Source organism: Rhodopirellula sp. MGV, from assembly GCF_002251265.1.
Taxonomy (GTDB): domain Bacteria; phylum Planctomycetota; class Planctomycetia; order Pirellulales; family Pirellulaceae; genus Stieleria; species Stieleria baltica_A.
Genome location: NZ_NPDI01000005.1, coordinates 1 through 115,343, shown reverse-complemented (window position 1 = coordinate 115,343; position 115,343 = coordinate 1). Strand labels below are relative to the sequence as shown.

At 55.8% G+C, this 115,343-nt stretch carries 94 protein-coding genes and 1 other RNA gene (1 of these 95 running past the window's edge); 48 read left to right on the top strand and 47 right to left on the bottom strand.

Annotated features, from left to right (window positions below; genetic code table 11):
* A protein-coding gene (locus tag CGZ80_RS02900; protein WP_094411259.1) for a cation diffusion facilitator family transporter crosses the window boundary here: on the top strand, window positions 1–229 show its end. The gene continues 686 nt to the left of window position 1, outside the view; 229 of the gene's 915 nt are visible here — the last part of the coding sequence; its start codon lies beyond the left edge, outside the window; it ends in the stop codon at window positions 227–229.
* 85 nt (window positions 230–314) lie between these two features.
* On the opposite strand, the gene CGZ80_RS02895 is transcribed toward CGZ80_RS02900, so the two are convergent.
* From CGZ80_RS02895 to CGZ80_RS02880, 4 genes are all read right to left on the bottom strand, one after another.
* Complete coding sequence (locus tag CGZ80_RS02895; protein WP_094411258.1) at window positions 315–1,676, bottom strand: Gfo/Idh/MocA family protein; 1,362 nt, start codon at window positions 1,674–1,676, stop codon at window positions 315–317.
* Between the two features lie 792 nt (window positions 1,677–2,468).
* Window positions 2,469–3,287: a phosphoribosylformylglycinamidine synthase subunit PurQ gene (locus CGZ80_RS02890; RefSeq protein WP_094411257.1), complete on the bottom strand. Its 819-nt coding sequence runs from the start codon at window positions 3,285–3,287 to the stop codon at window positions 2,469–2,471.
* Between the two features lie 167 nt (window positions 3,288–3,454).
* The gene (locus tag CGZ80_RS02885) at window positions 3,455–4,888 is read right to left on the bottom strand and encodes a hypothetical protein (protein WP_094411256.1); all 1,434 of its coding nucleotides are present in this window, start codon (window positions 4,886–4,888) and stop codon (window positions 3,455–3,457) included.
* Window positions 4,863–5,609, bottom strand: a complete 747-nt coding sequence (locus tag CGZ80_RS02880) for a hypothetical protein (protein WP_094411255.1) — start codon at window positions 5,607–5,609, stop codon at window positions 4,863–4,865. The genes CGZ80_RS02885 and CGZ80_RS02880 overlap by 26 nt, the downstream gene beginning before the upstream one ends.
* A gap of 107 nt (window positions 5,610–5,716) precedes the next feature.
* On the opposite strand from CGZ80_RS02880, the gene CGZ80_RS02875 reads away from it, so the two are divergent.
* On the top strand, window positions 5,717–6,463 hold the full coding sequence (locus CGZ80_RS02875; protein ID WP_094411254.1) for a VTT domain-containing protein: 747 nt from the start codon (window positions 5,717–5,719) through the stop codon (window positions 6,461–6,463).
* Window positions 6,464–6,498: 35 nt separating this feature from the next.
* The gene (locus CGZ80_RS02870) at window positions 6,499–7,008 is read left to right on the top strand and encodes a PH domain-containing protein (protein WP_094411253.1); all 510 of its coding nucleotides are present in this window, start codon (window positions 6,499–6,501) and stop codon (window positions 7,006–7,008) included.
* Here CGZ80_RS02870 and metF read toward each other — a convergent pair.
* The gene (metF, locus tag CGZ80_RS02865; RefSeq protein WP_094411252.1) at window positions 7,005–7,895 is read right to left on the bottom strand and encodes a methylenetetrahydrofolate reductase [NAD(P)H]; all 891 of its coding nucleotides are present in this window, start codon (window positions 7,893–7,895) and stop codon (window positions 7,005–7,007) included. The two genes, CGZ80_RS02870 and metF, sit on opposite strands and share 4 nt — an antisense overlap.
* Before the next feature lie 253 nt (window positions 7,896–8,148).
* Between metF and CGZ80_RS02860 the strand changes: the two genes are divergently transcribed.
* On the top strand, window positions 8,149–9,690 hold the full coding sequence (locus CGZ80_RS02860) for a GntP family permease (RefSeq protein WP_198953617.1): 1,542 nt from the start codon (window positions 8,149–8,151) through the stop codon (window positions 9,688–9,690).
* Here CGZ80_RS02860 and CGZ80_RS02855 read toward each other — a convergent pair.
* On the bottom strand, window positions 9,607–10,971 hold the full coding sequence (locus tag CGZ80_RS02855; RefSeq protein ID WP_143543712.1) for a prepilin peptidase: 1,365 nt from the start codon (window positions 10,969–10,971) through the stop codon (window positions 9,607–9,609). The two genes, CGZ80_RS02860 and CGZ80_RS02855, sit on opposite strands and share 84 nt — an antisense overlap.
* A gap of 242 nt (window positions 10,972–11,213) precedes the next feature.
* Between CGZ80_RS02855 and CGZ80_RS02850 the strand changes: the two genes are divergently transcribed.
* From CGZ80_RS02850 to CGZ80_RS02825, 5 genes are all read left to right on the top strand, one after another.
* Window positions 11,214–12,608, top strand: a complete 1,395-nt coding sequence (locus tag CGZ80_RS02850) for a deoxyribodipyrimidine photolyase (RefSeq protein ID WP_094411366.1) — start codon at window positions 11,214–11,216, stop codon at window positions 12,606–12,608.
* A gap of 524 nt (window positions 12,609–13,132) precedes the next feature.
* Complete coding sequence (gene rplM, locus CGZ80_RS02840) at window positions 13,133–13,585, top strand: 50S ribosomal protein L13 (RefSeq protein WP_094411249.1); 453 nt, start codon at window positions 13,133–13,135, stop codon at window positions 13,583–13,585.
* A 48-nt stretch (window positions 13,586–13,633) separates the two neighbouring features.
* A complete protein-coding gene (gene rpsI, locus CGZ80_RS02835) occupies window positions 13,634–14,047 on the top strand; it encodes a 30S ribosomal protein S9 (protein ID WP_094411248.1) in 414 nt (137 codons plus the stop codon).
* A 15-nt stretch (window positions 14,048–14,062) separates the two neighbouring features.
* Window positions 14,063–14,284, top strand: coding sequence for a translation initiation factor IF-1 (gene infA / locus CGZ80_RS02830; RefSeq protein ID WP_094411247.1), 222 nt, complete (start codon window positions 14,063–14,065; stop codon window positions 14,282–14,284).
* A gap of 136 nt (window positions 14,285–14,420) precedes the next feature.
* Window positions 14,421–16,013, top strand: coding sequence for a sulfatase (locus CGZ80_RS02825; RefSeq protein ID WP_233148187.1), 1,593 nt, complete (start codon window positions 14,421–14,423; stop codon window positions 16,011–16,013).
* 28 nt (window positions 16,014–16,041) lie between these two features.
* Here the strand turns inward: CGZ80_RS02825 and CGZ80_RS02820 are convergent, their stop codons facing one another.
* Both CGZ80_RS02820 and CGZ80_RS02815 read right to left on the bottom strand, forming a co-directional pair.
* Window positions 16,042–16,995, bottom strand: coding sequence for an SMP-30/gluconolactonase/LRE family protein (locus CGZ80_RS02820; protein ID WP_233148186.1), 954 nt, complete (start codon window positions 16,993–16,995; stop codon window positions 16,042–16,044).
* 87 nt (window positions 16,996–17,082) lie between these two features.
* Complete coding sequence (locus tag CGZ80_RS02815) at window positions 17,083–17,808, bottom strand: NAD(P)H-hydrate epimerase (protein ID WP_233148185.1); 726 nt, start codon at window positions 17,806–17,808, stop codon at window positions 17,083–17,085.
* Between the two features lie 23 nt (window positions 17,809–17,831).
* Here CGZ80_RS02815 and CGZ80_RS02810 point away from each other — a divergent pair, with 23 nt between their 5' ends.
* Window positions 17,832–18,056: an FmdB family zinc ribbon protein gene (locus CGZ80_RS02810; protein WP_094411245.1), complete on the top strand. Its 225-nt coding sequence runs from the start codon at window positions 17,832–17,834 to the stop codon at window positions 18,054–18,056.
* A 189-nt stretch (window positions 18,057–18,245) separates the two neighbouring features.
* Here the strand turns inward: CGZ80_RS02810 and polA are convergent, their stop codons facing one another.
* On the bottom strand, window positions 18,246–21,050 hold the full coding sequence (polA, locus tag CGZ80_RS02805; RefSeq protein ID WP_094411363.1) for a DNA polymerase I: 2,805 nt from the start codon (window positions 21,048–21,050) through the stop codon (window positions 18,246–18,248).
* Window positions 21,051–21,495: 445 nt separating this feature from the next.
* Here polA and CGZ80_RS02800 point away from each other — a divergent pair, with 445 nt between their 5' ends.
* The 8 genes from CGZ80_RS02800 (at window position 21,496) to CGZ80_RS02765 (ending at window position 28,649) form a co-directional block, all read left to right on the top strand.
* Window positions 21,496–22,617, top strand: coding sequence for an SPFH domain-containing protein (locus CGZ80_RS02800; RefSeq protein WP_094411244.1), 1,122 nt, complete (start codon window positions 21,496–21,498; stop codon window positions 22,615–22,617).
* Window positions 22,618–22,635: 18 nt separating this feature from the next.
* Entirely contained in the window at window positions 22,636–23,034 is a 399-nt protein-coding gene (locus CGZ80_RS02795; protein WP_094411243.1) for an S-adenosylmethionine decarboxylase family protein, read from the top strand.
* Window positions 23,031–24,578, top strand: coding sequence for a DUF4178 domain-containing protein (locus CGZ80_RS02790; RefSeq protein ID WP_094411242.1), 1,548 nt, complete (start codon window positions 23,031–23,033; stop codon window positions 24,576–24,578). Before CGZ80_RS02795 ends, CGZ80_RS02790 begins: the two co-directional genes overlap by 4 nt.
* A 3-nt stretch (window positions 24,579–24,581) precedes the next feature.
* Window positions 24,582–24,773 (top strand): hypothetical protein, encoded by a 192-nt coding sequence (locus tag CGZ80_RS02785; RefSeq protein ID WP_094411241.1) that lies wholly within the window; start codon window positions 24,582–24,584, stop codon window positions 24,771–24,773.
* Between the two features lie 49 nt (window positions 24,774–24,822).
* Window positions 24,823–25,116, top strand: coding sequence for a DUF350 domain-containing protein (locus CGZ80_RS02780; protein WP_094411240.1), 294 nt, complete (start codon window positions 24,823–24,825; stop codon window positions 25,114–25,116).
* A complete protein-coding gene (locus CGZ80_RS02775) occupies window positions 25,113–26,645 on the top strand; it encodes a polyamine aminopropyltransferase (RefSeq protein ID WP_094411239.1) in 1,533 nt (510 codons plus the stop codon). Before CGZ80_RS02780 ends, CGZ80_RS02775 begins: the two co-directional genes overlap by 4 nt.
* Window positions 26,646–26,660: 15 nt before the next feature.
* Complete coding sequence (locus tag CGZ80_RS02770; RefSeq protein ID WP_094411238.1) at window positions 26,661–27,542, top strand: alpha/beta hydrolase; 882 nt, start codon at window positions 26,661–26,663, stop codon at window positions 27,540–27,542.
* 183 nt (window positions 27,543–27,725) lie between these two features.
* The gene (locus tag CGZ80_RS02765; protein WP_094411237.1) at window positions 27,726–28,649 is read left to right on the top strand and encodes a glycerophosphodiester phosphodiesterase; all 924 of its coding nucleotides are present in this window, start codon (window positions 27,726–27,728) and stop codon (window positions 28,647–28,649) included.
* Window positions 28,650–28,735: 86 nt separating this feature from the next.
* On the opposite strand, the gene CGZ80_RS02760 is transcribed toward CGZ80_RS02765, so the two are convergent.
* Window positions 28,736–29,740 carry an NAD(P)-dependent alcohol dehydrogenase gene (locus CGZ80_RS02760; RefSeq protein ID WP_094411236.1) on the bottom strand — a complete coding sequence of 335 codons (1,005 nt, stop codon included), beginning with the start codon at window positions 29,738–29,740 and terminating at the stop codon, window positions 28,736–28,738.
* Window positions 29,741–29,888: 148 nt separating this feature from the next.
* Here CGZ80_RS02760 and CGZ80_RS02755 point away from each other — a divergent pair, with 148 nt between their 5' ends.
* Window positions 29,889–30,674 (top strand): glycosyltransferase, encoded by a 786-nt coding sequence (locus CGZ80_RS02755; protein WP_158222522.1) that lies wholly within the window; start codon window positions 29,889–29,891, stop codon window positions 30,672–30,674.
* Between the two features lie 522 nt (window positions 30,675–31,196).
* Here CGZ80_RS02755 and CGZ80_RS02745 read toward each other — a convergent pair.
* From CGZ80_RS02745 to CGZ80_RS02735, 3 genes are all read right to left on the bottom strand, one after another.
* A complete protein-coding gene (locus tag CGZ80_RS02745; RefSeq protein ID WP_094411233.1) occupies window positions 31,197–32,096 on the bottom strand; it encodes a hypothetical protein in 900 nt (299 codons plus the stop codon).
* A gap of 69 nt (window positions 32,097–32,165) precedes the next feature.
* Entirely contained in the window at window positions 32,166–32,846 is a 681-nt protein-coding gene (locus tag CGZ80_RS02740) for a PEP-CTERM sorting domain-containing protein (RefSeq protein ID WP_094411232.1), read from the bottom strand.
* Between the two features lie 118 nt (window positions 32,847–32,964).
* Window positions 32,965–34,686, bottom strand: coding sequence for a choice-of-anchor Q domain-containing protein (locus CGZ80_RS02735; protein WP_143543711.1), 1,722 nt, complete (start codon window positions 34,684–34,686; stop codon window positions 32,965–32,967).
* A gap of 221 nt (window positions 34,687–34,907) precedes the next feature.
* Here CGZ80_RS02735 and CGZ80_RS02730 point away from each other — a divergent pair, with 221 nt between their 5' ends.
* The 3 genes from CGZ80_RS02730 to CGZ80_RS02720 all read left to right on the top strand — a co-directional run bounded on the left by CGZ80_RS02730 (window position 34,908) and on the right by CGZ80_RS02720 (window position 39,358).
* Complete coding sequence (locus CGZ80_RS02730) at window positions 34,908–35,531, top strand: RNA polymerase sigma factor (RefSeq protein WP_158222521.1); 624 nt, start codon at window positions 34,908–34,910, stop codon at window positions 35,529–35,531.
* Complete coding sequence (locus tag CGZ80_RS02725; protein ID WP_094411229.1) at window positions 35,528–38,347, top strand: protein kinase domain-containing protein; 2,820 nt, start codon at window positions 35,528–35,530, stop codon at window positions 38,345–38,347. Before CGZ80_RS02730 ends, CGZ80_RS02725 begins: the two co-directional genes overlap by 4 nt.
* 129 nt (window positions 38,348–38,476) lie before the next feature.
* Window positions 38,477–39,358, top strand: coding sequence for a hypothetical protein (locus CGZ80_RS02720; protein ID WP_143543710.1), 882 nt, complete (start codon window positions 38,477–38,479; stop codon window positions 39,356–39,358).
* Window positions 39,359–39,719: 361 nt separating this feature from the next.
* Here CGZ80_RS02720 and CGZ80_RS29200 read toward each other — a convergent pair whose 3' ends face one another.
* From CGZ80_RS29200 to CGZ80_RS02695, 5 genes are read right to left on the bottom strand one after another with little or no spacing between them, the layout of a single operon-like run.
* Window positions 39,720–40,514 carry an MBL fold metallo-hydrolase gene (locus tag CGZ80_RS29200; RefSeq protein WP_158222520.1) on the bottom strand — a complete coding sequence of 265 codons (795 nt, stop codon included), beginning with the start codon at window positions 40,512–40,514 and terminating at the stop codon, window positions 39,720–39,722.
* 8 nt (window positions 40,515–40,522) lie between these two features.
* Window positions 40,523–41,587, bottom strand: a complete 1,065-nt coding sequence (locus CGZ80_RS02710) for a hypothetical protein (RefSeq protein WP_094411226.1) — start codon at window positions 41,585–41,587, stop codon at window positions 40,523–40,525.
* Window positions 41,587–42,963 carry a hypothetical protein gene (locus tag CGZ80_RS02705; RefSeq protein WP_094411225.1) on the bottom strand — a complete coding sequence of 459 codons (1,377 nt, stop codon included), beginning with the start codon at window positions 42,961–42,963 and terminating at the stop codon, window positions 41,587–41,589. Before CGZ80_RS02705 ends, CGZ80_RS02710 begins: the two co-directional genes overlap by 1 nt.
* Window positions 42,960–47,798 carry a GMC oxidoreductase gene (locus tag CGZ80_RS27815; protein ID WP_158222519.1) on the bottom strand — a complete coding sequence of 1,613 codons (4,839 nt, stop codon included), beginning with the start codon at window positions 47,796–47,798 and terminating at the stop codon, window positions 42,960–42,962. Before CGZ80_RS27815 ends, CGZ80_RS02705 begins: the two co-directional genes overlap by 4 nt.
* Before the next feature lie 24 nt (window positions 47,799–47,822).
* The gene (locus tag CGZ80_RS02695; protein WP_094411224.1) at window positions 47,823–51,254 is read right to left on the bottom strand and encodes a hypothetical protein; all 3,432 of its coding nucleotides are present in this window, start codon (window positions 51,252–51,254) and stop codon (window positions 47,823–47,825) included.
* Between the two features lie 773 nt (window positions 51,255–52,027).
* On the opposite strand from CGZ80_RS02695, the gene CGZ80_RS02685 reads away from it, so the two are divergent.
* The 3 genes from CGZ80_RS02685 (at window position 52,028) to CGZ80_RS02675 (ending at window position 55,964) form a co-directional block, all read left to right on the top strand.
* Window positions 52,028–54,430: a serine/threonine protein kinase gene (locus tag CGZ80_RS02685; protein WP_094411222.1), complete on the top strand. Its 2,403-nt coding sequence runs from the start codon at window positions 52,028–52,030 to the stop codon at window positions 54,428–54,430.
* A gap of 10 nt (window positions 54,431–54,440) precedes the next feature.
* On the top strand, window positions 54,441–55,025 hold the full coding sequence (locus tag CGZ80_RS02680; protein ID WP_158222518.1) for an RNA polymerase sigma factor: 585 nt from the start codon (window positions 54,441–54,443) through the stop codon (window positions 55,023–55,025).
* Between the two features lie 63 nt (window positions 55,026–55,088).
* The gene (locus tag CGZ80_RS02675; RefSeq protein ID WP_094411220.1) at window positions 55,089–55,964 is read left to right on the top strand and encodes a PEP-CTERM sorting domain-containing protein; all 876 of its coding nucleotides are present in this window, start codon (window positions 55,089–55,091) and stop codon (window positions 55,962–55,964) included.
* A 100-nt stretch (window positions 55,965–56,064) separates the two neighbouring features.
* Here the strand turns inward: CGZ80_RS02675 and CGZ80_RS02670 are convergent, their stop codons facing one another.
* From CGZ80_RS02670 to CGZ80_RS02655, 6 genes are all read right to left on the bottom strand, one after another.
* Window positions 56,065–56,478, bottom strand: a complete 414-nt coding sequence (locus CGZ80_RS02670) for a GNAT family N-acetyltransferase (protein WP_158222517.1) — start codon at window positions 56,476–56,478, stop codon at window positions 56,065–56,067.
* Between the two features lie 124 nt (window positions 56,479–56,602).
* Window positions 56,603–56,959, bottom strand: a complete 357-nt coding sequence (locus tag CGZ80_RS28440; RefSeq protein ID WP_233148184.1) for a hypothetical protein — start codon at window positions 56,957–56,959, stop codon at window positions 56,603–56,605.
* A complete protein-coding gene (locus CGZ80_RS02665) occupies window positions 56,956–57,888 on the bottom strand; it encodes a PQQ-binding-like beta-propeller repeat protein (protein ID WP_233148183.1) in 933 nt (310 codons plus the stop codon). The genes CGZ80_RS28440 and CGZ80_RS02665 overlap by 4 nt, the downstream gene beginning before the upstream one ends.
* A 143-nt stretch (window positions 57,889–58,031) precedes the next feature.
* Window positions 58,032–58,205, bottom strand: coding sequence for an SDR family NAD(P)-dependent oxidoreductase (locus CGZ80_RS27485; RefSeq protein WP_143543709.1), 174 nt, complete (start codon window positions 58,203–58,205; stop codon window positions 58,032–58,034).
* Window positions 58,206–58,245: 40 nt separating this feature from the next.
* Window positions 58,246–58,995 carry an SDR family oxidoreductase gene (locus CGZ80_RS02660; RefSeq protein WP_198953616.1) on the bottom strand — a complete coding sequence of 250 codons (750 nt, stop codon included), beginning with the start codon at window positions 58,993–58,995 and terminating at the stop codon, window positions 58,246–58,248.
* 6 nt (window positions 58,996–59,001) lie between these two features.
* The gene (locus CGZ80_RS02655) at window positions 59,002–59,517 is read right to left on the bottom strand and encodes a cupin domain-containing protein (protein WP_233148182.1); all 516 of its coding nucleotides are present in this window, start codon (window positions 59,515–59,517) and stop codon (window positions 59,002–59,004) included.
* Between the two features lie 309 nt (window positions 59,518–59,826).
* Between CGZ80_RS02655 and CGZ80_RS02645 the strand changes: the two genes are divergently transcribed.
* Both CGZ80_RS02645 and CGZ80_RS28205 read left to right on the top strand, forming a co-directional pair.
* Window positions 59,827–60,999: an AraC family transcriptional regulator gene (locus CGZ80_RS02645; RefSeq protein WP_198953615.1), complete on the top strand. Its 1,173-nt coding sequence runs from the start codon at window positions 59,827–59,829 to the stop codon at window positions 60,997–60,999.
* Window positions 61,000–61,179: 180 nt separating this feature from the next.
* On the top strand, window positions 61,180–61,320 hold the full coding sequence (locus CGZ80_RS28205) for a hypothetical protein (RefSeq protein WP_198953614.1): 141 nt from the start codon (window positions 61,180–61,182) through the stop codon (window positions 61,318–61,320).
* Window positions 61,321–61,767: 447 nt separating this feature from the next.
* Here the strand turns inward: CGZ80_RS28205 and CGZ80_RS02635 are convergent, their stop codons facing one another.
* Window positions 61,768–62,553, bottom strand: coding sequence for a hypothetical protein (locus CGZ80_RS02635; protein WP_143543707.1), 786 nt, complete (start codon window positions 62,551–62,553; stop codon window positions 61,768–61,770).
* Between the two features lie 284 nt (window positions 62,554–62,837).
* On the opposite strand from CGZ80_RS02635, the gene CGZ80_RS02630 reads away from it, so the two are divergent.
* Window positions 62,838–64,961, top strand: coding sequence for a carbamoyltransferase (locus CGZ80_RS02630; protein ID WP_094411214.1), 2,124 nt, complete (start codon window positions 62,838–62,840; stop codon window positions 64,959–64,961).
* Between the two features lie 25 nt (window positions 64,962–64,986).
* Here CGZ80_RS02630 and CGZ80_RS02625 read toward each other — a convergent pair whose 3' ends face one another.
* From CGZ80_RS02625 to CGZ80_RS02595, 7 genes are all read right to left on the bottom strand, one after another.
* On the bottom strand, window positions 64,987–66,870 hold the full coding sequence (locus CGZ80_RS02625; RefSeq protein WP_094411213.1) for a BatD family protein: 1,884 nt from the start codon (window positions 66,868–66,870) through the stop codon (window positions 64,987–64,989).
* Window positions 66,870–70,460, bottom strand: a complete 3,591-nt coding sequence (locus tag CGZ80_RS02620) for a VWA domain-containing protein (protein WP_094411212.1) — start codon at window positions 70,458–70,460, stop codon at window positions 66,870–66,872. Before CGZ80_RS02620 ends, CGZ80_RS02625 begins: the two co-directional genes overlap by 1 nt.
* Window positions 70,461–70,493: 33 nt before the next feature.
* Entirely contained in the window at window positions 70,494–71,525 is a 1,032-nt protein-coding gene (locus tag CGZ80_RS02615) for a VWA domain-containing protein (protein ID WP_094411211.1), read from the bottom strand.
* Window positions 71,512–72,516: a hypothetical protein gene (locus CGZ80_RS02610; protein WP_094411210.1), complete on the bottom strand. Its 1,005-nt coding sequence runs from the start codon at window positions 72,514–72,516 to the stop codon at window positions 71,512–71,514. Before CGZ80_RS02610 ends, CGZ80_RS02615 begins: the two co-directional genes overlap by 14 nt.
* A complete protein-coding gene (locus tag CGZ80_RS02605) occupies window positions 72,513–73,484 on the bottom strand; it encodes a DUF58 domain-containing protein (protein WP_094411361.1) in 972 nt (323 codons plus the stop codon). The genes CGZ80_RS02610 and CGZ80_RS02605 overlap by 4 nt, the downstream gene beginning before the upstream one ends.
* Window positions 73,485–73,567: 83 nt before the next feature.
* Window positions 73,568–74,554, bottom strand: a complete 987-nt coding sequence (locus CGZ80_RS02600) for an AAA family ATPase (protein ID WP_094411360.1) — start codon at window positions 74,552–74,554, stop codon at window positions 73,568–73,570.
* 257 nt (window positions 74,555–74,811) lie between these two features.
* Window positions 74,812–75,276, bottom strand: coding sequence for an Hsp20/alpha crystallin family protein (locus CGZ80_RS02595; RefSeq protein WP_094411209.1), 465 nt, complete (start codon window positions 75,274–75,276; stop codon window positions 74,812–74,814).
* A 207-nt stretch (window positions 75,277–75,483) separates the two neighbouring features.
* On the opposite strand from CGZ80_RS02595, the gene CGZ80_RS02590 reads away from it, so the two are divergent.
* Window positions 75,484–78,279, top strand: a complete 2,796-nt coding sequence (locus CGZ80_RS02590; RefSeq protein WP_094411208.1) for a serine/threonine-protein kinase — start codon at window positions 75,484–75,486, stop codon at window positions 78,277–78,279.
* 8 nt (window positions 78,280–78,287) lie between these two features.
* Here the strand turns inward: CGZ80_RS02590 and CGZ80_RS02585 are convergent, their stop codons facing one another.
* Window positions 78,288–79,436, bottom strand: a complete 1,149-nt coding sequence (locus CGZ80_RS02585; RefSeq protein WP_143543706.1) for a hypothetical protein — start codon at window positions 79,434–79,436, stop codon at window positions 78,288–78,290.
* Window positions 79,437–79,627: 191 nt separating this feature from the next.
* On the opposite strand from CGZ80_RS02585, the gene xseB reads away from it, so the two are divergent.
* From xseB to CGZ80_RS02565, 4 genes are all read left to right on the top strand, one after another.
* Complete coding sequence (xseB, locus tag CGZ80_RS02580) at window positions 79,628–79,984, top strand: exodeoxyribonuclease VII small subunit (RefSeq protein ID WP_094411206.1); 357 nt, start codon at window positions 79,628–79,630, stop codon at window positions 79,982–79,984.
* Window positions 79,985–80,095: 111 nt separating this feature from the next.
* The gene (locus CGZ80_RS02575) at window positions 80,096–81,097 is read left to right on the top strand and encodes a polyprenyl synthetase family protein (RefSeq protein WP_233148181.1); all 1,002 of its coding nucleotides are present in this window, start codon (window positions 80,096–80,098) and stop codon (window positions 81,095–81,097) included.
* Between the two features lie 49 nt (window positions 81,098–81,146).
* Window positions 81,147–83,096: a 1-deoxy-D-xylulose-5-phosphate synthase gene (gene dxs, locus CGZ80_RS02570; protein ID WP_233148180.1), complete on the top strand. Its 1,950-nt coding sequence runs from the start codon at window positions 81,147–81,149 to the stop codon at window positions 83,094–83,096.
* 29 nt (window positions 83,097–83,125) lie between these two features.
* A complete protein-coding gene (locus tag CGZ80_RS02565; protein ID WP_094411205.1) occupies window positions 83,126–84,016 on the top strand; it encodes an NAD(+)/NADH kinase in 891 nt (296 codons plus the stop codon).
* Between the two features lie 21 nt (window positions 84,017–84,037).
* On the opposite strand, the gene CGZ80_RS02560 is transcribed toward CGZ80_RS02565, so the two are convergent.
* The 4 genes from CGZ80_RS02560 to CGZ80_RS02545 form a co-directional block, all read right to left on the bottom strand.
* Window positions 84,038–84,949: a TIM barrel protein gene (locus tag CGZ80_RS02560; RefSeq protein ID WP_233148179.1), complete on the bottom strand. Its 912-nt coding sequence runs from the start codon at window positions 84,947–84,949 to the stop codon at window positions 84,038–84,040.
* A 63-nt stretch (window positions 84,950–85,012) separates the two neighbouring features.
* Window positions 85,013–86,326 (bottom strand): DUF1552 domain-containing protein, encoded by a 1,314-nt coding sequence (locus tag CGZ80_RS02555; RefSeq protein ID WP_094411204.1) that lies wholly within the window; start codon window positions 86,324–86,326, stop codon window positions 85,013–85,015.
* Window positions 86,327–86,331: 5 nt separating this feature from the next.
* Window positions 86,332–87,846 (bottom strand): DUF1592 domain-containing protein, encoded by a 1,515-nt coding sequence (locus CGZ80_RS02550; protein WP_094411203.1) that lies wholly within the window; start codon window positions 87,844–87,846, stop codon window positions 86,332–86,334.
* Window positions 87,843–88,760, bottom strand: coding sequence for a DUF1587 domain-containing protein (locus tag CGZ80_RS02545; protein WP_094411202.1), 918 nt, complete (start codon window positions 88,758–88,760; stop codon window positions 87,843–87,845). The genes CGZ80_RS02550 and CGZ80_RS02545 overlap by 4 nt, the downstream gene beginning before the upstream one ends.
* A 531-nt stretch (window positions 88,761–89,291) precedes the next feature.
* Between CGZ80_RS02545 and CGZ80_RS02540 the strand changes: the two genes are divergently transcribed.
* The gene (locus CGZ80_RS02540) at window positions 89,292–90,299 is read left to right on the top strand and encodes a HAMP domain-containing protein (protein WP_094411201.1); all 1,008 of its coding nucleotides are present in this window, start codon (window positions 89,292–89,294) and stop codon (window positions 90,297–90,299) included.
* Here the strand turns inward: CGZ80_RS02540 and CGZ80_RS27810 are convergent.
* The 5 genes from CGZ80_RS27810 to hisF form a co-directional block, all read right to left on the bottom strand.
* Complete coding sequence (locus CGZ80_RS27810) at window positions 90,296–90,460, bottom strand: hypothetical protein (RefSeq protein WP_158222516.1); 165 nt, start codon at window positions 90,458–90,460, stop codon at window positions 90,296–90,298. The genes CGZ80_RS02540 and CGZ80_RS27810 overlap by 4 nt on opposite strands.
* Window positions 90,461–90,488: 28 nt before the next feature.
* Window positions 90,489–90,883, bottom strand: an RNA gene (gene rnpB / locus CGZ80_RS02535) — RNase P RNA component class A.
* A gap of 48 nt (window positions 90,884–90,931) precedes the next feature.
* Window positions 90,932–92,071 carry a leucine-rich repeat domain-containing protein gene (locus CGZ80_RS02530; RefSeq protein ID WP_094411200.1) on the bottom strand — a complete coding sequence of 380 codons (1,140 nt, stop codon included), beginning with the start codon at window positions 92,069–92,071 and terminating at the stop codon, window positions 90,932–90,934.
* A gap of 76 nt (window positions 92,072–92,147) precedes the next feature.
* Window positions 92,148–92,474, bottom strand: coding sequence for a cupin domain-containing protein (locus tag CGZ80_RS02525; RefSeq protein ID WP_094411356.1), 327 nt, complete (start codon window positions 92,472–92,474; stop codon window positions 92,148–92,150).
* A gap of 75 nt (window positions 92,475–92,549) precedes the next feature.
* The gene (gene hisF, locus CGZ80_RS02520; RefSeq protein ID WP_094411199.1) at window positions 92,550–93,317 is read right to left on the bottom strand and encodes an imidazole glycerol phosphate synthase subunit HisF; all 768 of its coding nucleotides are present in this window, start codon (window positions 93,315–93,317) and stop codon (window positions 92,550–92,552) included.
* A gap of 219 nt (window positions 93,318–93,536) precedes the next feature.
* On the opposite strand from hisF, the gene purH reads away from it, so the two are divergent.
* From purH to CGZ80_RS02490, 6 genes are all read left to right on the top strand, one after another.
* Entirely contained in the window at window positions 93,537–95,105 is a 1,569-nt protein-coding gene (purH, locus tag CGZ80_RS02515; protein ID WP_233148178.1) for a bifunctional phosphoribosylaminoimidazolecarboxamide formyltransferase/IMP cyclohydrolase, read from the top strand.
* A 16-nt stretch (window positions 95,106–95,121) separates the two neighbouring features.
* Complete coding sequence (gene trpC, locus CGZ80_RS02510; RefSeq protein ID WP_094411198.1) at window positions 95,122–95,907, top strand: indole-3-glycerol phosphate synthase TrpC; 786 nt, start codon at window positions 95,122–95,124, stop codon at window positions 95,905–95,907.
* A 6-nt stretch (window positions 95,908–95,913) separates the two neighbouring features.
* Window positions 95,914–97,209 (top strand): glycosyltransferase 87 family protein, encoded by a 1,296-nt coding sequence (locus tag CGZ80_RS02505; protein WP_094411197.1) that lies wholly within the window; start codon window positions 95,914–95,916, stop codon window positions 97,207–97,209.
* A 155-nt stretch (window positions 97,210–97,364) separates the two neighbouring features.
* Window positions 97,365–98,210 carry a glycosyltransferase gene (locus tag CGZ80_RS02500; RefSeq protein WP_094411196.1) on the top strand — a complete coding sequence of 282 codons (846 nt, stop codon included), beginning with the start codon at window positions 97,365–97,367 and terminating at the stop codon, window positions 98,208–98,210.
* Between the two features lie 68 nt (window positions 98,211–98,278).
* A complete protein-coding gene (locus tag CGZ80_RS02495; RefSeq protein WP_094411354.1) occupies window positions 98,279–99,595 on the top strand; it encodes an NAD(P)/FAD-dependent oxidoreductase in 1,317 nt (438 codons plus the stop codon).
* A gap of 397 nt (window positions 99,596–99,992) precedes the next feature.
* Entirely contained in the window at window positions 99,993–100,673 is a 681-nt protein-coding gene (locus CGZ80_RS02490) for an FKBP-type peptidyl-prolyl cis-trans isomerase (protein ID WP_315851398.1), read from the top strand.
* 33 nt (window positions 100,674–100,706) lie between these two features.
* Here the strand turns inward: CGZ80_RS02490 and CGZ80_RS02485 are convergent, their stop codons facing one another.
* Window positions 100,707–101,246, bottom strand: a complete 540-nt coding sequence (locus CGZ80_RS02485) for a hypothetical protein (RefSeq protein WP_094411195.1) — start codon at window positions 101,244–101,246, stop codon at window positions 100,707–100,709.
* A 282-nt stretch (window positions 101,247–101,528) separates the two neighbouring features.
* On the opposite strand from CGZ80_RS02485, the gene bioB reads away from it, so the two are divergent.
* Window positions 101,529–102,560 carry a biotin synthase BioB gene (gene bioB, locus CGZ80_RS02480; protein WP_094411194.1) on the top strand — a complete coding sequence of 344 codons (1,032 nt, stop codon included), beginning with the start codon at window positions 101,529–101,531 and terminating at the stop codon, window positions 102,558–102,560.
* 562 nt (window positions 102,561–103,122) lie between these two features.
* On the top strand, window positions 103,123–103,902 hold the full coding sequence (locus CGZ80_RS02475) for a hypothetical protein (protein ID WP_143543705.1): 780 nt from the start codon (window positions 103,123–103,125) through the stop codon (window positions 103,900–103,902).
* Between the two features lie 80 nt (window positions 103,903–103,982).
* Here CGZ80_RS02475 and gyrA read toward each other — a convergent pair whose 3' ends face one another.
* The 4 genes from gyrA to CGZ80_RS02455 form a co-directional block, all read right to left on the bottom strand.
* A complete protein-coding gene (gene gyrA / locus CGZ80_RS02470) occupies window positions 103,983–106,682 on the bottom strand; it encodes a DNA gyrase subunit A (RefSeq protein WP_233148202.1) in 2,700 nt (899 codons plus the stop codon).
* Between the two features lie 366 nt (window positions 106,683–107,048).
* Window positions 107,049–108,302 (bottom strand): LL-diaminopimelate aminotransferase, encoded by a 1,254-nt coding sequence (locus CGZ80_RS02465; protein ID WP_094411191.1) that lies wholly within the window; start codon window positions 108,300–108,302, stop codon window positions 107,049–107,051.
* Window positions 108,303–108,522: 220 nt separating this feature from the next.
* A complete protein-coding gene (locus tag CGZ80_RS02460; protein ID WP_233148177.1) occupies window positions 108,523–109,299 on the bottom strand; it encodes a sirohydrochlorin chelatase in 777 nt (258 codons plus the stop codon).
* Window positions 109,300–109,353: 54 nt separating this feature from the next.
* Entirely contained in the window at window positions 109,354–109,743 is a 390-nt protein-coding gene (locus tag CGZ80_RS02455; protein WP_094411190.1) for a heavy-metal-associated domain-containing protein, read from the bottom strand.
* 350 nt (window positions 109,744–110,093) lie between these two features.
* Here CGZ80_RS02455 and CGZ80_RS02450 point away from each other — a divergent pair, with 350 nt between their 5' ends.
* The 6 genes from CGZ80_RS02450 to CGZ80_RS28195 all read left to right on the top strand — a co-directional run.
* Window positions 110,094–111,506: a BBP7 family outer membrane beta-barrel protein gene (locus tag CGZ80_RS02450; protein ID WP_143543704.1), complete on the top strand. Its 1,413-nt coding sequence runs from the start codon at window positions 110,094–110,096 to the stop codon at window positions 111,504–111,506.
* Between the two features lie 110 nt (window positions 111,507–111,616).
* Window positions 111,617–112,078 carry an ATP-dependent zinc protease gene (locus CGZ80_RS02445; RefSeq protein ID WP_094411188.1) on the top strand — a complete coding sequence of 154 codons (462 nt, stop codon included), beginning with the start codon at window positions 111,617–111,619 and terminating at the stop codon, window positions 112,076–112,078.
* Window positions 112,079–112,087: 9 nt separating this feature from the next.
* Window positions 112,088–112,990 (top strand): RimK family alpha-L-glutamate ligase, encoded by a 903-nt coding sequence (locus CGZ80_RS02440; RefSeq protein WP_198953613.1) that lies wholly within the window; start codon window positions 112,088–112,090, stop codon window positions 112,988–112,990.
* Between the two features lie 20 nt (window positions 112,991–113,010).
* A complete protein-coding gene (locus tag CGZ80_RS29195; protein WP_198953612.1) occupies window positions 113,011–113,322 on the top strand; it encodes a TrkA C-terminal domain-containing protein in 312 nt (103 codons plus the stop codon).
* A gap of 21 nt (window positions 113,323–113,343) precedes the next feature.
* On the top strand, window positions 113,344–114,426 hold the full coding sequence (locus tag CGZ80_RS02435; RefSeq protein WP_233148176.1) for a succinylglutamate desuccinylase/aspartoacylase family protein: 1,083 nt from the start codon (window positions 113,344–113,346) through the stop codon (window positions 114,424–114,426).
* 211 nt (window positions 114,427–114,637) lie between these two features.
* On the top strand, window positions 114,638–115,343 hold a 706-nt coding region (locus tag CGZ80_RS28195), incomplete at its 3' end, for an Hpt domain-containing protein (protein ID WP_198953611.1).

Sequence of the window (115,343 nt, the reverse complement as noted above, 5' to 3'; positions counted from 1 at the left end):
CGACACCGAAAAATGCTTTGTGCGAAAGACAGGGATGTACTACCTCGCTGACCTCCATGTGATCGTTGACGGCGCCATCACAGTCGACGAAGGCCATGAGATCGCGCACCAAGTGAAAGATCATCTGCTCAGTGAAATCTCACAACTGCGTGACCTGCAAATTCATATCGAACCGGCAAATGCGGACCACAAAATTCCGGGACGCGGTGCCTTGGCGACCAAGCAATAAAAAAGGCCCCGTAGTCAGTCGCTGACGTGACTCCGAAGCCTTCGATTGGAACGATGAATGCCGTTTGCTCGCAGGAGCGTCGCGACTACATCTCGATTTCGTAGCCTTTGCGGCTTTCACGCGACAGGAACGCGTTTGCTTGTTCATCACCGATGATCTCGCGTTTCGCCGGATCCCAGTTCAGTTCGCGGCCAAGGCGGATCGAGATGTTTGCCAAGTGGCAGGTTTCCAACATTCGGTTGTGCGACCAAACGTCAGAAATCGGTTGCTTGCGTGAACGCATGCCTTCGATGAAGTTCGCGGTGTGGTTTTCACTGACCGGGCCACCGTAAACTTCTTCGACAGCGCCTTCTGGCAGCGGGTTGCTTTCCATGTCTTCAACCGGTTTGCCCGACAAGCGTCCGCGGTTGACGAAGAAGCGGCCTTTGGTGCCTTCGAACAAAATGCCGTTGTCACCCTCGCTGGTGATTACCAGCGGAATGTCGCCTGGCATGTTGGCATGGATCTCGAATTTCGTTGGCGAGTTGTATTGATCGTCGACGGCTGGGTAGCCATCTTTGTATTCGACAGGCAGCGAGTAGCTGACCGGTGTGATCTTGTTCGGCCCGCTGTCGCCAGCGCCCAGTGCCCAGAACGCAATGTCGACGTGGTGTGCACCCCAGTCGTTCATTTGGCCACCGGAATACTCGTACCAGTTACGCCATGCATAGTGGCAGTTCGTGTAAAGCGGCACGCCGCCGCCGTAGCCTTGACGCATTTCGGGAAGTGCACGGTACGACGCTTTCGGTGCTGGGCCAAGCCACATGTCCCAGTCGAGGCCTTTGGGCACGTCGATGGCAGGGATCACCGGCGATCCCGATGCGCCGTTGATTCCGCAGGTCACCTTGCGAATCTCACCGATTCGTCCGGCACGAATTAGTGCGATGGCTTTCAAGAACCGCTGGTCGTTCTCGGTCCGTTGCATCGTTCCGACTTGGAACACACGGCCGGTTTGCTTGACAACCTTTTCGATTTGCTTGCCTTCGTCGATTGTCAGCGTCAGGGGCTTTTCACAGTAAACGTCTTTGCCGGCCAGCATCGCTTCGATCGAGATCTTGGTGTGCCAGTGATCGGGAGCCGCGATCATGACCGCATCGATATCGCTGCGTTCAAGGACTTTGCGATAGTCGCTGTAACCTTCAGCCGCTTTGCCGGTCTTTTGTTTCAGGCGGCCGCTGACCATTTCCAACACGTTCGCATCGACATCGGCGAACGCGGCGAAGTCAGCGTACTTGGTCGACTTGTCAGTGATCGTCCAGCCTTGATTGCGAAGACCGATGGTCGCAAAGACGGGACGCTCATTTGGAGAATCCTGAGCACGCGACAGGCTGCTGGTTCCCGCAAACACACCCGCCGCGGCAACGGCTGAACTGGTTTGCAAAAAGTGACGGCGATTTAAACGGGCCATGAAGAACCTCTGAGGTGGGGCTGGAAAGAGATCGGAGTGATTTGGTTGGGAAGGAAGGCAGTAGCAATTCAACTGTGCGTGAAATTACTCCGCCACGAAACAGTCTACCTAAGCATGATGAAGCACGTACCCCCAGAAATATCAATTCGCGTGGCACCAGGACTGGAATCCTGTCGCCGTTTCACGCGTCGCCATCCTCGCAGATCGGTTTGATCGGATCTGGACGAAAGTTGCTTTTGCTCAATGTAACGGAACAATGACAACCGCTAACAAAGAGCCTCTGAGAACCGTTTCCATCAGCCTGAGCCTCTGTTTGTCGAACAGCCAAGCTAGGCTTCATCGTTCGCAGGAGGCAAGGCATTGTCGATAGAATCTGTACGGATGCAGACATCTTTCGCGAAGATTAAACACGTCATGTGAAAAACCTCCGGCGTCGTGCGCAAATACTCTTGGCGAGGACGATTTGACGCGAAGCACAAGCCAGATCAGTGAAGAACCGCGACCCGCGTGGGAGATCCCAAGAAGCTGGCGCACAGTTCCCCAGAATGCACAACGCCCCAGAAAGCACTGTGGCCCAGGAAAAGGCACGCAGGACGCGGCGCCGACTTATTTGACACGGGAACGCCCGGGAAACTGAGCCACTTGAGTGACCGGCAAGAGGCCGATTCGAAGAACACTCGACAGCCAATCCAACGAGGGCGATGCCGACCATCGCCCCGGATGTGCTGTGGAAAACCAACTGGCGAATAAAGAAGGGAGGAGCCAGCTGGCTAGGTTTGGCAAGCCTGCGGCTTATTCGAACCAGCTGACTGCGTTTTGGAACATTGCCAATCCATCGCCGACGGCGGGTTGTTCGGTACGGCGGGTCCAGAACGGGTGCTGAGTCGGATCGATGTGACGCTCGGGGTGCGGCATCAAACCAAAAACTCGCCCGCTGGCATCGCAAACGCCGGCGACGTTGGCATCGGCGCCGTTGGGGTTGGCCGGGAAATCGATCAGGTCGTCTTGCACACCGGAATCGGCGTCTTGGGAATACCGCAGGCAAAGCCGTCCGGCCTGTTTCAGTTCGTCCAGGACGGCGTCACTCTTGGCGACGAATTTGCCTTCGGCGTGTGCCATCGGCAGGTACATTTGCTTGATGCCACGCAGGAACACACACTTGCTGTTCTCTTCGCCGTTGCTGTCGGTGGCGAGGTGGACCCAGCGGTCTTCGAAGCGGCCGTGGTTGTTCCAGGTCAACGTGGCGGGCTTTTCGCCGCCGGCGGCAGAGACGTCTTCGGTCAGCACGCCCAGCCGCATCAGAACTTGCATCCCGTTGCAGATTCCCAAAACCAAGCGATCGCCTTTTCCGTGGACGAAGGTGTCGACCAGATCGGCGAGGTGGTTTTGCAGCCGCGTCGCTAGAATGCGGCCTGCGCCGATGTCATCGCCATAGCTGAATCCGCCAGGCACACACAGGATCTGATAACGGTCCTTCAGTGCGGCGTTTTCCGCCAAACGGTTGACGTGGACCCGCTCGCATTCGGCACCGGCACGCTCAAACGCGTAGGCAGTTTCTTCATCACAATTGGTGCCTGGGGCACGAAGAACGAGAACTCGTGGACGCGGCATGTGTCAGCAGTGGCTACGGTGATCGGGAAAGAATGCGGGAGCTTGAGGCACGAGTTTATTAGCTGTTGGAATCCTTTCCTAGGGCTGGCGAAATCTCCCCGCTAGTGGCGGAGCATGGTTCGCCAGCCGTTTCGCCCCAGCCGTTTCGACCCGACCGGTCGCCCTGCTTAGTCGATCACCTTCACCTGCAGCCGGTCGTGCTCGCGATCCCAACCGACAACCGTGCCCCGGATGGGCCACTTGTCCCGGCCGGCTTGTTCAAATTCGTCAGCCAGCTCGTGTGGGACATACAACACCAGCGGTAACGGCGGGTTGTCGTGACGAGCCCAGACGGCGTATCCGTTGGGATACACGTGTGGGTCTTCTCGACCGCTATACAACAGTCGCCGTTCGACGAACACGGACATGTCAAACGTCATCCCCAGGACGGCTTCGACCAGCAAGTCAACTTGGCTTTCGTTGTGACGAGATTGCCAAAGGTGCGTTGCGGTTTCGGCAAAAGTGATTTCACCGTCGGTCGGCGGCGCTGCGGCAACAACCTCGCTCTCGTGCAAAGCGGATTCGTCGGTGTCGAGATCACTTGTCAGAGGATCCAACCTCGGATCCAAGTCTGGGGCGACCGATCCGTTAGGAAGCACATGGACATTCAGCTCACGACTCCAATCGGGCCAACGCGGCAAGTCGATGTGCAACTTGATCGTCCACTTCAAATCATTGTCGGACAAGTCAAATGAATACGGCGCGTCGCCGGGGATCGGGATCGCGAGATCAAACTCGCGACGGTTGCCGGCTTGCAAAGTGGTTTCCGAAAGCAACTCGTGCTTGCTTTCGAAAAACTGGTGCCGGTGCGTGGTGCGGTTGCTGCCGCTGCCACTGACACAGACTTCGGCTCCGGTCAGCGTCGCGCTGATTTGATTGATGCTGACGTTGCGACGTGGCTGAAACGACAGCTTGACCTTCGCGTTTTCTCCTGGCGTGACAAAGTCGTCAACGAGTTCGGAGTGAACCTTGCCGAGCATCAGCATTGGCAGGACTGTTTTTGCTGCGATCAACAGCGTTAGCGGAATCGCGACGAGGGCGATGACCGTTCCGACCCAAGGGATTGCGATGAAGGCCGCGAGCGCTCCCACAAATACCCACACCATCCCGATCACGACGAACGCGATGAACGCTTTCACAAAACAACCGGACGGCTCTCGCGACCCGTCGTAGGCCGCAGCGGGTGCTTGCAAGGGACGAACGGTGAACTCGTGCGACGCCTTGGGATCGAACGCCCAAGGAATTTTCACACGTGCATCGATGAAGTGTTCGACATTGACATAGTTGCCGTAATATGTGGGCGGCCAGTCGGCGACCTCAAGCTCAAAGCGATAGGATTCGCGTTGGCCGGCTTCCCACAAACCGGCAAAGACGGTTGCCGTTTCGGCGGTGCCCTTGGCGACGTTACCACGACCATGCGTTCGCCAGCCTGAGGTGACGGTCAGGCCTTTACACTTCACGCTGTCATCCGTTTCAACAGACACCGTCCCACGCACCTTGTCGCCTGTACGGTAGATCCGTTCCGGCTCGTCCAGCTCAATCGATAAATCGCACTTCGGCATCTGTCTCTACTCGTTGCTGTACGACGTCATATAAATAGCTTTCGATCGCCCGTACGTCCGTCCCAAATTGCTGAATCAAACGAGCCGCGTCGGCGGCCGTGATGGTGGGTATCGGAAGGTGATCGTTTCGTTTGGAAGCGACGATTCGGCGGTTCAGAATCGTCATCAATTTTTCGGGGGTCAGCGTCAAGCCGATTCGTTCGCTGGTCACCGAGTAACCCGCGCGACGCAGCGACGGCGTAAGGTCGCGGTGAGTGGCCAAGATCAGCGGCACGCCACTGCGAAATACCTCGCGACGGATGCGACGTGGCAATCGCTGCGCTTCGTCAATCACTAGTGGCCAGCCCCAGGGGATCGCCGGGCAGGGCTGATCCTCTGGCAAGTACACATACTCCGCATCCGGCACGTGCCGCAACACGGCTAACAATCGAGACGTCTTCCCTCGGCCGCACTCCCCCAACAATTGGAACGCTTTGTGTCCTTCGAACCGAAGGCTGCCATCGGGTTGACGGTTACCGACCGATCGAACCAATTCCTCCAAGTCCACGACGGCTAGCTCAGCCCGCTCGTTGCGATCGAGTTCACCAAAGGGGTTGCGGAACAGGTTGGCCTGTTGCCAGCGGGTGCACTGCGGCGTCTGCCAATCGAATCGACGGTCCTTCCGCTGGGCCTCCTGCTGGGGGTAGGCGTTCGATTCGACTTGCTTGGCAATCACGTTCATACTGTTACTATGCCCGAGCCACACAAACGACTGCAAGGCCGTCGTAGCAGACGATCAATGCCTCGCTTTTTCCTAGACCTTCCTCGACCACGTTCGATTCGAAACGAATGCGACGCCTGACAGCCGTCTTACCGCTTGTATTGATCAGCTGTGGGCTGGCTTTGTATTTGGCCGGATGGACGCCCGAATCGGTCGTGAATTCTTTGCAAGATCTCGGATTGAGTCACCGCCCTGAGTTCGCGGTGCCTGTTTTTATCGTGCTCGGCACGCTTTGCATGGCGATGATGATCCCCAAAACGTTGGTCAGTTTGACTGCCGGGGCCCTGTTCCCGCTGCCAACGGCGTGCTTGGTGCTGGTGCTAACTGCGGTAACGGCCGCGATCGTGAATTACCATTTGGCTCGCTGGTGTTGGCCCATCCGAAGGCAAATTGGGAACGCCGAGAACGATGCTGCTGCGGCGTTAGAGAACGGGCCCGCAGCGGACGCGGCCTTGCCAGAAATTCTAGCGCACATGGCACGCGGCGCCGGGTATTACCTGCATCTGCTGATTCGCTTGTCACCCATCCCCACCACGATTATCAGCTACACCATGGGGGCGGTTGGGGCGAAGCGGACGCCGTACATCGTTGCCGCGTTCCTTGCCGCATTCCCACAATTGCTTTACGTCTATGCGTCCAATGCGGCGGTAAACTCACACGCCGACGGTCGCTCGCAGTCCGCCAGTGATCTGCAACAATACAGTTCGTGGGGTACGTTGTGTGTGGCGATTGTCGTCAGCATCATCTTGCCACGGATCGCGCTGACACAGATTCGCTTGATCCGCAATCGGCCCACGTTGGCCAGCCCACGCTGAAACGATTTGGCAAACCGAGAGAGTAACAGCAGCAGATGGATAAATCGCAACCGGGCGTCACGTCGGATCAATCGCGACGGGTCGTGTACTCTTCAGCTGTCGATTGGTGGCTAGCGGTGCTATTGATGCTGGGCCCCGCTATCTGTGTGGTTGTTACCGCAGTCGCGCTGAACCAAGGCAAGCAACAAGAAGCGTTGGTGTGCTTACTGACCGGGGCGGGGGTGCTGTTGATCACCGGACTATTGGTGATCCCGTGTCGCTACACGATCACAGGCGATACCTTGTCGATTCGCTGTGGGCTAATCATGACACGTGTGCCGCTGTCACAGATCAAGCAGATCGAGAAGAGCGGCAGTTGGTTGAGCGCGCCGGCGCTGTCGCTGCGGCGCGTCAAAATCTCGACCGCATCACGGTTCTACCTCGTCTCACCCGTTGATCGCGAGCGATTCATGGACGAGTTGGCAACCGCTGCCGGGATCGACACCTCAGCCGACTCTGAATCGACTGCAGAATCGACTTTGGAGACTGAATCGAACAACGCTTAAGACGTTTGTCCGAGCGAGAGTCCTTCGAGCATTTTCTCGGCAGCTTCGCTTTTGTTGAGCACGTAGTAGTGAATGCCGGCGACGCCGTTATTCATCAGGTCGATAGTTTGCTCGCGAGCATGTTCGACGCCGATCGCGAACTGCTCTTCATCGCAGTCCGCCACATTCATCGCGTTGGTCAGTGATTCGGGGATGCGGGCTTTGCAAAGTCCGGCGATCCGTTCGGCTTGCTGGAAGTTCGTCACCGGCAGGATGCCGGGGATGATTGGCACATCGATTTTCAGGCGATCGCATTCGTCGCGGAATCGGTAGAAGTCATCGTTGTCATAGAACAACTGTGTCACGACGATGTCAGCGCCGGCGTCGACTTTGCGTTTCAAGTTTTCGAGATCGGTTTTGGCGTCGACAGCTTCTTGGTGCGTTTCCGGATAGCCGGCAACTGCGATCCCGAACTCTTGTGCGAATTCTTTGCGGATCAGCTCGACCAGTTCGTTGGCATAACGCAAGCCACCCTCGACCGCTTGGAATTCGTCGCTGCCTTGTGGCGGGTCGCCACGAAGTGCGACGATGTAATCGGCCCCGCGGCGTTTGGCTTCACGGAGGTAGTCACAGAGTTGTTCGACGGTCGAGCCGACACAGGTGAGGTGGGTTGCGACTGGCAAGCCTGTGATCTTTGCAACACGTTCGACGACATCCAGCGTTTTGGACTGGGTCGAACCGCCGGCGCCGTAAGTGCAGGTGAAAAACGCGGGTTTGAATTGGTTCAGACGTTCAACGTTTTGTTCCAGCAACTGCATGCCTTTTTCCGTCTTGGGAGGAAAAAGTTCGAACGAAATCGGGCAGCCGCCACTGCGAAAATGATCGGATAGCTTGGTCGTGGAAGTCATTGTCGACCGGAGGTCCTTGTAATTGGAAAGATAATTCGTGGCACCATTGTATCGGCAAGCCTACGTTCGCCCATCAGGCACAAAACTTGACCGTTACAGAACGCCTGCCTAGACTCGCAGGCCTTCCCTCGCAGTTGAAACGGCAAAATTAGCGACCATTGCGAACGTCAATCAATGGTTTGATGAATTTCGCTAGAATATCCGCCGGCCCTGCTTGCCCCTTGCCCGCCTTTTCTCTCACGCTTCTCCATCGGTGCCAACCTTGATCGATGCTTCCCTATTCGGATTGCCGGACCTGATCGGATTCACCCTCTCGGACGCACTTGCGTTGGCACAAGCCGATCCGGCAGCCGTTGTGGAGAGCGCTGTAGAGAGCACCACGTTGCAGCCCGCACCGCTGATCTCGCTATTGGCGATTGGGATCGCACTATTGTTGGTGTTGATTCTGTGGCTAAAGCTGTCCGCGTTTCTGGCACTGTTGATTGTTTCGGTGTTGGTCGCCGCATCCAGCCGTCTCGTCAATCCCGATGCGGTCCCGCTAACACAAGTTGCTGACACGATCGTCAACAGCATGGGGGGCGCGTTAGGGTTTATTGCGACGATCATCGGCGTCGGCGCGATCTTTGGCGCAATTCTAGAACACAGTGGCGGCACACAATCGCTGGCCAATTATTTGGTGAAAAAATTCGGTGCCAAGCATGCCCCGTGGGCCATGCTACTGACCGGTTTCATCATCTCGGTGCCGGTGTTTTTAGACGTCGCGTTGGTGATCTTGGCTCCTTTGCTATACGCCCTAGCACGTGATACCAAGCGACCATTCTTACACTTTGGATTACCATTGGTCGCCGGGTTAGCCGTCACACACGGCTTCGTCCCTCCCACGCCAGGCCCCGTCGCAGTCGCCTATTTCCTAGGCGTCAACTTGGGATGGGTGATCCTGTTCGGCGTGCTGGTTGGCCTGCCCACTGCTTTGATCTGTGGACCTCCGCTGTGCATTTGGCTCAGCAAAGGCGTGGAGATCACGCTGCCGGAGGAGGAATTTATCGAGGACTCGCGAATCGAACTGCCATCGGTCGGATTCATCTTGGCGTTGATCGGGTTGCCGATCGGGATGATCTTGGCGAACACCATCGTCGAACAATGGTATGCGTCTGGGCTGCCCGAGGGCCTGACCCGCGATGATCGCAACGCACAGCTGTCGCAGCTACTCGCTGACAGCCCGCTTCCGATGCAGTTGATCTCGTTTCTCGGCCACCCCGTGATCGCATTGTTGCTGGCGACGATCATCGCGTTGTACTTTCTCGGCGCACGACGCGGTGTGGATCGCGACACGTTGCTTGAAATCTCGACCAAGGCACTCGGCCCCGCCGGAATCATCATCCTGATCACCGGTGCCGGGGGCGTTTTCAAAGGCGTCTTGAAAGCGACCGGCATCACCGACGCGATGGAGATCATGTTTGCCGACTCGGGAATCTCGGTGCTATTGCTCGCCTGGGTGTTTGCGACCTTGATCCGAATTGCTCAGGGTTCAGCCACCGTCGCGATGTTGACGGCCGCCGGGTTGATGGGCAACTTCACGGTCGGAATGTCACAGCCACAGCTTGCGTTGATCGCCGTCGCGATCGCTGCCGGTGCGACCGGATTTTCACACGTCAACGACTCCGGGTTCTGGATGATCTCACGTTACTTCAAGATGAGCGAAGGGCAGACGCTACGAACCTGGGGGATCATCTCGACATGCATTTCCTTCGTCGGGTTTTCGTTCGCCGCTATGCTGTGGCAGTTCTTCGGCTGATGCATCGGTGACGTCATCGAACTCGAGATCATCTTCGTCGTCAGTTACTTCCTCTGGTGACTCTACCGAAGCGACCTGCCGAGGCTCACGCAAGAAAAGCGGCAGTGTCAGAACTGCCATCGACCAAGCGATAATAACCCAGCGTTCGCTTTGGTCGCTGGGCCAGTAGGGAAAGCTCCATAGCACCCGCCAAAATGCCAAATGCAACGTCAATGCAAATGGCAACGCAAACGAAAACGCTTCGATCATCCCGCGGCTTTGGATCTGGCCTTTGGGCCCATCGTTGATCGGGATGGTCCGCAAAAGCGGTCGAAGCACGAACGCCAGTATTCCGGCGACAACGACCAGAGCCGGAAACGATTGCCAGCCAACCGCCAGTGCCGCGACCACCAACATCGCGATCAAGTCCACCAGTCGCGACGTCCCCTTGCCCAGCGGATCCAGCTTTAGATCCGCTGTTGGACACAAACCTTTGGCGAGAACTCGTCCGACAAAGGCCGCCGCAACGATCGCCGTGATCACCCGCATCAATGCGTCAAAGTACAGCCCCTCTGGGCTCCAGTGAAACGGTCGATTCGCCTGCCAAGGGACAACCATCAGCATGGGATAGGCGAGCACCGGAATGGCAACCGCGATCGCCGCGAACGCCAGCAGTTTGTTCGGCAAGCGAACACCATCGATACGGATCAATGCCATCGCCCACAAGGTGCTGACGACGACCGCATGATAGGAAAGGATCGTGATCAAAATGGGTCCAATGCTTGGTGCCCACATCGGACCGGAATGGGCATGCACAAACTGAGCCGGCAGCGCCAGTGAATACAGTTCGGATATCCCCACCAGCGTCAGCGTCACGCCTACCACCGCTTCCACGATCGGGTACCGCCGCGAGATCGGCAGCGAACATGTCCGGCAGCGTCCACGCAAAGAAATCCACCCCAGGATTGGCACGTTGTCACGCTTGCGAAGCGTCGCGTTGCATCGTGGGCAATGGGAGCGACCACCGATGCCTTCGCCACGCGGCATCCGCCATGCGACCACGTTTAAGAAACTGCCAATCGAGCTGCAGAAATACACCAACCACGACGCCATGATTACGTCAACCAACCGCGGCCGGATGAGGTCTTCGAATTCGTAGAACGCGTAGACCTTCGACTGCACGTATGCGAGGCCCACGACATAGGCCACCGCACTTAGCCCGATAGCGAGCAGTGTGATGAGCAGCGGTAGTCTTTTTCGCAGCTGATTTCGCAGTCGATTTCGCAGTCGATGTCGTGTCAAAGTTTGGGTCCGTTCTGTCAATTGATGCAGGGATCGCGTTCCCCACTACCATCGTTACTGGTCGGCTGATATTAACCGATAGCTTTTCAAGCTTGGTTGTCGCCATGGAAGAATGGTGTGCGACGACTTTAATTCAAGCACGGACCGCAGTGATCACGCCGATGAATCCGATTCCAGAAATTCGACTGACCCAAGCCAACGACAAGGCGATCAATCCGGATGCCCAGTATGTGTTGCACTGGATGACGTCCGCCCGGCGTATCCGCTACAACTTTTCTCTCGAACACGCGATTTACCGGGCCAAAGAGCTGTCGCTTCCGCTCGTGATTTTTGAGCCTGTGCGTGTTCGCTACCAGTGGGCCAGTGATCGAATTCACCGATTCATCATCGAAGGGATGCGTGACAATGCGGCCGAGTTAGAAGACAAGCCCGCGACGTACTTTCCCTACGTCGAACCGAAACCGGGTGAAGGATCACCGCTGCTACTGACGCTGGCAAAGTCCGCCGCGACGGTGGTGACTGACGAGTACCCCTGTTTCTTTCTGCCCAACCTGATCACCGCCGTAAAAGACCGGTTGCCTGTGCCGCTGGAAGTCGTCGATACCAACGGCGTGGTCCCGCTGCGGATGCCCGATCGAACATTTACCGTCGCGCACAGCTATCGCCGCTGGATGCAAAAAAACATCCTGGATTGCTTAACCGAGCTCCCAAAATCCACGCCGCTTTCGCGAATCAAGCTACCGACGCTCGACAAGTTGCCCGCAGAGGTGACGAAGCGTTGGAAACCTGCTGATTTCAAGGAGCTGCTGGATAAAGACGGGCTGTCCAAAATCCCGATCGACCATGACGTTGCCCCAAGCCCGGTGCTAACCGGTGGCAGCGACGCGGCAGGGAAAAGCTTGGATCGATTCCTAAAACGTCGGCTGGGCGACTACGGCGAACAGCGGAATCATCCTGACGAGCACGCGACAACGGAACTGAGCGCGCACTTGCATTTTGGCCATATCGCCGCGCACGAAATCGTCCAGCGTGTGCTCGATCACGAAGACTGGACGCCGGACCAGACCTCCAAGGCGAACGGCAAAAACCATGACTTTTGGAACACCAGCGAATCCACCGAAGGCTTTTTGGACCAAGTGCTGACGTGGCGTGAAATGGGGTTCAACATGTCATTCCGCGAGCCCGATCGGTACGACAAGCTGGACTCATTGCCGGACTGGGCCCGAAAGTCCATTCGGGAGACAGCCGATGACGAGCGTCCGGTGACGTATAGCCTTGAGCAGTTCGAAAACGCTGACACGCACGACGAGCTATGGAACGCCGGCCAGCGACAGCTCGTCCGCCAAGGCATGATGCACAACTACATCCGCATGCTTTGGGGCAAAAAAATATTGCACTGGACCAAGTCGGTCGATCGGGCCTTGGAGATCATGATCCACTTGAACAACAAGTACGCGCTCGATGGTCGCGACCCAAATTCATACAGCGGCATTTTCTGGGTGTTGGGGCGATACGATCGAGCCTGGGGGCCGAAGCGACCGGTGTTTGGCAGCATTCGCTACATGACCAGCGACAGCGCTCGAAAGAAGCTGCATCTCAAGGAATACTTGCGCGAGTTTCGGGCCGAGAATGGATAGCCGCGCAAGGCTTGAAGATGCGTGCGGGGTAGCCCCCTTCACATTGCCAGCATTTCCCTTGATATTGATTAAATCGATAATGTCGAGCGTAATTCTGTCCGAAACGGATAGTGAATTGGGGGGCGTTCGACGCTGGGATCGCGATCTGGTGGTGTTTATTTCGCAAAAAGCCCTTGCCGATCCGAGCATGGGTCGATACCCTTCCGAATTCTCCGCCCGAGGCCCGAAAACCGTCGGTTCCTGTGGCGGATCAGCTCCGGTTCGACAGGCAAGGCACCCCTCCAAGGCGGTCGCTAATCTCCCGTCGGTCGAACTGTCGCAAGCGGCGTCTGCGTGATAGATCGAAATCAATTCGACGCGGACACTCCATGGATCCGGTCGCGATGGCGATGCCCTGATAAGCAATGCCCAAGCACACGGGCCTTTGCGATCCGGGATGAGCTGGCCCCCGACCCGTGCGGTCAACCCGATGATGGCTGAACGCGCGATTACCGTATACCGAACATTAACCGCAGAACAATTCCGTGACCGTGCAACGTTCCTACGTGGCCAAACCGGGCCAAGTCGAAAAGAGCTGGCATGTTGTCGACGCCAGTGACGAGGTGCTCGGACGACTGGCAAGCGACATCGCTGTCATCCTGATGGGCAAACACCGCCCCGAGTACACCCCGCACGTTGATTGCGGCGACTTCGTGATTGTCACCAATGCTGACAAAGTCGCGATGACCGGCCGCAAGATGGACGTTCGTCACTACACCTGGTACACCGGCTACCCAGGGCTTCGCCTGGAAAGCTATGGCGATCGCCAAGAACGCAAGCCAGAAGATTTGATCTACCACGCGGTTCGCCGGATGCTGCCGAAGAACAAGCTGGCTCGCCAAATGCTGAAAAAGCTGAAAATCTACGCCGGCACCGAGCATCCACACTCGGCACAAAATCCCCAACCGATGAAGCGCACCAGCAAGAAAGTTGGTTAGTGCTGCGGCATCCAAACGATCCACTTACCTTTTTGACGAACTGTACTGATGACCCTGGTCAAAAAAGACAAAATTAACGGCGATTCGTTGGGTACCGGCCGACGCAAAAGCAGCGTCGCTCGCGTCCGTGTTCGCCAAGGCGATGGCAAAGTCACCATCAACCGGCGTCCACTCGACGAGTACTTTGTGAACGACCAAGACCAAAAGGCCGTGGTCGAAACGTTGGCCGCTGTTGAGCTGGCTGACAAAGTTGACGTGATCGTCCGCGTCAGCGGTGGCGGCTTGACCGGCCAAAGCGGTGCCGTCCGCATGGGATTGGCCCGTGCACTGGTCAGTTTTGACGAAGCACTCCATGACGCACTTCGCGATGGTGGCTTCCTGACCCGCGATTCCCGCATGAAGGAACGAAAGAAGCCTGGTTTGCGTGGTGCCCGTCGCGGCGTCCAGTTCAGCAAACGATAACCTCTGGATAAACTCTTGGGTAAAAAAGAAGAAGCTTTCGAGGTCGAGGGTACTGTTACGCAGGCCCTCGCAAACACTCGGTTCCGAGTCCAACTGGAAACCGGTAATGAAGTCATGGCGCACGTCGCAGGACGGATGCGCAAACACTTCATCCGTATCGTCCCGGGCGACAAAGTCCGCGTCGAGCTTTCTCCTTATGACCTCACCAAAGGTCGTATCACTTACCGAGAACGTTAGTTCCACCGGTCTCTTTGACTCATCAGCCTAAGCAACACCGGACCACCACCTGATCGGTCCGGTTGATTGCTTTCGCGTCTCAGTCGTGTACGCTTTGGGGCCCTCCATCCCCGCCCCAACTTAAGCGTGAACGCCCATGCGCATTGTCACTGCCGCAGTGATGCTGGCCGCCGGTTTGTTAGCCACCGCACTGCCAACAGTTCCTTGCTGCGCCGCACCAACGCCAGAGCAACTGCAACCTGGCCAACAGCAGCCTGGCCAACCGCCGAACATCGTTTTCGTGCTGTGCGATGACCACCGTTTCGATTGCCTTGGCGCAGCCGGGCACCCGTTCATCGAATCGCCGCACATGGATGCGATCGCTCGCGAAGGCGCGATGCTGACTCGGGCCTATGTTACGACTTCACTGTGTTCACCCAGCCGGGCTTCGATCCTGACCGGCCAGTACGCGCACAACCATCACGTCGTCGACAATTATCACCCAGTCGATCCGGGCCTCGTTTTCTTTCCGCAGCAATTGCAACGGGCTGGCTATCAAACGGCGTTCTTTGGCAAATGGCACATGGGCGGCGACATCGATGATCCGCAGCGCGGGTTTGACCACTGGGTCGCATTCAAGGGCCAGGGGACCTATTGGCCAGACGGACATGGCACCACGCGTGAGGTCCCTCAAACGACCTACGATGGGCTGAACGTCAACGGCGAACGTGTTGAACAAAAAGGCTACATCACTGACGAGTTGACCGACTATGCACTTGAGTGGTTACGAGGGCGCGGCACCGACAAGCCGTTCTTTATCTATGTCAGCCATAAAGGCGTGCATGCCGATTTTGTTCCCGCCGATCGTCATCGCGGTCGCTACGACAACCAACCTCTGCCGATCCAGATCCCGAGTGTCGATGCGATGCGACAGGGCAACTTGCCGATGTGGGTTCGCAATCAACGCAATAGCCGCCACGGCGTCGACTTTGGCTACAACCTTGCTGACTTTTCACCCGAGGTTTACTACCGACGCTACTGTGAATCGCTGCTGGCTGTCGACGACAGCGTTGGCGCGATCGATGCTTACCTGAAGGCCGAAGGCATTCGCGATAACACGCTGTTCGTTTACATGGGCGACAACGGGTTCCAGTTTGGTGACCACGGTTTGATTGATAAACGCGTCGCTTACGAAGCGAGTGCGCGGGTTCCATTGCTGATGCGGATGCCGGGAACCATACCGGCTGGCAAGCCCTTCGGCAGTGTTGTCGCCAACATCGATGTTGGCCCAACGCTACTTGAAGCGGCCGGAGCCCCGTCGCTTTCGAAGGCCGATGGGCGAAGCTTTTGGCAAGCGATCTGTAACGGCAAGCCGGACGTTGCCGACGGCGAGCGGGAGTTGCTTTACGAGTATTACTGGGAACGCAATTACCCGCACACGCCAACGCTGCACGCGGTGATCGGTGGCCGCTGGAAATACATTCGCTGCCACGGGCTGTGGGATCGCGACGAGCTGTATGACCTGACGAGCGATCCGGCGGAGATGCACAACCTGATTGACGATCCCCGGCACGCTGATCGCGTCAAAGAAATGAACGCCAAGCTATGGGCGTTGCTGGAGCAGTCCGGCGGCAAAGAGATTCCACTGCTCGAAGATCGCGGGCCCGTGTTCCCGTGGCGGCACCCGAAGCATTCCTCGCAGGCCCCGTTCCCTGCGGAATATTTCCGCAAGGGCGAGAAGCCTGATTAAGCCTCGTGATGCAAGCCAGTGGCTTGAACTAGGCGTCGTAGGCTGGCGGTGCCCACGCGGCAGGATCGAAGTCCGTTTCTGCAATGAAGAGCTTGCCGGCGTTCGAGCAAACTGCCTGGTCTTCCTTGGTCATGTGCTCGACAGCGGTGGTGATGATCAACATCAGCTTGCCCTGGTACTCGACCAATGCCGGGCAAGTGTTTTGCGTCGACAATGGGGTACGCCACACGCGCTCGCATTCGCCAGTCGCCAAGCAGTACTGCCGAGTTTCGCCGAACGGGCCAGCACTCGGAAGGAACATCGAAACGATGATGCTCTTGCCGTCTGGTGTCAGGATCGATCCATCAGGTACGGCGGGATCTTCGGTCAGGTCCAAAACGACTTCTGGCTCGCCAAGCGTGCCGGCCGCGATGTCCAGCGCGTAACGAACGACGGTGCGCGTGGGCGAGTCGGTATCGATCAAGAACAGCTTTCCGTCTTGCTCGACGACGGATTTACCGTTGCTGCAGATCTGGTCGTCGCGGAGGCAGATCAGTTTCGAATCGCTGCCGCGGTACAGATAGAGGCCAGCTTTCTTGGTGGCGAACTCCAGGTCTTTGCAGCCGAAGATCAGGTTGTCTTTGTATGCCAAGCCGTCATTGATGATGGTGTTTTCAACCGCTTGGTCGACGCCTTCACAAAACGGTTCCCAGCTGCCGTTGGAAACGTCAAAGTAGCCGAGGGTCCGTTCGCATCCGACGACATATTTGTTTTCCGTACGACACGGGAACGCAAATCCGGGGCGTCCAGGCAGGTCCATCGAAACGTTTTCGCCGGTGGTGAAGTCGTAACGGTTCAGGCTGCCAAACGTCACGTCGCTTCCGTGTTGAATCCCGACCCAGGAAAACTTGCCGGCACCGTTCTGGTAGGGGCCTTCGGGAAGGAATCGCAGGGCATCCGTCATCGGGAAATCCAGCGGGGATGCTTCAATTACGGTAGCCACTTCAGAGACCTCGGCGTATTTCGGTTGGGGAAAGTCTGACGATCGTTAAATCATCGGAGGGGGCACGATAGCGGGAATCAAGTTTTTTCAAAACACCCCGAACTGCTCCAACAGGCATTTTGGGACACCGATCCCAACCACGTCTACCTCGCCCAAGACACCTGCAGCATCAGGGTTGGCGAAACCCTCTTTGGCGGCCACGAAGGTGATTGTCAGGTCGGCGCGAAACGTCGTCTGGCTCGGCACACCGGTGTCGCAGTCGAGGCCTGTGGGGATGTCGATCGCGACACGATAGCCTGGCAATTGATTTGCCAGCCGAACCGCATTGCCGAACAGCCCACGTGGTTCACCGGATGCCCCGGTGCCCAGCATGCAATCAACGAGGCAATCGCTGGGCCGCAGCAAGTCTTTTAGCTCGTTTTCGTTGCGGGCCACCTCGATTTGGATCTCCGCCTTGGATGCGATCGACGCGTTAATCGCCGCGTCGCCACGGAGCTTTTCCAGTTCGACGAGCGAGATTACCCGTACCGTCCGGCCGGCAAGTTCCAGATGGCGGGCGATCACGTAGCCATCGCCGCCGTTATTCCCCCCGCCGCAGAGCAGCCCAACTGGCGTTTCGGGTGGCGTTCGGGCGAGGATTCTCTCGGCCGCCCCGCGCCCGGCGTTTTCCATCAACACCACACCAGCGATCCCAAATTCGTCGATTGCAATCTTGTCGATTTGTCGTACCGCGTCACGTTTCATTTCGGGACCTTGTTTGATTTTCTGAGCTTGCCAGCCTCGTCCTGTCGACAAAAATACTGGGCGTCTCATCACCTCGAAGATTGGATTTTGCAATGCCACTGTACGAATACGAATGCCCCGAGTGCAATCAAGCCGTCGAAGTTCTGGTCCGCAATCCCGATGAAAAAGCCGAGTGCCCCGATTGTGGCAGCCACAAGCTGACCCGGCTAATGAGCGCTACGGCAGCTCCCAACATGAACGGCAGCAAGAGTCTGCCGACCGCCAGCCCAAGCTGCGGTGCGCCACGCTGCTGTGGCGGCGGCATGTGCGACATGTAGGACACGTCAAACTTGTGACGAGGCTCCCGCCTCGCCACACCATGTCTCGCAGGCTCCGCCTGCCCACTCCACTGCCTCTCGTAAGCAGAAACCGTCCCAGCCCGCCAGGCTGGGCGAGATAGCTTGCATGGTGCCTCCGTAAGAGCCACCCCGCGTGAACTCTCCCCGCGATCCTTCGCCGGCCAACGGCTAGTGCGCTTCCAGCCAGTTTTTTCCGGTACCCATCTCAACCAAGATCGGGACTTCCATTGGCAGTGCGTTCTTCATCGCCGCTTCGATCACGGGCATGACCTGATCGGCTTCACTCTTGAGCATGTCGAACACCAATTCGTCATGCACGGTCAGCAACATTTTGGTTTCGAAGCCTCCGGCTTTCAATCCATCGGCGACGTTGATCATTGCCAGCTTCAGCATGTCCGCGGCGGTCCCTTGGATTGGGCTGTTCATCGCCAAGCGTTCGGCGGCCGCTTTTGAATTGCGTGACCGGCTCGTAATGTCGCGCACAAAGCGACGGCGTCCCGTTTTGGTTTTGACAAAACCGTGCTCTTGAGCGAACTCGATGGTCGAATCGATGTATCGCTGCACGCCGGGGTACTTTTCAAAGTAGTTGTTGATCAAGTCACTTGCTTCGGCACGCGGGATGTTCAATCGCTGCTGCAGACCGAATGCGCTGATGCCATAGATGATCCCAAAGTTCACCGTCTTGGCTTTCGCACGCATCTCACGCGTGACGTCATCCGGATCGACCTTGTAGACCTTTGACGCGGTCACCGTATGGATGTCTTCGTTGTTGATAAACGCGGACATCATCGCCTCGTCCTGGCTGAGCTCGGCCATGATTCGCAGTTCGATTTGCGAGTAGTCAGCTGACAGGATCAGGTGATCTTCCGAACGCGGGACAAACGCGGCTCGGATTTCACGGCCGCGTTCTTTACGGACGGGGATCGTTTGCAAGTTCGGGTCGTTGGACTGCAGTCGCCCCGTCGCCGTCCACGTTTGGCTGTAATGAGTATGCAGTCGCCCGGTCTCGGGATTGACCGCGCCGGGCAGTTGGTCGACGTAGGTGGACTTCAGCTTGCGGGCGTTGCGGTAATCCAGCACGTCACGAATGATTTCATGTTTGCCGCTCAGCCGTTCTAGCTCGGCTTCACGCGTTGAGTACTGTCCCGTCGCGGTTTTCTTGGGCTTTTCTTCGAGCTTCAATTCTTCGAACAAAACCACGCCAAGCTGCTTCGGCGAATCGATGTTGAATTCGTGTTGGGCAGCGGCATAGATCTTCGTTTGCAGGTCGTCGATTTCTGTTTGCAACAGTTCCGCGTACTTGCCGAGCGATTCGGTGTCCAAAGTGATCCCGTTGAATTCCATTTCGACCAAGACGGGAACCAGCGGGCATTCGACGTCATTGCAGACCTGCTGCACTTCGTTCTCTTCCATCACCGTCCGCAAGACCTCTGCCAATTGCAGTGTCACATCGGCGTCTTCGCAAGCGTACTCGGCAAGCTGTTCCAGCGGCACGTCCGCCATCGACTTCTGCTCTTTGCCTTTGGGGCCGATCAAGTCGCTGGTAGGAATCGGTTTGTAATTCAGGTACAGCTCACACAGTGCGTCCATCCCGTGTGGCATTTCCGGTTCGGCGATTGTATGCACCAGCATCGTGTCGAACAAAGGCGGCGCGACCTTGATGCCTTGCCATCGCAGCAGCGAGACATCGTATTTCAGGTTGTGGCCGATCTTCGTGATCTTGGGATCGCTTAACACATCGGCGAACTCTTCAAGCATCGCCTGCCGCTCGTCGGGGTCACTCGGGCAAACAACATAGTACGCTTCGTGCGGGCGCAAGCTAATCGCGATGCCGAGTGGTTCGGCCGTGCGTGGATCCAGCCCCGTTGCTTCGGTGTCGAAGCAAAACGCGTCGGCTTTGCGGAGCTGTTTGATCAGATCGGTTCGGGCTTTCTTGGTCGTTACCGTGTGGTAGGTCTTGGTGACGTCGGCGAGTGTTTTTTGATTGGCTGGCTCGTCGAACAGCGATTGCTGGATCTCGCTTTTGCGTTTTTCCTGAACAACCGCAGTCCGGGCGGATGCGGCGGAGAACGAGTTTCCGAACAGCCGCTTGCCGACGGTTTCGAATTCGAGGTCGACCAGCAGTTCACGTAGCTTGGCTTCATCGTTCCCTTTGCAGCGAAGCGATTCCAAATCGACTTCGGTGGGAACATCTAGCTGAATGGTGACGAGCTTTTTGCTCAGCAAGGCTTGTTCGCGGTTTTCGGCGACGCGTTCCTTCTGTTTGCCTTTCAGTTTGTCGACGTTGTCGAGCAATCCTTCGACACTGCCGAATTCGCTGACCAGTTTCTTGGCCGTCTTGGGGCCGATGCCGGGAACGCCAGGGATGTTATCGCTGGCATCACCCATCAAGCCGAGCACATCGATCACTTGCGTGACGCGATCGATCTCCCAGAGCTTGCAGACCTCATCGACGCCGAGCACTTCCGCTTGCCCGCCTTTGGATCCCGGTTTGTAAACGTGGATCTGGTCGGTGACCAGTTGGTGGTAATCCTTGTCCGGAGTCACCATCCAGGTTTCAAAGCCTTCCGCTTGGGCTTGGTGTGCCAAGGTGCCGATCACGTCGTCGGCTTCGTAACCGGGCATGCGAATGACGGTGATGTTCAACGCTTCGAGCAATCGATCGACCAGCGGAATCTGGCTCGCCAAGTCTTCGGGCATCGCATCACGGTGTGCCTTGTATTCCGGAAACGCCTTGTGACGTTCAGTCGGTTCGGAGGTATCGAAGGCAAACGCGATGTGAGTCGGTTCGTGCTTGGTCAGAATATCGGTGACGGTGTTCAACATGCCGAACACGGCCGACGTGCATTGGCCGCCCGAAGTGAAGCGTGGGCTGCGTATCAGTGCGAAGTGTGCGCGATAGAGCAGCGCCATCCCGTCAAGCAAATACAGTTTCTTGCTGGGTGCGAACAAGTCTTGTGTTTCGTTGGCCATCAAATCGTTCGCCTGACGTGGCAAAGTTGAATGAGAAATTTTTGAATCGCGATACCGGCAGTTGCCGCCAGCAGTCAATCCTTTGCGATCGGCGTGATCCCGTTGCCCATTGAGACAATTGCCTGTTGAGACAATTACGGCGCCCCGAAGCTGGATCACTTTGTGCCCTTCTGACACCAGCGAATTTAAGCTGCAACGCGATCGAATCCTACCCGCAGGATTTCAAGCCGCCGTTTCACCTCGGAAATTGCGGGATCAAATGCCAATCGGCGGCGGATCCGACACTGCGGCAGCCCCAATAACTTCGGTGATTTGTTAGATTACGGATGATTCCTGGCGGTGGTGTTTGATCGCCCGTCCGATAGAATTTTCACCGACTGGAATGAACGCTCGGTTTTTGCAACCGAGCCACTTTGAGTCCCCTTTGCAAAGTGAATGAAACACCATGGGCTTGTTTGACCGGTTACGTCACGAACTGATCGACATCATCGAGTGGCTCGATGATTCGCACCACTCATTGGTTTGGCGTTTTCCACGCTACAAAAACGAAATCAAAAACGGCGCACAGCTGATCGTCCGGCCGGGACAAATGGCCGTGTTGGTCAAAGGCGGCGAGATCGCTGACGTGTACGGGCCGGGGCATTACGAACTGACCACCGAAAACATGCCCGTCCTGTCGACGCTGATGGGCTGGAAATACGGTTTTGAAAGCCCTTTCAAAGCCGAGGTGTACTTTGTCAGTACTCGCCAAATCACCGATTTGAAATGGGGCACACCCAACCCCATCATGTTGCGGGATCCCGAATTCGGTCCGATCCGTATTCGCGCGTTCGGCACCTATTCCTTGCAGGCGACTGACCCCAAGGCACTGCTGCAAGAAATCGTCGGCACCGATGACGATTTCCGCTCCGAGGAAATCACCGACCTGCTGCGTTCGATGATCATTTCGGCGTTCAGTCAAACGTTGGGCGAACTGCAGATCGCGGCGCTGGATATGGCCAGCCGCTATCACGAAATCGCTGCCAAAGTCCGCGAGCATGTCGTCGAACAAATCGATGACGAATATGGACTGGATTGCCCGCAGTTGGTGCTCGTTAACATTTCCCTGCCCGAAGAAGTCGAAAAAGCTCTCGACACTCGCACCAGCATGGGCGTGATCGGTGACATGGGCCGTTACCAACAATTCCAGATGGGCAACGCGTTGACCGACGCCGCGTCCAACCCATCCGGTGGCGGCGCGTCCGAAGGCATGGGGCTTGGCATGGGAATGGCCATGGCCAACCAAATGATGGGCGGAATGATGAACGCGGGAAACGCCGGTGGCCACGGCGCCGCTGCTCCCCCACCACCTCCGCCAGCCGGATGGCACATCGCGGTCAACGGCCAAACCCAAGGCCCGTTCTCGATCGCACAGGTCACCTCGGGCATCGCCAGTGGCGAAGTCACTCGCGAAACGATGGTCTGGAGCGCCGGCATGCAAGGCTGGTCGGCTGCCGCGACGGTTCCCGCACTGGCGAACCTGTTTGCGTCGCAGACCCCACCGCCTCCACCCCCGCCAGCTTCCTAAACGAGTCGGACTGTTTGCGTGCAGGATCCGCGCCCCGAACTATCGAGTGATTTTTCCGGCGGGACGGAATGGCTGGTCGACGCCCAAGGTTGTCGCGTCGACTGGCTGACCGATCTTCGTCGCGTGCGCGCGGTCTGCGACGAAGTTCTCGCGGATCTAGGATTAAACGTTGTCGCCGAACCGCTGTTCCATCGCTTCGGTGGGCCCGGCGGTGTAACGGCAATGTACCTGTTGTCGGAATCCCATTTGGCCTGTCACACCTATCCCGAAGTCGGCTTTGCAACGTTCAATTTGTACTGCTGTCGACATCGTCAACGTTGGCACTGGGAAGACGCCCTCCGCCAGCACCTTGATGCGGCGGACGTGACGGTTCGCATGATCGAACGTCATGTCGAGACCGGAGTGAAGCCACGATGAAAGGATTTAAAACGAAGTGCCCGGCTTGTGGTGGCCCCACTGTCTTTCGCAACAGTTGGGCGCTGGTAACGGTTTGCGATTTTTGTGGCACGACGATCGGACGCACCGATCGTGATGTCGAAGACCTTGGCAAATTCGCCGAAGTCAGCGACCCCGCATCCGGATTGCGGCGTGGCGTCAAAGGACGCTGGAAAGGGCAGCGATTCACGATCGTCGGTCGCGTTCGTTATCGGCACTCCGGCGGCGGAAGCTGGGACGAATGGTACCTCGAATTTCCCGGCAATAAGGTCGGCTGGCTAAGCGAAGCGCAAGGCCAGTTCGCACTCACCAGCCAATACCCGCTTCGCGAAGGCACCGACCTTCCCACATACGATTCCCTGGACTTGTTGCAAACGGTACCGATCAAACGCACCAATTTGACGGTTCGTGAAAAAGGCGTCGCCACAGCAGAAGGCGCCGAAGGTGAAATCCCTTGGCACTTCGTTCCGGGTGCAGAACACCACTATGTCGACTTGCAAGGCGACACCAACCAAGTCGCCACATTCGAATACGGCGAGGGCGGCAGCAGCGCAGGACAAGCCGCTTTCTTAGGCACCACGGTCACGCTCAGTGATCTGCACATCGACATCAACGAGCTGAAACCCGAAATCGTTGACAGCGTCGATGCGGTACAGCTGCCTTGCCCCAAGTGTGCCGGGCCGCTTTCATTGCATGCCCCTGACGACACGTTGCGGATCGCATGTCCAAACTGTTCGTCGATGCTGGACGTCAACGACGGCAAACTTTCGCTGTTCCAGTCGCTGCACCAAGAAGCGTCGAAGGTCCAGATTCCCCTCGGCAGCGAAGGCGTTTTCGGTGACACCAAATATGTCGTCATCGGATTCATGGAACGCTATGCAAAATGGGAAGGCAAGATTTTTCCCTGGTCCGAATACCTGCTTTACAACCGTGACGCCGGCTATCGATGGTTGATCTGCAATAGCGGCCACTGGTCGTTGGCCGCCCCCGTGACGTCGACACCCAAGGGCAAAGGAACCCACCTCGGTTACGACAAGCAAACCTTTCGCCTTTATGACCGGGGAACCGCCCACGTTCGCTACTTGCTCGGTGAGTTCTACTGGAAAGTCAACATCGGCGATGTCGTGCAAACGTCCGATTACATCTGCCCGCCACGAATGGTTTCGTTCGAACAAGCCGGGTACGGCAAGTCGAAAGAGGTGACGATTTCCGAGTCGTTCTACATCACGCCCGAAGAGGTCGAATCGATCTTCGGCGTGAAGGATTTGCCGCGACCTTGGGGCGTCGGCGTGATCCAGCCCAAACCGTCGATGGGGAAAAGCTTTTGGCTCATGTGGGCGGGCTTCTTGGTCTATCTGTTGCTTGCGGCGATCACGGTGAACCGCAACAAATGGGACGGCGGGCTGCTGACGTTGGCCGCGATCGGAGTCTCGATCATTCCCGGCCTCACACTGTTTTACCTGCACAGTTTCGAAGTGCAGCGGTGGCAAGACAGCGATTACAGCCCCTATGCCTCGGACGATTAAGCGATGAAAAAAGCGATCTGGTTCACTTACTTGACTGTCGGCATCGTCATCTGTTCTTGGTTCACGGTGGCGACCGCGCTGGGATGGAAGTCACCGAGCTTTGGCGGCAGTGGCTATTCCAGCGGTCGGCCTTATGGCACCAGCTACCTCGGCGGCGGGCGATCCTATGGCGGATCGTGGGGCGTCGGAAAATAAACTCAAGCCGCCAGCGGCGATTCATCCAACAGCAACGGAGAAGCGAAACATGCAACCTCTTCAAGTCCTCTTGCCTTTGGCGCAAGCAACGTCATCCGGGCTGCCGGCTGCGCAAGAAGCGGCATCCGGAATGAGCATCCTCGGCGGCCACGTCCTTGCCGCGGTGATCTTTTCGGTGATCGGGATCATCGTCTTGGGCGTTTGTATCCTCGTGATGGAAAAGCTGACGCCTTTTTCGATCTACCATGAGATCGTCGAGGAACACAATCAAGCACTCGGGACAATCGTCGGCGCGATCGTGTTAGGTATCTCTCTCATCATCGCCGCAGCCATCCTCGGATGATCAATCGCGCGCCGAACTACTTGCTGTATCTAAACGTTCTCGTCATCGCGACGTGCGGGCTGATTTACGAATTGCTCGCCGGGACGTTGGCCAGCTATCTGCTTGGCGACAGCGTCACTCAGTTTTCGTTTGTGATTGGCGTTTATTTGTCTGCCCTCGGGATCGGCTCGTGGCTGTCGAAATACGTTGACGAACGTCTCGCCCGCACCTTTATCGAAATCGAACTTGCGCTCGCCTTGCTGGGCGGACTGTCGACGCCGCTACTGTTTATTGCCTTCGGTCACATCGCGTGGTTCCAGACGGCGTTGTTCAGTTCGGTCGTGTTGATCGGAACGCTCGTGGGGTTGGAATTGCCGCTACTGATGCGGATCATGCGCGAACATCTGGACTTTCGCGAATTGGTGGCCCGCGTTTTGACGTTCGACTACATCGGAGCGCTGCTGGCGTCAGTGTTGTTTCCGGTCTTGCTGGTGCCGCGTTTGGGTTTAGTGCGGACGTCGCTTTTGTTTGGATTGTTAAACGCCGCCGTCGGACTTTGGGGCACCTACTTGCTGCGACCATTGCTTTCTAGTCGCGGATTGGCCGGGCTTCGCGGACGTGGTTTTGTTGTCGTCGGGATCTTGGCGGTCGTGTTTATTAAAGCAGACACGTTCACCCACTGGTCCGAAGAAGCGATCTTGGATCATCCGATCGTTTATGCAACGCAGTCTCAATTCCAACGTATCGTCGTGACCGAACAACGCGATGATTTCCAGTTGCATCTCAACGGTCACTTGCAATTCAATTCACGCGACGAGTATCGCTACCACGAAGCCCTCGTGCATCCGGTGATCGGTGCGGCAAAACGCTTCGAAAATGTCCTGGTACTCGGCGGCGGCGACGGTTTGGCCGTACGCGAGATCCTGCGTTACCCAGACGTTCGGTCAGTCACGTTGGTCGATCTGGACCCGGCGATGACACGCTTGGCGACGGAGTTCGGCCCTCTGGTGGAACTCAATCAATGGGCACTCTCCGATCCACGAGTCAGCGTGATCAATCGCGATGCCTTTGTCTGGATCGGTGAAGACGACGAACAATTTGACGCCGCGATCATCGACTTTCCGGATCCAGGCACCTATTCGGTCGGAAAGCTGTATACGACGCGGTTTTTCGCGATGTTACGAGAACGCTTGACTGCGGATGCGATCGTTTCGGTCCAATGCACCTCGCCATTGGTCGCTCCCAAGTCCTACTGGTGTATCCTGGAAACGATTCGCCAAGCCGGTTTTGACGTGCGCGGTTACCGTGCGTCGGTGCCGACGTTCGGGGTCTGGGGGTTTGCGCTCGCCGGCAAGACGCCGCTGCAAAGTACAACGGATGGGCGTTACTTGGCGTTACAAACACTGCCCGGCGGACTGCGTTACCTTGACGAATCCAATCGTGCCGCGATGTTCGATTTGCCTGTCGATGTTCGGCCGATCGAAATCGAAGCCAATCGCTTGAACGATCAGGTTTTGGTCCGCTATTACGAACAAGAATGGTCGCATTGATTCACGGAGTCTCACATGTCGAAGCGGTGGCAACGTTTTCTTTGGTGGCTAATTGCGACGTTTCTATTGAGTCTCACCCTTCCTGCTTCCAGCGTGACTGCTGCCGACGACGATTATCGCGAAGTCATCTATGGTCACAAAGACGGATTGGCGCTGACGTTTGACGTCTTTGAACCCACGTCACCTGCAAACGGATCGGCAGTGGTGTTCATCGTCAGCGGTGGTTGGCATTCAAAGTGGAACCCACCGCAGCAGACCCGATTCATTCTCTCGCCCTTCCTTGCCGCAGGTTACAAAACCTTCGCCGTCCGGCATGGCAGCAGCCCTCGGTATTCGATCGCCGAAGCGGTCAGCGACGTCCGGCAAGCGATTCGGTTCATTCGTCGCGATGCAGAATCGTATGACATCGATCCGAATCGAATCGGCGTGATCGGGATGAGTGCCGGTGGGCATCTGACGTTGATGCTGGCGACCACCGGCGATGACGGTGATGCCGAGTCCGACGATCCGTTGGCAAAGACAAGCAGTCGCATCACCGCAGGCGTCGCCTTGGTGCCGCCAAGCGATCTGACGAACTATGTCTGGAGCACTCCAGGGCTGGCCGACCAGTACCGACGTTTCCCAGCTCTGGACATTACCAAAGACGAAGCCAAAGCGGTGTCGCCGCTGTATCACGTGACCGCTGACGACGCCCCCTGCCTGATCATCTCTGGCGGAAAAGACACGTTAGTCCTGCCCGAACAAGGCCGCATGATCCACGACAAGATGGACGCCACTGACGTCGAAAACCAATTCATCCTCTATGAAAATTCGGGACACGGCTTGGAAAACGACATGCCCCAGGCGATCACCGAATCGCTGGAGTGGTTCAAGAAACAGTTCGACGCTGCGAAGTAAGCATCAGCGACACAAGCATCAGGGCCGTCGAACTGCGAAAGCGATTTCGCGTTCACGTGAAGAATTCGCGAAGGACAGTCCTTCGACAAATCTGGGTGGTTGTTTGGCGATGGCGGCGTTGATTTATAATCTCGGCCCACACCAATAGACCTGCCTTCCAAACAAATCCCCGGTCGAATTCACATGCCGTCGCTCGCCATCATCCCTGCGTCCCTTGTCCGAACGTCGAAGTCTGCGTTGTTGGCCGCTGTGGTGCTGTCAGTAACCTTGGCTGCACAGGTTGCCGATGCCGGTGACGATGCGTCGAAAGTTTACTGGCAAGCCCACCGGGGTGGCGGTGCTCACGAAGCACCTGACAACACCATCGGCGCCGCAATGTATACCTGGGGCCTTGGCGGCATCCCAGAGTTTGACATTCGCACGACGAAAGACGGTGTCGTTATCTGTTTGCATGACGCGACGATGGCGCGCACGACGAATGCCCCCGCATCGATCAGCGGAACCAAAATCAACAAGCTGGCGTTCGACGAAATCCGTCGTTGGGATGCCGGCGTCCGCTTTAGCGAAGACTTCAAAGGAGAGATCGTGCCGACTCTCGAAGAGGTCTTTCAAAAGATGCAGGAAGACAAGCAGCGGCTCGTCTATCTGGATCTCAAGGATGTCGATTTGGCCAAACTCGGCAAACTGATCGACCAATACTCTGTGAACGAGCAGATCCTGATTGCCAGCCCGCGACAGTCCGACTGCAAGACCTTGAAACAGATCACCGAAGGCCTGCGGACGATGATTTGGATCGGCGGAACCGCGCAAGAGATCAAAGACAAATTCGAAATTGTCGTCGCATCCAATTTTGACGGTGTCGATCAAGTGCAATTGCACCTGCACGATCAAGAGCAAGCGGGTGACTTTCGCTACCAAATCGAGCGTGAGTATTTGGCTGATGCACTTGCAAAGACTCAAGCCGCCGAGATCGACTTGGAAGTTTTCCCATTCCAATTTGACAACGAATCGATCGCCGAACTGATGGCGATCGGAATCCGCTGGTATGCGACCGACGAACCGAAACGGTTCACCGCCGCGGTCAACAAGGCATCGGCAAAACGCTAACGCCGAGCATGAGTGCTATGAAGGCCTGTGACGTGGCCCCTGCCTTGTCACACACCTGGATTCAGGCTCGGTCAAACTCCCGTCGCTCACCAATCCGATTTCAACACGATTCGGTAGCGTGCTTTTCCATCGGCGAGGTGCTGCATCGCTTCGTTGACCTCGCTCATCGGAAACGTTTCAATCATCGGTTTGATCGAATGCCGGGCACAGAACTCAAGCATTTCCTTAGCGCGGACAATCGCGCCGGTAGGCGAACCGCTGATCGACTTTTGCCCCATCAGTAGCGAGAAGCCCGTCGCTTCAATTTTGGGGACCGCACCAACCACATGGAAGATACCGCCGGGACGAAGCGTGCTCAGGTAGGCGTCAAAGTCCAGGCTCACGTTGACCGTGTCGAGCACCATATCGAACTTGCCAGCGACCGATTGCAAGGCATCGGGGTCACGCGAATTCAAAAAATGGTGAGCGCCCATTTCACGAGCTTCGCTCTCTTTGTCAGGCGACGTACTGAATGCGGTGACTTCGCATCCCCAAGCGTTCGCGAATTGCAACGCCATGTGCCCCAGCCCGCCGATCCCGATCACGGCGACACGACCGGTCGGCTTGATATCGTTTTCGACGAACGGATTGAACACCGTCAATCCGCCGCAAAACAGCGGCCCACAGTCAACAGCATCCACACCCTCAGGGATCGGGATCGTCCACGCCGCTTGCGAGCGTAGTCGGTTGGCAAAACCGCCGTGACGGCCGACGATGGTGCCAACTGCCTCAGGGCAGCGGTTTTGGTAGCCGCTTTGACACTGGTCGCAACGCAGGCACGACGACGCAGTCCAGCCGACACCGACCAACTGGCCGACGTCAAGGCCTTCGACGCCATCGCCAAATTTCGTAACGCGTCCGACGACTTCGTGACCGCCGACAAACGGATAACTGGTCATCTCCCAATCGTTTTGCTTCATGCTCAAGTCGCTGTGGCAAATCCCACAGTAATCGACATCGATTTCGACTTCGTCCAAACCCAAAGGTCCAGGATCAAACTCGATCACTTCGAATTTGCTGTCTGGACTGCTTGCGGCGTACGCTTTGAACATTCGTTGCCTTGTTTTAATCGTGCTTGTATTTGAAAAGTGCGTGGTAACTTCGTTGTCCCTTCATCGTAGGGCCAAGGCTAGCTCCCGACGCCTTGATTTTGGTGCACGAGCACGCCAGACTGAATGCCCCTCCCAAGGGCTGGCGACCGTGCTTTCTTCCGTTCCCAGCGACGAGGAAACCTCTTTGACGACCACGCTGTCCTTCATCGTTCCCGCTTGCAACGAAGCGGCCTTGATCGCGTCGACGATCTTGGCGATCCGTCGTTCGGTAGCTGGCTTGCTGGACGCTGACGACTACGAGGTCATCGTTGTCGATGACGATTCGAAAGACGCCACCTTAACCATCGCCCAGACGCACGGTGCGATGACGGTTCAATCCGGCGGTGGTGATATTGGCGCTGCTCGCAATCGAGGTTTCTCTGTTTCCAACGGACAACGATTGATCTTTGTCGACGCCGACACCGTGGTCGATCCGCTGCTGCTGAAGGAAACCCTGACCGCTTTGGACCAAGGCGCCACATGGGGTTCAGCTCTCGTCGCGCCCTCTGACGAGTGCCCTCGATGGGCGTCTTTCCTTGGCATCTTTTACAACTTCTATTACGCACGGTGGTGCAAGTGCGCTTACGGGTGCTACTTTTTCGTCAGACGCGACGCATTCGAAGGTGCGGGCGGTTTTCCCGAGGGCCTTTGCGAAGGCGAAGACATGGCGCTCAGCAAGCGACTGACTGTCTTATATGGTCGGTCGCACCTGCTACGAAATCGCATCCATAGTTCGGCTCGCAAAGCACGCGAGTTTGGGTTTTGGTACCACATGCGTCTCCTGTGGATTGGAATGGCTCCTCGCAACTCGCAAACACCACACCCTGACGTCGTGTCCTATCGTGACGGTGATCGACGACTCGCACCCGGACAGGATGGTCCAGCCCGTTCATAAGCTCAATCGAATTCCAAGAAGGCACGCTCAAGCTGTCGGGCTTCGAACGTTCGATACTTACCCAAGTATTCGCAGCAGCGGTGCCATTTCGATTCGATCCCCGCAACGACTGTTTTCGGTGCGACGCGATCTGGGCCGATGAGATTCGAAACGGCCTGGCAGCACTCTACTTTCAACCGCCGCCACGTTGCAGTTCGAAGCGCTCGCCGAAGACCGGCAGGCAATTTATTTTTCGGATCGGCGACGCAGTGAATTTGCCATTCGTCCTCTTCGATAAAAGTCCGATCCCAAAACATAGATCAACACAGCTCTACACCAGCACTCCGCCTCTCCCGTAGTGGATCTTGTTAAAGATCCGGGAACAGAAACCAGGGGATTTTTAACAAAATCCACTACGTCGAAAGCACTCAAACACCCCGACTGCAACGACACCAGCACCCCGACTCCCCGTAGTGGATCTTGTCAAAGATCCGGGAACAGAACCCAGGGGATTTTTAACAAAATCCACTACGAGGGCGGAAGCTAGCCGACCAAATCGGCGGCTCTCCTATGGGTTAACGCAGTCCGATCCTCGAACAGGAATTCGCCTAGCTTTTCTAAAAGCGACGTTCGGTCGGCGTCTTGGAAATTGATATTGGCCAAGGCTTGAACATAATTTCGAAAGTTCAGCGCCGCGTGCTCTCCATTGTTGGAGTAGCTAAAGCCCAGCTGATGCCAAGAGAACTCCGGTTTGTAGCCAAACGTGCAAAGCCCAATCAGTTCGCGAGCGAAGACCCTTGGGTTACCGTAGTTGTCGTCAAAGAACATCTGGGTTTGTTGCTGCAGGAATTCCTTCCATGCTTGTTTGCACTCATTCTTGTCGAATGTTGATCGGGCGACGGAAAACTTGTTGAACTTGCCGTCGTGCTGCAACTCCCATGCACGTTGCTCGTTTTCTGTCAGGGCCAACACGAAGTGCTGGCGGCCGGTGATCGCACCGATGATCAACGTGTCGTTAAGGATCGGGCTCCAGCGTCTCTCGCTCAGAATGCTGCCGACCTTGGTGACACGATTGATTCTTCTGAGTCTCGGCGGCATACGGGTGGCCGCATCATTTCTTGACTTCGCAAGAGAGCTGCGACGAAGGAGTTCTTTTTGCACAATCTCGCGTGTTTTCTCGTCCTGAATTCCGTTGGCGGCGGTCACGCCAAAGGAACGCACCAACTGCGAATCCATCCGGATCTCTGTCCCGCCCAGCACCGTCAATTTCAGTGCGTTGGACGCCGTTGCCACATACAACTTGTAGGCCGCATTGATCAATTCCGTCAGAATGTCTTCCTGCGTCCAGTCTTCACACACTTTGGCGAACCATTGGTTGTCCCTCAGGTAATCACGCTTGAGTTCGGTGGTGAACTGGCGAGCAAATTCGATTTGAGAGATCATTGGACATCTCCTTGTGAAACGTGTTGGCGGCGGTCTGAGTGGCAGGTACTTCCGCGACGTTTGGAAAACCTAACGGCAGATCGATCCTTTTTTTGAAATCGTTATCGGTCGCCGACGGCGACGCACCAGCATCGCGATGCTGCCAGCCATCAAACCGATCGCAGATGTCGGCTCGGGAACCGCAGAGGTTCGCAGCGACAAGCTCGTTGTATCGAGTGCCCCGATCCCGAAGATCGATTGGTCCAACTCCGTGCCAGCCGCTGTCAGCCAGTTCGCATTGATGCTACCGACGCCCGGTTGGATATCGCCGAAACGAAATGTGGTCGTCCCTTCGCCAATCGAATCGAAATCAAATTCGCCAAGCAAAAGTCGAGGGCCTGCGGGCGGAACGTTGCCGAACGCGGCGGCTTCCCACGCGAACGATTGCCCTGTGAAGTCATTGGTCGATATAAAATCGAACGCGTCCGCGATCGCCGTTCTGGAAATCGCTCCGGCTGATTCTGAGGACACCACTTCGGCAACCAGTCCGAATCCCAACAGCCCTTGATCACTCAGAATGCTCTCTGGTGAGATTTCGGCGAGGTAAACTCCGACGGACGTGCGAGAGTCCTTTTGGATGTCGAATGAGTTTCCGAAGGTATTCCCGTTGTCGATTGAAAATTGCAAAATCACTTCGGCGCGGCAAGTGAATCCACCTGCGAACACGACACCGGAAAACACGAGCAAGCGGACACAATTAGAGAAAATCATCTGTTGGGCTTCCCTGAAAATTGAAACGATCGGTTGTGGGTTACCGCATGCTTTCTCGCGTGATTTGCGAACTAGAACGCGGCACTGTTAAACACTGGAACTGAAATGCCAGACGCGATTAGAGCGTCTTTCCGAAACGGCCTCGGAACTGGAAAAAATCAAGAATGTTGATCACGCTATCTCCATTCGCGTCGAAGGCGTCGTCAAAGGCAGACGGGTCATTGAAGGCCCTACGGAAAAACAAAAAGTCGATGATGTTCACGGTCCGGTCACCATTGATATCGCCGTAGAGACGAAAGAATTCTTCAAACCTTGCACCACCGGGGGTTCCGTCGTTATCGCCGTCAAAGCGGTTGCCGGAACGGTCTTTGATCGCGTCAGTGATGACCAGTTCATAGCGGCCGTCAGCAAGGGAACCGCCAACGAATTCTTCGCCCTCGAACGTTAAGGTGGCGACCGTTTTTCCGGAAACGATTGTTGTCGAAAGCGTCGGGATGATCGGGACTCGGCTGCCGAGCTTTTCGATCACAAAATCGGTGGGTTTCAGATCGATCACTTCGTTGAACGTGACTGTGATTTCACGGACCGAACTGCGTTGCGCCTGACCACCATTGATGGAAATGGATTCCACTTGCGGTCCAGAGTTGTCCGATTCAAATGCACCGATATCGACGGTATCGCCAGACACGCGTGCAAATCCCTCGCCCCGTTGATCAAAGTTCAGTGGGACGCCGTTTGAATCCACCGCCAGGTCGTTGTCGCCCGCATTGATCGCTGGACTATTCGCCATCAATGCGTGTGTCGGGGTCGGGCCATTGTTATCTGCTAGCGGCGCGAGCAACGGATCCGTCCCTCGCATGTCTCCGGTGGCTGTGGCATGTGCAGCGTCACCGCTTGGCGTGTCGTCCAGTAAGTTGTGGCCTTGCGAGACGATCGAAACGCCCGCGAGGTTATTCCCACGAGCAACAATGTTGCCGCCGCTATTTCCGGCGAAAATCGTGTTTTGATACTCCACCAACATCTCGCCCGCATTGCCGACGATTTCGATGCCTCCGATTTGGTTATTGGCGATCGTCACATTGGTTAACGAAAGACGATCCGCACCGCTGGTAAACGGGCTGAAAAGACTGATCGCACGAGTTCCATTTCCACTGATCGTCGTATTGGTAATCGTGCCTTGAGAATCTTGCAGTCGCAGTGCCCCGGCACCGCTGCCAAGATTGTTTACAATCGCACTGTCGTTGATCGTCAGCTTTCCGAATGCAATTTCCAGGGCTGAGGCATTGTTGCGGGCCGCGTTTCCGGTCATGACAACACGGTTGAAGGTCACGTCACTGCCATTGGAAAAGAACGCGCCCGCCGCCCCGGTCAAGTTGTTTCCGTCGGCCAGCGTGACGTCATTGATCGTGATGATGCGTTTTCCGCTGCCAACTTCAGCAAAGATCCGCGTTTGGCCACCGCCACTGATTGTCAGTTCTTTCGCCCCGAGTCCTTCGATCGTGACGGAGCCTCTGATTTCGAGCTGCCCGTTGGTCAACGTGATCGTCGAACCCGACAAGCTTTGGTGAAACGCAATCGTGTCGATCGCGTCTGATTCATTCGACAAACGAATGGCTTCTCGCAGCGACAGATTCCCGGTTGAAAAATCACCGTCGTCGATATCCGTGGCGGAGTCGACTCGAACGACGTTGCCAACTTCGGCTTCCAAGTTCGCAAACGCGAGATCATTGACGCTGCCCAGCGTTGCAGTCATGACCTTACGGTTTTCCAGCCGTTCGAACTGACCGACTCGACGTGAGCGTGCGTTCCGCCGCGAACGCGTCTGAAAAGCGTCTCTCATTTTTTGATACATTGTTTTGAAACTTCCCAAGCATTTTGGCTGGTGATCGTTTGGGGGCAGTTGTTCACTGAACGGTGTCGCGTCGCCCGATTCGAATTTGCTCGCCCGTTTCCTATACTGGAGCGGGTGCCAGTGGTCTTCTTGGCGGGTACTTCTGCGATTTTTCGCAAACCTAATGGCGAATCTCCTGTTTTTTGAAACTTCGTTTTCGGGCAACTTTTGTGAGCGAAGAATCCGACCTTTCCACCAGCCCAACGCTGCTCGGGCAGCTTCGATCAAAACCCGATGACGCAAGCGCGTGGCTGCGTTTCGAGGCTCGCTACGCGCCGCTGGTGTCCGCATGGTGTCGCCGCTGGGGCATGCAAATGTCCGATGCGGACGACATCGTCCAAGAGGTTTTGTTAGCGTTCTCGCGACAAGCCGCCTCGTTCGAATACGATGACCAACTTCGCTTCCGCGGCTTTCTCCGCACCATCGCTCGCCGCGCTTGGTCGGACATGTTGTCCAAACGACAACGCCAAGCGATCGCAACGGGCGACACGGTGATCCACGAATTGCTGCAACAACACAGTGATGGCGACCAGTTTGCCGAACAGCTCGAAGCCGAGTGGAAACGGGAACTGCTCGAACAAGCGATGCTGCGCGTCCGCGACCGTGTGCAGCCGAAAACTTGGCAAGCCTTCGAAGAGCTAACACGCAATGGCCGCAGCGGCGAACAGGTTGCCGAGCTTTTGGAGATGAAGGTCGGCGCGGTCTGGGTCGCGAAGAGCAAGGTTAAAAAGATGTTGCAAGAAGAGGTCGCGATGTTGGAGCAAGCCGAACTCCTGCCGCCACAGTCGCGATGAGTGACTGCCCTCCCGACCAGTCCTTGCGGATGCTGTTGAGCGGTGATGAGTCGCAAAGCGATGAGTTGCTCGATCACATTGGCGAGTGTGAGTCTTGCCAGAACCGGCTGGAACGTATGGCCGAAGCCGGCACGGCGGATGCTGACCGAGTCGAAACGCTGCTCGGCGAAGGTGACTTGGCCTGGCCCACACTCGCATCCGACGGCGCGTTCAGTTTCGATGCTGCACCTAAATCGCATTCCGGCGACGATCCGACGCTGGCCCAAACGCAAGACCATGTGCTTGGCAAACAAGCTAACGCGTCCGCGCGTGGAACTGCGGCAAAGGACAAGCCCCCAGTCAACTTTGTTGGCGAGTTCGGTGACTACGAACTGCTGAAGCAAATCGGATCGGGCGGCATGGGGTTGGTCTACAAAGCCCGTCAAAAGAGTGCCAACCGCATCGTCGCTTTAAAATTGATCCGCCCCGATCAACTGTCGATGTTGACGCCGGAGCGTGCGGAGATCTGGAAGAAGCGGTTTCGCGTCGAAGCTCAAGCGGCCGCCCGCTTGGATCACGATCACGTGGTGACGATCTATGATGTCGGTGAAGTCGACGGCACGCTGTACTACTCGATGCAATTCATCGACGGACCCAGCATGGCGAAAGTTGTGCAGGAAAGCCCGATCGAAAACCGTCGTGTCGCCGTGCTGATGTCGCAAGTCGCTTTCGCGATCGACCATGCCCACGAGAATGGAATTCTGCACCGCGACCTGAAACCACAAAACATCTTGCTTCGCGAAAGCCGTGCGGCGTCGTTTGCTTCCGCCATCACGCTCGAGTCCTCCCATCGTACCAGCGACGATCACACCAACACGAAGGACTCGCAATCTGCTGATGCCACGGGTGTAACGAAAGAGCTTCGCGGTACAGGCCGTGTGAACACGGAACGACGAAGCGTTGATCGCACTTCCGACTTTGCCGAACGCCCCTACGTCGCCGACTTCGGCTTGGCCAAAGCGACCGACGATGGAATCGCCAGCAGCACGCACACCGGCGAGGTCATGGGGTCGCCTTCGTTTATGTCGCCGGAGCAAGCCCAAGACGCATCACGCTGTACCAAGTCTAGCGATATCTACAGTTTGGGCGCGACGCTGTATTACTGCCTCACTGGCCGGCCGCCATTCAAGTCGGCCTCCGCCATTGAAACGCTGCGCCAAGTCATCGATGAAGAACCCGTCGAGCCTCGTGAGTTGAACCGGGCAATCGATGCTGACCTGCAAACGATCACACTGAAAGCGTTGTCGAAGGAGCCTTCCAAACGCTATGCGACAGCGGCCGATTTGGCGGATGACCTCGATCGATACCTTCGCGGGGAACCGATCCTCGCACGTCCCGTCAGTCGCGTGGAGCGTTCAATTCGCTGGTGTCGGCGGAACCCCGTTGTCGCGTCGATGGCAGGCGGGATCGCACTCTTGTTAGTATTGATTGCGACGATCTCTTTGGTTTCGTCGATTCGCCTCCGTCAGCTTGTCGAACGCGAACGTGAAGCACGTGAAGAAGCCGAAGAGTTTTTCGCGGTCTCGTTGAACGTGATCCACAACATGGTCACCAGCTACGCCAGCGATTCGTTGGAGCACGTGCCGCAAATGCAAACCGCGCGGCGCGAACTGCTCAACCGAGCCTTGTCGCTGTATCAACAACTCTCGCAGTCTCGCCCCAGCAATCCACAACTCTGGAATCAATACGCCCGGACTCGATACCGCATCGCATTGCTGCACAGCTTGCTTGGCGAAAGCCATGAAGCCGAAGTGGCATTTCGCGACTCAATTGAAGTGCTCGATTCACTGTTGAAGGAGTCACCGGGGGACATCGAACTCAAGGTGCAATGGGCACGTGCGCACACGATGCTGGGGGAAACGCTGCGTGTGACTGATCCTGATACGGCGCGTGTTTACTTTGGTCGTGGGCTAGCGCTGCAAACAGAGCTTCAAGAACAATTCCCCCGCAACACCGATTACAAACTCGAACGCAGCCAAACGCTTAACAACCTCGGGCTACTGCTCACTCAAACCGGTGATTTTTCGATCGCAGAAGAACGCTTTTCGAGTGCGATCGACCTGCTAAAACAATTGACCGACGAGCCGTCGCTTTCGAATAGGATGCGGGCGACGTTTTTGGCTGATCTCGCGCGAGCTCAAATCAATCGAGGCGTTCTGCTGCGAAAGGTTCCGGGCCGAACCGCGAATGCACGCCAGTCCTATGAACAAGCGATCGAGCACCTTCAACGAACGCTGGCGCTGGAACCAGACAATCGCGATCACCAGTTTCGCTTGGCAGTCGCCGAGGTCGATTTGGGGAACCTGTTGCTGACAGACGCGGCGGGCGGAAAAGAAAAGGCGTTGGACTCTGCCCAAGATGCCGTCGAACGGCTGACGACGTTGAGCGATCAGTTTCCCGGCATTCCAATCTACCTCTATGAGTCTGCCAACGCGTCCAACAGTGTCGCCGGTGCGTTGGCGATGCTCGGACGCAACCAAGGTTCGATGGCGGAATTTCAAGCAGCTTTGGAACGGCTGGATCAGATGGCGGTGAAGTTCCCCGAGTTTGCGAACACCGAAGCACGGTTTGACAGCCTAAGGGGACGACTGCTGGGCGGGATCGGATTTTTGCATTCGCGCGACGGCGACTGGGATGCCGCCAAAAAATCTGTCGATCAAGCGATCGAAAGCCAGAGTGCGGCGCTTCGCCGACAGCCCCAGAACCCTGAAATCCAAAGCTTTCTTGACCAACACCTCGCCTTTCAGCGGTCGGTCTTGGAAAGGTTGGACGATTGATCGGGTCGTGCCGATAACGACGATAAGTTTTCCTTTGGCGTCCATCGACCCTCCTTTAAAAAGCCGTCGGATATGTGCAATCGAGGCAGTAGCCGCGTTGGCCTGATTCCCATTGCGATTGTTCTATCGTTGGCGCTGTTGACGTCACCAGACGCATCTGCCCAGATCGTTGTCGGTGACAGCGGCGTCGGCTACATCGATTCGGCGGTGCCTGGCAATCAAGTTCGACTGCGATTTGATTCCGCCTCGTCCAGCCGTTTCGCCGACCGTGCCGAATTTGTCTACGCCCAGTACGGCGTCGCTGGCGCGCCAAAGCTGGAACGTGGCATCGACCATTTCCAAGAGGTTGCGGCATACTTGGAGTGGCAGCGTTTTGAGAACCTGTCGCTGTTTGCGGAAGTCCCGTATCGCTGGATCGATCCGGTGGTCAATGACAACACCAGCAACCTGTACGACATGCAGGCCGGTCTCAAGGCATCGTTGCTCGAAAGCGAAAACGCGATTCTGACCGCTCAGTTAAAAGGCTACTTCCCAACCGGCGACGCCAGCAAAAGCTTGAGCACCGATCACGTCAGTTTGGAGCCGGGGTTGCTAAGCCTGATGCGTCCGAGCGAGGACCTGACAATCGAATCAGAGCTGCGGTATTGGATTCCCATCGGCGGTTCGACGGCACCACCGACCAGCGGCACCGGTCCGAGCCGTGACTTCGCTGGCGGGGTGCTGCGTTATGGAATCGGCGCCAGCTACAAAGCACACCAAGGGCCGGCGCTGAATGTCTCCCCGGTGGCCGAGATAGTCGGTTGGCACGTCTTCAGCGGTTTGCGAAGCGACGCGAGCGGCCAAAGGAACAGTGCCACCAACGACGCCATCGTCAACTTAAAGCTCGGCCTCCGCATCGCCGCTAGTCAGTCTGCATCACCAACCAGCTTCTACGTCGGCTACGGCACCGTCTTAACCGACCAAAACTGGTACAGCAACATTCTCCGCCTCGAACTCCGCCACGCCTTCTAACCACCAAGCGCATTAGCCCCGTAGTGGATTTAGTTAAAACTCCCGGTCTCGCGGCCCACCGTAGTGGATCTTGTCAAAGATCCGAAAACAGAACCCAGAGGATTTTTAACAAAATCCACTACGTCGAAAGCACTCAAACACCCCGACTGCAACGACACCAGCTCCCCGTCTCTCCGTCGTGGATCTTGTCAAAGCTCTCCAACAAGCAACCACTCAAAGCGAGCCCCGAAGGAACTCGACGAGATCGACGGCGACCTCCAAAGAATAGCCCGGCAGTTTGCAGGAAAAGTCATCTTCTCTGTTCAACCGACCAGTCTTTCGCTGCCTGGAAGAACGTCGGCCGCAATTGACTGACGCAGGATCAAACCACTAATTCGCTTCGTTCGCCTTGCCGAAGCCAGCGAACTCGACTGCCAACTCCTGCGTCGGCGAATTCGTTGTTGTAACTTTCAGTGGACTCTTTGAAGTGCGTCCAAACGGAACGCTCATAGTGAACGGGAATGACGGTCTTCGCTTCCAGTCGCCGTGCGCAGCGAGCCGCTTCTCGACCATTGAATGTGCATCGCAACAAGAAAGAAGGCCACGGAGGCCAAAAATTCACGGCTCCGAGATGCAAAATTGCGGTCCCGATTCTAAATCGATTGGCAATTTTTCGAATCCCTCCAAACCACACTGTGTCTCCCGAAATATAGATCCCGCCATTCTCTTGGCCTTTCCATTCCAAAACAAACCCGATCACGTGCCAAGATTCAGGAAGCCACCGCGGCCCGTGCAGCGCTGGTGTTGCGGTGATTTTGATTTCAATTCCTTCCTGTGTGGTAATGGTCGTTGAATCCCAGACATTTAGCCGCTGCGCGCCGTCGCCCGCTCGCTCAGTGTCACGTGTTCCAGTAAGTACGCGCGGCGCTGTCTTTACAAATTGTTCACCCAATACATCTAAATTGTCTAGGTGATGAGCGTGCGTCAGCAAGACAAGGTCTAACGGCGGAAGTGATACCGGTGCCAGCGCCGGACCGATAAATCTGGTCGCGTACGCCGCTGGCCCCAAACGATACCTTTGCCGTCCGATGTCGAAGACGGGGTCTGTCAGAATCCTGAAGGAACCGATTTCCAGAAGGATACATGCGGTAGACAAATGAGTGACGTGAATCTGCATGCTTCGCTCTATCGCGTTGGACGCAGTTGGGTCTTCGGATCGTTCCGGTCCGTCCGCCATTTTGGATGCGGAAAATGGACAACAAAGTCTGCGTTGTAAGATGCCACTGCTTCGGTGAATTCGATACGTCCGATGTGTTTCCAGCCACGAAATTGCCAGCGTTGCTTCAGGAAACCATGTCGCACGCCATCGTCGGTGACCTCAATGTTGAAAACCAACTTTCGACCGCTTGGGTTTGAATTTCCCCGGTCGTAAAGTTGTTCCAAAATCTCGTCTCGAAAGTCGATGTCGTCGCCCCGGATGTACGGCTGATCTTGAGAGACCGTCAAACGCATGAATTTTGGGGCTCGGGTTGATTCACCCTCCGGCTTTCCAAGTTCTGCAATGGTATGCAATTGCCGAATTGCGGGCTCTCGATCGACGACTTTGAACACGATCCCGCTGAGCAGGAGGATGGGTAGCGCCAATCCTCGCCGCCAAGGAGTCACGTCTGGAGCGTTCCGCAACTCAGCTTCATTAATATAGACGGTGTTAGTCCCGCCAATATCTTCTTGAGTATAGAAATTCGCGGTACGCAGCGGCTCAGGATGATCTGGGAAAGTTGTCGGAAACAATTTCCCAACGAGTGACAAAGAACGTGTAAAGCCGCGGCGTGTTTCGGTGCAACAGGTTGAATAGCGCGCGACAATCAGTGCATTGCTCCCTTGCTCGAAGTAGCCACTGTACTCGCTCTCAGCATCGATTTCCCATCGCCCGAACAGACAAATTCCATTGGGGTGAAGCAGACGGCGAAACCCCTGCTGATTTTCGCCCCAACGCAAATCTGCATTTGAATCGACAGCACGCTTTGCTGCTTGCTTGAACAGCCAAGGCAACGCGCCTGGCAAGATCCCACGTATCACACGGCCCAACGTTACTTCGTATGTTGGCAGTGGTGGATCGCCCTTTGTGCCCCAGTCCAGATAGTAGGCATTTCGGAACATGGCGTCCTTCACTTCCGAATAGCGTGATCCATCACTATTGTCTTCAGGGCCGCTACCTTGACTTCCAAGAAACGATGAATTGATTTTCATTACAGGTACCGCCGACGAAGTTTGCGTCGATGATACCACCGAGCGAATGCCCAATGAGTGAAGATCAGAATCGCAATGAACAGCACTACGATCCCAATGATTTTCAAGAAATTCGCCCAAGTCAAATGGCGAGGACCGGGCTGCGCCGAATCAGGATGTGGCGCAAGCAAATAAGGAAACGTTGGTTCAAATGCCCCGGGGGTATTAGGGTCAGCACTTCGATCATTCGTCGAGGTTCGCGGCCATCCTCCCTTCCGATCCTGGAATGAAAGCTCATACAACAACGTATCACCATGCTGGGCCAAGATTGCGGCAACATCATCAGTTAACAACCGTCCGTTGGGAAATCCGACCGGGTACCTTGTGCTGTAACACATCACATCGGGGACGAAATCCCACTCGCGAAACGCGAAGTACGATGTGACGTTGAATTGCAACGCGATGTCGCGCATTAAGCTCGGATGTTTTCTTTCCTGGAGCAACGCCGCGACATGTTCGCTCGGCTCGAGTGTGTTTAAACAATCAAAGCGAGGATTCTGTGTTCGCAATGATCGCCCAACGTGGTCGATCCGCGTACCGCCCTTGTGGGAAGTCGCCCAAATTAGCAGATCCAGCTTTTCGCGAGGAAACAGATCCAACGGAATTCGAATTGCGATTCCAACAACATTTGTTCCAAAGAAGCCAGGGAAGATGAATGGGTCATCAAAAACGCCTGATGTCGCGACAAGCCGCTTGTCTTTTTTCTTCCATGCAGCCTTCACTGCAGCGGATCCAACGCCATCAAAATTCACACTCTTGAGCACCGCTTGATTGTCCAAGCGGAATTCAATGGTCAGGTCTTCATGGATCGTTGTTGGTTCACTGATTTTCCCACCATAGCGAGCAAACGCTTCTACAACCCCCAGGTCCGCAGCATCATCATTGTGATGGTGATGACCGTCCGGAATCATTGGACGCATAAGACGCTTTTCACGATCACTTTCAAGGTCCTTCTGAGTTGGGAACTCGACCGTGCTATCCAGATCAACCTTAATCCGATAGGTGTAGGGTTCCAGCTTCAATTTCGTTGAGTCCGTGAGCTGTCGACGAACACACAAAATGAAAACGAGTGAATCAATTTGTTTCTGTTGGTCGTCATCAAGCGGTTGCCGAACGATGTCGGCGAGCGTGTCATGAAGTGGCAAACCGGCATTTCGATCATACGGGAATGCTGGAGATTCATCCGCAAGAACCGGAAAAACAAACAGGTCAGTAATCGCGCCTTCTTGTGGTTGCCTAAGCAGCAACTCCATGGGATCCGCATGATCGGAAGCCCACGCGTGACTGCCGATCATCAACGAAACCAATGCGATTATCGAATAGACCAATCGGCTCATGATGCGTCCTCCTTGCTGAGCGGCAACTGAATTTTCCAAAACCAGTCACCTTTGAAAATGCGATTACCGCAGTGCTCACCAAGTTTGCGGTAGCTTTCCCACTGTGCTTCGTCAAACACTTGGTCGGCGGTTGATTCATGTGGAAATTCAGGGTGCTCTGCTTGATAGTTGCGTACATCCTTGGGCTCATCCCCGGTAACTGATGCTTTTAGTAGTAGCAACACGGACCGCCGTGATCCCGGCAATTGGTTGTAGTGAACCCAAAACAAAGCCGCATGCTTTGTCGAATAGCCTGTCTCCTTTTCAGGAGCGAGTTCTTCAAGTGTGCCCACGAATTCTCGGATAGGAACCGGGACATGGGTATTCAGCTCATTCGTTGTGAACGGCTCGATTCTTGCGTCAAAGTCGATTCGTGATTTTCGCACCAGTTCTGCGAAATCACTGAACTCGTAATTGGGGTCGGCGCCCCCGTCGCTGACAATGATTCTGGGTACCTGCCGACGAATCAGTTCATAGCAGGCCAGGTTTTCGAAGAAACCGCCATCGGAAAGATACCAAAATCGCTGCCACGGCCCGGGGTAGCGAGCAAGCCATTCGAAAATCAACAGACTTTGGGTCGCAAAGAAACGCGGTACGAGATAGAGGAATCGACGCATTGCCGAAAGATTGGGGAAACCACTTCGTGCCGCCTCGGCGATTCCGCTGTCCCACCAATAGCCAGTGCGCAAGTTAACAAGGCCCATCAACAAAGCCGTTCCCATGTTGGTCGTCCGCCCACGTCCGGGATCGACCGCTGCGCCAGAGATCCCAATCCATTGGCGTAGCGACAACATTTCGGCTCGATCAGCGTCGCGTCCAAGCTCGTCGACTAACGGATGCTCCGCCCCTGCCGCTAGCCCGTTGGCGGACAATCCCGATGGTACTTTACTCGATTCGCTTCTGCATGCCGCAGAAGTATCGCTCCACTTGCTATGCCATTTCTCGCCAATGGTGACACCCAAAGGACTGATGGCCATGTTCATTCCCTGCCGATCTCGCTTCCGCAACCTCGAACCATCATCAAGCGTTTGATTGATCGTGACGTTGATCAAATGCAACGGCCCGGTCGCTTCGTATGGCTTGTAGTTGCGGATCGATGCCACATCATCGCCAGGTACAACTTCTGTCACATTCAAACCCTCGGGACGATGACGAGCTGGATTGGAGGCACCCAGATAGGCCCTCGCAAGCCGAGCCGAATACGTTTGTGCGAGAGACGATCGGTTCACAAAGGTCAATGCATCTGGCAACGCAAATGCGACGGTAACGATGCATGCAAACACCGTCACAGCCAACCCGATTCCGATCGCATTTCCGCCACGGTAGACCGCGTGTGCGGCAAAACAGTACAGCACCAGCGGCAGAGTGAAGAGCACAATCCCTAATACACCAGCGACCATATCGCGGTAAAACAGATGAGAGATCGTCGATTTCCCTGTCGCATTGTCACGAAACAATCCGGCTAGCCAGCGTGCCACGGGCGTCAGTGCGGCAATTGTCCCGCCAAGCGCCGCAAACGCTTTTGCATAGGTGACATTTCCGGAGATCTTCCATTCCTGAAGTGCGTGGCCAAGCGAATCAATCAATGTGAAAGCCAGAGCAACTCCCGTAACTGCGAATGCCAACCCCAAGTCGTACGTCAAATAGTTACGAGTCCTCAATCGTTGTGCTTCAACGCCACCGGTCCCAACAGCAGCTTCACGTTTGCGTCCACGCGCCCATGCTAGTTCAACTTGTATCAATGAGCTGAGAAGTGCCAATCCAAGGATGACGAGGTCCAGCTTCAGTCCGTTCGCGACACCAAGATAAAGGAAAATACCAGATACAAAAAACACAAGCACAAGTGAAACGGACTTGAATGATTCGTGTCTGTCCTGTGAGACGATCCAATAGCCAATGATCCGTGGCAAGGCAAGAAACAGTAGCAATGATTCCACCAGGATAAACCACGGACTAAACCACGGACCTAGCCAAGCTGTGATCAAGTGTCCGATTGGCATTTCGGTACGGCTGATCAAGATTCCCGTTCCCGCCCAAACTTGATCGAAAAAGACGTAGCGAATCGCATTTGCGATCGCGAATACGGAGAAAAATGCGAAGCCGATGACCAAGTGGACACTGAGCAAATTTCGAACAAAGATTGCGAAGTTCAGGCGACCATCTCCTCGGCCGCTCGGTGCAATATAGTTCCCGTGGCTACGCAGCCATTGCAGCGTTGGCGAGTCGGGCGATACGAGCGTTTGCTCAACCTGGTCAGCGATCGATGATCGTGTTTGGTCGCTTGCCCCATCGCTACGAAAACGGTCATAGAAACGTCCTAGGAACGCACCGATATAGCCACCACCGGAAACCGTTGACATGAAATCGACTCTACGAAGCAAATGCTGCCTCGCGAGGCTTTGCAAAACGCCCAGTGAGAGCGTCGCACTTCGAATACCGCCACCAGAAAGTGCCAATCCAGTGACACCAGAGTTCCAGTCACCTGAATCGGCGAGTGGTTTTGGAAATGCAGTTCGGTTGGGTGGTTGTGAGAAAGAGGAACTGCTGTCGGTACCCGTCGGATGCTGCGGTTCTCCCGTTTCTTGAGAGGCGTGATCTATGGAATGCTCACTTGGGTCATCAAGTTCGATGAAAAACTCTCCACGTCGTCGCTGAGCGATCGCAGCCGCCTCGTCACGCCGGACCGACAAAGGATAGACTGGCGTGTCTGGCCCCAAGTGCCGCTTGGCATCATCCAGAATGACGTCGGCCGCTTTTTCGCTGGCCATATAAAGATTGCTGACGATGAAGTATCCGGGGATCTTCGGAAAAATTGAAGCATCTACGACACGAAGTCCGTCGACACCCCGCACTTGGAATCGACTGTTCAATACCGCGTTCGGATCATGGTCTGGGCCCATCTTGCAAGTCCCACATGCATGATGCCCCCACGCATCGCGGCGAATCCAATTCATCGCGGCAGACTCACTCAGAAACTCATTTCCCGGATGCTCTTCCGCGACAACAACTGACTTGGCCGCGTCGGCAATCTTGCGAACGAACTTCACCCCGTGCAGCAAAGCGGCGACATCAGACTCACCAGCACTACGTTGATGGATATCGCCGGTACCGAAGTAATTGAAGTTGATCAGCGGCGTATCGCGAGGGTCGAGCGACCGAAGCTTGACCCATCCTGATTGGCTATGCGCCGTGTGCGACTTGAGGATTACCCAAGTGAAAAGGTTGTGTCGGTCAATTTTCGAATAGCCCGTTTGATATCCTCGAAACTGTGATGGAATCCCAAAGATGAACAAGTCTGGCTGCGGAAGTTCCGGTCGCGACCGTTTGAAGATGCCCAACACAGCGCCATTGCTCGTATACAGTCCAGTCCCCTCTTCACGCCAGCGACGTAGATGGGGATCAGGCTGATCTGGATTTGGAGGAATATCGAACGTCGCTCCTTCAAGCAGCGAGAAATCCTTTTTCATCTGACTGACGACCGAAACTTCGTATCGGTCTTGGAGATTTCGTCCGACTCCTGGCAAATTTACTCGGCAGGGAATTGCTTGTCCGCTGACGTCTCGTAGCTGTTCCGAGTCGCCAATCCCAGAAAGCATCAACAGCTGTGGAGTATTAAAGGCACCGCCACAGAGTATGACTTCGCCATTACTGACAACGCGAACCTGTTCGACTTGGCCGTCTTGTTGCTCGGGTTTTACATGTGCGCGGTAAAGCCGTTCACCCCGCTGTAGTTCGACACCAACCACACGCGGTCGTTCCGCCTCGTCGAACAACACCTTCGTGACCAAGCAGTCGGTCCAAATTGTTAAACGATTCGGAAACTGTGCGAGGGTTTCCAATAGCAATTCACGAGGACTGCTACGGTGCCCCAACCTAGCATAGGGCGTTGCCCGATTTTGATGGATCGTCGTTTTCCCGCCGTAAACGGCCAACGGAATCATCACAACCCCTTCGGGGCTGTCTGCTTGTGTGTCGGAGTGATTCGGATCGAGCGAACGTACGATGTTCCCTTTCAAAAACGTTCGAACGAGCGACCAAGCGTTCTCCAGACCTTCTTTCTTTGCGACCCACAGGGCAGCCTTGAGCATTTTGATGAGTTGCTTGTCCTCCAACCCAATCGCCAAATCGGTAAAGCTTGTATGCAACCATCCGTCGAACCCGTGTTTCCCTCCGCTCGTATCCGGACGGCGCCCAATCAAGAATCGGATGCAGTTTTTGACATAAAGCCACCGCGCTCGCCACGGACGCTCACGTCGACGATCCGGTGGGGTCAAATAATCATTGTGCTCCATTCGTTGGAAGTAAGCTCGCATCCGCTTACCGCTCCAAGACGGATCACCGAGGTAGCTGGCGATATCGTCCCAATCAGAATCTGGACCGGCGATCGTGATCATCGCATTGTGGATCGTACAACCACCGACCCCCGAGGCTCTTGGGTAGAAGATCCCTGCGTGCGACTCGTTTTCACCAGCTTCGAAGTCCGGAACATGTCGTTTCGGATCTTCGGGGAGATCATTCGGCAATCTGCCGTTGGTCCTGTTGTAGTGCTCAACAAAAAATCGCCACGATAGGTCCGGGTGTTCTGAAGATGCACCATGTAACAACGGGACACGCGAGACTTCATTGCCTGGATCGAGCGGGCCACGCTGTGTGTGATTTGAACCGGCTTCGATCACCAACACCCGTTTCCCCGCCTGCACGAGCCGAGCAGCTAGCGGAGCACCTCCTGCACCGGCACCGACGATGATGTAATCGAACTCTTGATTCGTCGTCGTAGATTGATAGTCGCTCGCCATTACCCGATACCCACGTAGTAGCCGCTAGAGTGTCTTTAACAGTTCGATCAACGCGTTCTTGTCGTCATCCGTCATGTTGCGGAACCAAGGGAAATAATGCCCGCGATCCATTACGAAATCTGGACATTTGTTGATACTCATCAACGTTGGCGCAATCTTGCTTTTCATCACTTCTGTCGCGGCTTCGGTATCAAGATGTCTCGATTCGATTTCCGCGAGTCCTGCGGTGAGCATTCGCGCTGCCGCGATTTGATCGGCACGTGGGGCATCGGGATTAAAGTTGGACAACAAGTTCACTGGAGTACCCGCGGGGATCGGCCCCAATCGCACATCACCGAGACTTCCTGCATTGAAATAGATCCCTGCTCCAATAAGCAGCGCCGCGATGAGTTGCAAATAACTGATTCGTCGCATCCACCATCGAGACAGTGGTAGCCAAATTAAAACTGCAACGAAGACAAGCGTCGCAGGGACTAGCCACCATGGATAGAACTGGGCCAACCAGTTTGATAGCCAATTCTGCGGATATGCCTTTGCGAACCAGAATCCGATCACAAACAAGATTGCCACCGCAGCAATACCTATCGCCACCTTCTTTTGTGACTTGTGGTTCCTGACCAAGAGCAGTACCAGCGATCCGAGAAAGAGAATGAGGCTCGGCAGCCAAAGAGGGCGGACGGAATGAATCCAACCGAGAAACGGCTTTTTATAAAGCCGATCAATCCAAGGCAGTCGACGGGCAAAATACGGGACTCGTTTTGCGTCGATTGCAAGATAGGTTTCTTGTGTGGTGCGCCAGATCAATCCATGGTCACGACGCAGTCGCTCTTCAGTCGCACCGTTGTAACTGCTGCTCTTCAGGCGTCGTTCGGGCCAAAGGAGTTTTCGAATGCCATCATCGAAAGCTTCGAGTCTCCCGTTGACAGATGGATCGTTGTTGAACAATCCGAGGCTGTTGTTGTGCAAGAATGGCGCCGTCGCCCAAATGGACATCAAACTTGGAACACGATAAAAACCGGTTCCACCACCACCGCTCGGTGTTCCCTTCGACGTCTTGTGCCGGGGCATAAACGTCTGGTACTCGCCTGATTCCCCAGCATATGGATTGAAAAAAGAGATCGCACCAGGTGACGGTAGCATGCGATAACTCTCGGAGGCAAAATCCTCCCACATTCGACTCGTCAGACCATTTGTTCCCATGGCCCTCGACGAGTTCGTACCAACCAAGCTGATGGGAATGCGATAGTCTGTCGAGAGATAATTCTCTGACCAAAACGCCGAGACGTCGACCACCGCACTCGCCCATCTCGCATACTGCTCGTTCTCAAACCACTGCGCGGGGTCATGCTCCCAGAATTCGCCGGAAGTCTCTGCGGACAGGCGAACTCGTTCGCGTTCACGAATCAATTCATCGAAATCGCCTTCTGGAGCATCCTCACCGAGCAGAAATTTCATGCTCTCCGGTTGAATACTCGAATGACAGACGATGCAGTTTTTGGCAAAAACTTGGCGCCCTCGCTCCAGTTGACTCAAGTCGACATGCAGGGCTCGCTCCTTCTCATATTGCTTGCCAACGGGGAGATGATTCGAACTGGCATCGCGTTTCGCTTTCTCGTGGTCAACCGCGATCATTCGATTGCTTGCGTTCGGTGTCGAAAGCAGCGGCATCGTCGGGGTAATCTTCAAGAAGTAGTCGCGCAAGCCTGGAACGCGCTGCTTTGTCGCATTCCAGTACACGGAGTTCGTGTCGCAGTCATTTAGCTTGAAGGGCTTTTGTGATTCGAAACCGATGACAACTTGGTGAAGTTGATTCCATTGCTCCCAGTAGGTGCCGATATTGAGATAGACGCGGGCGAGTGCGCCGAAAGTTCCAATCGAATCCGAACCATCGAGCAGGATACGCGGCACATGGCGTGGATTTTCGTTGGACTGCTTCACTCGATCGTAAAGTCCAGCCTGCTTTAGATCGTCGACGATCTCTTCCGGAATTGCGTCCGCCGCACCTCCCGTTGACACTTGATCCGGTGCCCCCCACAGCGATGGAAGCTGTGCGCTCGCCTTCGAAATTTTCTCTTTCGGGTTGAACAGCGACAGATATGCACGCTGCTTCAACCCAAAGACCGCATTCATGGTGTTTGGATTATTGATACTGTCCGATGCGATCAGAGAAGTATCAATCGTGCCCCGAGGTTGACTTTCAAGGAGATGGTAAACGAATTGGTCGGGAGTTAACTGCGCACCCACTGTTGCCCGCATACTCAGGTACTGTGCACCGATATTCCCTGAAAGGTTCTTCCATTGTGGATAATTTTCGTCGGACGGAGGTCGTAGGGGATGAAACGAAGTGTGGCAAAACGCGCAGCTCATACCGACGCGAAACGGACGTACCAATTTTGGATCGGAGTAGTAAGACTTGTCGTTGTAGAACCGTTCCGAATCCCAATTTGCTTTCGCTTGGGAATCAAAGAATGGATTCGGAAACAAACGCAACCCGATCACTCCGCTAGAAATGCCGTACATATCTGGCGGCGGGATTTTGCTGTTTAGAAACGCGGCTTCGCTTTCGTCGAGTTCCTCACAATACTCCGACGGATACTCATAACCGCGTCGCCCTTCGTATTCTTGCGGATCCCCTTTGTATAAAAGCTCGCCACTGTAATCACCGTTCGCGACCCGCCGACTGAGTCCGATTTGTGATTTGTGCCGTCCCTCTGAAATCTGTTGAAACGTTTTGCTGAGGTACTTGGATCGCCATTGACGAATACGTGGATCCTGGGGGGTGTCTAGCCAAATCCCAAATTCACTTGGCTCACCACGACGATCCATCTCAGGTTCGTTGATCAAGCCCGTCTCACGAAAACGCAAGTTGCGTTGTCGAGTGTCGATCAATTTAACAAGGTCGATAAAGCCGAGACTGTCAGTTGCCAACCAATCCCAGAATCCTTCGTTTCCGGCACACCAGGCCATCCAGGTGTTCCGCCCCACCATTTCGCTTTCGTTCAATTCGACATCGACAACCTTGGAGTCTCGCTGGGGTAGGGCACCTTCTTCTCCGTATGTTAAGAGAGCGTCGTGAACCGTTCCTTCGCCGACTTGCTTGCTGATCGCATCCATCCCACGAAAGTAGTCATAGACGGCAAGCCGACGTTTGCTAGGCACGCTCTCCCCGGAAGCCCCCGATGATTCACTCGAATCGTTTCCGTAACCGTCTGAATCCGCAGTTACATCCGCTTGCTCATCGTCGATTGATCGATAGCTGAAATAGGACGCCGCTGTTTTAACTGATACACCTTCCTTTAACGCCCGCTTCATGGCTTCGTCGGTTTCGGGCTCTACCGAACCGGAATCAGTGCATCCCGCCGAGAACAAGAACATCACGAACACGATCGGCAGACATTCAATAGTAAGCGAACAGCGTTTGCAGGCGCTGCCAAGCCGTTTGTATGAATCGTGCATTGCATGTCTCGATGATTGATCAGTCATGTAAGCATCCGCAATGGTCACTTGCTAAACTCCACAGCGTTCTCTCACGCAGCCAGAGTTTTCGACGTGGTTTTCGACGTGTTGAGTCAAGTTGGACTGATACGCGGCTTGATTGCGAACAAAGATTGCCGATTGCATCACACCACGTGATCGCGGGCGCCATTCGCTCAGTACCTGCCAAAAGCCTGGTCGTTCATTGCGTTCGGCAAACATTGCGATCGGCAAAAACTTCGGTGCGACACCGCTTACCCGGCGCAAGGCCAAGAAGGGACGCAGTGCTAGATTTTTGTAGACTACCTGCCGACGTTCTACGGACGACAAGGGGAATGAAACCGGTAGACGATTTGCCCCGTATTGAACCTCAGGACTTCAATCAAAAATCGTTGGCAATAACTGAGCGTCCCGAAGACGAACCCCGCTCGTGATTCGCTGACTGTCGAGATCGATAAAGACGGCTGAAGCCGAAATGACAAACAAACGCATTGCTTGGCGATATGGTTCCTGATGCTTTCCGTAGCAATCCCCCTTTCGGTTGCTACTCCGCGGACAGTGAGCATCGCCGTGATTTTTCGAGGCGATTTGGGCTGTATGACGGCAGTTTCCGACCGGCACGAACCGTTTTGGCCGCTCGACGGTGGCTCGGTAGCAAAGTTTTTGATTTTTGCGTGACAGTAAATGAAACCTGCGCGCCTTAAGATGGGGAGGCTGTTCTGCCTTTTGATGAATCTGCGACGCTGGCCGGCACCATGAATGATGAAGCACTCGAGGCGATCGAACGTTTTCAAATCTCGCAGGAGACTCTGCGCGCTTTTGCGAAAGGTCAACTTGACGAAAAACAAGAACTACGCGTCCTTGATGCACTGGAGAAATCACCCGATTTGGCTGCCCAGGTCGCCGCGATTTCCGTTGACTCGGTCATCGCAAAAATGCGTGACCATGGCCAATTGGTGTCCGACAAATCATTGTCGAGCCAACTTGCTGGCGAACCGCTTGGAGAAACCGAGTTGATCGCGGTGCCAGCCCAACTCGACTCGAAAGTCCGCAACGAACTCGAAAGCCTATCGGATTTCACCGACTTGAAGGAAATCGGCCGCGGAGGAATGGGGGTTCTCTATCTCGCACGGCACACGCTGACCGGTCGAAAAGAGGTCTTGAAGGTTCTTAATGAACGACTGATCGTCAATCAGGAGGCCCGAAAACGGTTTGAGCAAGAGATCAAATGCATCGCCGCAACGAACCATGAATCGATCGTACGCTGCTATTCGGTCATGCAACTTCGTAGCACGATCGTTTTATGTATGGAATATGTCCCCGGCAAAAACCTGCATCAAGTCATCGCAAACAGTGGACCACTGCCAGTTCATATCGCCTGTGCGATCGCGATCAAGATCTGCCTCGGACTACAACATGCGATGGACCATGGCCTGGTCCACCGCGATATCAAACCTTCGAACATCATGCTCAGCAAGGCAGATGGAAAGATCAAAGCCAAGATCCTCGACTTTGGGCTCGCCCGCCTGACCAATTGCGGCGGGACCCAAACAGGCGAAATCGGCAAAGCGTTAACAGACGATGGGATTTTATTAGGGACCTTGGAATACATTGCACCGGAGCAATGTCGCGACGCCGCGTCCGCAGATATCCGGTCGGATCTCTATTCGCTCGGATGCACGCTCTATCACATGATCGTTGGACATCCGCCTTTTACAGGCTCCACGGGCGAATTGGTGTTCGCGCACTCGCAAACCATCCCGCCCGCAATCGATCGCATTCGCCCAGAAGTCCCCAAGTCATTGGCAGATCTTGTCGCAAGATTGCTTCACAAAGATCCCAGTAGCCGCTTTAGAACACCAATCGAAGTCGCCGAGGCACTCACACCGCATGCCCGACGCGAGACTTCGGCAGATGATTCATCAGCGTCAAGAATTGGGCGAGAGGATTCCATCGACACTCAAGTCGAACCGCGAGACCAAACGAACAACTCGGTCCTCTCATCCGCTGACAACATCCGTCGCTTTGACAATCGGAGTGATTCAAAAAAGCGAACTCGTGTCATCGCACTCGTCGCTTGCTTGGCAGTCCTGGTGTCGCTCTTGGGACTGAGCCGTAGTCTCTCAACGGACCAGAAGGGGACCGTTGTGATCTCCAACTTGCCTGCCGAAGCAGTCGTTTTCGTGGATGGTGATCCGGCGGTCGTCAAGCGATCGGGAATCCAAGGAACCGTGCAAGTCGACCAGGGCGAACGCGAACTCACGGTGGCACAGTCAGGGCAAACGCTGCTAGAGACAAGCATTCGCATTCCTGACGGAGGCGAAGTAACGCTGTTGGTCACAATCGACGAAACTCGCAGTCTTGCTCCCAGTGGTGTTTCGCCTGAAGTCGTCTCGTCCGCGACTGGCGATCTTGCCAAGCTTCCAGAACTGGCTGTGATTCAGCCCACACGATCACGCGAATACATACTCGGTGGGGGCACTGGGATCAACGAACAACGCGTCATTTCAAACCTAGAAACCGACGGCCTTGACTACCACATTGACGCCAACAACGACACCTTCGTTTTACGCGGCAACGCCAGTCCCAACATCATGTTGCAGACCAAACGCAGGGACTTTCGCAACTTTCACCTGCGAATCGAAATGATGATCGATTCGGCGGATGAGGCGTCCAAGTGGAACCAGCATTTCGTGCTGCGTGCGAATCAAATTGGTACTGACAAGATCGGCTGGAGAGCGATGCTTGGTGGCCATCGACCACACGCGGGAGTCTTGCATCAGGTTGTGCCGTTCGGCCTGATGGGAATCTTGGTGCGTCCCTTTCCCGGATACCCGGATGGGAAAATCGGGGTTCCGTACTTCGACCAAAATCGACTGGTGTACCACCAGCACGCTCCGGGACAGAGTATGACACGGGACGAATTCCACATGATCGAATACATCGTCTACGGCCCCGCGATTGAACTGTTTCTCGACGGCCGATTCATCTGCTCTGCAACCGATCCGCTTGACCGCGTCGATCACGGTGGGATCTTGCTTGCCAAGCCTCCTGCAGCAGAAGACGTCTTCCGAGAGATCTCGATTTTGGAGCTCGGCAATGACGAAGAAGCAGAGCGATATGCCAAGGCTATGGCACTCGCAATGGCAAAGGACTAGGACGGACATCATGCAAGAAACATCGATCAGCCTTTTGCAACGGATCGCGGACGATGCAAGTGACGACGATTGGAAACGACTGATCGAGATCTATCGGCCGTTCATGTATCAGCGAATCTCAAGCTACCCGATTCTGGTCAATCAATCTGAAAATATCGTCCAGGAAGTCCTGTGTGTTCTGGTCCGTGAGTTGCCGGACTTTCAGCGACAGCGAACGGGATCATTCCGCGCGTTTCTTCGTGGCGTCGTTCTCAACCAGTTGCGATACGCAATGCGACGAGCGCAAAAGACACCACTTGCCGCTGGGCAAATCGACAAACTAACAGAACATATCGAGCAGTTGGCGGATCCAAACAGTCGAGAAACCGCAGACTTTGATCGTCACCACGACCACGCGGTCTTTTTTCACGCCGCCTCGATCGTCAGAGCCGAAGTCAAGCCTGACACTTGGAAGGCATTTCAAAAGCACGTACTCGAAGGCATGCCGGCTGCGGCAGTCGCACAGGAACTCGGTGTCACGGTGAACGTCGTGCTATTGGCCAAAAGCCGACTGACAAGACGGATCCGTGAAGAGATCCGTGGCCTAGTCGAGTAGATCGTTCACAACAACGTCGATTTTGATCACTCCGTTCTCAAGTTCTCACACCTGACATCCTTCATGAAAAACACATTCATCCCGATGCAGCATTACCTTGTATGCTTGCCACCAACAGTCACACGATTCATCCAACGAATGCTGGTCGAAAGCATCGTCTTATTTACTGTGATTTCTTTTTCGGCATGCGGAGCCGTTCATGCAGACACAGTCACGCTGATGTCGACCACAGAAGTGAGACTTGCGAACGCATTGTCGACGGACCGAGATAGTGGAATCTACGGCGACGTTTTTGGCGACACCCTTCGCTACTTCACCTCGGTACGCGGGACTGATTCAGGAATGGGTGGGTTGCAAGCGTTTGCAGTGCTTGATTTTCAGTTTGATGAGCCTCTGTCAACGGTCACAGACGTCAACATACTTTCGATGCGGTTGATCGAAGAGACTCGCTATTGGACCAAAAGCGGTGACTTTGAGTTTTACTTGCTGAGAAACCGCAGCGATCAGTTGACCGACGCATCCATCAATGTTGATGGCACGCCAGTCTATCAACGGGGGCAAAACGGCATCCACGCCATCGACCCCGCATTCGACCCGAGTACGAACCGACTAGCGACCGTTTCGTTTGTTGCGGCGCAAGACAACCATACGCCTTGGGACGTCGACTTGACATTTAGTGGCGACAACCAAACTCGATTGTTATCCGCGATCAATAATGGTGAGCGACTTCGCATTGGCATCGCAGCTGCCGAATCGACACCTGATGCCGGGATGCAGTTCCTAGGCTCGGACGCCCTGACACCCGAATTCGCGCCCACGCTCAGTTTCAATGTAACAGCGATCCCGGAACCTTCAGCTCTGCTACTCCTATTCGCCGGAAGTGCCGTAGCGGCAACACGTCGGCGAAGCCGAACGACGACAGCAAGCGTCCATGAATGATTCCAGGCGGAGTGATAAGTCGCCTTGAGCACATCAAATGTAAAAGGAACAATCGCGACTTTCACACAACGAGAGTGGACGACGCCGCGCTCGCTCAGGGTTAGATGAACAGTTTGCGCAAGAAGATGCGTGAATGGCCTTTGGGATAGTTCGGCAACTCACCGAATTTCTCGTACCCCAAGGCGAGATAGAACGTGGGGACTTGAAAGGTGAAGGTATCGACCCAGCTTCCGCAGCAGCCGCGTTCACGTGCGATCTCTTCCGCTTTCATAACGAGCTGTTTTGCAAAGCCTTGCTTCTGAAATTCGGGTGCGACCGCCAGCGTTTCGATGTAAAGCCATTCCCAGTTCGTTGTCCCCGAAAGACCTCCGACGACCCGATCAGAATCCATCAGCGCCAGCGTGATCGCACGCGGTGAAAACGTCTGACCGGATGCTTCGGTCGCTTGGGAAAGCAACCGTGAAATCTGCTCACGCACTTCGGCGTGGGAATCGGAAACTAGGATTTCTGGCATGGGAGGACGAGTCTGCAATCTCGAATTGAAAACAACCTTTGAACGCCTTGTGACGCCCACTAGCATTTTGCGTTCCAAAACCGTTCAGACCAATACCTCAACTTTGCCATTTCGATTGCGACGACTAATTCGCGGCAACGTCATAACAGAGTAGCATGCCTTGGTCGCGGAGGTACAACTTCCCATTGGCGATGACCGGGTGAGGCCATGCGGGACTGCGAGATCGATCTGGTTGTTCGAACCGGCCACGCTCGATGTATTTGTTTCGGTTCGGCTCAATCAAGATCATGGTGCCATTCTCGACACGCTGATACAGACGACCGTCGGCCATCATCAACGATCCCTTGGGCGCTTCACGCTCCGCCCAAAGCCTGTCGCCCGATTCGCGGTCAAGGCAGACGAGGAACCCGCCACGATTGCCTCCCGCCGCCCCGTATAGGCATCCATCTGCGATGATCATGCCTCCGTGATGGTTTTTCATGATCGGGTTGAACCAAACTTCGTCGGCAGTGACACCGCCCTGGCCATCGGCAGCAAGTTTTGCTGCGCCTCCCCCAGCGTCGTATGCCGTCGCGGCAAAGAGACTCCGTCGAGATAGATTGGCGTCGAGCATGGGATTCGATGGGTATTCGCTGGCTTATCATAGCGCCACAGCAGCTTTCCCGTTGAAGCTTCTACTCCTGCCAGCGTTGTCGCGGTGAACTGGGCGTATTGCCGGATTCCAGCAAATTCGAACACGATTGCCGAGGAATAGCCTGCTGCGGAATCATTTCCATAACGTGGGTTGAACTCGCCAGCCGGAACTTGGCACTTCCAAATCGTTTCGGCCGTTTTCTTGTTGATGGCGACCATAGTCACCTCTGATCCACCGGGAACACACAGTATCTGGTCCCCATCGACTAAAGGCGATTCACTGTAACCCCATTTTGGCATCACCCCGCCAAAGTCATCCACATAGTGTTTCCGCCAAACCTCCTTGCCGTCCAACGTGAAGCAGACGAAGTCACCATACTGCCCCAAAGCGTAAATGCGATTGTCTTCGATAGTCGGCGTTGCACGTGGTCCATCGGGTTGAAAGATAAAACCGGGGTTGCCGCCACTGCCGATCTTGGCCTTCCAGATTTGGCTGCCGTCATCTTCACGAAGCGCAATCAGCCAAGCGGTCCCATCAATGTCGCCTGTGGTGTATATCCGGCCTTCGCTAACCGCAACACCGCCCATCCCTTCGCCAATCCCGGTGGTTTTCCATACGAGTGGAGGTCCTTGCTCTGGCCATTGTTGTAGCAATCCCTTTTCGTCCGAGACGGCGTTGCGATTGGGACCACCCCAGCGGGGCCAATCGTCGCTATGAGCCGATCTTGTGACCGAGAGACCGCAGCAAACCAATGTCGTGATCAGTGCAATTCGCATCAAAATCTCCTTTGGATAAATGCATTGATTGAACAAAGTCGGAAACGACTTTCGCAAGGCGACTTCGCTTTAACCGACGGTCGTCCGACCATCGATCATTGCTTCGACCTGAGCTTCGTCGCTGATAGCGGAGTGAACCGCGATCACCTATGCCCCGATTCATTGAGATCCTTTTCTTCTTGACCAATTAGCTCTTCGCGACTGTCGGCCAGAACGACGATAGCGCCGGCTTGGGAACAGGCTTTGGTCGTTGCGAGCCCCATTCCGGTTGCCGCACCGGTTACCAAAGCAACACGGTTTTCAAAATTGGTTTTCATTCCACCGCTTCTCAATGATGAGCTTGGTACAGTGCCTCAATCAAAGCTCTTGCTTTGTCGGTCGGTAGAGGATTTCGTTGATGTCGACGTCTTCGGGTTGTTCGATGGCGAAAGCGACTGCACGAGCGAACGATTCGGGAGCAACCGCGACTTGGGCATAGTACTCGTTAATGCCTTCGTGCGACTCTTCATGTGTGATGTGTGTCGGCAGCTCCGTCGCGACCGCCCCTGGCGAGATCACGGTGGTACGCAAGTTGTATGCCTTGACCTCTGTTCGAAGGCCTTCTGAAATCGCGCGGACGGCGTGCTTTGTTGCACAATAAACCGCTCCCGAAGGCGTCACCTTGTGGCCGGCAACCGACGAGACATTGATGATCTGACCCGAGTGCTGTCGCTTCATATGCGGCAATGCGGCCGCGATACCGTACAAGACGCCCTTGATATTGACGTCAATCATGTTATCCCACTCGTCGACCTTAAATGCCTCCAGTGGCGATTGCTGCATCAAACCCGCGTTGTTAAGCATGACGTCGATGCGACCGAACGTATCGACCGCGGTGTCGACCAAATGTTTGACTTGTACGCTATCGGTCACGTCGGTCTTCACCGCAATCGCTTTTGCGCCGCCATCGGTTAATTCCTTGGCTAGTTCGTTGATACGGTCTTCGCGACGGGCCGCGAGAACGACGATCGCACCGGCAGCAGCGAGGTGCCGCGCGGTGGCTTCCCCCAGTCCGCTGCTGGCGCCTGTAATCACGACTACTTTTCCACTGATATTTTGATTGCTCATCATTGTTTACCTATTGTCAGATTCGTTTTCGTATTGGTCGTCGGTGACATGTTCCATCCATTCGACGACTTTGCCATCGAGCGATTCTTGAATCGCGATGTGTGCCATTGCGGTATTGGGCGAGGCACCATGCCAGTGTTTCTCCCCAGGCGGGAACCAAACGACGTCACCGGGGCGGATCTCTTGAATCGCTTGCCCCCAAACTTGGACCCGGCCGACGCCAGAGGTTACGATCAGTGTTTGCCCCAGCGGGTGAGTGTGCCACGCCGTGCGGGCCCCCGGTTCGAACGTGACGCATGCCGCTGCAGCTCGCGCCGGTTCATGCGGACTAAACAGCGGATCAATGCGGGTCGTTCCGGTGAACCAATCGGAAGGTCCCACTGCCGAGTCCTGCGTGCCATTTCGTTTGATTTCCATCGTTTGCTCCTTGGGGTCTTTCGTTGGTGTTTCTAATTCGACATGCAATAACATGGCGATCGCGGTGGCTCCCGTAGCTTGGGAAAATCCTCGACGATCAATCATTGGTTTTACTCCACGCTTTTACTCTCCATGGTATGCCTGGGGCGAAATCAGGCGATAGAACGATCCTCCCAGCTCATTGCCTAATCCTACGTGGCTTTCAGATTTCGCGTTTTTTCGACGCCAAAGCATCGCCAGAACCGGGTCTAATCGCGCCGCAAAAAACATCGAAAATTGCCGCGTCGCCGCTTTCTGTAAGCATTTCGCTTGATAGAGTGAGTGTAACGCGTGCAACTTATTGACGATCACCCGATCGTGCGACGCCATTGCCTAATCCTACGCAACTCTGATCAGAGCTTTGGAGATGGAAAAATGGGAAACCAAACGATACAGCAGTTAGCTGATGGGATTCGGCGACATTCAAAAATGGGCCAGTCGATCGGCAGTCCGATTCCCGAACTACATCTCTCGTGCTTCAGTTCGGCGACAGAGCTGACGTCGCTCCTTTATGAGCCCTGCTTGTGCATGGTTGCGCAAGGTTCGAAGGAAGTCCATTTGTCTGGCGAAACGTACTCGCTTGACCCGGCACAGTTTCTGCTCGTGTCCGTTGACCTGCCCGTTGACGCTCGTGTCTCAAAAGCGACGGCAAGCAAACCGTATCTGGGGCTGAGGATATCGCTGGACCCCAAAGTCGTCGGAGAGTTGTTGGCCGATGGCGCGGACATTCCATCGGTGGGCCCATCGGAACGTGGTCTTGCGGTGACGCCGGTCGAATCACGATTATTGGATGCGGCGACGCGGTTGGTGGAGCTGCTTGATGAGCCGCAAAGCGTTCGTCCGCTTGCGCCGCTCGTGTTGCAAGAAATCACACATCGGGTGCTGACCAGTCCACAAGGCTTGCGACTGCGCCAGATCGCACTTGCAGGTGCACCTGCCCATCGGATCGCGAGAGCCATTCGTTGGCTGAAAGATCACTTCGCAGATCCATTGCGGATCGAGTCTTTGGCGGAGCAAGTCGGACTGAGCACGTCGTCTTTTCACCAACACTTCAAAAATGTGACGACGATGACGCCGCTGCAATACCAAAAGCGGATGCGGCTTCAAGAAGCACGTAGCCTGATGATCGGCGAGAAACTCGACGCGGCCGAAGCGGCGTTTCGCGTGGGTTACGAAAGCCCGTCGCAGTTCAGCGAGAGTACCGGAGAATGTTCGGTGCCCCGCCGCGCCAAGATATCGACACGATCTTGTCTGCGAACTGAAGTGATACTAGGCGACGCATCAGAGATGACTGACCAGTCGCAATTCAATGTCTTCGGCGCTGACGTCATGGAGACTTGCCAGTTGCTGATGCAACCACTCCAAGATCGTTGCCATCGCTTGGCCGCCGCCCCGAACAAAATTGTCATTCGCGAATTGGGATTGCCATCCGATGCACTGTTGGCAACTTGCCTGGCGAGCGATGACCCACAGCGAACCAGAGGTCCCTTGCCGAAACGTTCCCGGTTTCTCGCTCCGTACGTCCAACAAATGTTTGATCGTTCCTAGCGTCGAAACAGCGTCAAACGTAGGCAAATACCTAGTGACCAGGAAGGGATGACGCTTGTGATCGGAGAGCGTTCTCCCCTCGTTGCCTTGGTCGTTGACAAGTGATTCCAATGTGCGAACGGTCTTTCCACGCGTCCGCTGCCCGGCGGTGATCAATTCGCCGGTGACCAAGGATTGGCGATGGACGAGAATCAGAGCGGCGTCGACACCATCTTGATCGTTCGAACAAATAATCAAGCGACCTTGAACTTCGCGGTTGCGAGTCGCTTTGATCCGGACGAACTTGTCCTGTTCGGGAACTTGCGTACGATGGCGGAATAGATGCCCCGCCGTAAGCACACCCCAGTGAAACTGTCGACGTGAGGCCGTTCGCCAAACGACCACCGCACCGGCGGTCGCCGATTCGTTGCGTTTTAGATGCCGGATCCCGCGTCCAGTTGGCACAATTAATTTCGGCGGAGATTCAACCACGTCGGTCGGCAACCGGACCTCGACAAACTGCCGCCCGCGTTTCACCCGAATTCGTTCTTCGGTTGGCAGGCAAAGCTGCTGACGAAGTCGCTCCCGTTTCTTGCGTACATAAAAGATGATGCAATCGCGTCGGTCAAAGTCTAACTTTCCGCCGCGTTCTGCTATGCCGAACCCGATCGCGATCACTTTGGCCTGCCGCCGCATGTGGTAGCGCAAACCAAGCGTCTGACGGATACGATCAAGTTCATCAACCGTCAACTGCCTTAGATGACAAATGATCTCCACGCGATCGTGTCTCTAAAACTGGTTGAGCGGCAGATCGTCAATCGGGTCTTCAATGACCGCGGGTTCATCATGAACTTCCTCCGCCGATCGATCAGCGACGGAGGTCTGACCTGGCATCAGGTCATGCAGCGGCCGAAAGACCATGCGCTCGTCTTCAAAAATCAGACCGTAGATCTGCCCTTGGTTGCATGACGTTTGCTCAAGTCCGCAAGATTCGACCGGACAAGGGGAATAGGGCATGAAACCGACATAGCGATATCCGTACAAGCGTTTTTTGCCATCGCATCCTTTTGAAACAACGGCTTCGTATAAGCCAAGAGGCACGTTGGATGCTTTGACCGGTACTTTCTCAGCGTTGCTGGTCGCGATCGGGAGAGACTTTGTCAGATCTGCGATCGCTTTGACGTTTTCGTCAAAATTGGAATCGATGTTGACGTTCAGCGAATCCAATCGCCATCCGTCAGTCAACGTGATTTCGGTCTCGTTGCTCCCCAGGCCGCTACGGACATGAATCGAATATTCTTCGCTGTAGTCTGGCAGCACCGTTTGTTCGATCGTGACATAGCCGTCGACAGGCTCGCCCGCCTTGTTGGTCATCGGCGCGAGCTTTAAAAACGGCTTGGGGCGATAGTACCGCACACCCTTGTCGCGATCACCAGGGTTCTTGATCACACGAGTCGACGGCAGACATCCGGTGCTCAGCAGGCAGAGCGCGATCAGCATCCCGCCATTCAACAGACTCCGGGCATGCGGCAGTTCTCTTGCAGGTAACAACACTGCGAACGATGACGACTTCACGGCGAACCTCAATTTGGCGTGAGACCTTCAACCCCTTCGCGTTATCGCCACCACACCCCCAAGCGGGCCATAAAAAACATCTGCGCCGACAAGGTTTAACAAGCCCTTGTCGGACTCCTGCCACTTCAGATCAACATTGTCATAGGGGTGCGGGGTTCCTAGGATCCGCCGGTTGTGGCAACTGTGGAATCCACGAGCACAACAACACCAACGCCACGTCGAATGGGCAACATTCCGACAGGCCACAAATCACACTGCAAATACACGTTCAATGGGGCAATTGAATGAACGCCGGTTTATTGACACCCAGCTTGCGCGCCCAACTTCGCGACGCTTATCCAGACCTTGCGGTAACCGACGACGGACGCCCCGAAGCAGTGCTGGGACTGGGCGCATTCGGTCACGACGCCGCTGTCGCCCTGGTTGACGCAAGAAACGGATGCGTTTTACACGCAGTCGCCGAAGAGCGATTGAGCAACCGCAAGCACGATTGGCACTTCCCAATCGGCAGCATCAAAGAGTGTTGTGATGTCGCCCGAGATCGCGGGTATGCGGTCCGCTCGATCGCGGTCAATTTTCGCGCCGAAGAGTTCGTTCAAAAGACGCTTTATCACTTCATCGACACCTGTGTTGCGTCGGCATCCATCGCCACCAAAATCAAGAACTTCTTGTATGCCGCGTTGCCGAAGCTTGAATACGTCGCGATCGATCCTCCCAATGAACCCGCGATTCAACTCCGTCGCTTCCTAGACGGCCTGCCACTCGCTGACGACACGACACGCACCTTGGTTCGGCGCATCACATGGTATTGGAACTGGTCCGTCAAATATCGTCAGATCGCTTCCACGATTGACCACTACGCCGAAGGATTTCCGGTCGAGTATTTCAATCACCACGAAACCCATGCCGCGTCGGCATATTTCAATTCAGGCTTTGACGCGGCAACCGTGCTGGTCATCGACGGCCAAGGCGAATCCGATACCGTCACCGTTTATTCCGCCCAGGCAGGCAAATTACACCGAGTCAGCGAAACGCGATGGCCGCACAGCGTTGGTATTTTTTACCTGTTCGCGACCCAGCACCTGGGATTCACGATGGGTGACGAATACAAGGTCATGGGCATGTCTGCGTATGGAAAACCCGTTTACCTGGATGCACTCCGTGACATGGTGACGGTGAATCCCGACGCAACGGTCCAGTACAACGAAACCGAATGTCTGCGGCTTGGCGAGCTCGGCCCGCACGGACACGTTGCATTTCAGTTCACCGAAAAACTGCACGAACTGTTGGCCCCAAGAACATCAGGCGAACCGTTCTTGCAACAACACTTCGACTTTGCCGCTTCTGTCCAAGCTCTGACCGAATCGATCGGCGTCGACTTGGCCAAGCACGCGATCGCCAAAACGGGCCATCGCGACATCGCACTTGCCGGCGGTGTGGCGCTGAACGGTTTGATGAACGAAGAGATCCGCCAAGAAACTGATTGCGAAGACATCTTTATCTATCCAGCGGCGGCCGATGACGGTTGTGCTGTTGGCGCGGCACAATTGGCGATCGCAAACGCCAGCGAACTTCAACCGGTACGAATCCGATCTTGCTACTTCGGTCATGACGTCCAAAACGCCGAAGTCGAAGCGATGATCCAATCTCGCGAGGTTGTCGCGACGCGTCCCGAATCGATTCATGACACGATCGCTGCCGCGTTGATCGAAGGCGCGATCGTTGCCCGCTGTGTCGGGCCTGCCGAATTCGGTCCCCGCGCGCTGGGTCACCGCTCGCTGTTGGCACACCCGGGATTCGCCAACATGAAAGAAATCCTAAACGCTCGTGTCAAACATCGCGAAGAGTTCCGCCCCTTTGCTCCGGCCTGTCTGAAAGATCGCGTTGCCGACTACTTTGAACTCGAAGACGAGTCCCCGTTCATGTTGCTGATCGGACGAGCATTGGCGCACACACAGCAGCTCGCGCCATCGATCGTTCATGAAGACCTCACCGCACGAGTCCAGTCGGTCAGTGAAGACGAGAACACAGACCTGTTTAACGTCATCACGGCGTTCAACAAACTCAGCAACCTGCCGATCGTGATCAACACCAGCTTCAACGTGAACGGCGAGGCGATTGTCGAGACAGCCGAAGACGCGTTGGAATCGTTTGCCTATATGGACGTCGATTACTTGGCGCTGGACGGCTACTGGATTTCCAAACACGATAACCCTAATCTGTTGCCAAAGCTGGATTCCAAAACGTATTTGCAACGCCGAATCGATCGTTTTACAACACGCGATCTTGGACCGCTTGCCGAGATGGACATTTCAAAATTCGGGCCCGAATTTACTGCGTCAAACGAAGCGATCGAACGTTTCATCGGAAAACGTGGTTTGTTCGGCCGCCGACGACGCGTCGCATAACTGTCCATGCAGTTGAATGATCGACCTAGGGCAGATGCCTTGCTGCCTCGTCGATCAATGCGGGGTCCAGCGTCGATTGCGATGCCGGATCAGGACGAAACTCGATCGCTTCGCATTTCGCGATTGTCACTTGAATCGCTTCGCGGTCGACGGCATCTAATTCACGGAGCGCGGAGCGCAGTGCTTCTGCGATCTGAGCCGCGCCGGTTTTCGCATTCATGCTAGCGGCAGACTGAATCTGCTGGCCAAGTTGTGTTGCCAATGTCTTGGCTTGTCGCTCTGCGGGATCGGACTGTTTGCGCTGTTTCCCGACCATCATCCAAATCAGGCACAGCGCAGCGATCACATAGACGGAACCTTGAAATGCCCCGCTGGCGAGTAATCCGCTTGGAGCGGCCAACAAGCGATTGGCGTCGGTCGTCAGACTGAGATCGACGCCGGACAAAACCTGGGACGGACTGATTCCGTCCGAACTGGCGCGTCCCAGGTCGACTGTCTCCATCGTTTGATCGGTCGTGTTCCCATCGGTCCGTTTTCGAGCTCCGGAACTGACCACAGCGTCGGCGGTGACCATCGAAGCCGGATTCACTCGTAGCGCAATCGGGCTCGACAGTGTGGTTTGGTACGTTTCGTTATTTGGATCGAACCACGAGTAGCGAAGAGCTGGCAATTCATCAATATTTTCATCTTCGACGCGGACCAGTACCTCGAACGTTTTCGTCAACGTGTCTGGATCAAAAACACCAGGTACGTCGCCCTCGGGAACTCGGAATTGGTCTTTGGAAAGTCCGCCGTCGGCGAATAACGACGGCAACGTTGCATTTTCCAAGTTACCATCGCCACGGATATCAATTGTCAATCGAATCGGGTCACCGGCGCGCACTACCGTTCGGTCGGCAGCGACATCAAGCGTGAAGCCCGAGCCGACGGCCCCCGCAAAACTTTCGGGACGATCAGCACTTGGGAACGGCTTAACTTGAAACCGATGCGGCTTGCCTTCGGCGCGATAAAGCTTGACTTCCATCGGACGAGACCGACCGCCGAACGCCTCTTCCAAAAGCGATCCGCCAAAGCCAAAGTCATCGAGCCCGGATCGTTGTCGCTGCCACTGTGTCACGACACGAATTGTTGCCGAGATGGGATCCAGTTCGAATTCGCCGGGTCGGTCTGGAATGAGCGTGCGTTCGGCCGTCAACACCGTGAACTCTTTTCCGTCGATCGTTTCTGAACTGACTTCCGCAGGAATCGCGACACTACCTTGCGGCGTTTGCACCGGCAATTTATTGGACTGACGGGAACCTGGCGGATCGGGCGCGAAGCGGAACTGATCAAAGACAGGCGAGCTGATATGGAGCGACTGGATATCAGACAATTCGCTGGTCACCGCCCATCGAAGTTTTACTTTGACGCGTTGGTCCGGATAAGCGATTTCTGGCAACTCCAAAGCGACTCGCATCTGGTCGGTCGCCGGAACAGACTCGAAAGTCATCTCGATCGGATCCACTTGTTTTTCCACGCCATCTTGGCGAATCACAAACGGCCCAACGCTGTACTGTCCAGCGCGACTGGCGATCACCTGCATTTGGATCACGTAGGTGACCTGTTGGATTCGCCGAATGCGACCACCCGATTGATAAACCTGTTGCATGATCCGCGGGCTGATCCCGGCAACCGAAGCCTGAATTGCCGGATCGGCGTTGATGACTTCACAAGTCGGGTCAGGTTTTGTTTCTAGTCCGCGAACAGTGAACTGGATTGTCGTGCCGACGCCGACGTAATAGGGACCACGTTGCTTCGCGGCTTCGACAGTGACGTCGTCTTGCGCTTGAATACCGACGCTGCAGCACAGCGTGACGAGCAACACGACGGCCCAACGGTTCGACGGTAACCAAGATCGTTGTTTAATCATTACCAATCCTTCTCGACCGGAACCTGGCCCGCGTTTTGCGTTCGCTCGCGTTCCTTACGGCGTTGTGCTTCACGGTCCCGAACTGCTTGCAGGACGCGCGAAGGGTCCATTTGTTGTTGGCCTTGTTGCTGCTGTTGCTGATTCTGCTGTTGCTCTTGCTGCGACTGGTCTTGTTGTTGCTGATCATTTTGGTCTTGGTTTTGATCATTGTTCTGTGGAGGCTGCAACAACTGCAACGCCTCAAACAGTTTTTGCAACGCTTGACCTTGCGGTTCGAGCACCGCCTCGTGACTATCTGATTCGGAGTTCATCTCGGTGACAGCCTGATCCATCAACTGGCTACCTTGGCGAATCAACTCGGCGGCCTGTTGTTGTTTTTCCGCCATCTCTTGTTGCTGGGCTTGCTGTTCAGGTTGCTGGGTATCTTCGTCTGGAGACGGCTGTTGAACTTGCTGTTGTGCCTGTTGTTCGAACGCCGACGCCAGTTCGTTTGAAACCTGCGAAAGGTCAGCCTGCTTTTTCCCCAGTTGCTGGAATTGTGAGGCAGAGTTGTCTTGATCGCTTTCTGTGCCTACCGATTCTTGCGTTTCGTCGTTCAATTCCGCCTGCTTTTTCGCAGTCTCACGCAGATGCTCGATCAAGGTGAAAAACAACCGACGAAGTTCATCGAGCGATTCGGCCGCGGCGTTCGCATGATCGAAAGCATCGCTAACGACTGATGCTTGCTCCTCTACTGGATCTTCTTCTGCGGCTGGATCATTCATGGCCGTCACCGCGGCATTCATTTCGTTGGCAACCTTTCCGATCAATTCCGACGCCAACTCGTAGCGTTGGATCTCTTGCTCAGCCGCTTGATCGTCCTGAGCTGACGGATCAGAACCAGGGGTTGGTTCCTGTGGCGTATTGGCAGCCTGCTGGAGTGCTTCGAGTTCCTTGGCAATCATCCCGGCGATACGATCGGCGCGGACAATGTTTTTTGATTGCTTCTCGGAGACAGCTTGCAAGAGTTCCTTTAGTTCCTCCTCGGAAGGCATCACTGGCGACGAGTCAACTTCCTCCGAACTTGTTTCCTCCGACGATTCTTCAGCTGGATCGTTGGCTGTGCCCGTGCTCTCCAACTCTTTGATTTGCCCTAAACCATCACGGAGCATGGATTGATCGGCGCTGGTCAATTCGATCAATGTCCGCAAGTCGGCAAACTGTTCACGAGCTTGCTGCAACGCCGCGATCGAGTTCACTTGATGCTCCAGCGACTGTTGGTACAGGGGCGCGGCAAGTTCGTTTTCCGACTGACGCATTTGATCCACTGCGGTGACCAAGTGTGGCAGGGCACGACCGATCTGTTCAATCATCTCCTTTTGCCCGGGATCTTCTGCACCATCCTGTCCATGATCTGCGGTGCTGACGGAGGACGTGTTTGCTGCATCGACACCGGCTTGCAAACGGCTTGTCAGTTCGCCGGTCCGAGTGGAAAGTTCGACTTGATTCTCTGCCAAGTAATCCTGGTCGATCCATGCGGGCAGCGGTGTGTCGGGTTGATGCAAGGCGATCGCAGCCGTCTCGCGTGCGAGTGGCATACAATCAGCCAAAATCCCGTCCAAGACTTCCAACGGTTCCAGCAATTGCTCGCGTGCCCGTTTCAGCTCTGCCAAGCTCGCATTGGCGCGACGGAAGGCTCGCATTGCTTGGCGGCGTCGGAGTTGATTGCGGGCAGAGCCCAGCCGCTGCCCCGCCGCCCCCAGGTGTTCCAGTGACGCTTGCAACTGCATCTCGCGGACTGCGTCCTCTGGGGTCTTTTCCGTATCGTCTTTGGTCTGCAACGTTTGAATTTCGTCGGCGGCTAATTCGATTAGGCCTTCGAGATCAGACAAGGTCACGCGATGCTCGACCGCAAAGCGATTGAATTCGGCTCGATACCGATCAACGATGTTCGGATCGTCCGACTTGGTGACTTGCTGGACCAATCCACGAAGTTGGTTTAGCTGTCCACGCACGGTCTCGATCATCGTGGTGATCTGTTCCAGCAAATCACCTTCGTTTTGCTTCGTGATTTGATCACGCAGTTGAATAATACGTTTCAGTACGACTTCCAGGTTTTGCCGAGCGGCCTCAGATTCGGGGCGGATGCGAATCGCATCGCGAAACCAAGATGACGCTTGCTGCAATTGCTGAAGCGCCTGTTCGGGTGCATTCTCGACGTTCGCATCTGCCCTTCGAACGGCCACCCAACCCAAGTTGTAGGTCGCCCGATAACGAACTTCGCCATCAGAATCAGAACGATCACGAGCCGCCGTCAACAGAGTTTCCGCTTTGTCGATTTGCTCGGCAGTTGTTCCTTGCAGCAATTCCAACCCGTCGTTGTAAATCTGTCGTACGGGAACCGATTCAGGTACTTCACTTCCGGGCGGCTTGATTTCTGCTTCGGACGCGACCTTGGGCAATGATGCTGTTTCAGGATTCGCCGCAGCAGCTTCGTGGGAAAACAGTGCCACAGAATACAGTGCGACAGTAAACAAGATCGCGCTGACGACTCGCTTGCCATCGCCATTTGCGGCATCAATTGCCGTGGTATCGCTCACAGCGGCGGGTCGAGAGCCGATCATCAGCGCTAGCACTGTCAAGATCAAGCCAGCGACAATTGCCCATTGAAATGCTTCACGGCGAATCACGCGGCGTTCGCTTTCAAGTTCGTCACGTACCAGCGGTTGCAGGTGAGTTTCATAGATCGACTTCAAATCCAACCGCCCCGTACCAGCGGGGATGTAGACGCCTTCGGTCTTGAGTGCGAGTTCACGAAGTGTCTGCCCATCAAGACGACTAACGACAGGACTGCCGTCTTGGTCACGCAACCGCTCGGTCGCACCGGTTTGCGGGTCGGTGATTCGGATTTCGCTTCCTGCTTCATCGCCCAACCCAACGGCGACGATTCGAATTCCGCGTTGGCGTGCTTCATCGGCGGCGTCGAGCGGACGCGAATCGTGATCTTCGCCATCGGTGATCAAGACAATCACTCGCGAGACGTCACCCCCATCACGATAGCCGTCAATCGCTTTCCGAAGCGGTTCTTCCAGACTGGTACCACCACGACCGACGCTATTCGGACCGGCACCGTCTAAAATCAAGCGAAAGAATCCGTAATCCGTTGTCATCGGGCACAACACGCTCGCTCGACCGGCGAATGCGATCAGCCCGACTTGGTCGCCGTCGAGGAACGACAACAAATCTGTTATGTCGGCTTTCGCGCGTTCCAACCGGTTGGGCGCTACGTCCTCCGCCAGCATCGACTTGCTGACATCCAAACAAAACATCAATTGGGCGCCGACGTTTGGCGTGCTGATTGTCGTCATCCCAAATTGTGGTCGCATCAACGCCACAACAAAGCAGACCGTCGCGGCGGCATACATTCCCGGCACCAGGATGCGACGCAGCATTGACGGCTGGCGGACGAGACGGGACTGCATCAACACCGAGACCAATTGCGACAGCACCGTCGCACGTCGTCGCAATAGCCAAAACAAAAGCGTAAATACCACCAGCACCACCCAGAAGGCGGCGGACCAATTCGGCGATTCGAATCGAAAATTGTTCATGGTGGTTTCTGGAATTCAGCAATCAACGCGGCGTTAGGGAAGCGTTCGAAAAATGGTTGCCCGGGAGAGCAGCGACGCCCCCAACAAGATTACGCCGATTAACAGCGGAGTCCGATAGCGTTCATCGTATTGTAGGTAACGCTGTTCGGTGACTTTGGTGCGTTCCATCTTGTCAATCTGTTGGTAGATACCGACCAAGCTGTCGCGATCGGTCGCCCGAAAGTACTCGCCGCCTGTTTTATCGGCGATCATTTTTAAGGTGTCTTCGTCAAGCTCGACCGGTATTTCGGCCAAGATACTGCGACCGGTAAACGGATCGATGGTAGGAAACGGCGCCCGGCCTCGGGTCCCAGTTCCAATACAGTAAACCTTGACCCCGCTGGCTTGGGCCACATCGGCGGCCTGTTCGGGATCGATGACCCCGGCATTGTTTGAACCGTCGGTCAGCAGAATGACGACTTTGGATTTCGTTTTGCTCCGCCGAAGGCGTTCGACAGCGAGTGCCAAACCGTCGCCGATCGCGGTACCGTCTTCTTGACGCGAATCGGCGATCTGTAACTCGTCTGCCATGGATACCAAGTTGCCATGATCCAGCGTCAGCGGGCACAAGCTATCAGCGAATCCCGCAAAGGCGATCAATCCAATCGCGTCATCGTCACGGCCTTGGGTGCCGGAATCAGAATCACCCAAAACGAACTGGCGAAAGACTTCTTTGACGACCTGTAAACGGTCAACACTGTAGTCTCCTTCGACTAGATCACGTGCCTTCATTGAACCCGAGCGGTCGACCACCATCATGATGGCGATCCCTTCGCGGGAAACTTTACTTTCCGCATTCGGCGTTCGCGGTCCAGCCAGCGCGACGATGATGCACGCAACGGCAAGTGACATCAGCACAGCGGGTAGTTTCGCCAACCAAACTCGAATGGCCCGTGAGCCATGATCGGGAATCTGCAGCGACGAAAAACGCAGCACGTTCGGATTCGCCACGGCCATCGCATAGATCAGCGGCAAGAAAAGCAGTAGCCACAAGAATCCAGCGTTTCGGAATTCAATGTCCGGCATCCTCGCCTCCTTGTCGGGTTTCAAGAAGAAACCGTCGTGCCGTTTCGATCGAACGATGGGTCTCGTCCGATGATGGCTTTGCGCCGGCGAATTTGACGAGGTCGGCGTGTCGCAAAAAGTCGTGCAACAATCCTTGGTGCTCTGACGAAAAGTCAGGCGAATTGCTGATCGACGCGAGAAACTCGTCGGTGGTTAATTCGGGAGCTCGCATCTCGAAACGGTCTTCGATGTATTGCCGAATGATTGCGGTCAGCTGGACATAGAATTGATCGATTTGTTGCTCGGTCTCACGCGGGCTTTGCAGGAGTTGTTCCAAGCGACCGTTGGCGATTTCAAATGCCGAACGACGTCGTTCGCGTTGACGCGATCTCACCCACAACACAATCGCGAGTGCGCTCACCAGCGTCATCACGCCGATCGCAAATCCCCAAGCGACACCCGAACGTTTGTTGGTCGCGTTTGGCAATGGATCCAACCGTCCCAGCGGCGGTACCAGCTCGTCAGTCGATTCCGATGGCAAGACGCTCTGCACGTCGAACTTGATGCGATCAGTAAGGATTTCGTAAGCGTCCAAATCCTCTGGCGTAGTCTGTTTACCTTCGCGACGATCGATGTACTCGACCAAGATAGGCGGGACCACTTGCGGCCCCGAAGATGGAAGGTCCAACCGATAGGTCTGTGTCGCAATGACGCGTCCTTCGTCATCGATCGATTGTCGCGGTGCGAAGTCGACGATCGAAAAACGATTGAGCGCCGAACCGAAATCGGGCATCAAGACTTCGACATCTTTTTCGGCTGTTACCGCGATCGTCAACTTGACCGTGTCACCAATGATCGGCGACTTTGGTTGAAGCGACACACGCACGGTTACCGGTCCGGAAACTCGTTCGCTGGTGATCGTCTCGGTTTCATCCGCGGCGGCAATGACGAAACTTGCGTGCTGGCAAAGCATCAACAGCAGCAGGCCTTTGGCTACAAGATTACCGTTCACCCTCGCATCCTCCGTTGACGCATGTGAAAGAATTTCACCAGCGGGTCAACGACATCGCCTCCGGCATCGATGTGAATGAAGTCGATCCCAGAAGCGGCGAATTGACGGCGAAGGCGATCGATGCGTTGGTTGCAGTGCGATTGGACTTTGTCACGAAAAGCAGAAGAGGAGGTGTCATATTGCCGGACTTCTCCGGTTTCGGCGTCTTCCAGATTGACCAAACCGACGGCAGGTATCTCAAGCTCAGTCGGATCGGTCACCAAGACCGCGATTACATCGTGCTTTCGGTTCGCACTTTGCATCGGTTTAATGTAATCGTCGTCCAAGAAATCACTGATGACAAAACAGATCGTTTTGCGAGTCGTCACCGACATCAGGAATTCCATCGCACCGGCAATGTTGGTGGCTTGACGTCCGGTGCGCCACCACGCCCGTCGTCCAAACATCGGCAACCACCGCCGCTTCGAACGCGACGGGGTTTTCACGGCGTCTTGCTTGGCTTCGACCTGTCCATGGGCGAGGACTTCGCGGATGACTCGCAGCGAGTGCTTACCGCCTTTGCGAGCGGGAATGTATTGTTCGATGTTGCCATGAAAGAGCGTCAAGCCGATCTTGTCGTCACTCTGGTTGGCCGAGAACGCGAGCAGGGCACTGAGCTCCGCAGTGGCTTCGCGTTTGCTGCGTAAGTTGGAACCGAAGTCTTGCGAAGCAGAGACATCTGCCATCACCATCAGCGTCAACTGACGGTCTTCGATGTATCGTTTGACATACGGCTCACCGACACGCGCGGTCACATTCCAGTCGATCGTACGGACATCGTCACCGGGGACGTAGGGCCGAACTTCATCGAATTCGATCCCACGACCTTTGAAAACAGATTCGTACTGACCGGCCAAGACGTCAGCGACTTGGCGACCGGTTCGAATCTGAATGTCGCGGACACGGCGGATGACTTCGCGTGGCAGCATGGTGAATGAGTTTCGGATTCCTGGAGACAGCTTCCCAACGACGCGCGATGACAAAACGGCAGCGTTTTGTCGCTGAACCAAAATCAGGGAACGGGGACGTTGTCCAAGATGTCACGCAGGATGCTGTCGACGGTTTTACCTTCTGCTTCGGCTTCATACGTCAGCACGATGCGATGCCGCAGCACGTCCGGGGCGAGCGATTTAATGTCATGCGGGGTGACATAGCTGCGTCCGTCCAAAAACGCATGTGCCTTGCCGGCTTTGAGCAGGAAGATCGAAGCCCGTGGACTGGCCCCCATCTCAATCATATTCTCAAGCGGCCCGCCGGCCCCATCGCCGAGCTGTCGTGTCGCCCGGACCACATCGACGGCGTAGTCACGAACCTTTTCATCACACCAAATTTTTTCGACCACCCCACGGATCTCCATGATCTCTTCGGGCGTGGCGACGGGGGTGATTTCGGGGACCGGTTTACCACCCGCGATACGATCAACGATTTTGCGTTCGTCGTCTCGACTGGGGTAATCGACAGTCGCTTTCAGCATGAAGCGGTCGACCTGCGCTTCGGGCAGTGGGTAAGTCCCTTCCTGCTCGATCGGGTTCTGCGTCGCCATCACCAAAAAGGGTTCGCCGAATCGGAACGTTTCGGTACCGATGGTGACCTGTTTTTCTTGCATCGCTTCGAGCAGCGCCGCCTGGACCTTGGCCGGTGCACGGTTGATTTCGTCGGCGAGGACCAAGTTGGAAAAAATCGGTCCCTGTTTAACGCTGTAGGTTGCGTCCTTGGGATTAAAAATCTCGGTGCCAATCACGTCAGCCGGAAGCATGTCCGGGGTGAATTGGATCCGTGAAAAATCGGTCCGGATCGCTTTGGCAAGGGAGCTAACTGTCAGAGTTTTCGCCAAACCCGGCACGCCTTCGAGCAGCACGTGACCACCGGTAAGCAGTCCGATCAAGAGCCGCGACACCATTTTGTCTTGGCCGACCAACAGACGCCCGACCTCGTCGGTCAAACGGCTGCAAATCTGCGCGTACTTTGCAATCTGTTCGTCAAGTTGCGGGGCGTTCATTCGATTGAAAACGGCAAACGTTGATGGGGATTCAAATCCGGTCATTGTCAGCCTAACCGGTTTCACTCCACAAACGAAGGGCGGGAAGGGTTCGCCCGTGACACGGCAAGATGGATGCGGTGCCACGGGCGAACACTTCCCGCCCTGAAAACCTCGTCAACGGACTGTCTGCGACAAAGCGTTCCTGCGAGAGTGCGACCCTCCCGCAGGGGCTTTGCTACAACGACAGTTCTATCGGATCGATTGGGAGCGGCCTGTTACCGCGTCTTGATCTCGATTTTCTTTGGCAGCACCTCGGGCCGCTTGGCCAAGGTCACCGAAAGCACACCATCGACGTACGACGCCTCGATGGAATCGGGATCGACCGAATCGGGCAACGGGATCACGCGGCTGACTTCCCCCCAGTGGCGTTCGTCATGCAGATACTTGCGTGACTCCGCGTCGTCCCGTTTGCGTGTCGCGGTGATTGCCAGCTGGCCATCATTGAACGACACGTCCAGATCTTCGTGGCTGAAACCTGGCAGGTCCATCTGGATGTGGAATTGCTCGCCTTCTTCCCAAATGGAAACGGGCGCCGACCACTGCCGTCCGTTGCTACGTACAGCTTGACCACCGACGACGGGTTGAAACAGACGATCGAACAACTCATCCATCTCGCGGCTCGCCATTGCCAAAGGGCTGGGACCGAGCGAGCGAGACAGGGACGAACTTAACTTACTCATGGTTGCAATCCTCCAAATCACTCGTTGGAACCGAACGTTACTTTCCGAGGTTCTGCAATTTTGACAGACGCCTCAACGAACATTCCAACAATGCAAGCAGTATGCCAATTCGTGATCGTTCCGCTGCCTCGGATGCACGACTTTTGACTCCAAGGTTAGAATTGATCATCTGGTCATCATTGTTTGGTCTTGAGAGCAAACCGTCACGTGGCCAACCCAGCCCCCTTTCAGCCGACCGAAGTCAGTCCTTGGACGATGCAGATCAAGTGCCCTCATTGCCAATCAAAGCTTACGCTTGCGTCCCCCAAGCCAGGGCGATACAAGCCGAAATGCAAACGATGTGGTGAGCCATTTGTGCTGCTGGTTTCGGATGACGATCCCCCAAAGATTCGCGTCGGCATCGCCAAGTCGGACGGCAAGCGAAATCCACAAACCGGGTCTTCGCAATCGTCTTCTCATGCCAGCACAAGCGGGACTTCCAAACTGACCAATCCGGTCGTCGATCCCAATCGCACACGATCCGGGTCCGAACAGACACTCGACCAAACGATGGAAGCACGGCACACCACATCACGTGCCGAATCGTCCGACCTTTCGTTTCAAAGCGACAAGCCGCAAACGCGAAGCGGTAAGAAGCTGCCAGCGGCAAGCCCAATCGACGCGTCTAATGCTGCCGATGCCAGCGACGATGATGACTTCGGCTCGGACCCGTCTGACATCCCAGCGCGACTGGGCGGATACCGGCTGATCCGCATGCTTGGGCGAGGAGCCATGGGCGCGGTCTATCAAGCCAAACAGATTTCACTCGATCGCGACGTCGCGTTGAAAACCATTCGCGGACGCTTTGCGAAGAACCCCGCTTCGCTGGCACGATTCACGCGTGAGGCCTATGCGGCGGCACAACTGACGCACCATAACGTCGTCCAGATTTACGACTTTGGTGAAGACGCCGGCTTGCATTACTTTTCGATGGAATGGATCCGCGGCGGTTCCCTCGCCGACCTCGTTCGCGAGAAAGGACGCATCGCACCAAAACTTGCCGCGACGTACATCTTGCAAGCGGCACGGGGACTTCAATATGCGCACCGCAATGGGATGGTTCATCGCGACGTCAAACCGGCAAACCTGCTGCTTGCCGACGATGGCGTCGTCAAAGTCGCCGACCTCGGCTTGGTCAAGATTCCTGACCAAGTCGACCCGGAGCCGATTCAAGACGCGACGCTGTTAAGCGGATTGCAGAGCGGCACCCAAGTCACCATGCAGGGAACGGCCGTCGGCACGCCAGCCTACATGGCCCCCGAACAATCAGCGGATTCCAGCACGGTGGATCACCGCGCCGACATCTACTCGCTCGGATGCAGCCTGTTTTACTTGCTCGCTGGACGGTCGCCCTATTCCGGCGAAGAACCGGCCGATGTGCTTGAACAACACGCCAAGGCAGCCTTGCCGGACCTTGCCGAAATCAATCGACACGCGCCCAAAGAACTCGTCGCAATTGTCTCGCGTGCAATGGCGAAACGCCCCAGCGAACGCTATGCCTCACTGGCGGAGATGATCGATGACTTGCACATTTTCTTAGGCGTTGACTTCACCGTCGGATTTTCGCCCACCCAAACACAAGCCGACCGCTGGGAAGAGTTGGCGGCGGCCTATGCAAAAACACAGCGTTTGCGAAGCTGGAGTGGCGTGTTGTTCGCGTGCTTTGCACTGCTGTCACTGGTCGGAACAGTCGCCGTTCCCTTCGCGTCACTTTCGCTGTTGCTATTGTGCCCGACGATGTTCGTATCGGCTTGTGCCGCAGTCGTCTTCTTTGGCGGGATAGCTGGCACCGACCCGTTGGCGAAGTCGCTGCGAGCCTGGTTCGAAACCCTGTCGTTATTCGAACTGATAGCGATGGGGGTTGTCGCGATCGCGATTCCTTTTGTCATGGTGATCACGGGGCTTTGGCTGGGCGTGATCATTGGGCTGGCACTTGGGATCGGGCTGGGAGCGGCGTATCACTTTGCGCTGGTCGCGACATCGATCAAGTCAGGACAAGCATCGCTTGACGAAGCCAAACGGTTCATCCGTGACCTGCGAATCGCCGGCGTAGAAGAAAACGGTCTGCGTGACTTCGTCGCTCGTTTTGCCGGACAGCATTGGCAACCGACCTACGAAGTCTTGTTTGGGTACGAGGCCTTACAAGCGACCCGCACTCGCTTGAAGGGCGATCACTCATTCACCGGGCCGATCGATGGCGGCACGATCCGCGATCGCTTGTATCGCAACCTTGCCGAGCGTACGAAGTCGAAACGCGAAGCCAAGGACCGCAAGAAGCTCGCGGCTCTGGAACAACACGCACTCGTCAGCCAAGGTGTGTCTGCCAAAGAAGCCCACGAACAAGCTTGGCAGGTCGCGTCGGCAGTGATGGAAAGCGTTCAAAAAGTCGTCGACAGTTCTCCCGGAAACGAGCGTGTGCAAGCCGAAGCCAAGCGTCAACGGATTAAGGCGATGTTGGCCGACGCACGCAGCGGAAAATACAAACGACCGCGTGACAAACACGCCAGTTGGAAGCTCGCTTTGTCCGGATACACACGGATGCTGACGGGATGCCTGTTGCTAACCGTGTTTTCGTTCGCGTTGCAAGCGTCTGAACTATTTGACCAAACCTCTGGCACTGAAAACTCGGCGGCCTTCAATCCCGTCAGCGCGTTTCGCCAAGGCAAACTATCGCTTCACGAGATCCCCGCTGACCTCACCACGAATGCCCTCGGCATCACAACAAATCTGTGGTCGATCGGAATGGCCGGGGTGCTGCTGTGCATGTCAGCCTTTGTTTCTGGGTGGCGGATGTCGCCGTTTGCACTCGTGGCAACACTGGTAATCCTGCTTGGCCCGACACTGGGAATTCCGGCGATCGAGATCCCAGGAATCGTGTCACTTCCCGCCTGGATTGTGGCGGTTGCCGCTGCCTTGGTGATCTATCTTCCCGGTGCGATTTATGGCGAAGAGCCGGAGCGATAGCACAGTCGCTATTTCTTGGTCGATAGGCCGAGCTTTTGCATCCAGCGCGTCGTCACGCCGTTTTCGGTGTCGAGCGCAAGACGCTGGGCAAGATCTTCGACTTGGCGTTTCAAGTTGTCGTTAACCTTTTCAAGTTCGACGGTGCGACGAGAAAGCTTTGCCCGCTCAAGCGAAGCACGAATTTCGACTTCGCGAAGCTTCTCTTCCACGCCGTGCTGCAACTGTGTCAGCCTCTCTCGCTCTTGAACGACGAGTTCATCGGCCGACAAGATCGCTTCGACCTTGGGATCGGAATGCACAATGTCCGAGTGATCCGTTGCCGGGCTGCCGGCATGACGCGCCATCGATGCTTGATCTTGACCGAGAGCTTCGAGTGATTGCTCCAACGACTCGGCAGAGTGTTTTAAGCCTTCGATCTCGGCAACATAACGCAACGACTGCTGCTGCGATTGCTCTTCGATTTCGCGAAGTCGAGTGATCTCGTCATACAACTGCTCGATGTATTCGATCGCATCTGCAACTGTCAAACATTTGGCGTTGGCCTGTGCTACCGATTCTGGCTTTGCCAGGCTTGGTGCTTTCGGCCCGGACTTTGATCCATTGAGATTGGAAATAAATTCTTCCGCGTCGAACGAGCCGTTCTCCAACTGCTCGATGATCTGCTGCTTTCGTTCTTGCCAACTGGTTGCCGAACTAGATGCCGTCGCGGAGAGGGACGGTGTTGGCGTTTTCGCGGGAGCGCGTGACTTGTCGGCGTCGGCGACTTTGGACGCCAGCTTGGAGTTTTGTTCTTTCAGGAGGCTGATGTCGTCGTAGGCACCTTGTAACTGCCGACGCAGCGATTCGTTCTCTTCACGCAGGCGATCGTTTTCATCCAAGACAGCCAACGTGTCATCGCTCACGTCACTGATCGACTCATCCGAGTCAGCGTCCACTTGCTCCAATGCGGCAGACATGACCAGCATGTCACGTGGAGACGGATCGTCTAAATGCCCCTCTTGGCGAAGACGCACGATCAGACGAGAGAGCAATTCTGAGTTTTGCTCGATAGCCGACAAGACACCATCGACCGCGTCAACATCGTACGAATGGGCTGCGGTAGCAACCTCAGACGACGATTCATGCGGTGACTGTAGGGCCTCGTGTTCAGCGGTCATGGTGAAAAGATTGAGAATCGCGACAGGGCGATTGCGTGCCCCGTGGTGCTTGATTTGCCTTGGAATCGAGCTCATCAATCAAATCGACAACTCGACAAACTGATTTACGTCGCGACAATAGGTTCGTCAAAAAAGTAGAGGGCCGAGAGACGCCCTGGTGAAGGGAAACCCATCCCTGCTGCGGGAATTCAATGGCCAAAAAGAAGCAACAATCGACACAAAGCGACACCCAAACGATCGATTTTGAAACCTCACTTCAGGAGGTGGAAGCGATTGTGGAGCAGCTCGAAAGCGGAAATCTCGGCCTTTCGGAGTCTTTAGGGCAGTACGAGCAGGGAATCGCGAAAATAAAGCTCTGCCATCAAGTTTTGGAACGAGCGGAACAAAAAATTTTACTGCTCACCCAAGTCGACGAGGACGGCACGCCCCACACAGAGTCTGTCGAGCCCACCGAAACGAGCGGCGAGTCGACTAAAACGACTGGCACCCGAGCGAAACGAAAAAAACGCGATTCTGACAACGTGGACGACTTGGGAGGGCTTTTTTAGACTCTACCATGCTCGCGAACCAGTCTCGCCCCTCCCCAACCCGTCTCTGATCGCTTGGCCTCTTCCTCCACCGACCACCAAAACGACTCCGCTGCCGGCTCCCCAGCCGCAGTGGACTCTTCTACACCGATCAAAAGTCAGTTCGAGCAAGCGATGCGTGAATTCCGCCCGCTTGTCGAACAGGCGCTTCATGATGCAGTCGACGAAGCCTGCAACGGGACCGCCGAAATGGCACCGTTCACACAACACCCGCTCAACCGCTGCCCCGACGTGCTGGCAGATGCGATCCGGTACGCACTGCTGGCCCCCGGGAAACGCCTTCGGCCGGCACTGGTTTTGATGGCAGCTGAAACCTGTGGTGGCGACATCCGCGACGGACTTCCAGGTGCTGTCGCCGTGGAAATGATCCACGCCTATTCGCTGATCCACGACGATTTGCCCGCGATGGACGACGATGACCTCCGGCGTGGCCGCGCGACTGTCCACATCGAATTTGACGAAGCCACCGCAATCTTGGCGGGTGACGCGCTGCAGCCGATGGCATTTGCACACCTTTGTCGGCACATCGAAGACCCCTCTCGGCTGGCAACCGCTGTCAACCTCCTGGCGGTAGCCGCCGGCCCGGCAAACCTAGTTGGCGGGCAAGCGGACGACTTGGCAGCAGAAAGGGAATGCAATGAACATCCGAATGCCGATGAACGTAAAATCGATGCTTCGGCTGCGGAGGATGGACGGCTCGAGAAATTGCGGGCAATCCATCGCCGCAAAACAGGGGCGTTGTTTTCCGCTTCATTGCAGCTTGGTGCGGTGCTAGCCGGCGCAAATGACTCGATGCGTCAATCGCTCGCGGACTACGCGTGTGACATCGGCCTGGCATTCCAAGTGGTCGATGACCTGTTGGATTACACTGCGGACGAAAGCGAACTCGGTAAACGAGTGCAAAAAGACGCGGGAAGAGGCAAGCTGACTTACCCGGCGATCATGGGACTAGACGGTGCCCGTCGCCATGCGGGTGAGCTAATTGAGTCTGCGAAGCAGCATGTTTCGGTTTTCGGAAACGCTGCTTGGCGGTTAAACATATTGGCCGACTATGTGTTGGCCAGAACTCATTGACCCAAGACACTCAACAACACCAACGGATTGGTGCACAAGCACGCGAACCATGAAGAAGGATGGGCAATTGACAGAAGCTTATCACCCGCACTTGGCCGACCTGAAGAACGCCAGCGCCCTGAAGAATTTTTCCAATGACCAATTGGAAGCGACCGCGAGCGAGATTCGCGACGTGCTGTGCAACCTGCTCGCCACGCGCACGGCTCACTTCGCGTCGAACCTGGGGGTCGTGGAACTGTGCTTGGCGCTGCACTGCGAGTTTGATTTTCGCACGGACCGTTTGATCTGGGACACCGGCCACCAGATCTATCCACACAAGCTGATCACCGGTCGCTATCACGAATTCCCTTCGATTCGCACCCAAGGCGGATTGATGGGATATCCGAACCCGGCCGAAAGTGAATACGACCTGTTCATGACGGGCCACGCCGGCTGCAGCGTCAGCACTGCGGTCGGCTTGCGAAGCGGTGACATCCTGGTTGGCGAAGAGCAGCGTCGCACGGTTGCCGTGATCGGTGATGGCGCCTTCCCAAGCGGAATTGTGTTCGAAGCGCTCAACAATGCGGGAGAGCTGGAAGACGATCTGACAATTGTCCTGAACGACAACAAAATGTCGATCTGCCCACGCGTCGGTTCCGTCGCGGGCTACCTCGATCGCCTGCGCAGCAATCCGTACTACACCGGACTGAAAAGCGAGATCGGCAAGCTGCTGGAACAGATCCCGATGCTTGGCGACCCGGCCGAGCGTTTTCTGGCACAGATGAAAGAAGGTGTCAAAGCCGGCTTCCTCGGTGGAATGTTGTTTGAAGAGCTCAACATTCGCTATGTCGGCCCAATCGATGGCCACGACATCCCATTGCTACGAAAGTACATGGCGATGGTCCGCGAGATGAAAGGGCCAGTGCTGCTGCACGTCGTCACGGAAAAGGGACACGGGTACAAACCCGCTGCCGCCGACCCTGTTTACTTCCACACGCCACCGGCGTTCGAAGACTGCGACGGCAAACCGGTTGCCCGCAAAAGCGACGGGTTACCAGCGTTTACCAACCACGCTCGCGATTCGATCAGCAAAGCGATGGCCGCCGACGAAAAGGTCTCGGTCATCACCGCGGCAATGTGCCAGGGCAACAAGCTGGAACCGGTCCGCGAGAAGTTCCCCAATCAATTCTTTGACGTCGGGATCTGCGAATCACACGCTGTCGCTTTCGCAGCCGGTCAATGTAAGTCCGGTGCTCGGCCGATCGTCGATATTTACAGCACGTTCTTGCAACGCAGTTATGACCAGATCTTCCAAGAAGTCTGCCTGCAAGACCTGCCCGTCGTGTTCATGATGGACCGCGCAGGACTGACCGGTCCAGATGGCCCGACGCACCACGGCGTTTACGATATCGGCTACATGCGAATGTTCCCGAACATGGTCGTGATGGCACCAGGTTACGCGCAAGAGCTGGACATGATGCTTACCGCAGCACTGGGGCACGAGCATCCGTGCGGTATCCGCTACCCGAAAGCTTCGGCGATGCAATTGGAAAACACGCCGGCTCCGATCGAAATCGGTAAAAGCGAAACGATCCGCGAGGGCGAAGACGGCACCATCGTGGCCTTCGGCGCGATGCTGGAGAACGCTTTGGCCGCCGCAGACCTACTTGCCGGCGAATTAAATCTCCGCGTGATCAACGCCCGGTTTGCCAAGCCGATCGACCGCGACATGGTTCGCGACACGATCGAAAACGGACGCTTTGTCGTCACGCTCGAAGAGCACACCGAAGTCGGCGGTTTTGGCACCGCGTTTCTGGAAGCAGCCGTCGGTGACCGACTCGATACACGGTCGGTTCATGTCGTCGGTTTGCCCGATCGCTTTGTCGAACACGGTGACCGCAACGACTTGTTGCACCAATGTGGCTTGAGCCCGCAAGCGATCGCGGATCGCTGCCGCACGGCGGCAAAGGAAGCGGGACTCGACCATGCACTCAGTTCGTCGTCAATCTCCGCAAAGTAACGACGGGCAATCGTTCTCAATCGAGCACTATGTCTGACCCAATCGAATCCACGGCGTCACACGGTAAAACTTGGCCGAGTGACGAAGGTACGGTCCCTCGCGTTGTCATTCTTGGTGCTCCCGATCGGGATCGTGTTCGTACCGAATCGATCCGTCTTCGGCCGATCATCGCCGCACATGCGGAGATCGTGGCCGAAGACTATGAATTCGAGTATGCCTTTGGCGATCCCGGTATCGATTTGGTCATCGTTCTCGGCGGTGACGGATCGATCTTGCAAACGGCGCGACAACTCGAAGGCCGTCCGATCCCTGTGCTCGGCATCAACTGCGGCAGCCTCGGTTTTCTGGCGGCGCTTTCCCCCGACGACTTTTTGGAAGTCTGGCCGAAGGTGTGCAACGGCATCTTTCGCGTGATCGATCACCTGATGTTGGAAATCAGCTTGATCCGAAAAGGCAAAACGATCGCCAAGCAACTTGCGCTCAACGAGGTCGCCGTGCTCGGCGGACCACCATACCAGATCCTAGGCATCGACCTGTTCGCCGACGGAAACCTTGCCACTCGATACCGCTGCGACGGATTGATTCTGGCAACGCCGGTCGGATCGACAGCGCATAACCTTTCGGTGGGTGGACCGATTTTACGCCGCAATTTACAAGCGGTAGTGATCTCGCCGATCAGTCCGCACACGTTGACCTATCGTCCGCTTGTTGATTCGGCAGATACGGTGTTTGAGCTTTCCGTTGGCGATCCAAACGAGTCGACCAGCGTGGTGGTCGACGGCCGAATTTTAAGCCAGCTACTGCCAGGTGATCGCGTGGTTGTGCGTCGCTCCCAAAGTTCTTTCGAGATGCTTTCTGTACCGGGGCAGAATGACTATCGCACCCTGCGTGAGAAGCTCGGTTGGGGCGGTTCGCTGTGATCCGCTAGACGGCGAATTCTCTCAAACATCGCAGACCTGATACGCCTGCTCGAGTGATTCGATCGGATTGTCACCGGTCGGGATAAATTCCTGTGCCACGTAACCATCGTACCCGGTATCCAAAATCGCCTGCATCACCGCGGGATAGTTGATCTCGTTTCGCTCGTCCAATTCACGACGTCCCGGATTCCCGGCGGTATGGTAGTGCCCGATGATCGATTGGTAGCGTTGCAAGTTGGCAATCAAGTCACCGTTCATGATCTGCACGTGATAGATATCGAACAGCAACTTGAACCGTTCACTGCCGACTTCGTTGATTAGCTCGGCGCACAGGTGAACGTCATCACCCCAGTATCCGGGATGGCCTTTCATCGGGTGAATGCTGCCGTCGGGATTGCGATGGGCTTTGCTGTTGAGATGCTCGAGTACCAGCGTAATGCCCTTTTCCTCCGCATAGGGCACGACACGTTTCCAGCACTCGACACAGTTTTTTCGTGCGGCGGCGTCGCTGATGCCTTCCTTACGCATGCCAGTAAAAGTGATCACGCTCGGTGCGCCGACCTTCGCTGCCAAATCAATACCGCTGCGCAACTTGGATTCCACTTCGGCATGATTGTCAGGGTCGAGTGGACCGTTTGTAAAACCGTGACTGCTGACCAGAGAAATCTTCAACCCAAGTTCACGCACTTGGTCATAGAGTTTGCTATCGATCCCCTCCATCGCTTCAAGCCCGATGCGTTTGCAATGCTTGGCAAGATCGATCATATCCATCGGCTGAAAACACCAGCCCATAATCGATTGGCGGATTCGCCTCGACGACACATCGCTGCCTTCTTCGGCAAACATTGACGTAGGACGCAAGAAACCGGACGCGGCAATCGCGGCAGCTGAGGAAGTGAGAAAGCGTCGGCGTTGCAGGGTGGTAACTCGCACGATAGAAACCCGAGGGAGAAAGGGGGAAGGGAAGAAGCGGATAGTTGTCGGTGTGAGCGACCTTTAGGCCCGCTCGAAGCCGCGAACGCCAGCGGCAGTACTGCTGCCGAAGGTGTCGATTTCGACGCCCATCCACTGAGCCAACGAAACGAACAGGTTCGCGAGCGGTGTATTGTCAGCCGAATCATGGGCGGTGTAATGTCCGTGGCGAAAGCCGCCGCCCGCCAATAGGATCGGTAGGTTGTGCCAATCATGTGACGAGGCGTTGCCAAGATTGGATCCGAACAGCACGGTCGTCCCATCAAGCAAACGCTGACCGCTTTCCTGGGTTGATTTCAGCAACGCCAAGAAGTTTGAAAAGGCTTCGAATTCGGCTTCCTCGATCAATCGCAACTCGGCGATTTTTTGTTCGTCTTTCCCGTGGTGGGAGAGGTTATGCCAATCGGTTTTCACACCGGCGATGTTACTGGGAACCGAGTTCATTCCGCCGATCGAAAACGTGATGACTCGTGTCGAATCGGTTTCAATCGCTAACCGCATCATGTCGTACATCAACTGCTGCTTGGCGATAATGTCTTGTTTATCGACGACATCTTTAGGCGTCTCGTAATCGACGACCGGCTTGGGACGAGTCGCCCATTGCCTGGATTCGCCGAAACGATTTTCCAGGTCACGGATCGATGCATAGTACTCGTCAAGTTTTTGTCGGTCGCGTGGCCCAAGCGTTCGCTCCAAACGTTTCGCGTCTTGGCGGATCGTGTCCAGAATGCTGCGTCCACGCTGCAAATCAACGAGTTGCGATTCGATCTCCTTAGGCGTTCCATTGACAAACAGTTTTTGGAAGACCTTCGCGGGAGACCGCTCGTCGGGAATGTTGACACCGCTGGACGTCCACGAAAGCGAACCATGACCGCTGGAGAGACACAGATAGGGCAACCGCGTCACACCGCCAAGACTCGACGCGATCAATTGATCCAACGAGATCGTGTTTTTAAATCCAGCTAACCCGGGACGCTGTGCCGACGTCAGCCACGTCATCTCCGAAGCGTGCCCGTTGTTGCCATTCTGGTTGGGATGCGATAACCCCGACAACAATGTCATGTCCGACTGATGCTCTCGCAGTTTCTGCAGATACGGTGTGCTGCCATCAAGCTTGCCTTCGTTTTCGGGAAACAGGTGCTCGCTATGAAACCCCAGACCGGCACAGATCGCGACCATACGTTTCGGCACCTCATCATCCTTGGCCCCCAACGCCGGACGCATCGCGGTCAACATCGGTAGTGCAAGTCCGACTCCCGCACCGCGCAAGACGTGCCGGCGCGACAACGTTCGGTTTCGGAAAGCGATCTTTTGCGAAGAAGCGTTTCGGCGTTTCATGAGAATCACTTGGAAAGAAAGATGTCGCTGGTGATCACAGCTTGTAGCAAGTCTTTGGCACAGTAGCCGTCGGCGGCGGCGGAATTGACCAAGCGTTCGATTTCGTCCCGGTCGGAAAATCCCATCTCGCGCCCGGTGGCAAAGGTCAGCAACTTGGTCGCAAAGGTTGTCGCCAACATTTTATCCTGTTCCGCCAACAGAGTTTGAAACTCGACATACCCCGCAAAGGATTCACCGCTGGCCAATTCTCCGGACGCATCGACAGGCAACCCAAGCCGGTAATGCACACGCTGACCACGTACCTGTGTTTCCGGCCGATCACCTTCGCCAAGCGATCGGTATCGCTGGCGAAACCCGCCGATCGGATTAAATGATTCCAGCGCAAACCCCGGCGGATCGATTTGCCGATGACAGGCTCGACAGTTTTCGGCGTCACGATGACGATCGAGCAACTCGCGAAGCGTTGTCGCACCGCGGATATCAGGCTCTACTCCGGGCACGCCGGGTGGTGGTGGCGGGGGCGTGACCCCGGCAATCCGCTCCGACACCCAAGCGCCTCGCTTGACCGGCGAGGTATTGGTTCCATTGGCGGTGACCTTCAAAATACTCGCTTGCGTCAGCAAACCGCCGCGTATGGATCCGGGTGGCAATTCGACTTTGCGAATCTCGGTGCCTTCCACGGCCGGCAGGTCGTAGTGCTCTGCCAAACGGCAATTCAGCATCGCAAAATCGGGTGCAATCAATGTGCGAATCGGTAGATTGGACTCCAACACCTCTCGTACAAAGGCCAACGTTTCCAATGGCATCGAATACCGCAGAAACTCGTCATACTCGGGGAACAGTTGCTGATCCGGCGCAGTGAAATCGAGTTCGCGAAGGTCCAACCAGCTCTCTGTGAAATCGACCAAGAATCGTTGAAAGTGCTTGTGCCTCATCAGTCGATCGGCTTGATCGACAAGCGACTGAGAGAGCACTCCCGCGACAGCGGCCGCGCGGAGATCTTGATCAGGCCGCGTTCGGTTCAAGAAATAGGACAACCGATTTGCGATTGCGAATTCATCCAGGCGTCCCCGCGATTCTTGGAAGTACAAGAAACCGGGGGAGCACAGGACTGCGGTAATCGCAGTACGGAGTGATTGCTCAAAGGAGTCACCCTCACGAAGCCGCTGATCAAACAGTTCTCCATAAGGCCGCAGTTCACCGGACTCACACGGCCGACGCAGAACCGCTTCGGCGACACGTTTGATCGCGGCCTCCGCCTTTTGCCTCGGCATCTCTTCGCTGACTTCGAATTTCGGACGGTACCAAGGTCGCTCGCGATCTTGAGGGTTGTTCGGCATGATTTCATGGCGATCGATCCCGGTGAAGAGCAGTTCGTGTCCGGCGGTGGGAAACCGCTCGACGATTGGTCCGTCGAGGGTGACCTCGCCAATCGCCAAACCGGGACCTTTGTGTTCGTCAATCGGTTTGTTTTTGTAGCGGTCGGGATGAACGATCCCATGTGGCTCAATCGCGATCATGTAATTTCGATCGATCCAAGCATCAAGTTCGATGGTTGTCGCTCGCCAGGAGAAAACTGAACGTAGCCATAGATTGGCTTTTCGCTGCCCGGTGCGAAGCTGGTGCCTCCGATACTGCAAACGATCGGCTTGTCACTTTGGTAGGCGTACCCGGTCACACGAATGCGATAGCGTCCGGCACGTTGAACATTGGCATCACGCAACATCCCCGATGGATAACCGCCGCCTTCGAAGCGTACCAAGAACCCATCATCGAGCACCTTCCAGGCTGTTCCTACATGCGACTCGGCCTCGCGAGTGTCTTTGTACCATGCGACAACATGATCGACTTTGGGGGCGTCAGCCGTTTTGACGATCGCGGCATCAAGGACAGCAGTTGCCGCATCCATGTATCGTTGCAGGTGCACCATCGACAGCCCCAGCGCATCGCCGACGTTGTCAAACTCGTGTGAGCGAGCGTCTTCGGGAAGCATGCTTTCCAATTCGAGTTCGGTCCCGAACACATCATTCAATGTGTTTTGATACTCGCGTCGGTTTAACCGTCTTAGCACCGTGGCATTTCGTGTCCGATGAGCATCGGTCAGCGGCTTACGAATGCGATCCAAAAACTGAGCACGAAGTTCGCTATCTGGCTGGTCGTAATCCGCAGGCGGCATCTCCGAGGCCTGAACTCGATCAAACAGACGAACCCACTTCGCGAAAGACGCTGGATCGTCGAGATCGTCGGAAAGCTGATCGATCGCCAAGCCCCCTTCCGCCTGACCGGCGGCATGACAATCGTTGCAATAGCTTGCGAAGAACCTGTCCAGCGATGGCCGGAAGCCGTCTTGTGCGTAACTCGGTTCTTTGGCTTGCGTTTGTCCCAGCCAAATACAAGTCAAATAGAGAGCCGTTAGCAGAAATCGAGTCGCCATCGGTCGAAGTTACAGCAAATGGAGTCCAAGCGAGAAGAACCACAAGTGACGTAGTTTAGTCACTCGGTGAGACGTTTTGTCGCTCGACTGTAATCCCACAAATGGTGGTCTCACAGAACACTTTCGACATACGTTTCAGACATCGGAGATTTTGTGCGCAGAAATCTCTGAATCGTGATTGGTGGTCGGCCCTCGTTTACGGCGGAGCACATCCGTCTTGCTTGCCCAGTCGACCTCGCGAACATCAATCGTGCTGCTGCCTGCTGCGCCAACACCGAATAACTATTTCATGGAATTCTGACGGGACGCAGTGGTGCGGTTGCCGCAGTGGCTCGGCAGGAGTGCGTGGCTCCTGCCGGGCCGCGAACCACGCCACTCACCAATCCCATCGTGAGCCAAGCAAGTCACCCTGTTCGATCAAATTAAATCGACGGGGGATCCCTGACGAACCGAGAGACACCCCGTTCGCCGACATCAAAACAAAATTTCACTGAATCAACTCACCGCATTTGCGCCTTTCGAGCGACATTAATGAATTTTCTTCGACGACTGACCCAGTCAACTAATGGAAAACTGTTCGCGTTGACGGCGGTTTTTGGGATCGGTTTTTTGGCTTTTGGAACACTCGCTCTATCGACGTTGAATGTGGCCAAGGTCCATGGCCCGCACTACGACCGCGTCGTCCAAAACAAAGACTTGCTCGCTGACGTCCTGCCTCCGCCGAACTACATCGTTGAGAGCTACTTGACCGCACATTTGCTGACGAACGCGAAATCCGCACGGCAGATCGATGAGTTGGTCGTGCATTACGAAAGTTTGAAACAAAAGTATGAAGATCGACAACAGTTTTGGCGTGAGAACCTGAGTGAAGGTGATTTGAAAAAAGAGATCAATGAACTCTCTCGCGTCCCCGCCGAAACATTTTTTTCGATTGTCGACGAACAGTTGATTCCGGCGGTCAAAGCAGGTGAATTCGACTCCGCGAAAACGATCCTCGAACAAGAACTGGCACCGCTCTACAACGCGCACCGCGCTTCCATCGACAAAATCGTTGTCACGACGAATCAAAATGCTGCGTTTACAGAAGCCGAAGTCCGCGACTTGATCAACGACCGCCTGTCATTGATGTGGATCGTAGGCCTATGCCTCGCCGTTAGCGTCTCCACGTTCGCGATTTGGATGTCGTTGGCTGTCGTACGACAAGAAAACGAAAAACAACTTGCGGTCGAAGAACGCGGGGAGATGGCAGCACAGATCAGGCAACAGAAGGATAGCGATCTCATTCGTGCAGAATCGATGCAACAACGGGTCGATGTCGTCTTGAGCCTCGTCGATCGGGTTGCGAATGGAAACCTTGATGTGCAATTTCCCGACCTCGGAAACGATGGCATTGGCCAAGTCGCCGAAGCACTGAACGTGGCCGTCGACTCTCTCCGGCACACGTACAAGCATGACCCGATAAACACCTCTGCAAAAGGCACCTCATCACACAAAACGCCGCAGTCCGAGACGCCAGAGCTTGAGACATCGGGGTCCTAATCTCGCGACTTACACAACGTCACCCGTGTCGCCTTCACGCGACGAGCATCAACGATCGAATCGATCATGAAGCCACCAGGCAGCGAAGTGGTGCGGTTTCCGCGGGCGATCGACTCGGCAGGAACGCACCGCCACCACGAGCCCCAAACGACTCGCAGCATCGTTTTAAGATTGGAGGCGAAAGAACCCGATTGCAGATAGGCTTGTAAGCCGGGTTCTGTACCGCCGCTTGCGCTTCGGTGACGATCATTTATCTGTGCACGACGATTGCTCGTCGCCTCAATCGCGACCTACCCGGGTGTCATCGTGAAGCGGACCGCTTCTGCACCCTGTTTGGTCTAGCTCCGGATGGGGTTTACCAAGCCAATCGAGTCACCCCGACTGCTGGTGCGCTCTTACCGCACCGTTTCACCCTTACCACGCGTTTGACTGGCGAACCAGTAAACCGTTCGGCGGTTTGCTCTCTGCTGCACTTTCCCTAGCCTCGCGACCGGTCGACGTTATCGACCATCCTGTCCTATGGAGCCCGGACTTTCCTCCCGCTTGGCAACGAATGCCGCGCGAGCGATCGTCCCGCCTACTGCAATCGGGAAGCTTCGTAAGATGATCGATTCAGATCGCGGCGACAAGGTTCATTTTCCCTCGACATACTCCAGCTGAATTTCGGTGCCGGGCAACAGTTGCTGCAACTGATCGACACCAGCTTGCGTCACCGCCGTCCGGGTGACGATGAGATTTTCGAGCGACTGTAGCCCCGCCAGCTTTGGCATCCCCGCATCTGTGATTTTGGTGCTGCCAAGATGCAAGAACTTAAGCCCTTCCAGCGTGCCGATGCCTTCTAACGCCGCATCGTTGACGCCGGTTTTGTCGACATTCAACCATCGCAGGTGTTGCAGACCAGAGAGTTCCGCCCAGGGTCCCTCAGCCACCTCGGTGGCGTACAGATTTAACTTCGACAGCTTGCCAAGCTTTGCCAGCGGTTTGATCGCATCGTCGTCGACCTTCGCACAATCACTGACGTCGAACTCTTCGAGGTCACTGAGGTCGCTCAACACGACCACCGCTTGGCTGCTCAAGTCATTTGACGCCAGACGAAGCTTGGCAAGGCCCTTGAATCGCTTGATCGAGTCCGCAGCGGCATCGGTAAGCGATGAGCCAGCAAGATACAACTCCTTGAGATCGGAGAGTTCGCTGAGCGATTTCACTCCTGCATCGCCAATCGGTAAAAAATCGAGAGCGATTACTTTCAAACTTGCGAGCTTTGCCAAAGTCTTCGCACCGACCGCAGTTACCTTGGTTTTGTCGCCTTTGCCAGAAAGCTTGATCGACTTTAATCGTGACAAGCCTTCAAGTCTTGCGAGACCCAAATCGGAGATGGCACAGCCCCGCAAGTCAAGGTTCTCGAGCGTTGTGATTTCGCCGATACCTCCAAGCATTGCGTCGCTTACATCCGACTCTGCGAGCAGAAGGCTGCGGAGTTTTGGCAACGAAGAGAGCTTGCCAACGACATCACCAAGCTGCTTCTCACGAAAATTGACCTCGATGATCTGACCTTGGCCATCACGACGTACACTCGCCGCGGCAGCTTCGATTGCTTGGTCGGCTGCGGCGTCACTTAGTTCTGCTGACTGAACGTCAGCTTCGCTTTGCCCAGTGCTACCACCTGACTCGCTCGACTTTTTGGGGCTGCATCCAGCCCCGGACAAACCAACCGTTGCGACGACAACGATGAGAGACTTTCGTACGAGCGACGGTGTAACAGAAGTCTTCACGGCGGGGATCCGTTTGAAGGTGTGGGGAGGTTTTTCGCTGGCAGTTTACCAGGGCCACGCGATCGCTGTTCAACAATCAGGCGGGATAGAACACGGCTAACCAAACGGTGACTTCCTCCGGCGTTGTCCAATCCACGCGATGTTTTCGATGGGCATTGATCACGAGATGATCGCCGACACGCATTTCCAGCACCTCGCCGTCGTCGAAACACAATCGAGCGGCACCTTGTAAAACCGTCACCCACTCGTGTTCGTCTTGGTCGTACCAAAAGTCATCGGGACTGGCTTGCCCGGTCGACACGATCCGTTTGATCCGCACGCCGGCTTGGCTGGCCAACAGATCGACCAATTCCGCAGGCAACGGTTGCGTCGGCAAGTCTGAGAAAAGGTTTTCGACCGGCATCGCGAAGGACTCCTTTGGCTGCAACATCGATGCAGCGATGCTGATAACGCCACGGACACGATGCAGACGCACAAGTCAAAGTCGAACAGCAATTCCCGCATCGCGCATGACTTGCTTGGTTTCTTCGATCGTGAATTGGCCAAAGTGGAAAATACTGGCGGCGAGTGCGGCGCTTGCTTTGCCTTTCAAAATCGCGTCGGCAAGGTGCTGGGGGTTTCCGGCGCCTCCGCTGGCAACAACGGGGATCGAAACCGCTTCGCTGACCGCGGACGTGACTGGCAGGTCGTATCCGTCGCAGGTCCCGTCGCAATCCATACTGGTCAGCACGATTTCGCCGGCACCGAGGGCTTCGACTTCTTTCGCCCACTCAACGGCTTCCAATCCGGTGGGTTTGCGTCCGCCGTTGATGTGGACTTCCCAAAATTCTTTGCCGTCTCGGATCACCCGCTTGGGGTCGATATTGACGACGATGCACTGGCTGCCGAAGCGATCGGCGGCACGGCGGACGAACTCCGGATCCTTGCAAGCGGCCGAATTGATGGAGACTTTATCGCAGCCGGCGTTCAGCAAATCGCGCACGTCTTCAATCGTCCGCACCCCACCGCCGACGGTCAGCGGCATAAAGACGCAATCGGCGGTCCGGCGGACGACATCCAAAATGATGTCCCGTTCTTCGTGACTCGCGGTAATATCCAAAAAAACGAGCTCGTCGGCCCCCTCGGCTTCGTAACGGCTCGCAACTTGGACCGGATCACCCGCATCACGCAAATTGACAAAGTTTGTCCCTTTGACAACACGGCCGCCGTGGACATCAAGGCAGGGAATTACTCGGGCAGCTAGCATCGTCGCGGAGTCTTGGTGAAGAGTGGGGATCGATTTCCGGGTGCGTTATATGAAAACCCGCAGGGCCTTGAAACCGCCGTGCCGGTTGACCGCATGCCGTGTCGCGAATTTAATTTGCTTCGTAATCCATTGTGGCTCAGATTTAGTAGCGGCGAATTGTCCGCCGAAGCCCGCGGCCGACCGCCGCTTTTCCCCCTCGATTTTGTGGATTTGTATTCCGTGTCAAACGTCACTCCGGTTCGCAATGCCCTGATCAGCGTTAGCGACAAACTAGGCCTCGCCGACCTCGCAGCCGGATTACAACGAGCTGGGGTGAAAATTTACAGCACCGGCGGAACTCGCCGACACCTGGAACAATCTGGCATCGAAGTTCTCGATGTGGCCGAGTACACGGGATTTCCGGAAATGCTGGACGGCCGCGTCAAGACGCTGCACCCCAAGGTTTTCGGTGGCATCCTGGCGATCCGAGATCGCGAAGACCATATGGCGTCAATCGAAGAGCACGGCATCACCCCATTCGATTTGGTCGTGGTGAACCTGTACCCGTTCGCTGCCACCGCATCGCGTCCGGGCGCCAAATTCGAAGAGTGCGTCGAACAGATCGACATCGGCGGTCCCAGCTTGGTTCGTGCCGCCGCCAAGAACCACCAAGACGTCGCCGTCGCGACCAGCCCCGAACAGTACGGCGAAATTCTGGAACAATTGGACGCCGGCGGAACTACTGCGGAGCTTCGCAAGCAACTTGCCGCGGACGCCTTCGACCACACCGCCGCCTACGATCGCGCGATCGCCGATTACATGCGTGGTGACAAAATCGCCGGCGAATTCCCTTCGGCAATGCACCTGTCCTTGCGTCGTAAAACGCAGCTTCGTTACGGCGAAAACCCGCACCAACGCGCTGCCGTGTACGCCGACCCCACCGTCCGCAGTGCGAACCTGGTTTCCGCACGCCAGATCAGCGGCAAGGAATTGTCGTACAACAATTTGTTGGATCTCGATTCCGCTTTGGAAATCGTCCGCGGCCTGGCGTCGCCAGCTGTCTCGGTGATCAAGCACAACAACCCCTGCGGTGCGGCGACCGACACGAAGCTTTCTGTCGCTTGTAAGAAAGCCCTCGAAGGCGACCCGCTGAGTGCCTTCGGTTCGGTGCTTGGTCTGAACAAAACCGTCGACGTCGAAACGGCCGAGATCCTGTGCCAACCGGGTCTATTCATCGAAGCGATCGTCGCGCCAGACTTTGAAGCGGGCGCCGTCGGCATGCTGACCACGCGTCCTCGCTGGCGTGAAAACGTGCGTCTGATGCAAGTCGGTATCCTGGACGATCCGCCACCAGCGATCAGCCGCCGATTCATCAGCGGCGGTATGCTGGTCCAAGATTCGGATCGCTTGACCAGCCCACGTCTGCAGTGGGAAACCGTAACCGACACCGAAGTCGACGATCCGTTGTGGGACGACATCGCGTTCGCATGGGAGATGGTTCGCCACGTCAAGAGTAACGCGATCGTCCTGGCCGCCGACACGTCACTAATCGGCGTGGGTGCAGGTCAGATGAGCCGCGTCGACAGCGTTGAAATCGCGATCGACAAAGCAGGCGACCGCGCCAAAGGTGCCGTGTTGGCATCGGACGCGTTCTTCCCGTTCCCCGATTCGATCGAAGCCGCCGCAGACGCCGGCATTGTCGCGATCATTCAGCCCGGCGGATCGCGTCGTGATGACGATGTCATTGATGCTTGCGACAAGTACGGCATCCCGATGATCATGACCGGTCGTCGTCACTTCAAACACTGATCGCCACGAAGAACCGATGACGATCCTCGACGACATCATTGAAAAGACACGGCTGACGATCCAGCGTGATCGCGCCGCCCTGTCTGGCGACGAACTCGAACGCCAACTCGAAGGCCTTCCGCCGTGCCGTGATTTTCATGGCGCGTTGGCAGCTGGCGACCAAATCAACGTGATCGCCGAAGTCAAACGGGCCAGCCCGTCTGCTGGCCTGATCCGCGAAGACTTCGATCCGGTCACGATTGCCAAAGGCTACGTGGCTGGCGGTGCGGCATGCATTAGCGTGTTGACGGACGAACCGTTCTTTCAAGGTTCACTCGACTACTTGCGACAAGTTCGCGCCGCTGTCGATGTGCCGCTGTTACGCAAGGACTTCATCGTCGACCGTTATCAATTGCTGCAGGCCCGCGCCGCGGGTGCGGATTGTGTGCTGTTGATTGCGGAATGCTTGTCACCCGACGAACTGACCACGCTGCACAACCAAGCCGCCGAACTTGGCATGCAAACGTTGATCGAGTTGTACGAACCGGACAACTTGGACGCGGTGCTGGCCACCGGCACCAAACTGGTCGGTATCAACAACCGGAACTTGAAAACGTTCGTCACGTCGCTGCAGCACACGCTGGACCTGTGCCCCAAAATCCCCGGTGACCGCCTGGTCGTTGGGGAAAGCGGCATTCGTACTCACGCAGATTTATTGCATTTGGCAACCGGCGGCGTCAAAGCTGTCCTGGTTGGTGAATCATTGATGCGGCAGCCCGACGTGACCGTTGCCTTGAAACAACTGCTCGGCCACGAGGTTTAGGGCCCGATGAAACCGGCGACGTCAAACAAGCCACTCGCCGCCGTGGCAATCGTCGTCTTCATCGCATTGGTTTCGATGACCGCGATCCGTGTGGTCAAGCAATACCAAGTCCCCGGGCCGTTCACACCGTCGGCCCAAGGCATGTGTGATTTTCACAACGGGATTTACTTTCCGACCAAGGCGTTGCTTCGCGGAGTCAGCCCCTATGGGCAAGCCTATGCGGATGACTATCCGGTTGCGCGGCAGATCCCGTTCTTCTCGCCAGGCATCCTGCTACTTCATGCGCCTTTCGCGATGATGCCGCTACACGTGGCCGAGGTGTTGTACTTCGTCTTTTGCGTTGGACTGATCATTGCGATCGCGGTGCTCTGTGCGGATGTCGCCGGCAAGCCATGGCGGGTGGATTGGATCGCCTGTGTTGCGTGTGTCCTTGTTGCTTCACGCGGTGGGCACATCACGTTGTTCGACGGCTACTTCACATTCGAATTGGTGCTCGCCAGCATGCTGGCGATTCACTGGGCGCCCAAACATCCGCTTTGGGCAGCCATCGCTTTGGCAGTCGTTTCAGCGAAGCCAACCTACATCCTGCCACTCGGATTCTTGTTGCTCGCACGTGGCAATGTTAAAGCCATCGTGATTGGCGCGATTTACAGCGTCGTGCTGGCAGCGATTCCTTTCGGCTGGTTGGCCTATCACGAAGGCTTGCGCGAAATAGGGCGCGGCGACTTGACTGCCGGTCTGAACAAGGTGCTCGGCGACATCGAGACGACCCAGCAAGTCCACATGAACATGCCGGACGAGTCACCGGTATTGTCATGGACAAGGCTGGACTTGCTGGCCGCAGTCAGCAAATGGACTCAGTCTGAACCCAGTCAAGCGACTCACCTGATCGTGATGGCTGCGATCTTGGCAGTTCCGATGGCGTTGCTGGTTGTCCGCTGCCGCCGCAAACTAGACGACGGGCTTGGCGGCGCTACCGGAGCGATGATCCTGCTCGCGACACTAACCAGCCTGTATCACCAGTCGTATGACGCGATGCTAATGCTCGCCCCGATCACGGCAGCCGCTGCGGTGGAATTACCGTATTGGAAATCGATGCCAGGCAAGACACGCTGGGCCGTCTGTGCGCTGATGCTGTTTCCGCTCTTCAATTTGCTGTCGACGCGTAGTCTGTTGCTGAAGTTGAACCTTGGGTCGGCTGCGTACGCCGCGGCGACCTGCCTGAACGGCGTTTCGATCGCGACTGCCCTTGGAGTGGTTTGCTATTTCGCGGTTCGGCGGCAAACTGGTCCGGCAGCCTGACCGATCGACAATACCGGCACACTCCGCACAGCCACAGCTTTCGCATTAATTCCAGAATTCTGCCGGAGCGGTGCAGCTTGCCTCTCCAAAAGCGTGGGCTACACTGCGAGCCAAACACTCCAAGAGCTGCACTGAGTCATTGAATTAAGCGATCCATGGCCGATCCAATCATCACGAAGCCGGATACGTTAGCGAACACAACCGCCAAAGCCCAAAGCCCACTTTCGGGCAGTGAGCCGCGAGGCCCGCGTTTTCGGCCCGCAAAAGCGATTTTGGCACTGCCAGCGTACAACGAAGAAGAAGCCCTGCCCGAGTTGCTCGAACGCGTTGGCGAAGCCTTTGCGGACAACAACATTCCCTACGAGGTCGTGATCGTCGACGACGGCAGCACCGACAACACCGCCCAAATCGTGGCGCAAATGTCTTTCCAAATGCCAATCCACTTGGTTCAGCACAAAGTCAACCAAGGCCTCGGACCAACCATTCGTGATGCACTTCGCGAAGCCGTCGATCGCGCCGGCGAACGTGACATCATCGTCACCATGGATGCTGACAATACGCACCCACCTGGGTTGATCGAACGGATGGTCCAGATGATTCACGAAGGCTGCGATGTGGTGATCGCGTCGCGATTCGAATCCGGCGGGATCGCAGTCGGTGTCCCGATCGAACGGCACTTTCTGTCAGTCGGCGCACGCGTCCTTTTCACGCTGCTGTTTCCGACTCGCGGCGTGCGTGACTACACATCGGGCTACCGTGCCTATCGCGCCTCGGTGATTCGCCAAGGCTTTTCTGATCACGGCGACCAGTTTGTCGGTGAGCGTGGCTTTTCTTGCATGGCGGATATCCTGTTGAAACTCCGCAAGCAAGGCGTGCTGTTCGGCGAAGCCCCACTGCGATTGCGATACGACCGCAAAGGTGGCGCCAGCAAGATGCAAGTGTTCAAGACGATCTGGCTGACGCTGAAACTGCTCGTGCGCCATCGCACTCGAGGCAAGTAGTGGTCGATAAGGCAACTTCGCAGACCTCCGTGCCCAAACGACGCTGGCTGGTCATCGGCGCCGGTGTCATGGGACTCCAAGTCGCCGATAAACTTCTCGAACAAGGCCAAGACGTTACCATCGCCGAAGCGGCACCAAGCTTCGGCGGGTTGACGAGCGCATGGCAACTCGGTGATGTCACCTGGGACCGTTTCTATCACGTCACGCTGCTAAGTGACTCTGTACTGCGCGAGAAACTTCGCGAGCTGAATCTTGAGCAGGAGATCCGCTGGGTCGAAACCCGGACAGGCTTCTATGCCGACGGGCGATTGCTTTCGATGAGCAACACGCTGGAGTTCCTCAAGTTCCCGCCACTCAATTTGATTCAGCGGGTTCGCTTGGGCGGCACGATTTTTCTGGCGTCAAAAATTCGCGACTTCCGCTCGATGGAACGACAGTCAGTAGAAACGTGGCTGCGTCGCTGGTCCGGTAAAGGCGCGTTCGAAAAAGTTTGGCTGCCGCTGCTGAAAGCCAAGCTTGGCGACGCATACAAGAAAACGTCCGCGGCGTTTATCTGGGCCCATACCCAGCGAATGTACAAAGCCAGACGTAGCGGCGCAAAGAAAGAGATGTTCGGCTATGTCCCTGGCGGCTATGCCCGCGTCATTGATACGTGGACGCACGATTTAGAATCGCGTGGCACACGACTGTTGGCTAGCCACGCGGTTCGGTCGGTCAAACAGACCGAAGGCTCCACAAAACAGTTGCAAGTCGAATACCAAAACGGCACCACGGAAACGTATGACGCAGTGGTCTCGACGATTGCTTCCCCGCTGATCGCGAAGCAGTGCGATGAGTTAAGTGAAACGGAAAAGCGACAACACGAATCGATCACGTACCTCGGCGTGATCTGTGCATCGCTGCTGCTGAAAAAGCCGATCAGCCAGTACTACGTCACGAACATCACCGACACGTGGGTTCCGCTGACGGGCATCATCGAAATGTCGACGATTGTTGATCCCGACAAAGAACTTGGCGGCAATCACTTGGTGTACCTGCCCAAGTACATGACGGACGACCATCCGGACCTGAATGAACCTGACGAGCAGTACCAGGAACGGTGTCTGCAAACGCTTGAAAAGATGTACGACCACTTTTCACGCGACAACGTGCTCGACTGCAAAGTTGCACGAGCGAAGTATGTTGCCGCCTTGTCCACGATCGACTACAGCACAACCTTGCCACCGGTCGTGAGCAGCGTGCCTGGATTTTATGCGCTTAATTCGGCGCACATCCTGGAAGGCAATCTGAATGTGAACGAAACGCTGCAACTGGGGCAGACCAAATTTCGCGACGAAGTCTGGCCGGATTTCGTGAAGCGGCAGCAGGCCGCGGCGGCACGTTAGTGAACCTTTCGGGGGGCGAATCAGCGAGGAAGGCGAAGAAAATCGAAATTCTCGCGAACAAAGATTGAGGTGCCCCGATTGGCCGATTCGACCAATTTCCCTCGCTCATGTCCGTGTCCGTGCACGCCATGGTGCAACTCGGTGGATAGCTGGTATCATTCCCCACAGAGCGTCTCACCTTGAACGCCGTTTCGGTCGCCGAACGCTTGTGGACCGAACGCCTGTAGTCCATGCGTTCTCCCTGCCAAACCTGCCCCCCGCATTCCCATTCGGCTGCCCCACCATTTCCCTCGTCGAGTGATGCCCCAAACTAATCGGGCGACATCCCTGACGACGAACCGAGGATAGATCCTATGCAACGTTGCTGATGGTTCTCGTCGCAGCTTCCATGATGACGATGATGACTAACGCACAAGACAATGCCACCGCAGATGCACCGAAAGTCGGTGACGCTCCCAACCAAAAGATCGGCTACTTCCTGGGCCTTTCAATGGGACAACAAATGCTTCAGCAAGGCTTGAAAGCAGACGACTTTGATGCCGCTTCGTTCACGATCGGTGTCGGCGATTCGCTGGCCGGTCGCGACATGCAACTGACACGCGAACAGTTGGTCGAAGTCCAATCGGCACTGCAAAACCTGCTCAACAACCGCCACCAAGAAATGCTGGCCGAGATCAAGAAAGCCGCCGCTGAAAACAAAGCGAAAGGCGACGCTTGGCTGAAAGAAAACGCATCGAAAGAAGGCGTCAAACCGCTGACTGGCGGTTTGCAGTACAAAGTTTTGAAGGAAGGTAGCGGCGCCTCGCCATCGCCTTCGGACACCGTTCGTGTTCACTACACCGGCAAACTGATCAACGGCGAAACGTTTGACAGCAGCGTCGAACGTGGCGAACCAGCCGAATTCATGGTCGGTGGTGTCATCAAAGGCTGGCAAATGGCTTTGCAGAAGATGAAAGTCGGCGACAAATGGATGCTTTACATCCCTTCCGAGCTGGCCTACGGCGAACGCGGAAGCTCCGGTGCGATCGGCCCGAACGAAGTCCTCGTCTTCGAAGTTGAACTACTGGATATCCTGTAGTCCGTCAGCGACCCTAAGTCACCAACCGGTGACTTAGCCGCAGTGACTGCAACTTGAACATGCGGTGCCACAACCTCCGGTGGTGCCGCATCCATCGCCGGTGCCACACCCCGGCCCACAGCCCTCGCTAAGCAGCTCCGACAAGTGGTTGGTTTTGACCACGTTCTCGTACTGCTCCGTGATCTCTTTGGCAATGCTGTCGGCGATTTCGTCGACCTCGCCCAAAAACTGCATCACGATCGTGCCGCCGTCGAACATCTGATCGACGTCAAGCAGAACCGATCGACTTCCCGCCGCTGACAACTGCTGGCGACAGGCATCCACCGCTTCACCGCGATACTTCTCCAGTCGCCGCACCAAAATTTCGTCCGATTCGGTGGTTGGCCGCACGATCCGGCAGACGACCTCGCCAAGGCGGGCCTGAGTTTCCGCGGGACATGGCGCGCTAACTTCGCCGATCTCGATCCCACGCGGGGTTCGCACTACGACACGATCCGCACGACGCAGAGGCAATAACGCTGACGCGACGCGGATTTCGGCGAGTGCACCAAGACGGATGAAGTAGTACAGCAAGAGCGGTCCAGAATTGATTCAGACGGGCGATTGGGAAACACCCCGAAGTCAAAGCGACCCCGAGGCAACACCATTGTTTTAGCGGTCTGATCGGCCGGCAACAGCATCACTCCCGAATCGACTCATTTTTACGGCCCCAATAGCGTGATTCAGGCTGCTCCGCCTTGCCGAGTTCGCCTTCGGAGAAGAACATGTTGGTTGACCGGTTATCCACTGTCAGAATTTACTGTCTGTATTCACAGACCCTCCTTTTCGGTACAAGCAGGCCCCGAGAAAGCAATCATGGCGACTGACCTGAGCCCCTCCACCGACACCACGACAGAACAAGCTTCGAACCGTTTTGAGGTTTGGGCCGATCGCGTCCTAGGCGGCGGCGAGCTGAGCCGGGAAGAAGCACGTCAAATTCTCGAATCAAGTGATGAGGAAATCCTTAGCCTCGTCAACGCGGCTTCGCGTTTGCGTCGCAAGCACTTCGGCAAAACGGTTCAGCTCTACTTTTTGATGAACGCCAAAAGTGGCCTTTGCCCAGAAGACTGCCACTACTGTAGCCAGTCGAAGGTCTCTGACGCCGAGATTCCAAAGTACAACATCCTGAAACGCGACAAGCTGATGGATGCGGCCAAAATTGCGGCGGAGCAGGGCGCCAAGACGTACTGCCTCGTGATCTCCGCTCGTGGCCCAAATGAGCGCGAAATGAAAGCGGTCGAAGAAATCGTTCCAGAAATTAAAAAGCAATACGGCCTGGATATCTGCGCCTGCCTGGGACTGCTATCACGCGAACAAGCAGACCGCTTGAAAGCGTGTGGCGTCGACCGCGTGAACCACAACTTGAATACCGGGGAAGAGTACTACGGCAAAATCTGCACGACTCACACCTACGCCGATCGGGTCGATACGCTTCGTCATGTTCGTGACGCAGGCATGGAGATGTGCAGCGGCGGAATCATCGGAATGGGCGAACAGCTTGACGATATCGTCGCGATGGCGTTCGACCTGAAAGACCTCGGCGTTCAATCGATCCCGCTTAACTTCTTGAACTCGATCGACGGCACGCCACTCGAAGGCAAAGAAGATCTTTCGCCACAAGACTGCTTGCGAGCCTTGGCGATGTTCCGATTCGTCAACCCAAGCCGCGAACTGCGAATCGCCGGTGGACGTGAATTGCATCTCCGCTCGCTGCAACCGCTGGGACTGTATGTCGCTAACAGTGTCTTCGTCGGCGATTACCTGACCACCAAAGGCCAGGCCCCCGAAGAAGATTACCAAATGATTCGCGACCTCGGATTCGACGTCACCACATCAGTCGGTGAATAATCCACCATCGCCGTCAGCCCCTCGCTAATCGGTCGATTCAACCACTCGATGTCCGTCAAGCGACAGACAGGTTTACAGAGTGTCCAATTGGCCATGCGTGATTCACGCATGGCCCTCAGCTGCTTTAGGCGTGAATTAGGGAAACGAAGGAACCCTAGGCACGTAACCTAAACACATCGCTAACAGAATCATTGGATTGCCCTGTCACCGATCCCGATAATCATCTATCGGACACTGAAGTCAGCCCCAAAAACGATTGATTTTGGCCGCATAGAAGTGCTTATTCCGCGCGCATTAGGCGTCGCGGAAAGGGAGTGGTGACGCAATGAGGTTCTCTCACCTAATTGCATTGACCATACTGATGGCGATGCACATCCCGTCGACTCTTGCAGACGAGTCGACTTCCGATGAAAGTCTTTCCCCACCTTGCTTGACCGGCTGCGGACACAGCAAGAAAGATCACCAACCATGCCGACAATGCCAGCCCTTACCGGCTGGCGTTTTTTGTGAAGGGGGGCCCATTCGGTTCCGTTTGATGCAAGGCAGGTTGGAGATTGACCCAATGCGTTATCGCAAAGGCTCCGAGGAGCATCAGTGCGAACGCTTTCAGGAGACCATCTCCGTCTCCGCATCTTCCGGGATACCGGCCGTCTATTACAGCTTCCACGACAGCTACCAAGACATTCGCTTGACCGCTGAATATGGCGGTGCGTTACGAATCGAATCCACGATCCTTGCGACCGGTGAGCAAGGCGAACTTATTCAATTGCCAAATGGCTCGATTCAATTTCGCACGCGTCGATTGACTAGCACCCCAAGCGACTTGAACGAGTCTTGCCAAGGCACAACGCTGTTGCACATCGTTGGCCAGGACGAAGACGGATTCAACGTGCACTTGGAATCGTTGCTAAGCCGCTTGCTACAGGGCCGCAGCTTGATCGAGCTGACACGGGAAACGGAAACGTACTTGCGTGACAACACCCATCGATTGACAACCGTTTCGCGGGAACATGTCGATGAACTTGTGACGCAACTACGGTCCTCCAAGAGCTCGCATCGCCGCGCTGCGGTTCGCGAATTAACCAGCTTCGGCAGCAGCGCCGTACCGCTGCTGCGTGCCTCGCTTTCACGACACGACTTGGATACCGAACAGATTGCGCGCATCCAATTGATCTTGTCGAACCGTGCCCGCATTGATGAAGACACCTCTTCATCGCTCGCACAGTTGATGGCCGCAGACCGATCCTATTGGCAAATCCTTGCCAAACGCATGAACAAAAACCAGTGGTTAATTGCCAACGATCACGTCATGCGTTGCGGGCTCGAATCGCTCTCGCCGTAGCAGCTTGCTGACACAAAAAAACACGGCCCCGAAGCGATTGCCTCGAGGCCGTGTTTGCGTTTTCAACAAAGGCAAAACGATTACGCTTCGCTATCGTCGTCGCCTTCGGTTTCGTTTTCTTCCGCAGCGATATCGGTTGCGTCTGGCGAATCAACCTCGGCATCACCACCAGCCTCTGTGGCCGCAGCACTGGCGTCTACGATCGCGGCAGGCTCGCCTTCGGCCGAATCACCTTCTTCCGTGTCGTCTTCTGGCGGGATACGCACAGCAGCGATCAGCGAGTCGTCACCATCAACGTTCATGATGCGAACACCTTGCGTGTTACGCCCGATGACGTTGATGTCCTTCGCGGCAATTCGCTGGATCTTGCCTTTGCCGGTCATCAAGAAGATCTCGTCCTGATTGTCGACACGTGCGATCGCGATGACCTTGCCGTTCCGCTCGCTGGTCTTGATGTCACGCAAGCCTTTGCCGCCACGCTTCTGCGTCCGGTAACGGGCAGACGACGAACTACTGTCTGAGCCGCCTTCCGATCCACCATCTGCGTCCGAATCGGAGTCGGATCCGCCGTCTTCATCAACGGCGTTGGGACCGAATGGCGTTCGCTTGCCGTAGCCGTTCTCGCAAACGGTCAACAGCGTCGCTTCGGGCTCGGCGACCACCATACCGACGACTTTGTCATCACCGACCAGCGAGATGCCTTTGACGCCCGAGGTGTTTCGGCCCATCGGACGTGCATCGGTTTCGCGGAATCGAATCGCCATCCCGCCGGAGGTCACCAAGATGACTTCGTCGCCAGGCCCGATGACGGCTGCAGAAACCAATTCGTCGTCTTCACGCAGCTTGATCGCGATGATACCGCCACGCTTCGGTCGGCTGTATTGCTCCAGTGGCGTCTTCTTGACCAAGCCATCACGCGTGGCCATCACGACATAGTAACCTTCTTGGTTAAAGTCACGAACGGCCAAGCATGACGCAATCTTTTCGCCCTCTTCGAGCGCCAACAGGTTCACGATCGCGCGGCCCTTGGCATCACGCGGAAGCTGCGGCAGGTCATAGACCTTTTGCCAGCGGACTTTCCCGGTCGTGGTCAAGAACAGCAGGTACGCGTGGGTGCTGGCAACGAACAGGTGTTCGATCGGATCTTCACTGCCCGTCTTGGCGCCTTTGAGACCTTTGCCGCCGCGTTTTTGCGTGTTGTAAACGCTGGACGGAGTTCGTTTGATGTAACCTTCGTGACTGATCGAAACGACCATCGTCTCTTCGGTGATCAAGTCCTCAAGGTCGAAGTTGCCGAGCTCTTCGTTGCTGATCTGCGTTCGACGCGGCGAGCCGAAGCGTCGCTTCATCTCTTCGAGGTCATCTTTGATGATGCCATAAACACGAGCTTGGCTGCCCAAGATATCAAGGTAGTCGGCGATCTCTTCGAGCAACTGCTTGTGCTCGCCGGTCAGCTTTTCTTGCTCCAGGTTGACGAGCTGTCCCAAACGCATCTTCAGGATTTCGTCGGTCTGAACGCTGGTCAGTGCGTAGGTATCGGACTCGCCGCGTTCCATTTGGAACTGCTTGAATCCGTCATCACCAAGCGCCCGGTGCATCATCGACGCGGGGCATTCGATTCCCATCAAACGCTCTTTCGCTTCCGCTTGTGTGCGGCTGCTGCGAATCGTCTGGATGATTTCGTCGATGTTCGCCAGCGCCAGCAGCAACCCTTCGACGGTGTGCTTGCGGCGACGTGCCTTGGCCAACAAGAACTGAGTTCGTCGACGGATCACGGTCACGCGGTGCCGCAAGAATTCCATCAACATTTCTTTCAGCGTCAACTCTCGTGGCTTGCCATCGACAAGCGCCAAGAAGATCAACGAGAACGTGTCTTGCAGGGGCGAGAATTGATACAGCTGATTCAGGATGACATCGGGATCCTCGTTTCGCTTCAGCTCGATCACCAAGCGAACGGGTTCTTTCAAATCCGATTCGTCGCGGATTCCGGAGATGCCTTTGATGCGATCGCCGTTGACCAGTGAAGCGATTTTTTCGACGACGCGGTCACGGTACTGCTGGTACGGGATTTCGGAAACGATGATGCGATGTCGCGCACCTTTCATTTCCTCGATATGACACTTCGCGCGGACGACGACAGTGCTGCGGCCGGTTTTGTAACCGCGACGAATGCCAGCGCGACCGCAGATAATGCCGCCGGTTGGGAAGTCCGGACCGGGAACGATTTCACACAACTCGTCGATGCTGGTATCCGGTTCGTCGATCAGCTTGATCAACGCGTCACAGATCTCGGTCGGATTGTGCGGCGGAATGCTTGTCGCCATACCGACCGCGATACCGCCAGAACCGTTGATCAGCAGGTTGGGGAACTTGCTGGGCAGAACGGTGGGTTCGGTACGCGCTTCGTCATAGGTCGGAACGTAGTCGACCGTATCCAGCTTGAGATCGTCCAGCATCGCCGCGGAGGTGGCGGACAAGCGGGCTTCGGTGTACCGCATCGCCGCCGGAGGCAGACCGGCGATCGAACCGAAGTTCCCCTGCTTGTCGATCAGCAGCGACCGCATGTTCCATTCCTGGGCCATCCGGACCAGGGTTGGATAGATGACCGATTCACCGTGAGGGTGATAGTTACCCGAGGTGTCACCGGAGATCTTTGCGCATTTGACACGCTTGCTGCCGGGGCCCAAGTTCAGGTCGTTCATCGCGACGAGGATCCGTCGCTGACTGGGCTTCAAACCGTCCCGGACATCGGGCAACGCACGGCTGACGATGACGCTCATCGCGTACGTCAAATAGCTTTCACGCAGTTCGTCCTCGATCGGCAAATCGATCAGGCGAAGGGCACCTTCACCCCCAGCGTGCGGGTCATCACTGCCGTCGTTTTCAGGCTGTGGGGGGCCGCCGGAGCCGTTCTCATCTTCCTGCGAGTTTTCGTCGTTTTCGTCTGCCACTTGGTGTCCTAGCGGAAGGGTGAAAAGCCGCTAAAAACCCGTGTTTTCCGGGCTCAGCGAGAATCCGCTAAGATACCAAATCTGGCCGTTATTCACAACGACGGGGGCATTCGGCTGCTGCCGTCTGCCCCGCTGTCAATCACAGCTTCGCTGCGAGCTTTCCAGGTCCGGATTGGGCCTGGACATTCGCAGCGTTTAGAACACCAACTGGGCATCCTGAAGACGGCGTTTAGTTTCCGCCATCAACGCGTCTTCGTCGGCTTCGGTCGCAGCCACATAGGTGACGCTGAAACGCAAGAACGAACCGGCGTCGTCCCATGGCACCGTGACGATCCCGAGTTGTTCGATCAAGAATCGCGTCGCGTCTTCGGCCTTGGCAAACGTTTCACCGTTCGCGCCCTTCGGCGATGGCGAGTACAGGAAGTACGTCCCGCCAGGCATCTCACACTGGAAGCCACATTCCTTCAGCACAGCGACCAGCTTTTCCATCCGGCGACGGTACTTGGCATTGATCCGCTGTGGAATCGAATCGTCGTCCAAGGCCGCTGCGGCTGCCTTTTGCGTGGCGATGAATTGACCGCTGTCACTGTTGTCTTTGACGTCCGCGAAAGCCGATACGATCCGTTCGTGACCGGCGACGAAACCCATTCGCCATCCGATCATGTCATAGCCTTTGCTCATCGAGTGAACTTCGACACCAACATCCATCGCGCCAGGGGTTTCCAGGAAACTGCGTGGCTTGCCGTCGAAGGTCAACAGGATGTGCGCCGCGTCATGCACGACGACAAACTGCTTTTCCTTTGCCAAGGCAACCACCTTTTCAAAGAACTCTGGCGGTGCCAGACGGCCGGTGGGCGAGTTCGGGTAGTTCAACACCATCAACTTGGTGCGACGATAGATGTCGTCCGGGATGCTATCCAGATCTGGCAGAAAGTTATTTTCGGCCAGCAACGGCAGGCGGAAAACGTCGCCGCCGTAGTATCGCGTGTGGGTGCCAGCGACGGGGTATCCCGGCACCGTCATCATCGTCACGTCGCCCGGATTGATGAACACGGCCGGCAACATCGCATAGGCAGGCTTGCTGCCGATGCAGTGATTGATTTGCGTCGCGGGGTCCAAGGTCACGTCGAAATGACGCTTCATAAAGCGAGCGGCTGCTTGCCTGTACTCGATCACGCCATTGTCGGCGTAGCCGCGATTTTCTGGCTTGTTGACTTCGGCAGCCATCGTCTGACGCACCGATTCGTCTGCCATCGCGTCGTTTTCGCCAATCCCAAAGTCCAGCAACTGGCGATCGGGATAGGTTTCCAACGCTTTGCGTTTGGCCCGTTTGATCTTTTCAAACTTGTAAATTTCGGTGCTTTTGCCGTACTGCGATCCGCCGATGCGTTCGGCGAACAGTTCTTGGAAATAAGGATCGGCAGTTTGTTGTTCGGTAGCAGTCGACATGGCAAAAAACGGAGTTTGGCAACAAATTAAGGTGTTCCGGCAGCGAAGATCATAAACCGCAACGGAAGGGCTGACGAGTGCCAAGTGACACCAACCCGAGATGCAGACCGCACGAAGAATTCAGAAGTTCACCGGAAGGGCAAAAGATTCGCCAAGCTTTTCCACAGTCCGCTGAACGGAACTTGCGGGCGGACGAGCGAGGACCAGCGACCAATCGCTGCTACGACAGCGCTCGAAACGCGATCGCACCGGCGATCTGTTCGGTTGGCCCGAGATAGTCCCCCAGACGGAACTCAACGCCCGGATGCCGCTGCCTGGCGTCGTCGACCAACTGGCCAATCGAATCGTACAGCCGGCCTTGAAAGAGCAGGTGTGGCTGGACGATGACCCGTTTGATTTTCGGATCACTGGCGACTTGATCGAGAATCCCTGGCAAGCGGGGCTCGGCCATCGCGTAAAACCCGACCGCCCGATTCGCATACCCGGCATGAAAGGCAACGATCTCTGACAAGACACGCATGTCCGCCGTCGCGCAAACGTCATAGCTGCCGCGTCCGACCATCACCAGCGCGGTTGAATCATCTGGCGACGAATCACCGGCAACCGATTCGATCCGCTGGCGCAGAACATCAATCACCTGGGGACAGCGTGAAAGTGGGCCACACTGCTGGTGGGCAACACCCGGTGTCTTCGCCGCGCATCGATCAACGATCTCTGGAATATCGTTTCGCGCGTGACCGGCGGCAAACAACAGAAGCGGCGCGATGCAGATTGCTTTCGCGCCTCGCTGGACCAACCGTTCCCAGCCTTCTTCAATCGTCGGATGCTGGAACTCCAACAAGCAGCCTTCGAGATCGACCGGGGCGATGCGTTGGCGCAGGATTTCGACGAGCTCGAAAAACTGCGTCGTGCCGTTGGGATCGCGAGTCCCATGCCCAACTAGCAAGATTGCGTCGGGCTGGAACGGACGAATATTATCCAGACGACGTTTATCCATTTGTCTGCTCAAAGAATCCAACGTCGTCAACAACGGATCGCTAGCGAAGAGTGCTTATTGAACGACGGTCGAACCGCCAAAGCCAGCTTTGCCGAGTTGCGCGATCGCCTGATCGACAACGAAGCCGTCTTTGTATTTGACGACGACTTGCGGCGTGTCGATGACGCCTTCTTCCTTTTGCGGGACCAGCTCAACACTGACAACATCTTCGCGGCTTTCCAATGTCTTTTTGACGTTTGGATAGCACGCGAACGGGCAGTGCATGTCTGGCACGTTCAGCGTCAATGACGTCGCGGTCACTTCGGCACCTTCGACATCCGATTCCGGCGCGACCGACGATGCGACAGCCGACTCGGGAGCATCTGGCTGCTCGGGTGCATTCACGATGAAGAACATGATGGCGGCGGCAGCAAGCAGGGCAGCAACATAAGCCATTGCACGCATGGTTTGATCCTTGGTTCGGTATTGATTGCAGGTGGGAACGGAAAGGCGGGCGGCCCAATCATTACCCGTTTCGGTCGATCGGGCACTAGCTGACTTTCGTCTTGACGCGGGAAGGCGAATTATCGCAGTTTCCTTGCGGCTCGGCAGCGATTGCCGAGATCTTGAATCAAAAATCAGCGTTCACGGTTATTTTTGTGGATTCACGCTCAAAGACCAGTCTAAAAGGCCAAATTGCAGCCTCCCTTGCGACCATTTGGCCTTTCAATGCCAATCCATTGTTCGGCAAAACGGCACGAAAACTGGGCCGGAAAGGCTGCACCGAGAACAATCGCCCCGCCAGAGTGTGGACGGTGTGCTGCATCGTCACAAACATCCTGTTGGCTGCACTTGCGAGCTGCCTAGGGTTGGCTCCCCAGCCAGCTGCGGCAATCGATCCCTATCAAATGGTATCACCCGCGTATGAATCAGCAGCCGGATCGGGGGGACTTTTTTCCGGAGTCCGTCAGATCGGCGAGTCATTGCTTGGTGGGCCTAGCTATCAAATCGCGGCGGTTCCCCCACAGCTCAACGCGCCAGCGACGATCGCTTCACCCGTTGTCGGATCCCCGATCGTCCAAGGCGGCCCGGTCTACAACACCTTCGGTGGTTTCGATCCGATGTTTCCGCGACTGCGAAGCCAGATCGACACGCGGCTGTATCTTCGTGGCGAATACCTGCTTTGGGACGTCTCTGGGATGGACTCACCCGTCTTGGTCACAACCAGCCCGACGGGAACGGCGCAGTCCGACGCCGGCGTGCTCGGCAACGGCTCGACGAGCGTTCTGTTCGGCGGCGGCGAATTGAACGGCGGCACAACGGGTGGATTCTTGTTTGGTGGCGGGTTGTGGATCACTCCCCAGCAAAGCGCGTCGATCGAAGCAGAGTTCTTTCAATTGTCCGAGGAGAACGATCGCTATCGCGGATCCAGCGGTGGTGACGTGATCTTGGGTCGTCCGTACTTTGACATCACCAACGGGAATGAAGACGCGTTATTGATTTCTTATCCGAATCTCGTTGGTGGTGACGTCCGCGTGGATTCGTCATCCAAGCTTCGCTCGTATTTAATCAATGCTCGGATTGCGTTGTGCAGCCACGGTGCAGGGTGTACGCAATGCGGCGAACGCGATCATACGGACTGGATCATCGGCTATCGCAACTTGCGTTTGAGCGACAGTTTACAAATCACCGATAGCGAAAACTCATTGGCCAGCGTGCCATCGGCATCGTACACCCGGTCGGATTCTTTCCGTACTAAGAACCAGTTTCAAGGTTTGCAACTCGGCTTCATCCACCGCATTTTGCTGCACCGCGCGTGGCTAGAATCCACCATGCGGGTAGCACTTGGCAACAATGAACAAACGCTCGACATCTCCGGCAGCACGACTCGCACGCAATCGGGCGCAACCGATCAGTTTGCCGGCGGACTGTATGCGGTGCGGTCGAACAGTGGTTCGTTTCAACGTGACGAATTCATGATGATGCCCGAACTAGGGCTGCGATTTGGGTATCGCCTAACGGATCGGTTGCACGCCAGCATCGGCTATTCGGTGCTTTATCTTCCCAACGTGGTGCGTGCCTCGGAACAGATTGATCGAGATTTGAATCCAGGTTTGATCCCGGTGGAAGCGAATCCGCTGACAGGTGCGCTCAGGCCGCAGGTTCTTTGGGTACAATCAGATTACCTTGCTCACGGCGTACACTTTGGGGCGGAACTGCACTTTTAAGCACTGGCCCCATTGGTTTTGGGCATTGGCCCCCTTGGTCGAAATCCCTGTGCCCGTTCCAATCGTGACCAGAAAACCGATTCGATCCCCGACGCAATAGAAACGTATCCATGACAGTGAGCGATCAACTGCCAACTATCGGATGGCGTGAATGGTTGTCTCTTCCTGAACTCGGGATCAAATTTGTCAAAGCCAAAATAGACACTGGTGCACGCTCATCATCCCTTCACGCATTTGACGTTGAAACCTTCGACAACGATGGCGTCCAATACGTCCGTTTCAAAGTCAACCCCGTCCAACGCAATGACGACTGGACGATTCAATGCAGTGCGCCGGTAGTCGACATGCGATCCATCCGGTCATCCAGCGGACAAGCGGCGATACGACCGGTGATCAAGACCCCGATCACCTTGCTTGGTCAGCGGATCGAGATCGAATTGACGTTGGCCGACCGAAATCAAATGGGATTCCGGATGTTGCTCGGCCGCGAAGCCTTTCGTCGACGCTTTTTGATCGACCCAGGCCAATCGTATTTGGGTGGCGTACCAAAGAAAAAAAAACGTAAATCGTAAATCTACAAAATGAAACTCGGCATCCTTTCCTGCAGTCCCAATTGCTACAGCACACGACGCCTTCGAGAAGCCGGCGAGCAACGCGGACACAAGATCAAGATTCTCAACACGCTGAAGTTCGCGATCGACCTTGATCGCGGCGCACCGGATCTTTATTTCCGCCGCAAACACCTCAGCGAATATGACGCGATTCTTCCGCGAATTGGCGCATCGATTACCTATTACGGGACCGCCGTCGTCCGGCAGTTCGAACAGATGAACGTGTTCTCGACGAACTCGTCATCGGGAATCGTCAACTCGCGTGACAAGCTTCGTAGCCTTCAAATCCTCAGCCGCCACCAAATCGGTATCCCACGCACCACGTTCGTCCGTGATAAACGCGACGTGTTGCCAGCGATCGAACGCGTCGGCGGGGCTCCCGTGATCATCAAGTTGCTTGAAGGCACACAAGGCATCGGCGTCCTGCTTGCCGAGACGATCAAGTCCGCCGAAGCAATCGTCGAGCTACTGCAAAGTCAAAACCAGAACGTGCTGATTCAAAAGTTCGTCGCCGAGAGTAAAGGCCGCGACATCCGCGCGTTCGTCGTTGGCGACCAAGTCGTCGCGGCAATGCGACGCGTCGCACAAGGACAAGAGTTCCGCAGCAACGTCCACCGTGGCGGCAAAACCGAGACGGTCGAGTTGTCGGACGAACAACGTGATACCGCGCTGCGTGCCGCCCAAATCATGGGACTGCGTGTCGCCGGCGTTGACATGCTCGAAGGCCATGAAGGTCCGCAGATTATGGAGATCAACTCCTCACCGGGACTCGAAGGCATCGAACGCTGTACGCAGTTGGATGTCGCCGGCGCGATCATCGATCACATCGCCGCGCACGTCGATTTCCCAGACTCGACCTGCGTCAGCGTTTAACCGTCAGCCGCGGCTGGGGAGTGACCGAGATCAATATTCCCGAAGGCGCCGACTTGGTTGGGAAAACGATCGGCAGTTCCGGCCTGCTCGATAAAAACATCAATATCTTGACGCTTTATCGTGACGCGACGGTTGTCCCGAACCCACGAATCGATCGCACCCTTGAAGCCGGTGATCGTCTGCTATGTTTTGGCAAACTCGAAACGCTTCGGCATCTGGTTCCCAAAACGGTACGTCGCCAACGTCGACCGCCCATTCAAGAACTCCCCGAACTTCCCGTCGCCAACATCGTCCACGATCACGTTCACGAGTCCTCTAAGTCGGCCGACTAGAGTTCTGGAGAATCCCCGCCGTTGAGTAAGAAGAAAGCACCGCCAATTGATGTCTGGCAAGGACAACGAATTGAACCCGGCCAACGCTTAGACCTGAAATTTAAAGTCGGCGAACGCCGGACCGGTGCAGCCGTACGGATTCCAATGCATGTCCGTCGCGGTCTAAAAGAAGGGCCGACCGTCTTCGTGACAGGCGCCCTTCATGGCGACGAGATCAATGGCACAGGTGCGATCCAGCAACTCTTGATCGACCCGACATTCGAAATCGATCGTGGCACACTGGTACTGGTACCGGTGTTGAACATGCTTGGATTCGAACGCCACGAACGGTATCTCCCCGATCGACGCGACCTGAACCGATCGTTCCCGGGAACACCGACAGGTTCGTTGGCCAGCCGCATGGCGTACCGAGTATTTGATGAACTCGTTTCGCGATGCGACTTCGGTATCGACCTTCACACCGCCTCGGTACGGCGGACAAATTATCCCAACGTCCGCGGCGACCTGACCAATCCCGGTGTAAAACGATTGGCGATGGCTTTTGGCTGTGAAGTAATCATGGATGGCATCGGTCCCGCCGGTGCACTTCGTAGCGAAGCAACTGCGAGCGGTTGCCCCACCGTCGTCATGGAAGGCGGCGAGGTCTCCAAAGTCGAACCCGGAATCGTCGAATCGGCCGTCCGCGGAATTTACAATGTGCTCCGCGAACTCGACATGCTGCCTGGCGAAATCGAGCGTCCGCGATACCAAGTGATCGTCGAGCAAAGCAAATGGTTGCGGGCGAACAAAGGCGGCTTCATGCAATTCCATATCCTGCCAGGAGAACTGGTCGAACGCGAACAACCGGTCGCAACGATCTATGACCTGTTCGGACACGTGCAAACCACGATCGCCAGTCCCTTCGATGCGGTGGTGATCGGCATGAATACACTGCCCGCGGTCAGCCCCGGCGAACCGATTTGTCACCTCGGGCAGCTTCCCGATGACACCAGCGCATCCAAATTGCGCAAAAGTCGTCTTCAAGAAGACGGCTTGGAAGAAAAATTAGTCGACCAACTGTCATCAAATATCGCTGTCGTCGCCCCTGAAGACAACGATTCGTAACGGTTGCAACGGCATCACCGCCGCACAACCGGCCCAACCGCCACAAGCACACCCGAATTGATTTCGTCTGTAAAAAAAGCGAAATCAAAAGGCAAGCTCGCTTTGCCCCCTTCGATGACACCCAGTGGATCGGGGGCGATTGCGCAAACCTTGCTAACAAGGTCATCTTCTCCGATTGGTTGTGAATTCAAACCACGTGCGGAGAATTTGTGTGGACGGGTTCGACGAGATTATCAACGAGTTTTTGGTTGAGAGCTACGAAAGCCTGGACCGGTTGGATGACGATCTGCTTGCGCTCGAAGATGCGCCAGACGATCGCGATCGCTTGGCCAGTATCTTTCGCACCGTCCATACGATCAAAGGGACGTCCGGATTCCTCGCGTTGCCGACGCTCGAGCGAGTCGCGCACGTTGGAGAGAATCTCCTCGTCCCACTCCGTGATGGCGAATTCCGCCTCACCAGCGACACCGCAAGCGTGCTGCTGGAGATGGTCGACGCGATCCGTGAAATCCTCGGCATGCTCGAGTCCGGCCAGGGCGAAGGCGACAACGATTACGCCGCACTTGTCGAACGCTTGCAAGCTGCGCTTTCGACTAGCAAAGGCGTTACCCCCGAAGACGCTGCCGCGGCGGTCGCTGACGATCAAGCAACCGAAGAGTCCGTGGCGGAAGCTGTTGAAGCGATCGAAGCGGTCATCGCCGACGTCATTCCCGCTGAAACCGGTGCCGCAGAGACGCAAGCGACCGAGAATCCTACTGCAGAGCCTGAACCCGTTGCGGAGGTAACGGAGCAGCCTTCGCCCGCGGTCGCTCCCACGCCGGCGCCAGCCGCCGAAGCTCCGGCAGAACCAAGCTCCGTACCAGCGGCCGCTGAATCCGCTGCCCCGGTGCCCGCTTCCCCACACACCCAAACACACC

Bases quoted from the DNA above. Each gene is read 5' to 3' on its own strand.
- CGZ80_RS02500 (WP_094411196.1), top strand. From the start codon at position 97,365: ATGGCCGATCCAATCATCACGAAGCCGGATACGTTAGCGAACACAACC.
- CGZ80_RS02440 (WP_198953613.1), top strand. From the start codon at position 112,088: ATGAAACTCGGCATCCTTTCCTGCAGTCCCAATTGCTACAGCACACGA.
- CGZ80_RS02875 (WP_094411254.1), top strand. From the start codon at position 5,717: ATGCGACGCCTGACAGCCGTCTTACCGCTTGTATTGATCAGCTGTGGG.
- CGZ80_RS02445 (WP_094411188.1), top strand. From the start codon at position 111,617: ATGACAGTGAGCGATCAACTGCCAACTATCGGATGGCGTGAATGGTTG.
- CGZ80_RS02550 (WP_094411203.1), bottom strand. From the start codon at position 87,846: ATGATCGCGATTGAGCCACATGGGATCGTTCATCCCGACCGCTACAAA.
- CGZ80_RS02600 (WP_094411360.1), bottom strand. From the start codon at position 74,554: ATGAACGCCCCGCAACTTGACGAACAGATTGCAAAGTACGCGCAGATT.
- CGZ80_RS02735 (WP_143543711.1), bottom strand. From the start codon at position 34,686: ATGAGAGACGCTTTTCAGACGCGTTCGCGGCGGAACGCACGCTCACGT.
- CGZ80_RS02475 (WP_143543705.1), top strand. From the start codon at position 103,123: ATGCGTTATCGCAAAGGCTCCGAGGAGCATCAGTGCGAACGCTTTCAG.
- CGZ80_RS02815 (WP_233148185.1), bottom strand. From the start codon at position 17,808: ATGAGACGCCCAGTATTTTTGTCGACAGGACGAGGCTGGCAAGCTCAG.
- CGZ80_RS02710 (WP_094411226.1), bottom strand. From the start codon at position 41,587: ATGAAAATCAATTCATCGTTTCTTGGAAGTCAAGGTAGCGGCCCTGAA.
- CGZ80_RS02880 (WP_094411255.1), bottom strand. From the start codon at position 5,609: ATGAACGTGATTGCCAAGCAAGTCGAATCGAACGCCTACCCCCAGCAG.
- CGZ80_RS02705 (WP_094411225.1), bottom strand. From the start codon at position 42,963: ATGAGCCGATTGGTCTATTCGATAATCGCATTGGTTTCGTTGATGATC.
- CGZ80_RS02725 (WP_094411229.1), top strand. From the start codon at position 35,528: ATGAGTGACTGCCCTCCCGACCAGTCCTTGCGGATGCTGTTGAGCGGT.
- CGZ80_RS27815 (WP_158222519.1), bottom strand. From the start codon at position 47,798: ATGGCGAGCGACTATCAATCTACGACGACGAATCAAGAGTTCGATTAC.
- CGZ80_RS02785 (WP_094411241.1), top strand. From the start codon at position 24,582: ATGAAAAAAGCGATCTGGTTCACTTACTTGACTGTCGGCATCGTCATC.
- CGZ80_RS02870 (WP_094411253.1), top strand. From the start codon at position 6,499: ATGGATAAATCGCAACCGGGCGTCACGTCGGATCAATCGCGACGGGTC.
- CGZ80_RS02760 (WP_094411236.1), bottom strand. From the start codon at position 29,740: ATGTTCAAAGCGTACGCCGCAAGCAGTCCAGACAGCAAATTCGAAGTG.
- CGZ80_RS02685 (WP_094411222.1), top strand. From the start codon at position 52,028: ATGAATGATGAAGCACTCGAGGCGATCGAACGTTTTCAAATCTCGCAG.
- CGZ80_RS02765 (WP_094411237.1), top strand. From the start codon at position 27,726: ATGCCGTCGCTCGCCATCATCCCTGCGTCCCTTGTCCGAACGTCGAAG.
- bioB (WP_094411194.1), top strand. From the start codon at position 101,529: ATGGCGACTGACCTGAGCCCCTCCACCGACACCACGACAGAACAAGCT.
- CGZ80_RS28440 (WP_233148184.1), bottom strand. From the start codon at position 56,959: ATGAAAAACCATCACGGAGGCATGATCATCGCAGATGGATGCCTATAC.
- CGZ80_RS02775 (WP_094411239.1), top strand. From the start codon at position 25,113: ATGATCAATCGCGCGCCGAACTACTTGCTGTATCTAAACGTTCTCGTC.
- CGZ80_RS02540 (WP_094411201.1), top strand. From the start codon at position 89,292: ATGAATTTTCTTCGACGACTGACCCAGTCAACTAATGGAAAACTGTTC.
- CGZ80_RS02460 (WP_233148177.1), bottom strand. From the start codon at position 109,299: ATGGATAAACGTCGTCTGGATAATATTCGTCCGTTCCAGCCCGACGCA.
- CGZ80_RS02740 (WP_094411232.1), bottom strand. From the start codon at position 32,846: ATGATTTTCTCTAATTGTGTCCGCTTGCTCGTGTTTTCCGGTGTCGTG.
- CGZ80_RS02895 (WP_094411258.1), bottom strand. From the start codon at position 1,676: ATGGCCCGTTTAAATCGCCGTCACTTTTTGCAAACCAGTTCAGCCGTT.
- trpC (WP_094411198.1), top strand. From the start codon at position 95,122: ATGACGATCCTCGACGACATCATTGAAAAGACACGGCTGACGATCCAG.
- CGZ80_RS02670 (WP_158222517.1), bottom strand. From the start codon at position 56,478: ATGCCAGAAATCCTAGTTTCCGATTCCCACGCCGAAGTGCGTGAGCAG.
- rpsI (WP_094411248.1), top strand. From the start codon at position 13,634: ATGACCCTGGTCAAAAAAGACAAAATTAACGGCGATTCGTTGGGTACC.
- CGZ80_RS02770 (WP_094411238.1), top strand. From the start codon at position 26,661: ATGTCGAAGCGGTGGCAACGTTTTCTTTGGTGGCTAATTGCGACGTTT.
- CGZ80_RS02620 (WP_094411212.1), bottom strand. From the start codon at position 70,460: ATGAACAATTTTCGATTCGAATCGCCGAATTGGTCCGCCGCCTTCTGG.
- CGZ80_RS02885 (WP_094411256.1), bottom strand. From the start codon at position 4,888: ATGCCGAAGTGCGATTTATCGATTGAGCTGGACGAGCCGGAACGGATC.
- CGZ80_RS02695 (WP_094411224.1), bottom strand. From the start codon at position 51,254: ATGCACGATTCATACAAACGGCTTGGCAGCGCCTGCAAACGCTGTTCG.
- CGZ80_RS02565 (WP_094411205.1), top strand. From the start codon at position 83,126: ATGTCTGACCCAATCGAATCCACGGCGTCACACGGTAAAACTTGGCCG.
- CGZ80_RS02465 (WP_094411191.1), bottom strand. From the start codon at position 108,302: ATGTCGACTGCTACCGAACAACAAACTGCCGATCCTTATTTCCAAGAA.
- CGZ80_RS02555 (WP_094411204.1), bottom strand. From the start codon at position 86,326: ATGAAACGCCGAAACGCTTCTTCGCAAAAGATCGCTTTCCGAAACCGA.
- CGZ80_RS02605 (WP_094411361.1), bottom strand. From the start codon at position 73,484: ATGCTGCCACGCGAAGTCATCCGCCGTGTCCGCGACATTCAGATTCGA.
- CGZ80_RS02800 (WP_094411244.1), top strand. From the start codon at position 21,496: ATGGGCTTGTTTGACCGGTTACGTCACGAACTGATCGACATCATCGAG.
- CGZ80_RS02660 (WP_198953616.1), bottom strand. From the start codon at position 58,995: ATGAGCAATCAAAATATCAGTGGAAAAGTAGTCGTGATTACAGGCGCC.
- CGZ80_RS02615 (WP_094411211.1), bottom strand. From the start codon at position 71,525: ATGCCGGACATTGAATTCCGAAACGCTGGATTCTTGTGGCTACTGCTT.
- CGZ80_RS02455 (WP_094411190.1), bottom strand. From the start codon at position 109,743: ATGCGTGCAATGGCTTATGTTGCTGCCCTGCTTGCTGCCGCCGCCATC.
- CGZ80_RS02680 (WP_158222518.1), top strand. From the start codon at position 54,441: ATGCAAGAAACATCGATCAGCCTTTTGCAACGGATCGCGGACGATGCA.
- CGZ80_RS02505 (WP_094411197.1), top strand. From the start codon at position 95,914: ATGAAACCGGCGACGTCAAACAAGCCACTCGCCGCCGTGGCAATCGTC.
- CGZ80_RS02890 (WP_094411257.1), bottom strand. From the start codon at position 3,287: ATGCCGCGTCCACGAGTTCTCGTTCTTCGTGCCCCAGGCACCAATTGT.
- CGZ80_RS02665 (WP_233148183.1), bottom strand. From the start codon at position 57,888: ATGCGAATTGCACTGATCACGACATTGGTTTGCTGCGGTCTCTCGGTC.
- CGZ80_RS02790 (WP_094411242.1), top strand. From the start codon at position 23,031: ATGAAAGGATTTAAAACGAAGTGCCCGGCTTGTGGTGGCCCCACTGTC.
- gyrA (WP_233148202.1), bottom strand. From the start codon at position 106,682: ATGAGCGTCATCGTCAGCCGTGCGTTGCCCGATGTCCGGGACGGTTTG.
- CGZ80_RS02495 (WP_094411354.1), top strand. From the start codon at position 98,279: ATGGGACTCCAAGTCGCCGATAAACTTCTCGAACAAGGCCAAGACGTT.
- polA (WP_094411363.1), bottom strand. From the start codon at position 21,050: ATGGCCAACGAAACACAAGACTTGTTCGCACCCAGCAAGAAACTGTAT.
- CGZ80_RS28205 (WP_198953614.1), top strand. From the start codon at position 61,180: ATGGACGAGAATCAGAGCGGCGTCGACACCATCTTGATCGTTCGAACA.
- CGZ80_RS29200 (WP_158222520.1), bottom strand. From the start codon at position 40,514: ATGCAGATTCACGTCACTCATTTGTCTACCGCATGTATCCTTCTGGAA.
- CGZ80_RS02625 (WP_094411213.1), bottom strand. From the start codon at position 66,870: ATGATTAAACAACGATCTTGGTTACCGTCGAACCGTTGGGCCGTCGTG.
- CGZ80_RS02525 (WP_094411356.1), bottom strand. From the start codon at position 92,474: ATGCCGGTCGAAAACCTTTTCTCAGACTTGCCGACGCAACCGTTGCCT.
- CGZ80_RS02745 (WP_094411233.1), bottom strand. From the start codon at position 32,096: ATGATCTCTCAAATCGAATTTGCTCGCCAGTTCACCACCGAACTCAAG.
- CGZ80_RS02595 (WP_094411209.1), bottom strand. From the start codon at position 75,276: ATGAGTAAGTTAAGTTCGTCCCTGTCTCGCTCGCTCGGTCCCAGCCCT.
- hisF (WP_094411199.1), bottom strand. From the start codon at position 93,317: ATGCTAGCTGCCCGAGTAATTCCCTGCCTTGATGTCCACGGCGGCCGT.
- CGZ80_RS02850 (WP_094411366.1), top strand. From the start codon at position 11,214: ATGACGTCCGCCCGGCGTATCCGCTACAACTTTTCTCTCGAACACGCG.
- CGZ80_RS02645 (WP_198953615.1), top strand. From the start codon at position 59,827: ATGGGAAACCAAACGATACAGCAGTTAGCTGATGGGATTCGGCGACAT.
- CGZ80_RS02545 (WP_094411202.1), bottom strand. From the start codon at position 88,760: ATGGCGACTCGATTTCTGCTAACGGCTCTCTATTTGACTTGTATTTGG.
- CGZ80_RS27485 (WP_143543709.1), bottom strand. From the start codon at position 58,205: ATGAAAACCAATTTTGAAAACCGTGTTGCTTTGGTAACCGGTGCGGCA.
- CGZ80_RS02780 (WP_094411240.1), top strand. From the start codon at position 24,823: ATGCAACCTCTTCAAGTCCTCTTGCCTTTGGCGCAAGCAACGTCATCC.
- CGZ80_RS02810 (WP_094411245.1), top strand. From the start codon at position 17,832: ATGCCACTGTACGAATACGAATGCCCCGAGTGCAATCAAGCCGTCGAA.
- CGZ80_RS02825 (WP_233148187.1), top strand. From the start codon at position 14,421: ATGCGCATTGTCACTGCCGCAGTGATGCTGGCCGCCGGTTTGTTAGCC.
- CGZ80_RS02655 (WP_233148182.1), bottom strand. From the start codon at position 59,517: ATGATTGATCGTCGAGGATTTTCCCAAGCTACGGGAGCCACCGCGATC.
- CGZ80_RS27810 (WP_158222516.1), bottom strand. From the start codon at position 90,460: ATGCTGCGAGTCGTTTGGGGCTCGTGGTGGCGGTGCGTTCCTGCCGAG.
- CGZ80_RS02630 (WP_094411214.1), top strand. From the start codon at position 62,838: ATGAACGCCGGTTTATTGACACCCAGCTTGCGCGCCCAACTTCGCGAC.
- CGZ80_RS02585 (WP_143543706.1), bottom strand. From the start codon at position 79,436: ATGACCGCTGAACACGAGGCCCTACAGTCACCGCATGAATCGTCGTCT.
- CGZ80_RS02675 (WP_094411220.1), top strand. From the start codon at position 55,089: ATGAAAAACACATTCATCCCGATGCAGCATTACCTTGTATGCTTGCCA.
- dxs (WP_233148180.1), top strand. From the start codon at position 81,147: ATGAAGAAGGATGGGCAATTGACAGAAGCTTATCACCCGCACTTGGCC.
- xseB (WP_094411206.1), top strand. From the start codon at position 79,628: ATGGCCAAAAAGAAGCAACAATCGACACAAAGCGACACCCAAACGATC.
- CGZ80_RS02490 (WP_315851398.1), top strand. From the start codon at position 99,993: ATGATGACTAACGCACAAGACAATGCCACCGCAGATGCACCGAAAGTC.
- metF (WP_094411252.1), bottom strand. From the start codon at position 7,895: ATGACTTCCACGACCAAGCTATCCGATCATTTTCGCAGTGGCGGCTGC.